The sequence below is a fragment of the uncultured Cellulomonas sp. genome (genome assembly GCF_947494015.1).
Lineage (GTDB): Bacteria > Actinomycetota > Actinomycetes > Actinomycetales > Cellulomonadaceae > Pengzhenrongella.
Window position 1 is genome coordinate 115,344 of record NZ_CANLTL010000004.1, and the last position, 113,607, is coordinate 228,950.

Annotated in this window: 110 protein-coding genes, 1 pseudogene and 1 riboswitch (2 of these 112 running past the window's edge); of the genes and pseudogenes, 48 read left to right on the forward strand and 63 right to left on the reverse strand. The window is 74.4% G+C overall.

All coding sequences use genetic code 11. The annotated features are described in order from the left end of the window. A protein-coding gene (locus tag Q0840_RS05965) for a GDSL-type esterase/lipase family protein (protein ID WP_298457489.1) crosses the window boundary here: on the forward strand, positions 1-1,146 show its 3' portion. 69 nt of this gene lie to the left of the window's left edge; the window shows 1,146 of its 1,215 coding nt (coding positions 70-1,215); its start codon lies beyond the left edge, outside the window; it ends in the stop codon at positions 1,144-1,146. Positions 1,147-1,268: 122 nt separating this feature from the next. Here Q0840_RS05965 and Q0840_RS05970 read toward each other — a convergent pair whose 3' ends face one another. Beyond that, the gene (locus Q0840_RS05970; RefSeq protein ID WP_298457490.1) at positions 1,269-1,646 is read right to left on the reverse strand and encodes an RNA-binding S4 domain-containing protein; all 378 of its coding nucleotides are present in this window, start codon (positions 1,644-1,646) and stop codon (positions 1,269-1,271) included. 75 nt (positions 1,647-1,721) lie between these two features. Here Q0840_RS05970 and Q0840_RS05975 point away from each other — a divergent pair, with 75 nt between their 5' ends. Beyond that, the gene (locus Q0840_RS05975) at positions 1,722-2,963 is read left to right on the forward strand and encodes an amidohydrolase (protein WP_298457492.1); all 1,242 of its coding nucleotides are present in this window, start codon (positions 1,722-1,724) and stop codon (positions 2,961-2,963) included. A 78-nt stretch (positions 2,964-3,041) separates the two neighbouring features. On the opposite strand, the gene Q0840_RS05980 is transcribed toward Q0840_RS05975, so the two are convergent. Continuing rightward, complete coding sequence (locus Q0840_RS05980; RefSeq protein ID WP_298457495.1) at positions 3,042-3,419, reverse strand: hypothetical protein; 378 nt, start codon at positions 3,417-3,419, stop codon at positions 3,042-3,044. A gap of 198 nt (positions 3,420-3,617) precedes the next feature. Here Q0840_RS05980 and Q0840_RS05985 point away from each other — a divergent pair, with 198 nt between their 5' ends. The 5 genes and pseudogenes from Q0840_RS05985 (at position 3,618) to Q0840_RS06005 (ending at position 7,464) form a co-directional block, all read left to right on the forward strand. Further along, on the forward strand, positions 3,618-4,070 hold the full coding sequence (locus tag Q0840_RS05985) for a DUF4383 domain-containing protein (RefSeq protein ID WP_298457498.1): 453 nt from the start codon (positions 3,618-3,620) through the stop codon (positions 4,068-4,070). 203 nt (positions 4,071-4,273) lie between these two features. Continuing rightward, positions 4,274-4,735 (forward strand): SRPBCC family protein, encoded by a 462-nt coding sequence (locus tag Q0840_RS05990; RefSeq protein WP_298457502.1) that lies wholly within the window; start codon positions 4,274-4,276, stop codon positions 4,733-4,735. Then, a complete protein-coding gene (locus tag Q0840_RS05995; RefSeq protein WP_298457505.1) occupies positions 4,732-5,463 on the forward strand; it encodes an alpha/beta fold hydrolase in 732 nt (243 codons plus the stop codon). Before Q0840_RS05990 ends, Q0840_RS05995 begins: the two co-directional genes overlap by 4 nt. Next, entirely contained in the window at positions 5,442-6,245 is an 804-nt protein-coding gene (locus Q0840_RS06000) for a triacylglycerol lipase (RefSeq protein WP_298457508.1), read from the forward strand. Before Q0840_RS05995 ends, Q0840_RS06000 begins: the two co-directional genes overlap by 22 nt. Positions 6,246-6,583: 338 nt before the next feature. Beyond that, positions 6,584-7,464: pseudogene (locus tag Q0840_RS06005) on the forward strand (manganese catalase family protein). A gap of 149 nt (positions 7,465-7,613) precedes the next feature. Here Q0840_RS06005 and Q0840_RS06010 read toward each other — a convergent pair. Together Q0840_RS06010 and Q0840_RS06015 are read right to left on the reverse strand one after the other, a co-directional pair. Continuing rightward, positions 7,614-8,336 (reverse strand): DUF2231 domain-containing protein, encoded by a 723-nt coding sequence (locus Q0840_RS06010; protein WP_298457511.1) that lies wholly within the window; start codon positions 8,334-8,336, stop codon positions 7,614-7,616. 79 nt (positions 8,337-8,415) lie between these two features. Continuing rightward, positions 8,416-8,943 (reverse strand): DUF6328 family protein, encoded by a 528-nt coding sequence (locus tag Q0840_RS06015; protein ID WP_298457514.1) that lies wholly within the window; start codon positions 8,941-8,943, stop codon positions 8,416-8,418. A 213-nt stretch (positions 8,944-9,156) separates the two neighbouring features. On the opposite strand from Q0840_RS06015, the gene Q0840_RS06020 reads away from it, so the two are divergent. Together Q0840_RS06020 and Q0840_RS06025 are read left to right on the forward strand one after the other, a co-directional pair. Next, entirely contained in the window at positions 9,157-10,368 is a 1,212-nt protein-coding gene (locus Q0840_RS06020) for a zinc-dependent alcohol dehydrogenase (RefSeq protein WP_298457516.1), read from the forward strand. Next, positions 10,358-10,762: an STAS domain-containing protein gene (locus Q0840_RS06025; RefSeq protein ID WP_298457518.1), complete on the forward strand. Its 405-nt coding sequence runs from the start codon at positions 10,358-10,360 to the stop codon at positions 10,760-10,762. Before Q0840_RS06020 ends, Q0840_RS06025 begins: the two co-directional genes overlap by 11 nt. Before the next feature lie 36 nt (positions 10,763-10,798). Here Q0840_RS06025 and ligD (Q0840_RS06030) read toward each other — a convergent pair whose 3' ends face one another. Next, a complete protein-coding gene (ligD, locus tag Q0840_RS06030; RefSeq protein WP_298457522.1) occupies positions 10,799-11,662 on the reverse strand; it encodes a non-homologous end-joining DNA ligase in 864 nt (287 codons plus the stop codon). Positions 11,663-11,697: 35 nt separating this feature from the next. Beyond that, positions 11,698-12,624: a non-homologous end-joining DNA ligase gene (ligD, locus tag Q0840_RS06035; RefSeq protein ID WP_367183082.1), complete on the reverse strand. Its 927-nt coding sequence runs from the start codon at positions 12,622-12,624 to the stop codon at positions 11,698-11,700. Positions 12,625-12,708: 84 nt separating this feature from the next. Between ligD (Q0840_RS06035) and Q0840_RS06040 the strand changes: the two genes are divergently transcribed. From Q0840_RS06040 to Q0840_RS06065, 6 genes are all read left to right on the forward strand, one after another. After that, positions 12,709-13,995 (forward strand): Ku protein, encoded by a 1,287-nt coding sequence (locus Q0840_RS06040; RefSeq protein ID WP_298457526.1) that lies wholly within the window; start codon positions 12,709-12,711, stop codon positions 13,993-13,995. Next, the gene (locus tag Q0840_RS06045; protein WP_298457528.1) at positions 13,992-15,032 is read left to right on the forward strand and encodes a PHP domain-containing protein; all 1,041 of its coding nucleotides are present in this window, start codon (positions 13,992-13,994) and stop codon (positions 15,030-15,032) included. The genes Q0840_RS06040 and Q0840_RS06045 overlap by 4 nt, the downstream gene beginning before the upstream one ends. 46 nt (positions 15,033-15,078) lie before the next feature. Then, a complete protein-coding gene (locus Q0840_RS06050) occupies positions 15,079-15,279 on the forward strand; it encodes a hypothetical protein (protein ID WP_298457530.1) in 201 nt (66 codons plus the stop codon). Between the two features lie 70 nt (positions 15,280-15,349). Beyond that, positions 15,350-16,387 carry an NAD-dependent epimerase/dehydratase family protein gene (locus tag Q0840_RS06055; RefSeq protein WP_298457532.1) on the forward strand — a complete coding sequence of 346 codons (1,038 nt, stop codon included), beginning with the start codon at positions 15,350-15,352 and terminating at the stop codon, positions 16,385-16,387. A gap of 213 nt (positions 16,388-16,600) precedes the next feature. Beyond that, complete coding sequence (locus tag Q0840_RS06060; RefSeq protein WP_298457534.1) at positions 16,601-17,734, forward strand: ATP-binding cassette domain-containing protein; 1,134 nt, start codon at positions 16,601-16,603, stop codon at positions 17,732-17,734. Next, positions 17,731-18,486, forward strand: coding sequence for an ABC transporter permease (locus Q0840_RS06065; protein ID WP_298457537.1), 756 nt, complete (start codon positions 17,731-17,733; stop codon positions 18,484-18,486). Before Q0840_RS06060 ends, Q0840_RS06065 begins: the two co-directional genes overlap by 4 nt. Positions 18,487-18,567: 81 nt before the next feature. On the opposite strand, the gene Q0840_RS06070 is transcribed toward Q0840_RS06065, so the two are convergent. From Q0840_RS06070 to Q0840_RS06085, 4 genes are all read right to left on the reverse strand, one after another. Next, the gene (locus Q0840_RS06070) at positions 18,568-19,683 is read right to left on the reverse strand and encodes an App1 family protein (RefSeq protein ID WP_298457539.1); all 1,116 of its coding nucleotides are present in this window, start codon (positions 19,681-19,683) and stop codon (positions 18,568-18,570) included. Next, entirely contained in the window at positions 19,680-20,021 is a 342-nt protein-coding gene (locus Q0840_RS06075; protein WP_298457541.1) for a cupin, read from the reverse strand. Before Q0840_RS06075 ends, Q0840_RS06070 begins: the two co-directional genes overlap by 4 nt. 33 nt (positions 20,022-20,054) lie before the next feature. Beyond that, positions 20,055-20,513 carry a hypothetical protein gene (locus tag Q0840_RS06080; protein WP_298457544.1) on the reverse strand — a complete coding sequence of 153 codons (459 nt, stop codon included), beginning with the start codon at positions 20,511-20,513 and terminating at the stop codon, positions 20,055-20,057. A 124-nt stretch (positions 20,514-20,637) separates the two neighbouring features. After that, positions 20,638-21,270, reverse strand: a complete 633-nt coding sequence (locus tag Q0840_RS06085; RefSeq protein WP_298457546.1) for a D-alanyl-D-alanine carboxypeptidase family protein — start codon at positions 21,268-21,270, stop codon at positions 20,638-20,640. Between the two features lie 102 nt (positions 21,271-21,372). Between Q0840_RS06085 and Q0840_RS06090 the strand changes: the two genes are divergently transcribed. Next, complete coding sequence (locus tag Q0840_RS06090; protein ID WP_298457548.1) at positions 21,373-22,428, forward strand: low specificity L-threonine aldolase; 1,056 nt, start codon at positions 21,373-21,375, stop codon at positions 22,426-22,428. 92 nt (positions 22,429-22,520) lie between these two features. Beyond that, positions 22,521-22,937 carry a hypothetical protein gene (locus Q0840_RS06095; protein WP_298457551.1) on the forward strand — a complete coding sequence of 139 codons (417 nt, stop codon included), beginning with the start codon at positions 22,521-22,523 and terminating at the stop codon, positions 22,935-22,937. Between the two features lie 7 nt (positions 22,938-22,944). Here the strand turns inward: Q0840_RS06095 and dinB are convergent, their stop codons facing one another. The 6 genes from dinB to Q0840_RS06125 all read right to left on the reverse strand — a co-directional run bounded on the left by dinB (position 22,945) and on the right by Q0840_RS06125 (position 33,119). Next, a complete protein-coding gene (gene dinB, locus Q0840_RS06100; RefSeq protein WP_298457553.1) occupies positions 22,945-24,201 on the reverse strand; it encodes a DNA polymerase IV in 1,257 nt (418 codons plus the stop codon). A gap of 119 nt (positions 24,202-24,320) precedes the next feature. Beyond that, positions 24,321-24,791, reverse strand: a complete 471-nt coding sequence (locus Q0840_RS06105; RefSeq protein ID WP_298457556.1) for a GatB/YqeY domain-containing protein — start codon at positions 24,789-24,791, stop codon at positions 24,321-24,323. Between the two features lie 126 nt (positions 24,792-24,917). Then, entirely contained in the window at positions 24,918-28,799 is a 3,882-nt protein-coding gene (locus tag Q0840_RS06110) for a S8 family serine peptidase (RefSeq protein WP_298457559.1), read from the reverse strand. A gap of 193 nt (positions 28,800-28,992) precedes the next feature. Then, complete coding sequence (locus Q0840_RS06115) at positions 28,993-30,411, reverse strand: SDR family oxidoreductase (protein ID WP_298457933.1); 1,419 nt, start codon at positions 30,409-30,411, stop codon at positions 28,993-28,995. Positions 30,412-30,539: 128 nt separating this feature from the next. Beyond that, positions 30,540-32,462 (reverse strand): DEAD/DEAH box helicase, encoded by a 1,923-nt coding sequence (locus Q0840_RS06120; protein WP_298457561.1) that lies wholly within the window; start codon positions 32,460-32,462, stop codon positions 30,540-30,542. A 243-nt stretch (positions 32,463-32,705) separates the two neighbouring features. After that, positions 32,706-33,119 carry a CoA-binding protein gene (locus tag Q0840_RS06125; RefSeq protein ID WP_298457563.1) on the reverse strand — a complete coding sequence of 138 codons (414 nt, stop codon included), beginning with the start codon at positions 33,117-33,119 and terminating at the stop codon, positions 32,706-32,708. A gap of 62 nt (positions 33,120-33,181) precedes the next feature. Between Q0840_RS06125 and Q0840_RS06130 the strand changes: the two genes are divergently transcribed. Then, on the forward strand, positions 33,182-34,237 hold the full coding sequence (locus tag Q0840_RS06130) for a zinc-dependent alcohol dehydrogenase family protein (RefSeq protein WP_298457564.1): 1,056 nt from the start codon (positions 33,182-33,184) through the stop codon (positions 34,235-34,237). Positions 34,238-34,241: 4 nt separating this feature from the next. After that, positions 34,242-35,681 carry an RNB domain-containing ribonuclease gene (locus Q0840_RS06135; RefSeq protein ID WP_298457567.1) on the forward strand — a complete coding sequence of 480 codons (1,440 nt, stop codon included), beginning with the start codon at positions 34,242-34,244 and terminating at the stop codon, positions 35,679-35,681. Positions 35,682-35,790: 109 nt separating this feature from the next. Here Q0840_RS06135 and Q0840_RS06140 read toward each other — a convergent pair whose 3' ends face one another. After that, complete coding sequence (locus Q0840_RS06140) at positions 35,791-35,964, reverse strand: CsbD family protein (protein WP_298457570.1); 174 nt, start codon at positions 35,962-35,964, stop codon at positions 35,791-35,793. A gap of 115 nt (positions 35,965-36,079) precedes the next feature. On the opposite strand from Q0840_RS06140, the gene Q0840_RS06145 reads away from it, so the two are divergent. From Q0840_RS06145 to Q0840_RS06190, 10 genes are all read left to right on the forward strand, one after another. Continuing rightward, positions 36,080-36,664: a CDP-alcohol phosphatidyltransferase family protein gene (locus Q0840_RS06145; RefSeq protein WP_298457573.1), complete on the forward strand. Its 585-nt coding sequence runs from the start codon at positions 36,080-36,082 to the stop codon at positions 36,662-36,664. 53 nt (positions 36,665-36,717) lie between these two features. After that, positions 36,718-37,665, forward strand: coding sequence for a DUF881 domain-containing protein (locus tag Q0840_RS06150; protein ID WP_298457576.1), 948 nt, complete (start codon positions 36,718-36,720; stop codon positions 37,663-37,665). Then, positions 37,662-37,994: a small basic family protein gene (locus Q0840_RS06155; protein WP_298457578.1), complete on the forward strand. Its 333-nt coding sequence runs from the start codon at positions 37,662-37,664 to the stop codon at positions 37,992-37,994. The genes Q0840_RS06150 and Q0840_RS06155 overlap by 4 nt, the downstream gene beginning before the upstream one ends. 7 nt (positions 37,995-38,001) lie before the next feature. Further along, complete coding sequence (locus Q0840_RS06160) at positions 38,002-38,778, forward strand: DUF881 domain-containing protein (protein WP_298457581.1); 777 nt, start codon at positions 38,002-38,004, stop codon at positions 38,776-38,778. Between the two features lie 91 nt (positions 38,779-38,869). Next, positions 38,870-39,418, forward strand: a complete 549-nt coding sequence (locus Q0840_RS06165; protein WP_298457585.1) for an FHA domain-containing protein — start codon at positions 38,870-38,872, stop codon at positions 39,416-39,418. Between the two features lie 163 nt (positions 39,419-39,581). Further along, complete coding sequence (locus Q0840_RS06170; protein ID WP_298457935.1) at positions 39,582-40,271, forward strand: MerR family transcriptional regulator; 690 nt, start codon at positions 39,582-39,584, stop codon at positions 40,269-40,271. A 29-nt stretch (positions 40,272-40,300) separates the two neighbouring features. Next, positions 40,301-40,852 (forward strand): bifunctional nuclease family protein, encoded by a 552-nt coding sequence (locus tag Q0840_RS06175; RefSeq protein WP_298457936.1) that lies wholly within the window; start codon positions 40,301-40,303, stop codon positions 40,850-40,852. Positions 40,853-41,069: 217 nt separating this feature from the next. After that, on the forward strand, positions 41,070-41,657 hold the full coding sequence (locus tag Q0840_RS06180) for a MerR family transcriptional regulator (protein ID WP_298457588.1): 588 nt from the start codon (positions 41,070-41,072) through the stop codon (positions 41,655-41,657). 222 nt (positions 41,658-41,879) lie between these two features. Continuing rightward, positions 41,880-45,278 (forward strand): pyruvate carboxylase, encoded by a 3,399-nt coding sequence (locus Q0840_RS06185; RefSeq protein WP_298457590.1) that lies wholly within the window; start codon positions 41,880-41,882, stop codon positions 45,276-45,278. A gap of 47 nt (positions 45,279-45,325) precedes the next feature. Next, positions 45,326-45,982: an MBL fold metallo-hydrolase gene (locus tag Q0840_RS06190; RefSeq protein WP_298457594.1), complete on the forward strand. Its 657-nt coding sequence runs from the start codon at positions 45,326-45,328 to the stop codon at positions 45,980-45,982. A gap of 39 nt (positions 45,983-46,021) precedes the next feature. Here the strand turns inward: Q0840_RS06190 and Q0840_RS06195 are convergent, their stop codons facing one another. After that, complete coding sequence (locus tag Q0840_RS06195) at positions 46,022-46,639, reverse strand: PilZ domain-containing protein (RefSeq protein WP_298457596.1); 618 nt, start codon at positions 46,637-46,639, stop codon at positions 46,022-46,024. Positions 46,640-46,877: 238 nt separating this feature from the next. Between Q0840_RS06195 and Q0840_RS06200 the strand changes: the two genes are divergently transcribed. Further along, the gene (locus Q0840_RS06200; RefSeq protein ID WP_298457598.1) at positions 46,878-47,024 is read left to right on the forward strand and encodes a hypothetical protein; all 147 of its coding nucleotides are present in this window, start codon (positions 46,878-46,880) and stop codon (positions 47,022-47,024) included. On the opposite strand, the gene Q0840_RS06205 is transcribed toward Q0840_RS06200, so the two are convergent. Next, positions 47,009-47,293 (reverse strand): hypothetical protein, encoded by a 285-nt coding sequence (locus Q0840_RS06205; protein WP_298457601.1) that lies wholly within the window; start codon positions 47,291-47,293, stop codon positions 47,009-47,011. The two genes, Q0840_RS06200 and Q0840_RS06205, sit on opposite strands and share 16 nt — an antisense overlap. Positions 47,294-47,385: 92 nt before the next feature. Then, a complete protein-coding gene (locus tag Q0840_RS06210) occupies positions 47,386-48,657 on the reverse strand; it encodes an AI-2E family transporter (protein ID WP_298457604.1) in 1,272 nt (423 codons plus the stop codon). Between the two features lie 100 nt (positions 48,658-48,757). On the opposite strand from Q0840_RS06210, the gene Q0840_RS06215 reads away from it, so the two are divergent. After that, positions 48,758-48,937, forward strand: coding sequence for a PspC domain-containing protein (locus tag Q0840_RS06215; protein ID WP_298457606.1), 180 nt, complete (start codon positions 48,758-48,760; stop codon positions 48,935-48,937). Between the two features lie 80 nt (positions 48,938-49,017). Further along, positions 49,018-49,971 carry a mechanosensitive ion channel family protein gene (locus tag Q0840_RS06220; RefSeq protein ID WP_298457608.1) on the forward strand — a complete coding sequence of 318 codons (954 nt, stop codon included), beginning with the start codon at positions 49,018-49,020 and terminating at the stop codon, positions 49,969-49,971. A 163-nt stretch (positions 49,972-50,134) separates the two neighbouring features. On the opposite strand, the gene Q0840_RS06225 is transcribed toward Q0840_RS06220, so the two are convergent. Next, complete coding sequence (locus Q0840_RS06225) at positions 50,135-51,319, reverse strand: hypothetical protein (RefSeq protein ID WP_298457609.1); 1,185 nt, start codon at positions 51,317-51,319, stop codon at positions 50,135-50,137. Between the two features lie 141 nt (positions 51,320-51,460). Continuing rightward, positions 51,461-52,351, reverse strand: coding sequence for a helix-turn-helix transcriptional regulator (locus tag Q0840_RS06230; RefSeq protein WP_298457611.1), 891 nt, complete (start codon positions 52,349-52,351; stop codon positions 51,461-51,463). A 102-nt stretch (positions 52,352-52,453) separates the two neighbouring features. On the opposite strand from Q0840_RS06230, the gene Q0840_RS06235 reads away from it, so the two are divergent. Together Q0840_RS06235 and Q0840_RS06240 are read left to right on the forward strand one after the other, a co-directional pair. Further along, entirely contained in the window at positions 52,454-53,497 is a 1,044-nt protein-coding gene (locus Q0840_RS06235; RefSeq protein WP_298457613.1) for an NAD(P)-dependent alcohol dehydrogenase, read from the forward strand. A gap of 101 nt (positions 53,498-53,598) precedes the next feature. Beyond that, positions 53,599-53,988 (forward strand): pyridoxamine 5'-phosphate oxidase family protein, encoded by a 390-nt coding sequence (locus Q0840_RS06240; protein WP_298457615.1) that lies wholly within the window; start codon positions 53,599-53,601, stop codon positions 53,986-53,988. Positions 53,989-54,740: 752 nt separating this feature from the next. On the opposite strand, the gene Q0840_RS06250 is transcribed toward Q0840_RS06240, so the two are convergent. Beyond that, complete coding sequence (locus Q0840_RS06250; protein ID WP_298457621.1) at positions 54,741-55,976, reverse strand: IS110 family transposase; 1,236 nt, start codon at positions 55,974-55,976, stop codon at positions 54,741-54,743. Between the two features lie 290 nt (positions 55,977-56,266). Here Q0840_RS06250 and Q0840_RS06255 point away from each other — a divergent pair, with 290 nt between their 5' ends. The 3 genes from Q0840_RS06255 to Q0840_RS06265 all read left to right on the forward strand — a co-directional run bounded on the left by Q0840_RS06255 (position 56,267) and on the right by Q0840_RS06265 (position 58,206). Then, positions 56,267-56,656: a hypothetical protein gene (locus Q0840_RS06255; RefSeq protein ID WP_298457624.1), complete on the forward strand. Its 390-nt coding sequence runs from the start codon at positions 56,267-56,269 to the stop codon at positions 56,654-56,656. Positions 56,657-57,012: 356 nt separating this feature from the next. Continuing rightward, a complete protein-coding gene (locus Q0840_RS06260; RefSeq protein WP_298457627.1) occupies positions 57,013-57,597 on the forward strand; it encodes a hypothetical protein in 585 nt (194 codons plus the stop codon). 240 nt (positions 57,598-57,837) lie between these two features. Next, positions 57,838-58,206 carry a hypothetical protein gene (locus tag Q0840_RS06265; protein WP_298457629.1) on the forward strand — a complete coding sequence of 123 codons (369 nt, stop codon included), beginning with the start codon at positions 57,838-57,840 and terminating at the stop codon, positions 58,204-58,206. A gap of 209 nt (positions 58,207-58,415) precedes the next feature. Here Q0840_RS06265 and Q0840_RS06270 read toward each other — a convergent pair whose 3' ends face one another. Beyond that, positions 58,416-59,156, reverse strand: a complete 741-nt coding sequence (locus Q0840_RS06270) for a hypothetical protein (RefSeq protein ID WP_298457631.1) — start codon at positions 59,154-59,156, stop codon at positions 58,416-58,418. Between the two features lie 655 nt (positions 59,157-59,811). Here Q0840_RS06270 and Q0840_RS06275 point away from each other — a divergent pair. Next, positions 59,812-60,738, forward strand: a complete 927-nt coding sequence (locus tag Q0840_RS06275) for a tyrosine-type recombinase/integrase (RefSeq protein ID WP_298457633.1) — start codon at positions 59,812-59,814, stop codon at positions 60,736-60,738. Between the two features lie 69 nt (positions 60,739-60,807). On the opposite strand, the gene Q0840_RS06280 is transcribed toward Q0840_RS06275, so the two are convergent. Further along, positions 60,808-61,731, reverse strand: a complete 924-nt coding sequence (locus tag Q0840_RS06280) for a LysR family transcriptional regulator (RefSeq protein WP_298457636.1) — start codon at positions 61,729-61,731, stop codon at positions 60,808-60,810. Positions 61,732-61,797: 66 nt separating this feature from the next. On the opposite strand from Q0840_RS06280, the gene Q0840_RS06285 reads away from it, so the two are divergent. From Q0840_RS06285 to Q0840_RS06300, 4 genes are all read left to right on the forward strand, one after another. Next, positions 61,798-62,766, forward strand: coding sequence for an EamA family transporter (locus Q0840_RS06285; RefSeq protein WP_298457639.1), 969 nt, complete (start codon positions 61,798-61,800; stop codon positions 62,764-62,766). 435 nt (positions 62,767-63,201) lie between these two features. Continuing rightward, on the forward strand, positions 63,202-63,714 hold the full coding sequence (locus Q0840_RS06290) for a hypothetical protein (RefSeq protein ID WP_298457643.1): 513 nt from the start codon (positions 63,202-63,204) through the stop codon (positions 63,712-63,714). A gap of 226 nt (positions 63,715-63,940) precedes the next feature. After that, positions 63,941-64,522: a SigE family RNA polymerase sigma factor gene (locus Q0840_RS06295; RefSeq protein WP_298457644.1), complete on the forward strand. Its 582-nt coding sequence runs from the start codon at positions 63,941-63,943 to the stop codon at positions 64,520-64,522. Further along, entirely contained in the window at positions 64,519-65,346 is an 828-nt protein-coding gene (locus Q0840_RS06300) for a hypothetical protein (RefSeq protein ID WP_298457647.1), read from the forward strand. The genes Q0840_RS06295 and Q0840_RS06300 overlap by 4 nt, the downstream gene beginning before the upstream one ends. A gap of 119 nt (positions 65,347-65,465) precedes the next feature. On the opposite strand, the gene Q0840_RS06305 is transcribed toward Q0840_RS06300, so the two are convergent. Together Q0840_RS06305 and Q0840_RS06310 are read right to left on the reverse strand one after the other, a co-directional pair. Then, on the reverse strand, positions 65,466-66,170 hold the full coding sequence (locus Q0840_RS06305; protein WP_298457649.1) for an alpha/beta fold hydrolase: 705 nt from the start codon (positions 66,168-66,170) through the stop codon (positions 65,466-65,468). A 91-nt stretch (positions 66,171-66,261) separates the two neighbouring features. After that, on the reverse strand, positions 66,262-66,672 hold the full coding sequence (locus Q0840_RS06310) for a phosphotransferase (protein WP_367183077.1): 411 nt from the start codon (positions 66,670-66,672) through the stop codon (positions 66,262-66,264). A gap of 621 nt (positions 66,673-67,293) precedes the next feature. Here Q0840_RS06310 and Q0840_RS06315 point away from each other — a divergent pair. The 3 genes from Q0840_RS06315 (at position 67,294) to Q0840_RS06325 (ending at position 71,305) form a co-directional block, all read left to right on the forward strand. Next, positions 67,294-67,800, forward strand: a complete 507-nt coding sequence (locus Q0840_RS06315) for a heme-degrading domain-containing protein (RefSeq protein WP_298457656.1) — start codon at positions 67,294-67,296, stop codon at positions 67,798-67,800. 80 nt (positions 67,801-67,880) lie between these two features. Beyond that, on the forward strand, positions 67,881-68,972 hold the full coding sequence (locus tag Q0840_RS06320) for a glutamate--cysteine ligase (protein ID WP_298457659.1): 1,092 nt from the start codon (positions 67,881-67,883) through the stop codon (positions 68,970-68,972). A 155-nt stretch (positions 68,973-69,127) separates the two neighbouring features. Further along, positions 69,128-71,305 carry an ABC transporter ATP-binding protein gene (locus Q0840_RS06325; RefSeq protein WP_298457662.1) on the forward strand — a complete coding sequence of 726 codons (2,178 nt, stop codon included), beginning with the start codon at positions 69,128-69,130 and terminating at the stop codon, positions 71,303-71,305. A gap of 12 nt (positions 71,306-71,317) precedes the next feature. Here Q0840_RS06325 and Q0840_RS06330 read toward each other — a convergent pair whose 3' ends face one another. Then, positions 71,318-72,283 (reverse strand): aldo/keto reductase, encoded by a 966-nt coding sequence (locus Q0840_RS06330; protein WP_298457665.1) that lies wholly within the window; start codon positions 72,281-72,283, stop codon positions 71,318-71,320. A gap of 131 nt (positions 72,284-72,414) precedes the next feature. On the opposite strand from Q0840_RS06330, the gene Q0840_RS06335 reads away from it, so the two are divergent. Further along, a complete protein-coding gene (locus Q0840_RS06335; RefSeq protein ID WP_298457668.1) occupies positions 72,415-72,759 on the forward strand; it encodes an RNA polymerase-binding protein RbpA in 345 nt (114 codons plus the stop codon). An 853-nt stretch (positions 72,760-73,612) separates the two neighbouring features. Here Q0840_RS06335 and Q0840_RS06340 read toward each other — a convergent pair. The 8 genes from Q0840_RS06340 to Q0840_RS06375 all read right to left on the reverse strand — a co-directional run bounded on the left by Q0840_RS06340 (position 73,613) and on the right by Q0840_RS06375 (position 82,807). Beyond that, positions 73,613-75,259, reverse strand: a complete 1,647-nt coding sequence (locus tag Q0840_RS06340) for an amidohydrolase (protein WP_298457670.1) — start codon at positions 75,257-75,259, stop codon at positions 73,613-73,615. A gap of 81 nt (positions 75,260-75,340) precedes the next feature. Then, positions 75,341-78,202 carry an RNA helicase gene (locus Q0840_RS06345; protein ID WP_298457672.1) on the reverse strand — a complete coding sequence of 954 codons (2,862 nt, stop codon included), beginning with the start codon at positions 78,200-78,202 and terminating at the stop codon, positions 75,341-75,343. Positions 78,203-78,272: 70 nt separating this feature from the next. Further along, complete coding sequence (locus tag Q0840_RS06350) at positions 78,273-79,175, reverse strand: diacylglycerol kinase family protein (protein WP_298457675.1); 903 nt, start codon at positions 79,173-79,175, stop codon at positions 78,273-78,275. After that, entirely contained in the window at positions 79,172-79,978 is an 807-nt protein-coding gene (tatC, locus tag Q0840_RS06355) for a twin-arginine translocase subunit TatC (RefSeq protein WP_367183078.1), read from the reverse strand. Before tatC ends, Q0840_RS06350 begins: the two co-directional genes overlap by 4 nt. A 6-nt stretch (positions 79,979-79,984) precedes the next feature. Then, on the reverse strand, positions 79,985-80,275 hold the full coding sequence (tatA, locus tag Q0840_RS06360) for a Sec-independent protein translocase subunit TatA (RefSeq protein WP_367183079.1): 291 nt from the start codon (positions 80,273-80,275) through the stop codon (positions 79,985-79,987). Positions 80,276-80,343: 68 nt separating this feature from the next. Continuing rightward, a complete protein-coding gene (locus Q0840_RS06365; RefSeq protein WP_298457677.1) occupies positions 80,344-80,673 on the reverse strand; it encodes a hypothetical protein in 330 nt (109 codons plus the stop codon). Between the two features lie 9 nt (positions 80,674-80,682). Further along, positions 80,683-81,690: a YafY family protein gene (locus Q0840_RS06370; RefSeq protein ID WP_298457679.1), complete on the reverse strand. Its 1,008-nt coding sequence runs from the start codon at positions 81,688-81,690 to the stop codon at positions 80,683-80,685. Then, a complete protein-coding gene (locus Q0840_RS06375) occupies positions 81,683-82,807 on the reverse strand; it encodes a YafY family protein (protein WP_298457680.1) in 1,125 nt (374 codons plus the stop codon). The genes Q0840_RS06370 and Q0840_RS06375 overlap by 8 nt, the downstream gene beginning before the upstream one ends. Positions 82,808-82,853: 46 nt before the next feature. Here Q0840_RS06375 and Q0840_RS06380 point away from each other — a divergent pair, with 46 nt between their 5' ends. Continuing rightward, on the forward strand, positions 82,854-84,026 hold the full coding sequence (locus Q0840_RS06380) for a DUF3866 family protein (protein WP_298457682.1): 1,173 nt from the start codon (positions 82,854-82,856) through the stop codon (positions 84,024-84,026). Positions 84,027-84,034: 8 nt separating this feature from the next. Here the strand turns inward: Q0840_RS06380 and Q0840_RS06385 are convergent, their stop codons facing one another. The 23 genes from Q0840_RS06385 to pyrR all read right to left on the reverse strand — a co-directional run bounded on the left by Q0840_RS06385 (position 84,035) and on the right by pyrR (position 109,213). Next, positions 84,035-84,514 (reverse strand): PH domain-containing protein, encoded by a 480-nt coding sequence (locus tag Q0840_RS06385; protein ID WP_298457684.1) that lies wholly within the window; start codon positions 84,512-84,514, stop codon positions 84,035-84,037. Positions 84,515-84,541: 27 nt separating this feature from the next. Continuing rightward, a complete protein-coding gene (hisG, locus tag Q0840_RS06390; RefSeq protein ID WP_298457942.1) occupies positions 84,542-85,390 on the reverse strand; it encodes an ATP phosphoribosyltransferase in 849 nt (282 codons plus the stop codon). 161 nt (positions 85,391-85,551) lie between these two features. Next, positions 85,552-85,815, reverse strand: coding sequence for a phosphoribosyl-ATP diphosphatase (locus Q0840_RS06395; RefSeq protein ID WP_298457687.1), 264 nt, complete (start codon positions 85,813-85,815; stop codon positions 85,552-85,554). Positions 85,816-85,928: 113 nt separating this feature from the next. Further along, entirely contained in the window at positions 85,929-86,396 is a 468-nt protein-coding gene (ribH, locus tag Q0840_RS06400) for a 6,7-dimethyl-8-ribityllumazine synthase (RefSeq protein ID WP_298457690.1), read from the reverse strand. Next, positions 86,393-87,874, reverse strand: a complete 1,482-nt coding sequence (ribA, locus tag Q0840_RS06405) for a GTP cyclohydrolase II (protein WP_298457693.1) — start codon at positions 87,872-87,874, stop codon at positions 86,393-86,395. The genes ribH and ribA overlap by 4 nt, the downstream gene beginning before the upstream one ends. Beyond that, on the reverse strand, positions 87,871-88,557 hold the full coding sequence (locus Q0840_RS06410) for a riboflavin synthase (protein ID WP_298457695.1): 687 nt from the start codon (positions 88,555-88,557) through the stop codon (positions 87,871-87,873). Before Q0840_RS06410 ends, ribA begins: the two co-directional genes overlap by 4 nt. Further along, positions 88,557-89,858 (reverse strand): bifunctional diaminohydroxyphosphoribosylaminopyrimidine deaminase/5-amino-6-(5-phosphoribosylamino)uracil reductase RibD, encoded by a 1,302-nt coding sequence (gene ribD / locus Q0840_RS06415; RefSeq protein ID WP_298457698.1) that lies wholly within the window; start codon positions 89,856-89,858, stop codon positions 88,557-88,559. The genes Q0840_RS06410 and ribD overlap by 1 nt, the downstream gene beginning before the upstream one ends. 105 nt (positions 89,859-89,963) lie before the next feature. Further along, a riboswitch (FMN riboswitch) is annotated at positions 89,964-90,108 on the reverse strand. A gap of 174 nt (positions 90,109-90,282) precedes the next feature. Further along, the gene (gene rpe, locus Q0840_RS06420; protein ID WP_298457701.1) at positions 90,283-90,948 is read right to left on the reverse strand and encodes a ribulose-phosphate 3-epimerase; all 666 of its coding nucleotides are present in this window, start codon (positions 90,946-90,948) and stop codon (positions 90,283-90,285) included. 41 nt (positions 90,949-90,989) lie between these two features. Beyond that, a complete protein-coding gene (locus Q0840_RS06425; protein ID WP_298457703.1) occupies positions 90,990-92,657 on the reverse strand; it encodes an RsmB/NOP family class I SAM-dependent RNA methyltransferase in 1,668 nt (555 codons plus the stop codon). Further along, the gene (locus tag Q0840_RS06430; RefSeq protein WP_298457706.1) at positions 92,654-93,592 is read right to left on the reverse strand and encodes a methionyl-tRNA formyltransferase; all 939 of its coding nucleotides are present in this window, start codon (positions 93,590-93,592) and stop codon (positions 92,654-92,656) included. The genes Q0840_RS06425 and Q0840_RS06430 overlap by 4 nt, the downstream gene beginning before the upstream one ends. A gap of 62 nt (positions 93,593-93,654) precedes the next feature. After that, positions 93,655-95,850, reverse strand: coding sequence for a primosomal protein N' (locus Q0840_RS06435; protein WP_298457709.1), 2,196 nt, complete (start codon positions 95,848-95,850; stop codon positions 93,655-93,657). A 163-nt stretch (positions 95,851-96,013) separates the two neighbouring features. Continuing rightward, a complete protein-coding gene (gene metK, locus Q0840_RS06440) occupies positions 96,014-97,216 on the reverse strand; it encodes a methionine adenosyltransferase (RefSeq protein WP_298457712.1) in 1,203 nt (400 codons plus the stop codon). 118 nt (positions 97,217-97,334) lie between these two features. Continuing rightward, positions 97,335-98,606, reverse strand: coding sequence for a phosphopantothenate--cysteine ligase family flavoprotein (locus Q0840_RS06445; protein WP_298457715.1), 1,272 nt, complete (start codon positions 98,604-98,606; stop codon positions 97,335-97,337). Between the two features lie 7 nt (positions 98,607-98,613). Next, a complete protein-coding gene (rpoZ, locus tag Q0840_RS06450; RefSeq protein WP_298457718.1) occupies positions 98,614-98,886 on the reverse strand; it encodes a DNA-directed RNA polymerase subunit omega in 273 nt (90 codons plus the stop codon). A gap of 71 nt (positions 98,887-98,957) precedes the next feature. Further along, a complete protein-coding gene (gene gmk / locus Q0840_RS06455) occupies positions 98,958-99,527 on the reverse strand; it encodes a guanylate kinase (RefSeq protein ID WP_298457720.1) in 570 nt (189 codons plus the stop codon). 79 nt (positions 99,528-99,606) lie between these two features. Then, the gene (gene mihF, locus Q0840_RS06460; RefSeq protein WP_298457722.1) at positions 99,607-99,918 is read right to left on the reverse strand and encodes an integration host factor, actinobacterial type; all 312 of its coding nucleotides are present in this window, start codon (positions 99,916-99,918) and stop codon (positions 99,607-99,609) included. Between the two features lie 172 nt (positions 99,919-100,090). Next, entirely contained in the window at positions 100,091-101,020 is a 930-nt protein-coding gene (gene pyrF, locus Q0840_RS06465) for an orotidine-5'-phosphate decarboxylase (protein WP_298457944.1), read from the reverse strand. 2 nt (positions 101,021-101,022) lie between these two features. Next, a complete protein-coding gene (gene carB / locus Q0840_RS06470; RefSeq protein ID WP_298457725.1) occupies positions 101,023-104,349 on the reverse strand; it encodes a carbamoyl-phosphate synthase large subunit in 3,327 nt (1,108 codons plus the stop codon). Between the two features lie 5 nt (positions 104,350-104,354). Beyond that, positions 104,355-105,578: a glutamine-hydrolyzing carbamoyl-phosphate synthase small subunit gene (gene carA / locus Q0840_RS06475; protein ID WP_298457728.1), complete on the reverse strand. Its 1,224-nt coding sequence runs from the start codon at positions 105,576-105,578 to the stop codon at positions 104,355-104,357. Further along, positions 105,575-106,156: a hypothetical protein gene (locus Q0840_RS06480; RefSeq protein ID WP_298457731.1), complete on the reverse strand. Its 582-nt coding sequence runs from the start codon at positions 106,154-106,156 to the stop codon at positions 105,575-105,577. The genes carA and Q0840_RS06480 overlap by 4 nt, the downstream gene beginning before the upstream one ends. 11 nt (positions 106,157-106,167) lie before the next feature. Next, positions 106,168-107,583, reverse strand: coding sequence for a dihydroorotase (locus Q0840_RS06485; RefSeq protein ID WP_298457734.1), 1,416 nt, complete (start codon positions 107,581-107,583; stop codon positions 106,168-106,170). Further along, on the reverse strand, positions 107,583-108,602 hold the full coding sequence (locus tag Q0840_RS06490) for an aspartate carbamoyltransferase catalytic subunit (protein ID WP_298457737.1): 1,020 nt from the start codon (positions 108,600-108,602) through the stop codon (positions 107,583-107,585). The genes Q0840_RS06485 and Q0840_RS06490 overlap by 1 nt, the downstream gene beginning before the upstream one ends. Beyond that, positions 108,599-109,213 carry a bifunctional pyr operon transcriptional regulator/uracil phosphoribosyltransferase PyrR gene (pyrR, locus tag Q0840_RS06495; RefSeq protein WP_298457740.1) on the reverse strand — a complete coding sequence of 205 codons (615 nt, stop codon included), beginning with the start codon at positions 109,211-109,213 and terminating at the stop codon, positions 108,599-108,601. Before pyrR ends, Q0840_RS06490 begins: the two co-directional genes overlap by 4 nt. Positions 109,214-109,497: 284 nt before the next feature. On the opposite strand from pyrR, the gene Q0840_RS06500 reads away from it, so the two are divergent. Next, positions 109,498-111,720, forward strand: coding sequence for a bifunctional diguanylate cyclase/phosphodiesterase (locus Q0840_RS06500; RefSeq protein WP_298457742.1), 2,223 nt, complete (start codon positions 109,498-109,500; stop codon positions 111,718-111,720). A 37-nt stretch (positions 111,721-111,757) separates the two neighbouring features. On the opposite strand, the gene nusB is transcribed toward Q0840_RS06500, so the two are convergent. The 4 genes from nusB to Q0840_RS06520 all read right to left on the reverse strand — a co-directional run. After that, the gene (gene nusB / locus Q0840_RS06505) at positions 111,758-112,174 is read right to left on the reverse strand and encodes a transcription antitermination factor NusB (protein ID WP_298457744.1); all 417 of its coding nucleotides are present in this window, start codon (positions 112,172-112,174) and stop codon (positions 111,758-111,760) included. Beyond that, a complete protein-coding gene (efp, locus tag Q0840_RS06510; protein WP_298457745.1) occupies positions 112,175-112,738 on the reverse strand; it encodes an elongation factor P in 564 nt (187 codons plus the stop codon). Between the two features lie 179 nt (positions 112,739-112,917). Then, complete coding sequence (locus Q0840_RS06515; protein ID WP_298457748.1) at positions 112,918-113,400, reverse strand: hypothetical protein; 483 nt, start codon at positions 113,398-113,400, stop codon at positions 112,918-112,920. Further along, on the reverse strand, positions 113,397-113,607 hold the end of the coding sequence (locus Q0840_RS06520; RefSeq protein WP_298457751.1) for a hypothetical protein. 446 nt of this gene lie beyond the right edge of the window; only the last 211 of its 657 coding nucleotides appear in the window; the start codon falls outside the window, past its right edge — the gene reads right to left on this strand; it ends in the stop codon at positions 113,397-113,399. Before Q0840_RS06520 ends, Q0840_RS06515 begins: the two co-directional genes overlap by 4 nt.

Genomic DNA, 113,607 nt, shown 5'->3' on the forward strand with positions numbered 1-113,607 from the left:
CAGACCGACGCCGGCGTCGTCCTGCACCGGCTGCCGGCCCCGTCCCGGGCGCAGCTGCCCGACGCGTTCGTGCGCATGTGCGAGGAGCAGCCGTCCGGGGTGCGGCTGACCCTGCGGACGCCGGCACGTCATCTCGAGCTGGACGTCCGGGCGACCCGGACCCGGATCGTGGGACATCCCGTCCCGCCCGCGGGGGCGTACGAGCTGGTCGTCGACGGGGGCGAGGTCCTGCGCGGCACGGCCGAGGAGCACGGGGTGCTCGACCTCGACCCGGGCGCCGGCACGACGTCGGGCGGGACCGGGCCGGTCACGGCGGTCGTGTTCCCCGAGCTGCCGCCCGGCGACAAGGACCTGGAGATCTGGCTGCCGTACGGCGAGCTGACGCGTGTGGTCGCCGTGCGGACGGACGGCCCGGTGTCCCGCGCGACGGGCTCCGGCGGCCGGCCGCGGTGGGTCCACCACGGCAGCTCGATCAGCCAGGGCGCATCCGCCGACGCCCCGACCGGCATCTGGCCCGTGGTGGCGGCGCGTCGCGCCGGCGTGGACCTGCTGAACCTCGGCTTCTCGGGCAACGCGGTGCTCGACCCGTTCACCGCGCGCGCCATCCGCGACCAGCCCGCCAATCTGATCACGCTCAAGCTGGGCATCAACGTGGTGAACCACGACTGCTTCCGCCGCCGCACCTTCGCGCCGGCGGTCGACGGGTTCCTCGACACGATCCGCGAGGGGCACCCGACGACGCCGATCGTGGTCATCTCGCCGATCCTGTGCCCGATGGTCGAGGACCGGCCGGGACCGACCTCCATCGACCCGGCGTCGCCGCCGGACGCACCCGTGTTCCGCACGAGCGGGCGACCGGAGGAGGTCGCCGAGGGCAAGCTCAGCCTCGGCGCCATCCGCACGATCCTGGCCGACGTCGTCGCGCGCCGGGGCGTGGACGACGCGTACCTGACGTACCTCGACGGGCGCGAGCTGTTCGGCACGGCGCAGTGGGACGCGATGCCGATGCCGGACCTGCTGCACCCCGACGCCGCCGGGCACCGCCACATGGGCGAGCGCTTCGCCGACCTGCTACCGACGCTCGTGCCGGCGTTGCAGCGCGCCGGCGCGGTCCGGGGGAGCGGGGCGGTGGCTGCCGGCGCCTGATACGGCGGCTCGCCGCTCCTGCTGGAGGCCGACCGACCGGGCGGAGCGGGGTCTGCCCCGGCCGGTCGCCGGGTCCGGGCCGTGCCTGGTCGGTGCCCGGTCAGTGCCCGGTCGGTGCCCGGTCAGTGCCCGCGCAGCTGCTGGATCTGCCGACGCTCCCGCTTGGTCGGCCGCCCGGCTCCGCGGTCGCGCACCGCGCCGCCCGGCACCTCGACGGGGGGTGGCGGCGGTGGCGTCCGGTCGACGAGACACTCCGTCGCGACACCCGCGCCCACGCGCTTCTCGATGATCCGCGCGACCTCGACGACACGCTCGACACCCTCGCTGCGGACGCGCACCTCGTCGCCCACCCGCACCGGCGTGGCCGGCTTGGCGCGGTCACCGTTGACCCGGATGTGGCCGGCCCGGCATGCCGCCGCGGCGAGCGCCCGGGTCCGCGTCAGCCGCACGGCCCAGACCCAGCGGTCGACCCGCGTCGAGGCGGGGAGCTCCGTCGTCACCCGACGACCCTACGGCGGCGTCGCCCGGCCGCCGTCGGTCGTGCCCCCGTGGCGACCCCGCCGTACGGTGGCGACATGACCTATCGCCCTGCCTCTGCCCCGTCCGTCGTCGCCGTCACCGGCGGCTACGTCGTCCCGGTCACCTCCGCGCCGATCGACGGCGGGACCGTCTTGATCGAGGACGGGCGCATCACCGCCGTCGGCGCCGACGTGGCCGTGCCCGACGGCGCGACCGTGGTCGACGCCACCGGCCGCTGGGTGCTTCCCGGCTTCGTGGAGGCGCACGGGCACGTCGGCATCCACGAGGAGGGCGAGGGTGTCGCCGGCAACGACACGAACGAGATGACCCAGCCCAACACCGCGGCGGTGCGCGCGATCGACGCCATCAACATCGACGACGAGGGCTTCCGCGACGCGCTGGAGGGCGGCGTGACGTCGATCGTGGTGAAGCCCGGGTCGGGCAACCCGATCGGGGGGCAGAGCGTCGCGATCAAGTCGTGGGGCGGGCGCACCATCGACGAGCAGGTGATCAGCGACGCGGTGAGCGTCAAGTCGGCGCTGGGGGAGAACCCCAAGCGCGTGTACGCCGAGAAGAAGCAGCTCCCGTCCACCCGGCTCGGCACCGCGTTCATCATCCGCGAGGCCTTCACCAAGGCGCAGCACTACCGCGAGGCCCGTGCCGCCGGCCTGCGCAAGGGGGAGCCGTTCGCACCCGACCTCACGATGGAGGTCCTTGCCCGGGTGCTCGACGGCGAGCTGGTGTGGGACCAGCACACCCACCGCCACGACGACATCGCGACCGCGGTGCGGCTCGCCGACGAGTTCGGGTACCGGCTGGTCATCAACCACGGCACCGAGGCTCACAAGATCGCCGACGTCCTCGCCGAGCGCGACATCCCGGTCATCTTCGGCCCGATGTTCACCAGCCGTTCCAAGGTCGAGCTGCGCGACCGGGCCATCGGCCACCTGGCCACCATCGCGGCCGCCGGCGTCCGGGTCGCCATCACGACCGATCACCCCGTCGTGCCGATCAACTTCCTCGTGCACCAGGCGACGCTCGCCGTGAAGGAGGGGCTCCCGCGCGACACCGCGCTCGAGGCCCTCACGGTCAACCCCGCGACGTTCCTCGGGCTCGACGACCGCGTGGGCTCGCTCCAGCCCGGACGCGACGGCGACGTCGTCGTGTGGTCCGGCGACCCGCTGGACGTCCACTCCCGCGCCGAGCTCGTCCTGATCGACGGCGTCCCGGTCTACTCCTGGGACGACGAGGCGTCGTCCGGACGCGTCGTCGAGCGCGGGGAGCGCTTCACCGCCTGACCTGGCGGCCAGCGGAGCCGGCCCGTGGGCGTGGAGGAGCCCTGGTCGGCGCGGGACGCACCCGCGCCGACCGACGCGCTACTGCCCGTCGAGGTCGACGTCGTCCGGGTCGAAGCCCACCACCTGGCACGCCTCGAGCAGCTCGTCGAGATCGACGGAGTACACCCGGTCGTCCTCCGCGCCGACGAACTCCAGATCCCCGGCGTCGACCGGCGGGCTGACCACCTCGCGGATGTCGGCGGACTGCGACGACGCGGCAGCCGCCGCGATGCTGCCGATCGACTCGTCGAGCTCGTCACCGGCATCGAGCAGCTGCGCGGCCACGGCGTCGCGGCACGCGGTGTAGCCGATCGGGTCGTCCTGCCGGAAGTCGAACGACGACCCGCCGCAGCCGGCCAGAAGGCCGGCGGCGAGCACGCCGGTGATCATCGCGAGGGGGCGTCGGGTGCGGGTCATGGCCCCTAGTCAACGCTGAGCCGACCGCCGGCGCGACTCGTCACGCGAGCCGGCGGCAGCACGTCACCCAGCCTGACCTGCGTCTCGAGATGCGCCACCGGCGCGCCTGCGGAACCTTGTCCCTGACATCGAGCGGCGGTGACCGACCTCCCGGGCAGGGACCGGTGCACACCGCCGCCCAGACACTCGGAGGACACCATGGCTCACCCCACCAACGCGGGCGTCGGCGCCGGCACGACCGACCACGGTCGCGGCACCCACCAGTGGCTCGCGCTCATCATCGGAGCCGTCTACCTGCTCGTCGGCATCGCCGGCTTCTTCGTCACCGGCTTCGACGGCTTCACCGAGCACGACCACGACGAGACGCTGCTCGGCTTCGCGGTCAACCCGCTGCACAACATCGTCCACATCCTCATCGGCGTCCTCGGCCTGGCGATGTGGACGAGGGACGCCAGCGCGCGCACGTTCGGCTGGATCCTGTTCGTCGTGTACGGCGCGACGTTCGTCTACGGCCTGATCGTCCAGGGCAACGAGGACGCCAACATCCTCAACATCAACGGCGCCGACAACGTGCTGCACATCGTGAGCGCGATCGCCGGTCTGGTGATCGCCCTGTGGCCGCGCAAGGACCGGACCCGCACCGCGCGCTGATCCTCGCCCGCGGCTGCCGTGCGCGGCGCTCGCGTGCAGACCCGCGCCGCTGACGCTGGTCCGGGGTACCCGCCGCACCCCACCTCCGCCCGGGACTCGGGGTCACGAGTCCCGGGCGGACGTGCGTCCGCACCGCTCGTCGCCGGGCGGCGGTGTCCGTCGCCCCGGTTGCCGGTCGGCGGCCACCGCGTAGTTTTCTCGCCATGGCGGTCGTCGAGAAGCACATGCGGTGTCCCGCGGAGTCGGTGGTGGAGATCCTCCGCGACGGCTGGTCCTACGCGGCCTGGGTCGTGGGGGCCTCGCGCATCCGTTCCGTCGACGCCCGGTGGCCCGCGCCCGGGTCGACCATCCACCACTCGGCCGGGGCGTGGCCGCTCGTCATCAACGACAAGACTGTCGCGCGTCGGTGGGACGGCGAGAGCCGCCTGGAGCTCCAGGCCCGCGGGTGGCCGCTCGGCGAGGCACGGATCCGGATCGAGGTCGTGCCCGACCCCCACGGCGGCTGCACCGTGACGATGACGGAGGACGCCGTGCGTGGCCCCGGCACCCTGGTGCCGCGGCCCCTGCGCACGCTGCTGCTCGTGCCGCGCAACCGCGAGACGCTGGACCGCCTCGCGCTGCTCGCCGAGGGCCGCGGACTCGCGACCGGCTCGTCGGCCGCGTGACGCCGGGGACGACCTCGGCCGGCGGGTACCGGCTGGCGATCACCCAGGCCGGCACCCCCGGCGCACCGGCGTTCGTCCTGGTGCACGGCATCGGCATGTCGTCGCGGTACTTCCGGCCGCTGGTCGAGGCGCTGCAGGACGACAGCCATGTGGTCGCGCTGGACCTGCCGGGCTTCGGCGCGAGCGAGCGCCCGCGCCGGGCGCTCGGCATCGGGGAGCACGCCGACGTCGTCGCCGCGCTGATCGAGCGGCTGGACCTGTCCGGCGCCGTCCTGGTCGGGCACTCCATGGGCTGCCAGGTGGTGACCGAGGTCCTCGCGCGTCGTCCCGGCCTGGCCGCCGGTGCGGTGCTGATCGGCCCGGTGGTGGACGACGACGCCCGCAGCACGGCCCGACAGGCGCTGCGGCTGCTGCGCGACGGGCGGCACGAGCCGCTGCGCGTCAACGCCACCATCACCGGCGACTACGTGCGCGCCGGACCTCGGCGCTACGCCGCCACCGTCCCGCACATGATGGGCTACCGCATCCACGAGCGGATCCAGCACGTCACCGAGCCCGTCGTCGTGGTGCGCGGCGAGCACGACCCCATCGCACCCACGGGGTGGGTGCAGCGGCTCGCGGCCGCGGCGCCCCGGTCCGCCGTCGCCGAGGTCCCGGACGCCGGCCACGTCGCGATGTACACCCGTCCCGAGCTGGTGAGCCGCCTGTGCCACGGCGTGACCTGCTGACCCGCGCCGCCACGGCGCGCACCGCACTGGCCGCCGCTGCGTCCACCCGGGCCGGCGGCCCGCGTCGCCGGTCGACGCGGCTCGCCGGCGTCGCGCGCCGGGCGGTGTGGTGGCTGCTGGACTACGCCTACGTCGCCGTCTGGCAGACCGTCGGCTTCCTGCGCCCCGGCGGGGCGGACCGCTTCGTGGACGCGCCGGACGGGCGCGGGCCCACCGTGGTGCTGATCCCCGGCGTCTACGAGCCGTGGCAGTTCATGCGGCCTCTGGCTGCGCTGCTGCACCGGAACGGCCACCCCGTCCACGTGGTGCCGACGCTCGGCTACAACCGGGGCGCCGTCCCGGAGATGGCGCGGCTCGTGGCGCAGCGGATCGAGGAGCGCGACCTGCGCGACGTCGTCCTGGTCTGCCACAGCAAGGGCGGCCTCATCGGCAAGTACGCGATGCTCCACCACGACCCCGACGGCCGGATCCTGGCGATGGCGGCGATCAACACGCCGTTCGGCGGCTCGCCGTACGCGCGGTGGATCCCGGTGGAGGCCATCCGGGCCTTCGTCCCCACCGACGCCGTGCTCGCCGCCCTCACCGCGGACCGGGTCACCAACGCGCGGATCACGTCGATCTCCGGCCCGTTCGACCCGCACATCCCCGGCGGGAGCGACCTCGAGGGGGCGACCAACGTGCACCTGCGGACGCCGGGGCACTTCCGCATCCTCAGCGACCGTCAGCTGGCGCCGACGGTCCTGGCGGTCCTCGAGCAGGCCCGCACGGCGGCGGCCGGCTGACCCGCCTTCGGGGCGGGCCGGCCGGCCTGGCGGCTCGGCGGCCGGCCGGCTGTGCCGGCGTGGCGGCTCTCCGGCTGACGGCCGGCCGGTTCCCCGGCTGTGCGGCCTCCCGGCCGACCGAGTCCCTCGCGGCACCCAGATCCTCGGGGAGCGACCGATGAGTGCGCGGTCGTGTGCACCCCGCCTGCGCGAACCCGGGAGGTCCGCGCGACCGGCGCACGACCTCCCCACCGGTTGCCGCCCCCTGACCACTCAGGTAGGCCTAACCGGTAGCGGTGAGGCAGACGCCTCGCCGCAGGACCGTGGGGCCCGTGGCCCCGGACGGGAGTGGGTCGTCGATGTTCTTCCACCGCCAGGAGCTCCAGCACCGCGCCAAGCCCGACAAGCCCGACGCCGTCTACGCCCGCAAGCTCCAGGAGGTCCTGGGCGGTCAGTACGGCGAGATCACCGTCGCCATGCAGTACGGCTTCCAGTCGTGGAACGCCCACCTGCCCGGCAAGTACCGCGACCTGCTCTTCGGGATCGGTGCGGAGGAGATGGGCCACGTCGAGATGCTCGCGACGATGATCGCGCAGCTGCTCGAGAAGGCCCCTCTCGGCATCACCGAGGACGCCGTCCAGAACGACCCGACCGTGGCCGCCGTCATCGGCGGGACCGACCTCCAGCACGCCATCGTCGCCGGCGCCGGGGCGCGCCCGGTCGACTCGATGGGCAACCCGTGGAGCGGCAGCTACGTGACCGCGAGCGGCAACATGCTGGCCGACTTCACGGCCAACGCCAACGCCGAGATGCAGGGCCGCCTCCAGGTCGCCCGCCTCTACCACATGACCGACGACGCCGGGGTGCGTGACCTGCTCTCGTTCCTGCTCGCGCGCGACACCATGCACCAGAACCAGTGGATCGCGGCCGCCGCGGAGCTGCGCGAGGAGGGGTACGAGGAGCTGCCCGTCCCGAGCAACTTCCCCCTCGGCAAGGAGGACCGCAGCGTGTCGTACCAGTACATCAACTTCTCCGACGGCCAGGCCGCGTCCGAGGGCAGCTGGGCCTCGGGACCCGCGCCGGACGGCAAGGGCGAGTTCAGCTACCTGGCCGAGCCCCCGGCCGGCTCACCATGCCGCCGCCCACCCGGCCGGACGCCCGCCTCTACGGCACCACCGACGTCCCCAACACGGTCGAGAAGGTGGCCGGCACGCTGCAGGACAAGCTCCACCGCGAGTAGCCCGCACACGCCTGACAGGCTGGACGGGCCGGGCAGGCACCGCGAACGGCCTCGGGGCCGGTACGTCCTCGACGTACCGGCCCCGAGCCGTCTCCAGCGCCCCGAGCGCCGGTCGCGCCGGGCGCGGTCGGCCGGGCGTCGCCCCGCGGTCAGATGGCGGTGGTCGGGTCCGTACCCTCGTCGCGGTGACGCCCGCCGGTGGCCGCGTCCGGGGCAGGCCCGGCCCCGCCCACCCGGAAGTCGCCCGGCTCGGCCGCACCGTCGCCGCCGAGCGGGACCTGCGCGACGAAGGCCTCGTCCCGGGTGCCGACCTTGCGCGCCACGGACAGGTGCGCACCGAGGAAGCCGCTGACGCCGATGACGCTCAGGCCCGCCAGGCTGGTCAGCACGCCGACCCCGTGCCGTCCCCGGCGCCGCGCCCGGTAGGACATCACGTACAGACCCAGGCCCACGGTGTTGGACGCGGCATGCACCAGTCCCACCCGGCGTGCCGGCTGGTCGCTGGTCGCGGCCCACTCGGCCAGCCCCGTGACCGCCGTCGGGACTGCCGCCAGGATGCCGGTGCCGATCAGGCGCGTCGCCGCCGGACGGCTGCGCTTGCCGCCGATGAAGTCCAGCAGGAACGCGCTCGACCAGGTCCCGATCGGCACGTCCGTCAGCAGGGGGTGCAGCGCGTGGCCCATCGCCTTGCCGTGCAGCAGGTCTCGGACGGTGGGGTCCTTGACCAGCGCGGCGGCGGCGGGCGCGAGGCGGTCCACCCACGGGTCGAGCGCCTCGGCGTGCTCGACGCGCAGCACGGCGTCGACCATCACGGGGTTCGGCTCGCCGGCGCGCGAGGTGGGGGTGGGGTCGGGGGTGCCGTGCACGGCCATGCGGTCCTCCTGGGGATGGGCGTCGACGGGCGGCGTCGGATCGCGTCCAGCATGGTCCGTCGGGGCCGCCCGCGCACGGTCACGCGTCGGGCTGGTGCCCGTCCGTCCGGGCCCGGTGCGTCAGCCGCAGCGGGAGCAGGATCCACGCGACCGCGAGCAGCGCCAGGATCGTCGCGCCGACCACGCGCCCGGCCGTGCGGTCGACGACGACGTCGAACACGAGCATCGCCGCACCCGCCAGGGTCAGGGCGAGGAAGACCAGACCGCCGCGCGCGAGCGCGTCGGCGGCGTCGACCAGCTCGGCCTTGAGGTGCTTGCGGAACATGATCCGGTGCAGGCTCACCGGCGCGACGATCAACCCCGTGCTGGTGATCGCGAGCACGACCAGGACCAGGTACAGCCCCTTCTGGTAGGGGTCGAGATCGGCGAAGCGGCCCTGGAACGGGATGGTGAGCAGGAACCCGGTGAGGATCTGCACGCCGGTCTGCGTGACGCGCAGCTCCTGGAGCAGCTCGTCCCAGTTGCGGTCCAGGCGCTCGGTCGGTGTCTCGTTGCGGTCGCCGGGGGGCCGGTCGACGTCACCGGTCGGGCGTGCTCGTCGAATCATCGCCGTATCGTCGCGCGCCCGTCGCCGCACGGCGAGGTGCCCGGCGCGTCAGGGGCGCTTGCGGCGTGGCGGCGTGCAGATGCGCGCGGGCCCTCCGGGTGCGAGCGTGGGGCCAGACCTGACACGGGTCGATGAGACACCCCGGCAGACGCACCACCGGGCAGACGCGACATGGGGTCGCGACCTGCGGACCGCACCACGAAGGGGAACGCGATGAAGGCACTGACCTGGCAGGGCACGGAGAAGGTCGCCGTCGAGGACGTGGCCGACCCGCGGATCCAGGAGCCGACCGACGCCGTCATCCGGGTCACCTCCACCGCCATCTGCGGGTCCGACCTGCACCTGTACTCCACGCTCGGCATGTTCCTGGACAAGGGCGACGTGCTCGGCCACGAGTCGATGGGCGTGGTCGAGGAGGTCGGGCCGGGCGTCACCCAGCTCAAGGCCGGTGACCGCGTCGTCATCCCGTTCGGCATCGCCTGCGGCACCTGCTTCATGTGCACACGGGGCCTGTACGGCCAGTGCGAGACCACCCAGGTCCGCGAGCAGGACAAGGGCGCCGCGCTGTTCGGCTACACCAAGCTCTACGGGCAGGTTCCCGGTGGGCAGGCCCAGTACCTGCGCGTCCCGCAGGCGCAGTTCGGCCCGGTCGTGGTGCCGGACGACGGCCAGCCCGACGAGCGCTACCTCTACCTGTCCGACGTGCTGCCCACCGCCTGGCAGGCCGTCGAGTTCGCCGACATCCCGGCCGGCGGCTCCGTCGCGGTGATCGGCCTGGGACCGATCGGGCAGATGGCGGCCCGCATCGCCGCGCACCGCGGCGCCGCCAAGGTCATCGGCGTCGACCTCGTCCCCGAGCGCCTGGAGATGGCCCGCCGGCACGGGATCGACGTCATCGACCTGCGTGAGGTCGACGACGTGTCCGCCGCCGTGCGGGACCTCACCGACGGCCGCGGCGCGGACGCCACGATCGAGGCCGTGGGCATGGAGGCGCACGGGTCGCCGGTCGCGAGCGTGGCCCAGAAGGCGGCCGGCCTGCTCCCGGACGCGCTGGCGCGCAAGGCGATCGAGAAGGCCGCCGTCGACCGGCTGGCCGCGCTGGAGGCCGCGATCGCCGCCGTGCGACGCGGGGGCACGGTGTCCATCGTCGGGGTCTACGGCGGCGCGACCGACCCGATGCCGATGATGCAGATGTTCGACAAGGGCCTGACGCTGCGGATGGGTCAGGCGCACGTCAAGCGCTGGACGGACACGATCCTGCCGCTGCTGACCGACCCGTCCGACCCGCTGTCCGTGCTGGACCTGCGCACCCACCGGCTGCCGCTGGAGCAGGCACCGGGCGCCTACGAGATGTTCCAGAAGAAGACCGACGGGTGCATCAAGGTGGTGCTCGACCCGTTCGCCGCGAGCAGTGATGGCAGCTGACACCCGCCCGGGCCGGTCGGCCGCGTCCTGGTACGACGCCGCGGCCGACCGCGCCCCGGACCCGCACGGCGGCGTCGAGATCCGGACCGCCGACGGCGTCACGGTCGTCCGGTTCTGGGGGTCGGTCGACCTCGCCGTCCGGGCGACCGGCACCGACGGGCTCGGCGACCTGCGCGGGGACAGCGGGCCGATGACCGTCGACTGCCGCGACGTGGTCTTCATGGACTCCACGGGCCTGTCGGTCCTGGTCCGACTCGTGCGCGACGCGGTCGCGGACGGACGCGCGGTGACGTTCCTCGGGGCGGGGCAGCAGGTCCTGGAGCTGCTGCGCACGACGGGCGTCGACCTGTGGATGTCCAAGCTCGGCGTCGACGGCGTGCCCACCGGGAGCTGACCTCCCGCCGACCGGCCGCCGCGGGGCCGACCGACCTCAGGGACCGGCGAGCAGGTCCCCCTGCTCGCCGAGGCGCTCGACGACCTCCTCGGGGCCGAGCTGGCGCAGGTCCGGGTCGTCCAGCTCGTCCCACGTCCGGGGAGCGGCCACAGCCGGTCGCTCCCGGCCGCGCAGGGAGTACGGCGTGATCGTGGTCTTCGCCGGGTGGTTCTGGGACCAGTCCAGCAGGACCTTGCCGCCGCGCGCGTCCTTGCGCATGACGGCGACGACGTCGTCCGGGTGCTCCGCCGCGAGGCTCCGCGCCAGGCCGCGGGCGTACTCGCGGACCTCCATCGCGGTGCGCCGGCCGTCCAACGGGGCGTACAGCTGCAGGCCCGTGCTGCCGGACGTCACCGGGACCGAGCGCAGGCCGTCCTCGAGCAGCCGGGCGGCGACCAGGCGCGCGACACGGGCGCAGTCGACGATCCCGGCCGGGGGCCCGGGGTCGAGGTCGATGACCAGCCGGTCCGGGTTCCGGACCGCACCGCGCGGACCGACGGTCCACTGCGGCGTGTGCAGCTCGAGTGCGCCCTGGCTCGCCGCCCACACCAGCGCCGCGAGGTCGTCGAGGAACGGCAGGTCGAGCACCGTGGTCGAGTCACCCGTGCCCGGCGACGCGGGGAGGGTCTGCCGGCGCAGCCACGGCGGCGCCCCACGGGGGGCGTTCTTCTCGAAGAACCGCTCACCGGACACGCCCCCGGGGAAGCGGATCCGCGTCACCGGCCGGTCACGCAGCTGATCGAGGATCACCGGCGCGACCTGCATGTAGTAGTGCAGGACCTCGGCCTTGGTCGTGCCGGTCGCCGGGTAGACCACCCGGTCGAGGTGGCCGATGCGCAGCGTCCGGCCCCCGACCTCCATCGGCCGCGCCTCGTCGCCGTCACGTCCACCCGCCGTCACAGGCTCTCCCAGGGGTCGGCCGCGGTGTCGTCGCGCACGCCGCGGACCACCGGCTGACGCATCCGGCCGCTGCGCATGCGCGTGAGGTAGGTGATGTCGACCAGCACGGTGGGTGTGCACCAGTGCGCGCCGCGCGCGTCGACGGCTGGGACCGGCTCGTCGAACGGGCTCGTCGGCCGCTCGAGCGGCGCCAGCAGCGCAGCCACCCGCCCCGCGAGCGGGCCGCCGAGGCCGCTGCCGGCGCGCCCGAGGAACCGCAGCCGGCCGTCGGCGTCCGGCGCACCGAGCAGCAGCGACCCGATGCGGTCCCGAGCCGTCGTCTCGACCCGCCACCCGCCGACCAGGGCGGTGCGCGTGGTCCGGTGCGCCGCCTTCACCCAGTCCGGGGACCGGCGGCCCGGCTGGTACACCGACGACCGACGCTTGGCCAGCACCCCCTCGAGCCCGTGCTGCCGCGTGACCTCCCACAGCGCGTCGCCGTCGGGGTACACGGGCGACAGCTGCACGTGCTCGGGCAGGTCGAGCCGCTCGAGCGTGGCCCGGCGCTCGTCGAACGGTCGCCGGGTCAGGTCCACGCCGTAGAGCCGCAGCACGTCGAACACCAGCAGGGTGACCGGGGCCCGCGCGGCCAGTGCGCTCGCCCGGGCGGCGTCGCGCACGTGCATGCGCTCGGCGAGCGCCTCGAACGACGGGATGCCGCCGGACATCGCCACCACCTCGCCGTCCAGGACCGCGCCGCCCAGCGCCCCGAGCCCGGCGAGCTCCGGGTAGGCGACGGTGGCGTCTCGGCCGTTGCGGCTGAGCAGCCGCAGCCGCCCCGAGGTGGTGTCGGCGAGCAGCCGGACCCCGTCCCACTTGACCTCGTAGGCCCACTCCGCACCCCGAGGCAGGTCGGCCGGGGTGGCCGCTCGGGTAGCGAGCATGGGTTCCACGGGTCCATCCTGCCCAGTGAGACACCGGGCCGTCGCGACGAACGCCTCGGACCACCCGTGCGAGGAGGAGATGACGTGCGCGCGATCTGGAAGGGCGCGGTGGCCTTCGGCCTGGTCAACGTGCCGGTCAAGCTCTACGCCGCCACCGGGGAGCACGAGGTCCCGTTGCACCAGGTGCACCGCGAGGACGGCGGCCGGATCCGTTACAAGAAGGTGTGCAGCGTCGACGGCGAGCCGGTCGAGATGAGCGACATCGCCAAGGGGTACCAGACCGACGACGGCCGGCTCGTCGTCCTCGACGACGACGACATGGCACAGCTGCCGCTGACCACGGAGCGCGAGATCTCGGTGCTGGAGTTCGTCCCGGCCGAGCAGGTGGACCCGATCATGCTGTCCAAGACGTACTACCTCGAGCCCGACAAGACCGCCGCCAAGCCGTACGCGCTGCTGCGCGAGGCGCTGGCCACGACGGACCGGATGGCCGTCGTCAAGGTCGCGCTGCGGCAGCGGGAGTCGATGGCCGTGCTCCGGGTCCGCGACAACGTCATCTGCCTGCAGACCCTGCTCTGGCCGGACGAGGTCCGGGCGGCCGACTTCCCGATCCTCGACGCGGACGTCACCGTCCGGCCGCAGGAGCTCACCATGGCGTCGTCCCTGGTGGAGTCGCTCGCGGCCGACTTCGACCCGTCGGAGTTCCACGACTCCTACCGCGAGGCGCTCGAGTCGGTGATCGAGGCCAAGGTCTCCACCGGCTCGACGCAGTCCGTGCCCAGCCCCGCCGGCGCCGACGAGGCCGAGGGCGGCGGCGAGGTGATCGACCTGCTGTCCGCGCTCCAGCGCAGCGTCGAGAAGGCCCGCGGTGCCCGCGGCGGCCGGGGGGAGGACGCCGAGTCGGCGGACTCGGCCGGGTCGGGCCCCGCGGCGACCGCCGACGACGACGCGGCGGCGTCGACCACGGCGTCGTCGACGACGGCGGGCAAGGCCTCCACCTCGCGCGCCCGGTCGGGGACCAAGGCCACCGGCGCCCAGCCCGACGGCGCCGCCGCCGCGGCGAAGCCCGCGCGGGCTTCCAAGGGCCGGGCGAAGGCCGACGACGCCGACACGGCGGCGGCCGGCAGCACCACGACCGCCTCCACCAAGGCACGGACCACCACCACCACCACCACCACCAAGGCCGGACCCGCGAAGACCGGCACCTCCAAGGCCGGACCCACCAAGGCCGGCACCGCGAAGACCGGCACCACCGCCAAGACCAGCTCCGCGAAGACCGGCACCGCGACGAGCGCGCAGAAGGCCGCCGCCGAGAAGGCCGACTCCGAGAAGGCGGAGCCGAAGACGTCGTCGCGCCGTCGCGCGTCGTGAGCGACGCGTCGGCGCAGGACGACGCCGTCGCGACCCTGCGCCGGATCGCCTTCCTGCTGGAGCGGGCGCAGGCGACGTCCTACCGCAGCGGGGCCTTCCGCACGGCAGCGGCAGCCGTCGAGGCGACCGAACCCACCGAGCTCGCACGGCTCGTCGAGGACGACCGCGTCGCCGACCTGCCCGGCGTGGGTCGGCGCACCGCCGAGGTGGTGGTGCAGCGCTGGCGCGGGCAGGAGGTCGACTACCTCACCCGGCTCGAGGAGCAGTCCGCGGGCGGGTCCGGCGGCGACAGCCCCGGCGCCGCCCTGCGCTCCGCGCTGCGCGGCGACCTCCACTCGCACACCGACGCGAGCGACGGGGGCAGCCCGCTGCAGGAGATGGTGCTCGCGGCGCTGGAGATCGGCCACGAGTACCTGGTCGTCACCGACCACTCGCCCCGGCTCACCGTGGCCAACGGGCTCAGCCCGGCCCGGCTGCGCCGGCAGATCGATCAGATCCGCGCGCTGAACGAGGCGGTGGCGCCCTTCCGCGTGCTGACCGGCATCGAGGTGGACATCCTCGACGACGGGTCGCTGGACCAGGAGCCGGAGCTGCTCGCCCAGCTCGACGTCGTGGTCGGCTCGGTGCACTCCAAGCTGCGGATGGACTCGGCGGCGATGACGTCGCGCATGCTCACCGCCGTCGCGAACCCCCATCTGGACGTGCTCGGGCACTGCACCGGTCGTCGGCTGCTCGGCGGCCGTCCCCGGCCGCCGAGCGAGTTCGACCACGAGCGGGTCTTCGCCGCGAGCGCGGTGAACGGCGTGGCGGTCGAGATCAACAGCCGCCCGGACCGACGTGACCCGCCGCACGTGCTGCTCCAGGCCGCGATCGACGCCGGCTGCGTGTTCGCGGTCGACTCCGACGCCCACGCCCCCGGGCAGCTGGACTGGCAGATCACCGGCTGCGAGCGTGCCGCGGAGCACGACCTGCCGGCCGAGCGTGTGGTCAACACCTGGCCGGTCGACCGGCTGCTGGCGTGGGCCGCCGGCAGCTGACCGGGCTCGGGATGCGGTCGCCCCAGGTCAGTGGCACTTTTGGGGAATGACCGAGAACACCCAGAACCCGTCCGAGGTGCCCTACGACGCCCAGCAGGACTCCGACGCCGACCCCGACATGCTCAACCCTCGCGCCGAGGGCGCGCAGGACGGCGACGTCGAGGGCGACCCGGACGCGGACCCCGGCATGCTGAACCCGCGCGCGGGGGGCGCTGGGGACGCCCAGTCGGGTGCCGGCACCGAGTGAGGACCGCAGCCACGCGCCGCTGCGCCGGCCCGAGCCGTGACCGCCGCCCGGCGCGGACCGGGGTGGCCCGGTGAGGGTCGCGGTCGTCGGCGCGAGCGGGAACGCAGGGACGGCGCTGCTGCGCCGGCTCTCCGGCGACACGATCATCACCTCCGTGGTCGGCGTGGCCCGCCGGGTGCCGTCCGGTGAGGTCCCGCCGCCCTACGACGTCGCGCAGTGGGTCCGGTGCGACATCGGCCGGCCGGGGGAGGACGCCCCCGTCCTCGACCGCCTGGTCGAGGCCTTCGCCGGGGTGGACGCCGTCATCCACCTCGCCTGGCTGATCCAGCCCAACCACGACCGGGCCGCGCTGCGGCGCACCAACGTCGACGGCACCCGCCGGGTCATCGAGGCGGTCCGGCGCGCCGGGGTACCGCACCTGGTGGTGGCGTCCTCGGTCGGTGCCTACTCCCCGGCCACCGACGACCTGCCCCGGGACGAGGCGTGGCCGACCGAGGGCATCCGCAGCTCGGAGTACAGCGTCGACAAGGCCGCCGTCGAGCGGCTGCTCGACGAGGCCGAGGTCCTCCAGCCCGATCTCGTGGTGAGCCGGGTCCGCCCGTCGCTGATCTTCCAGAAGCACGCCGGGGCCGAGATCCAGCGCTACTTCCTGGGCCGGCTGTTCCCGGCCCGGATGCTCGGCGAGGAGCTCCCGACCCTGCCGTGGCCGGCGGGCCTGCGCCTGCAGGCGGTGCACGCCGACGACGTCGCCTCGGCGTACCGGGAGATCGTCGCCCGACGCAGGGGTGGGGCGTTCAACCTCGCCGGTGACGGCATCGTGCACGGCCAGGACGTCGCCGACATGCTCGCCGGGGGCCGCCTGCAGGAGGTCGCTCCGTCGGCGGTCCGGGCGGCGGTCGCCGCGGCGTGGCACGCCCGGCTGGTGCCGGTCAGCCCCGGCTGGCTGGACCTCGCGATGCAGGTGCCGGTGCTCAGCACGGCCCGTGCGCGGCATGCGCTGGGCTGGGCGCCGACCATCCCGGGGGCACGCGCGCTGCGCGAGATCGTCGACGGCATCGCCGTCGGCGGCGGCGGCGGCAGCCCCCCGTTGCGCCCGCGGGCACGCTGACCGACTCCGTCACGCCGTCGGCGCCACCGGCGCCGCCCGCCGACGCCGCCCCGCCGTCGGCGGCGGCGGCCGAGCACCGACGAGTTCTGCGTCCTGCGCCGGTCGTATGTGTGCCGGTTCCCGACGGACCGGGTCACCGCAGCGCGGTGGCCCGGTCCGCGCATGGGAGCCGGTGCCACGGCGATCGATCGGTGCACGACGGAGGGCGACAGGGTGATCCACGCACGAGGACTGGTGCAGACGTTCGACACCCGCCAGGGGCGGGTCAGAACCCAGGTCAGGGCGGTCGACGGCGTCGACCTCGACGTGGCCGAGGGCGAGGTGGTCGGGTTCCTCGGGCCGAACGGGGCCGGCAAGACCACCACGCTGCGGATGCTGACGACGCTGCTGCGGCCCACGGCCGGCAGCGCCACGGTGGCGGGCCACGACGTCGTCGCCGAGCCCGTCCAGGTCCGCCGCGCCATCGGCTACGTGTCGCAGGCCGGGGGCGCGTTCAGCGGCGCGCGCGCCGGTGACGAGGTCGTCGACCACGGCATGCTGTACGGGCTGCCGCGCGACGTGGTCGAGCAGCGCGGCAAGGCCCTGTTCGAGCGGATGGACCTGCCGGGGCTCTGGGCGCGGATGCCGCGCAGCATGTCCGGCGGGCAGAAGCGGCGGCTCGACATCGTGATGGGGCTCATCCACGAGCCGCAGCTGGTGTTCCTCGACGAGCCCACCACGGGTCTGGACCCGCAGGCCCGGGCGAACCTGTGGGAGCACATCCGGGACCTACGCGACCGGCTCGGCGTGACCGTGTTCCTCACGACGCACTACCTCGACGAGGCCGACGCGCTGTCGGACCGGATCGTCATCATCGACCACGGCCGGATCGTGGCGTCCGACACCGCCGACGCGCTCAAGGCGCAGGTCGCCGGTGACCTGGTGGACCTCGAGCTCGTCGACCGCGACCGGCTGGCCGACGCCGCCCAGCGCCTGGCGACCCTGGTCGACGGCCGGTCGGAGGTGGAGGTCGTCGACCACCACGTGCGCGCCCGGGTGCCGCGCGCCGGCCGGTCGGTGCCCGGGCTCATCCGCGACCTGGACCGGGTCGGCATCGGGCTGGAGTCCATCGAGGTGCGCCGTCCCACGCTGGACGACGTGTTCCTCAGCCTGACGGGCCGGTCGCTGCGCGACGCCGACGCCGCTGGTCCGCAGGAGGGCGGGCCGACCACCGCCCTCGACGAGGCCGCCGTCCCGGTCACCCCGGGCACCGCGACAGGGACGCCGACCGCGGGCCCCCCGCCCGGACCCACCGCGACCGGGTCCACCACGCCCGGACCCACCACGACCCAGGGAGCACTGCGATGACGTTCATGCGCGAGTCGTTCATCGTCTTCCGCCGCCAGCTGCGGATGAACCTGCGCAACCCGGCGTGGGTGATCATCGGGATGCTGCAGCCGGTGCTGTACCTGCTGCTGTTCGGGCCCCTGCTCGAGCCGCTCATCGACCAGTTCGGCGCGCAGAACGCCTACACGTTCTTCGTCCCCGGGATGCTCGTCCAGCTCGGGGTCTTCGGTGCCTTCTTCGCCGGGTTCAGCCTGATCGGGGAGTGGCGGGAGGGCGTCATCGAGGCGGAGCGGGTCACGCCGGCGAGTCGCACCGCGCTGCTGGTCGGGCGGCTGTACCGCGACCTGCTCCAGCTGCTCGTCCAGGCGGTCATCCTCGTCGCGCTGGGGTTCGCGCTGGGCATGGTGGCGTCCGCCGAGGGCATCCTGCTCGGGGTCCTGCTGACCCTGCTGCTCGGCGGGGCGTGCGCCGCGGCCTCGAACGCGCTCGCGCTGAGCACCAAGTCCGAGGACGTCATGGCCCCGGTCATCAACATGGTGATGATGCCGGTGCTGCTGCTGTCCGGGATCCTGCTGCCGATGACGATCGGACCGGCGTGGCTGGAGCGAGCCAGCGACTTCATGCCGATCCGGCACGTGGTCGACGGCGTGCGGGCGTCGTTCGTCGGCGACCTCGGCGGGTCTGCCGTGCTGTGGGGCGGGGTGTGGGCGCTCGTGCTGTTCGCGCTGGCCATCTGGTGGGGAACCGCGACGTTCCGCAAGGAGAACGCCTGAGCGTCCCGCCGCCCGGGCCTGCACAGCGGCCCGGTCAGCGGCCCGGTCAGCAGTCGGCTCAGCGGACCGCGCAGGGTCGGCTCAGCGGTCGGCGAGCACCGGGGTGAGCCGCGCACCCAGCGTGGCGCCGTCCCCGCCGCGCACGACCGGGACCCCGGTCTGCTCGGTGCGGCGCTGCGCCTCGCGGGCGTCCGGCAGCGGCTGCGGCACGCCCGCCGCGAGCGTGTGCTCCGTGGGGGTGAGCTCGCGGATCGCGACGGCGCGGACCCGGTCGGGATGGTGGCGGGCGACCCGGTCGTAGATCTCCGGGTCGTGCTGGCCGTCGTCCCCGACGAGCAGCCAGCGCACGTGGGGCAGCTCCCGCATGAGCCGCTCGAGCGAGCCGAGCTTGTGCTGGCGGCCGCTGCGGAACCAGCCCGTGTTGGTCGGGCCCCAGTCCGTGAGCAGCAGAGGCCCGGCGGGGTAGCCGTGCCGGGTCAGGAACCGCCCGAGCGTCGGGGCGACGTTCCAGGCACCGGTCGACAGGTACAGCACCGGCGCGTCCGGGTGGTCGGCGAGCACGTCGCGGTACAGGTCCGCCATGCCGGTGACGGGGCGCCGCGCGGTCTCGTCCAGGACGAACGTGTTCCAGGCGGCGATGAGCGGCCGCGGCATGGTCGTCACCATGACGGTGTCGTCGATGTCGCTGACCAGACCGGTGCGGACGTCGGGGGACACGATGAGCACCCGGGCGCTGACGCTGCCGCTGGGCACGACGAGCTCGATGGTGTGCCAGCCGGGCTCGAGGTCGGCGTCGACGATCGTGTCGACGTAGCCCCCGCGGTCGGAGGTGACCCGGTGCACGTGGGAGCCGGCGCGCACCTCGACCACGGCGCCGGGCACCTGCGCGGTGGCCAGGCTCCGCCACCCCCGGACGGTGCGTGTGGGCTCGTCCTGCGGAGCCTCCCCGCTCGGGACGCCGTCCAGCGCGCGGGCGGGTGACAGCACGGTGCGGGCCAGGACGCGGACCCACCCCGGGCCGCCGTAGCCGACGTAGGGCTCGACCCGGGTGCGCCAGCCGCGCGACCACAGCCAGCGCGCGATGGTCCGGTTGAACCGGTCCTCGAGGCGGGCGGCCCGGTGCGGCCGGCTGGAGGTGGGCGGGTCGGGGTCCGACGGGCGTGCCGGCGGCCCGGGCGGAGGCGTCCCGTCGGTCACCCCGGGGTCCCGTCCGGGATGCCGGTGACCGTGGTGAGCAGGAAGGCGGCATCCTCCAGGGCGTCCACGCCGTGCCGCTCGTGGGTGAGCTGGACGAGCTCGCCCTCGCGCACGACGACGTCCCCGCCGTCGTGCGCGGTGACCTTCACGCTGCCGCGCAGCACCTGGAGCGTGGCGGCCGGTGGGGCGTTGTGCTCGCTGAGCGACTGCCCGTCGGCCAGCGCGATCACGGTCTGGCGCAGCTGGTGGTCGTGCACGATGAGCTCGGCGCTGCGGCCCTTCCCCGCGGCGAGGGCGGCGGCCAGGTGGGTCTCGGCAAGGGTGGCGAGGTCGGGCACGGGTCCTCCGTCGGCGTCGGGTGTGCTGCCAGGCTAGTCAGCCGGGCGCGCCTCGGCAGGGCGGGCGTCAGCCGGCTCGGTCGGGACGGTCGGGACGGTCCCCAGCAGGGCGAGCAGGTCACCGGCCGCGCCGGCCAGCCGCCGCCGGGCGCCGTCGTCGACGGCGGTCAGTGCCCACCGCGCGGCGGGCGTGTCGCCGGCGAGCAGGGCGTCCAGCGCCCGCGCGCCGGGGGAGCGGCCGCCGGTCCGGGTCAGCGGCATGCCCGGGTGCGCGACGGCGAGCAGCGCCTCGTACTTCACCTCGGCGCGGTGCAGGCGCAGGTGCTCGTCGAGCGACCAGCCGGGGCCGTTGGTCAGCGTGATGCCGCAGGCGCAGTCGAGCTGGTTGACGTCACCGGGCAGGGTGCGCACGACGCCCACCGTGTGGTGCTCGGCGCGCACCTGGCCACCGACCCGGCGGATCCCCGCGCTGACCGGTTCGACGCTGTCCACCGTCTGCCCCCCTCACCCTCGCCGGCCCGTGTGCGGCGACCATCCTGCCGCACCCGGGCGCGGCAGCGGGCCGCCGTCCCGCGCCGCCCGTCTCGGGCCGCCGGGATCGCGCCGCCGCCGGCGACTACGACCCGGGTGGGTAGTACGTCCAGTGCCACGACTCGCGCGGGACGTCCTCGCGGAACCCGTACCGGGACGCGTTGTCGCGCATCCAGGCCAGCGCGTTGCCGTCCAGCCGCAGGTCGAGGCTGCGACCCCAACCGTGGTCGGACGTACCCGGGACCGCGGCCAGACCGCCGTTCTTGTACAGGCCCTTGCGCTCGGCGAGGTCCACCTGCGACTCGTAGGTCCGGTAGGAGTCGGTGATGCCGATGGTCACGCCGTCGCGCTTGGCCGCCGCGCTGAGCGCCTCGTACTGCCGCGCCGCGGGGGACCACAGCCGGTGGCCGGTGCCGGCGATCTCGCTGAGCGCCTCGCGCGGGATCGTGCCGTTGCCGTAGGCGGCCAGGTCGGTCGGCACCCCCGTGGCCGTCAAGGTCCCCGAGCCCGACGTCGCCCCGGCGGACGTGCGACCGACCTCCGTGGCGAGCGCCGTCGCGAAGGTGCTCGCGGTGGACGAGGTGCCACCCGGCCCCGTCGTGGACGTGAGCGACCTCGCGGACGACGCCGCGGTGGCAGCGACGGGCGCCGGTCCGAACGCGGCGATGGTGCCGCGGATCTCGGCGATGCGGTTGGTGATCGCGGCGATGCCGTCCACTGCTGTCCTGTTCGTCCGGGTACCGGTACCCCAGCCCCATCGGCCGGACGGTGCGCCCGTTGAGCGGATCGGGCACGGCCCCCCGTACGGGACAATGAGCACGTGACGACGCTCCACGACCCCGAGGTCCGCGGTTTCGCCTCGGACAACTACGCCGGTGTCCACCCCGAGGTCCTCGCCGCCGTCGCCGCAGCGAACGGCGGCCACCAGACCTCCTACGGCGCGGACGCCTACACGCAGCGCCTGCAGGAGGTCGTGGCACGCGACCTGGGAGCCGACGCCCAGGTGTACCCCGTCTTCAACGGCACCGGCGCGAACGTGCTGTCGTTGCAGTCCATGCTGCCGCGCTGGGGTGCGGTCGTCTGTGCCGAGTCGGCCCACATCAACACCGACGAGAACGCCGCACCGGAGCGCGTCGGAGCGCTGAAGCTGCTCACCGTGCCCGCCCCGGACGGCAAGCTCACGCCGGAGCTGGTCGACCGTCAGGCCTGGGGGTTCGGCAACGAGCACCGCGCCCAGCCCGGGGTCGTCTCGCTCACCCAGTCCACCGAGCTCGGCACGGTGTACACCGTCGAGCAGATCCGCGCGGTCGCCGACCACGCCCACAGCCTCGGCCTGACCGTGCACATGGACGGTTCGCGGCTGTCCAACGCGGCGGCCGCGCTGGACGTGCCGCTGCGGACCCTGACCACCGACGCCGGCATCGACGTGCTGTCCCTCGGCGGGACGAAGAACGGCCTGCTCGGTGCGGAGGCCGTCGTCGTGCTGAACCCGGCCGCCTCCTCCGGCCTGAGCTACCTGCGCAAGATGGACATGCAGCTGTCGTCCAAGATGCGGTTCATCTCCGCCCAGCTGCTCGCCCTGTACGACGGTGACCTGTGGCTGCGGTCGGCCCGTCACGCCAACGCGATGGCGCGGCGGCTGCACGACGCGGTGCGCGAGATCCCGGGCATCACGCTGACCAACGTGCCGGAGGCGAACGCGGTGTTCGCGGTCCTGCCGCCCGGTGTCGCCGACCGGCTGCGCCGGCGGTTCCGGTTCTACGACTGGAACCCCGCGACCGGCGAGGTGCGGTGGATGTGCGCCTTCGACACCACGCAGAGCGATGTCGACGACTTCGCCGCCGCCATCCGGGCGGAGGCCACGCAGGTCGCCTGACCGGCGGAGCAGGACGACCGCGCCGGCGGCCGGCGGCGAGCCGGCGGGTCGCGCGGGGGCCGCAGGCGCGTGCGTGCGCGACAATCGTCGCCATGACGTGGGACGTGTATGCCCTGCGGGCGCCGCGGGGCGCCCGATCGGTCGAGGAGATCCCGGACGGCTACACCGGCCCGGCGATCGGCGACCCGGACGACGTGGTCGAGACCGTCCGCGGTGTGGCGCCGCACCTGGACACCAGCGACCCCCGCTGGCTGCGGCTCGTCGGCCCCGACCACGACATCGAGATCGCGCTGGGCAAGGGCGTGCGGGTCCACGACGTCACCTTCTACATCCGCGGCGGCGACGGTGCCGTCGCCGTCGTGCTGGACGTCAGCCGGGCGCTGCTGGTGACGCCGTTCGACACCGAGACCGGTGAGGTGCTCACCACCTCCTCGCAGCCACCTGCCGATGCGCCGCCACCCGAGGACGACGAGGACCGTCCCTGGTGGCGCCGGCTGCTGGGTCGCTGACGACGCCTCACAGGTCGTGCTCCGCGAGCTCGCGGAACTCGTCCGGGACGCCCGACCGGGCGCGCAGCACCGCCGCCCCGTAGCCGACGGCGTCGCCGCCGAACCGGCTCCGGATCCGGTCCATCGACCCGTCGACGGCGCGGCGCGCCGCACCGGTCGCCGACCCCGGACGCCAGGGTTCGTCGGGGCGGAGGTCGAGCTCGAGCTGGATCGCGCGCTGGTCGGCCAGGTTGGACACGGACACCGCGAGCAGCGTGATCTCCGAGCCCCGGGGAGCGTCGTCCACCGCCGACCACACCAGCCGCTCCGCCACCTCGGTCAGCGTGAGCGTGGTGGCCACCGGCTGGGCCAGCGTGCGCGAGCGGGTGACCGACTGCATGCCCACGAAGCGCACCCGGACGGTGATGGTGCGCCCGGCCAGCCCCTTGTCCCGCAGCCGGCGCGAGACGCGGTCGGCCAGGTGCGCCAGGACGGCCCGGACCGACGCCACGTCGGGACGGCGACGACCGAGGGCCGACTGCGCGCCGACAGACCGCGCGCGCTGGACGGTGTGCACCCGGCGCGGGTCCTCGTCGTGCGCCATCGCGCTCAGCTTGCGCCCGACGGCGTGACCCAGGATCCGCTCGACGGCCGACGACGGCGTCGCGGCCAGCTCACCGATCGTCCGGATCCCGCGGTCCGCCAGGCGCTGGGCGTTGACCGGGCCGACCCCCCAGACGAGGCCCACCGGCAGCGGGTCGAGGAAGTCGCGCTCCGATCCCGGCTCGACGACGACCAGCCCGTCCGGCTTGGCGACCTGGGACGCGATCTTGGCCAGGTGCTTGGTCCGCGCCGCCCCGACCGAGATGGGCAGACCCACCTGGGCCCGGACCCGCTCACGGATCATCGCCCCGATCGCGGCGGGCGGCCCGAACAGGTGCGTCGCCCCCGACACGTCCAGGAACGCCTCGTCGATCGAGATCCGTTGGACCACCGGCGTCACGTCGGCGAGGACGGCCATGACGTCGTCACCGAGCCGGCGGTACTCCCCGAAGTGGCCCCCCACGAAGACGAGCTCGGGGCACAGCCGGGCCGCACGCCAGCCGGGCATGCCGCCCTGCACCCCGTACGCCTTCGCCTCGTACGACGCCGCCAGCACGACGCCACCCGTGGGGCCACCCCCGACGGCGACCGGCCGGCCCCGCAGGGCGGGATCCAGCAGCTGCTCGACCGACGCGTAGAAGGCGTCCAGGTCGGCGTGCAGAATCGTGGCGCCGCTGTCCATGGACCCACGCTACTCGAACACGTGTTCGAGTGGGAGGGCCGACACGCGGCGGCGCCGGACGTCGGTGCACGGCGGCACGGCCCCGGCCCTGGCCCAGCGCCTGCGGACCGCCCCCCGTGTCAGCGGGCGGCGGCCCCGCCCAGCGCCTGGCGCACCCGCTGCGACAGGACCTTGCCGTCGACCCGACCCAGCTCGGAGGCGGCCGCCGTCGCGACCTTCATGACGGTCCCCATGTCCTTCATCGTGCTGGCCCCGGTGGACTCGATCGCGCCGGCGACGACGGCGTCGAGGTCCCGGTCGCTGACCACCGCGGGCAGGTACGTCTCGAGCAGGTCCGCCTCGGACGTCTCGGTCTGCGCTCGCTCGCCGGCGCCCGCGCCGGCGTAGATCTGGGCCGTGTCGCGGCGCTTCTTGACCTCCGCAGCCAGCACGGATCGGACCTCGTCGTCGGAGAGCTCGCGGGCCTCGGTGCCCGCCTTCTCGGCCGCGCGGACGGCGGCGATCGCCTGGCGCAGGGTGTTGGTCCGGAAGGCGTCACGCGCCTTCATGGAGGCGGTCAGGTCCGTGGTCAGTCGCTCCAGGGTCGTCATGGGGCAAGCCTGCCCCACCGCGGCCCTCGCCCGGTCGCCGACGGGCCCGGACCCGCGGCGCGCAGCTGACGGCGCGCACCCCGGGCGCCTCGGGTGCGAACCCGCGGAGTCCGCCCGTGGGGACCGTCAGCCCGCGCCCCGGATGTACCCGACGAGGTCGACCGCCACATCGGTGTCCGCACCGACGGAGGCCAGGTTGACGACCGCGCCCGGACCGAGGTCGACCACCACCATGTTCGGGATGGCCCGCCCGGCGATGTAGTTGACCGTCGAGATGGACGGTGCCGCCGCGCCGGCCGGCCCGGGGTAGACCCGCAGGTGCCCCGCGCCCGCGGGGGCGATCGCGGTCACGGTGAGGATCACCGCGGTGGCGTCGGGCGGGACGGAACCCCCGCGCGGGTCGAACGACGAGACCCGGCCCGCAGCGAGCCGACCGGTCAGGGCGCCCGCGCCGCTGCCCGGGCGGGTGTCGACCAGTCGTGCCGGTGCCACCCCCGTGAGGTCGGCGCCCGCACCCACATACCCGACGACGTCCAGGATCACCTGGACGGGGGCACCGCTGTCGGAGTACAGGTCGACCCGCCCGTCGGACGAGAGCGCCACCACCGTGCTGTTGGCCTTCTCCGCGCCGGGGACGTAGTTGATCACCGACGTGGCGGGCACCGGGCCGCCGTGGGCGAACATCCGCAGGTTGCCCGGACCGCCCGCCCCGGTCACCGTGACGTTCACGATCGCCGCGGTGGCCGTGGCCGGCACCCCGGCCCGACCGGAGAGCTGCACGGTCCGGACCGTCCGTGGGACCACCGGCGTGGTCTGCCGGGTGTCGAGCACCCGGCTGGGGGCACCCAGGACGACGCCCGAGCCCGCCGCGGTGTACCCGGTGACGTCGAGGACCAGGCGCACCGAGGACGCCCCGCGGCTGAGGTAGCACAGCCGGCCGCTGGCGGGCAGGGCGATGAACGTGGCGTTGGCGACGTCCCGGCCCGGCTCGTAGTTGACGGTCGAGGTGTCGGGTGCGGGTGTCGTGCCGTCGCCGCGCGTGTCGGGGTAGACGACGGCGTGGCCGGGGCCGCTCGGCGCGGCCGCGGTGACGTTCACGGCCAGCCCGGTCGCGGTCGCCGGGATGCCGTCGCGCCCGGTGACCTGCACGCACCGGGGTGCGGACGGGGCGACGCCGGCGGCGTCGTGCACCCGGACGGGGGCGAGCGTCACCAGGTCCGGCGCGGGTGCGGTGACCGCGGGGCTGGGACGCGACGCCGGACCGGTGCCGACGGCGTTGGTCGCCCGGACGGTGAAGGTGTACGCGATGCCGCCGTCCAGGCCGGGGACGGTGACGCTGGTCGCGCCGGACGTGGACGCGGTGGCGCCGCCCGGTGAGGCGACGACGGTGTAGCCGGTGACCGGACTGCCGTTGCCCGCGGCCGCGGTCCACTGCACCACGGTCCCGCCGTCGGCCGGCTGCCCCGACACCGCCGTGGGCGCTCCGGGCAGTCCGGCGGGGGTCACGGGACCGCCCGGCTGCGACGGGCTGCCGGTCCCGTACGCGTTCGTGGCCTCGACCGTGACGGTGTAGGGCGCCCCGTTGAGGAGACCGGGCAGGACGGCGGTCGTGGTCGACGTCGTCACCACCGCCGGCGCCGGGACGCCGGGGGAGGACGCCCGGACCCGGTACGCCGTGATGGGGCTGAAGTTGTCCGCCGGGGCGGCCCACGACACGACGGCGGAGCCGTCACCGCGGACGGCGGTCACCGACCCCGGCGCGCCCGGTGGGCCGGCCACCAGCACCGGCGCGGACGGCGTGGACTCCGGCCCGGCACCGGCCGCGGTGGTGGCCCGGACGGTGAACGTGTACGGGACGCCGGTCTGGAGGCCGTCGACCGTCGCGGAGGTCGCGTCCCCCGCGGTGACCACGGTGCGGCCTCCCGGCGACACGGTGACGCGCAGGCCGGTGACCGGGCTGCCGCCGTCGTCGGCCGGCGCCATCCACGACACCGTGGCGCCGAGCTCGCCCCGGGTGGCGACCACGGCCGTCGGCGCGCCGGGCAGCCGCGCCGGGGCGGCCTCCACCGTGACGTCCACCGCAGCGGCAGGCCCGGGCTGGCCCCACAGGTCCACCGCACGCACCGCGTAGGTCCGCGTCGTGCCGGCGGCCGGTGCGGGCACGACGGCGCCGCCGCTCCTCGCGGTCCGCACGACGCCACCTCCGACCAGCACCTCGTAGTCGGCGGTCTGGGCGAGCTGGTCCCAGGTGAGGAACACCTCGTCGCCGCGCAGAGTCCCGGTCAGGCCCGTGACGGCGCCCGGCGGCTGGGGCAGGCCCTCGCCGATCCGCAGCGGGTCGGACGGCGCGGACGTCCGGCCCAGGCCGTCCGTGCCCTGCAGCTGCCAGAAGGCCTCCCCGGGGGGCCAGGTCCCGATCCCGATGTCCACCGGCGACGGCTCGGCGGTGATCGACAGGCCGACCATCCCGAGGGCCACGCCGTTGCGCAGCAGCACGTACCGTTCCGCGGGCTGCCCCGCCACGCTCGCGACCAGGCGCAGCACCGACGAGTCGGTGCGCGTCGTGATGCTGCCGCTGTGCAGTGTGACGAGCCCCGGCGCGGGCTTGCCGACGTGCGCGAGCCGCGCCTGCGTCCGCGCGCCGTTGTCCGGCTGCACGTCCACGGCGACCTGCGTGCCGGCGGTGAGCCCGGTGACCGTCGCGCCGGTGCCCGAGACCTCGGCGCGGACCGTCCCGTCCACCCGCACGCGGTAGCTCGTCGCGCCGGGTTGCGCGTCCCAGCCGACGTCCACCCGGTCGGTGCCGCCGACGACCGTGACGCCGGGGCTGCGGTCCGCGGCGGCCAGCGCCGCGGGGATGTCCAGCCGCCCGGCGCCGTAGCCGCGGTCCCAGGTGCCGCTGCTGTCGGACGCGGCCTGGAGGGCGGCCTGGACGGCCTCGGGTGAGATGCCGGGGTGACTCGCCCGGACCAGCGCCACCGCACCGGCCACCGCGGGACCCGAGAAGCTCGTGCCGCTGCCCGTGCCGTACCCGCCGCCGGGCACCGGCAGCAGGACGCGGTCGCCGACGGTCGAGACGTCGACCTGCCAGCCGTGCACGGACCAGTCCGCGGACGTGCTCTCGCGGGTGAGCGCGCCGACGGCGATCACGCCGCTGTTGGCGGCCGGCCACATGACCGGGTTGCCGAGCAGGCCGTCGTTCCCGGCCGACGCCACGACCGAGACCCCGCGCCCGAGGGCGTACAGGATGGCGGCCGCGGTGACGCTGGAGTAGCCGCGGCCGGCCAGTGACATGTTGATCACGTCCGCGCCCTGATCGGCCGCGTACAGCACACCGCCGGCCACCGCCGCGGACGGGCAGCCGTCGGCGTCGTTGCACACCCGCACGGGCAACACGGTGGCCGCCGGGGCGATCCCGGCCCCGCCCGTGCCGTTGTCCGCCCGTGCGGCCACGATGCCGGCCACGCCGGTGCCGTGCGTCGGCTCGCCCGCACCGCCGATGAGGTCGCGCCCGGGCAGGAGCGCTCCCTGCAGGTCCGGGTGCGTGGCGTCGACCCCGCTGTCCAGGACCGCCACGATCTGGCCCTCGCCGCGGGTCACCTCCCACGCCTGCCGGGCGTGGGCGACGCCGACCGGGTCCTGTGCCGACCAGTACGGGTCCGGCGCACCGGCCCCGGCCGTCACCTGCTCCGACGGCCGGTCGGTCGGCTGGTCGGTCGGCTGGTCGGTCGGCTGGTCCGTCAGCTGGTACGTCACCTGCGCGTCCACGGCGACGACCTCGGGGTCTTCCGCGAGCTCCGCCTGCGTGGTCCCCGCCCGGCGCGAGGGCACGGTGACCGAGTCCACGACGTACTCGCCGTCGACCATCCGGAGCACGTCGAGGGTGGTCTGCGCCTCGGTCGCCGACGCGGGCGCCGCCGCGGCGATCGTGGTCGCGGCGACGAGCGCGGCCGCGACGGCGCGGGCCCCGCGGCGACGGCGGCGGGGCAGGCGGCGGAGGAGACTCATGCGAGCGCTATCGGCACGCCGCCCGGTCCACTGGAGCCCACCGCGCCGGTGTGACCCGTTCGGCCGTGCGGTGGCTCGCCGGCTCGCGGGTGGCGCTGCGGCTCGCCCGTGGCGGCCCGCGGCGTCGGTCACCGTGGCGCCCGCCGGCGTCGGTCAGCGGCCGGCCCGCCGGCTGCGGCTCACCGCAGGGCGGTCACCAGCCCGACGCCCGGTAGTCCTTGAGGAAGACGCCGTGCACGTCCTCGCCCGCCTCGCCGCGGACGATCGGGTCGTACACCCGCGCCGCGCCGTCGACCAGGTCGAGCGGGGCGTGGAAGCCCTCCTCGGCGAGGCGCACCTTCGTCGTGTGCGGGCGCTCGTCGGTGATCCAGCCCGTGTCGACGGCGGTCATGAGGATGCCGTCGCGCTTGAGCATCTCGCCGGCGCTGGTGCGGGTCAGCATGTTCAGCGCGGCCTTGGACATGTTGGTGTGGGGGTGCCCCGGGCCCTTGTAGCCGCGGGAGAACACGCCCTCCATCGCCGAGACGTTGACGATGTGGGTCCGCCGCGCGGGTGAGGCCTTCATCGCGGCCCGCAGCCGGCTGACCAGGATGAACGGTGCCGTCTGGTTGCACAGCTGCACCTCGAGCAGCTCGAGCGGGTCGACGTCGTCCACGGTCGCGACCCAGCTGTTGTGGTCGACGTCGTCCGGCACGAGGCCGCCGGCGTCGATCGACGTGCCGGCGACCAGCCGCCCGAGCGACGCCGCCTCGGCGGACAGCGCGAGGGTGGCGACGTCCGCCGCGCCGACGGCGTGGACCGTCTCCGCGAGCCGCGACACCGACCCGGCCAGCGCCCGGGGGTGGGCGTCCGAGGTGTGGCCCAGGACGGTGATCTCCGGCATCGGGCCGTCCGGCAACGGGACCGACTCGGCGGCGGCCAGCGGCCCGTAGGCGCCCGGCAGCCGTCGCACGGTCTGCGCGGCGTTGTTGATCAGCACGTCCAGCGGCCCGGCGGCCGCGACGCGGTCGGCGAGCGCGACGACCTGGGCCGGGTCGCGCAGGTCGATCCCGACGATCGACAGCCGGTCGATCCACTCGGCGGCGTCGGGCATCGCGGCGAACCGGCGGGCCGCGTCCCGCGGGAACCGCGTGGTGATGGTGGTGTGCGCGCCGTCGCGCAGCAGCCGCAGCGCGATGTACATGCCGATCTTCGCCCGGCCACCGGTGAGCAGCGCGCGCCGGCCGGTCAGGTCGGTGCGCGCGTCCCGCTTGGCCCGGTTCAGCGCCGCGCACCCGGGGCAGAGCTGGTGGTAGAACGCGTCCACGTCGCGGTACAGCGTCTTGCAGATGTAGCAGGGGCGGGCGCGCACCAGGGTCCCGGCCAGCGCACCGGCCGCCGACGAGACGAGCGGCAGGCCCTGCGTCTCGTCGTCGATCCGGCCGGGGCTGCCGGTCGCCGTGGCGGCCACCACCGCGGCGTCCGCGGCGCTCACCGCCGCCCGGCGCACCGTGCGGCGGTCCTTCTTGACCGCCTTGAACAGCGCCGCCGTCGCCCGTCGCGCGACGGCGTTGTCCGGGTGGTCGGCCGGCAGCGCGCCGAGCTCGTCGACCACCCGCAGGAAGGTCGCCATGTCCTGCGGCGCGACACGGATCGCGCCGGACGCGAGGTCGGCCTCGGTGGGCTCGTCGGAGAGCTCCCCGTCCGGGCTGCCGCCGGCCACCGTCACCAGGTCGATCGACACGGTGCTCCGACCCGCCGTCAGTACGCGGCGGGGCGGTGCGTGCGCGGCTTGCGCTCGGCGCCGCCGTGCTCGCGGTGGCCTGCGCCGTGCCCGGTGCCGTGGCCCGGACGCGACGACCCGTGCCCGCCCCGGGGGCCGGGGCCCTCGTCCAGCCGGATCCGCAGCGGGCGGCCCGCGACCCGTGCCCGCGCGATGCGGTCGACGGCGTCCGGGGTCAGCTCGGCGGCGATCTCGACCAGGCTGAAGCTGGGGAAGATGTCGATCTTGCCCAGGTCCTTGCCGGTCAGGCCTCCCTCGTTGGTCAGCGCGCCGACGATGGCGCCCGGCTGGGCCCCGTCCCGGTGGCCGACGGCGAGGCGGTACATCGTGCCGCCCTCGGTGCGGCGTGCGCCGCCCCGGGGACCGTTGCGGTTCTCGCGCGGGTCGCGGTCCGGCCGGTCGCCGGCCCGCTTGGCGCCGACGCGGGCCCGGTTCAGGGCGTCGTCCAGGTCGTCACCCTCGGACGGGCGGGCGTTCGGACCCTCGTCGCCGACGGCGAGCGCGGCGACGGCCGCGACCAGGCCCTCCAGGTCGAGGTCGGGCTGCTGGGCGAGCGTCACCGCCACGGCCTCGCGGTACAGCTCGAGACGACCCGCCTCGACCCGCGCCGGGACCTTGCCGAGCAGCCGCTGCACGCGGTGCGCGGATACGTCCGCGGGGGAGGGGATCCGGATCTCCTCGAGCGGGGTGCGGGTGGTCCGCTCGATCTGCCGCAGCCGGTGCTGCTCGGCGGGCGTGACGAAGGTCAGCGCCTCACCGGTGCGCCCGGCCCGCCCGGTGCGCCCGATCCGGTGCACGTACGTCTCCGGCTCGCTCGGCGCGTCGAAGTTGACCACCAGGCCGATCCGCTCGACGTCGAGCCCGCGGGCGGCGACGTCGGTGGCGACGAGCACATCCAGCGCACCGCTGCGCAGCCGCTCGACGATCTTCTCGCGCTCACCCTGGGCCACGTCGCCGCTGATGTACGCGGCGGAGATGCCGCGCTCGACCAGCGCGCTGCCGACCTCCTCGGCCGCACCGCGGGTCCGGACGAAGACGATGGCGGCGTCGGCGTCCGACACGGCCAGCACGCGGGCCAGCGCCCCGGCCTTGTGGCGGTACGGGACGGTGGCGTAGGTCTGCCGGACGCCGACCACCGTCGAGGACTGCCGGGAGGTGGCGACCTCGACGGGGTTGCGCAGGTGCTGGCTCGCGACCCGGCGGATGGCCGGCGGCATCGTCGCCGAGAACAGGGCGACCTGCCGCTCGGTGGGGGCCGCGCCGAAGATCTTCTCGACGTCCTCCGCGAAGCCCATCCGCAGCATCTCGTCGGCCTCGTCCAGCACGAGGAAGTTGATGTCGTCGAGCTTCAGCGTGCGGCGCTCGAGGTGGTCGATGACCCGCCCCGGCGTGCCCACGACGACCTGGGCGCCGCGCGCGAGGGCGCGCTGCTGCGGCAGGAACGGCGACCCGCCGTACACGGCGACGACCTCGACGCCGGGCAGGTGCTTGGCGAAGGTCTCGATGGCCTCGGCGACCTGCATGGCGAGCTCGCGGGTCGGGGTCAGGATGAGCGCCTGCACCTGGTGCACGTCGGGGTCGAGCGCGGCGAGCAGCGGCAGGCCGAACGCGGCGGTCTTGCCGGTGCCCGTCTGCGCGACGCCGGTGATGTCGCGGCCGGCGAGCAGCGCGGGGATCGCCTCGGCCTGGATGGCGGACGGCACGGTGAACCCCAGGTCGGCCACCGCGCGCTCCAGGGCGGGCGGCAGGGCCAGGTCGGCGAAGGTGATGCCGGGAGCCTCGGGGACCGGCGTCGCGGCCGGGTCGGTCGCGCCGTCCGCGGCGCGGTGGGTCGGCGCGTCGGTCGTCGGCGCCTCCACCGACTCGGTCGAGGGCATGTCGAGCTCAGGGGCAGCAGTCATGGAGGAGGATCCGTCCGTCGCGTGGAGCCGGTGTACGGGTGCCAGGGGGCGTACCGCAGGTCGCATCCCGAAGACAACGACGGTGACTCGATCACCGGCACAGACACACGAGGGATTCACGACAGGACTCCGAAGAGGTCCTCAGCCTACCGTCGAGCCCCTCGTCGGCGGTGGACCGCTGCGGGTGACGATGGGCACAGCCCCGGCCGGACCCGGCGGGGAATACGCCGCGGGCACCGGCCGTCAGTGGAGCCGGCGCGCCTCGATCACCGGACAGGTGTCCATCACGACATCGAGCCCGGCCGAGATCGCGCGCTCGGCGGCGGCGTGGTCGACCACCCCGAGCTGCAGCCACACGGCCCGCGCCCCGATCGCGATGGCGTCGTCGACGACGGCTCCCGCCCGGGTCGAGTTCACGAATACGTCGACGACGTCGACCGGCCCGGGGACGTCGGCCAGCCGCGCGAAGCCGGCGGCGCCGTGCACGGTCGGCGCGGACGGGTGCACGGGCACGATCGACATGCCCAGGTCGCGCTGGAGGACGGCGGCGACCCCGTGCGCGGCGCGTGCCCGGTTCGTCGACAGCCCCACCACGGCCCACCGGCCCGGCGTGCGGAGCAGGCGGCGGATGACCTCGGGGTCCTGGTGGTCGCGCATGCCCTCACCCAAGCACAGGCGTCGGGGCGCGCACCCGCGCTCACCTTCGTAGGGTGTGGCCCATGCGTGCCACCCTCCTCCACGGTGCCCACGACGTCCGCCTCGAGGACGTCCCGGACCCGGTCCTGCAGCTGCCCACCGACGCGATCGTCCGGGTCACCGCCGCGTGCGTGTGCGGGTCCGACCTGTGGGGGTACCGCGGCGTGCGACCGGTCAAGGAGCCGCGGCGGGTGGGGCACGAGCTGGTGGGCGTCGTCGAGGAGGTCGGCTCGCAGGTCACCTCCCTGCGACCGGGCGACTTCGTCATCGCCCCGTTCGCGCTCGGCGACGGCACCTGCGCGCACTGCCGCAACGGCATCTGGACGTCGTGCGTGCGCGGCGCCGCGTGGGGCGCCCCGGACAAGGACGGCTTGCTGGTCGACGGCGCCCAGGGTGAGTACGTGCGGACCCCGTTCGCCGACGCCAACCTCGTCGCCACCCCGGGCCTGCCGGACGACGCCCTCGTGCCGAGCCTGCTCACGCTCTCCGACGTCATGGGCACCGGCCACCACGCCGCGGTGTCCGCGCGGGTGGGCCCCGGCTCGACCGTCGTCGTCGTCGGTGACGGCGCGGTGGGGCTGTGCGCCGTGCTCGCGTCCCGGCGGCTCGGCGCGGCCCGCGTCATCGCGATGTCCCGGCACGCCGACCGCCAGGCCATCGCCCGGGAGTTCGGGGCGACCGACATCGTCGCCGAGCGCGGCGCCGAGGGGGCCGCCGTCGTACGGGACCTGCTCGACGGCGTCGGCGCGGACGCCGTCCTGGAGTGCGTCGGCACCCGCGAGTCCATGGAGCAGGCGCTCGACGTGACCCGGCCGGGCGGCTACGTCGGCTACGTCGGCGTCCCGGCCGGCGGGCCGGAGCTGCCGATCGGCACCATGTTCTCGGGCAACCTCAACGTTGCCGGCGGCGTGGCCCCGGTGCGGACCTACCTGCCCGAGCTGCTCGCGGAGGTCCTGGACGGCACGATCAACCCCGGCCGTGTGTTCGACCTGGAGGTCCCGCTCGGGCAGGTCGGCGAGGCCTACGCGGCGATGGACGAGCGGCGCGCCGTGAAGTCGCTGCTGCGTCCGCAGGCGTGAGCCGGTGACCCGGACGCGCTGGGTCCTCGCCGCACCGGACGACTCCGTGGCCGCCCGGCTCGTCGCGCTGCGCGCCGAGCTCGGCGTCCCCGAGACCTTCGAGGACCGGGTGCTCGCCGAGGCGGAGCAGGCCGCCGCCGGGCCGGACGACGCGCGCCTGGACGTCGGGGAGCGCGCGGACCTGCGCGAGCTCCCCTTCGTGACCGTCGACCCGCCCGGCTCGAGGGACCTGGACCAGGCGGTCCACCTCGAGCGCCGCGCCGCGGCCGGCTATCGCGTCCGCTACGCCATCGCCGACGTCGCCGCGTTCGTCCGGCCCGGCGGGGCGGTCGACGCCGAGGCGCACGCCCGCGCCGAGACGGTCTACTGCCCGGACCGTCGGGTCCCGCTGCACCCGCCGGTCCTGTCCGAGGGCGCGGCGTCGCTGCTGCCCGGCCAGGACCGGCCCGCGATCGTGTGGACGATCGACCTGGACGCGGACGGCGAGGTCGTGGCGGCCGACGTCGGCCGCGCCACCGTGCGCAGCACCGCCCAGCTCGACTACGCGAAGGTCCAGCGGGCCCTGGACGCCGCCGGGCCGGGCGACGCCGACTCGCTGCCCGTGCTGCTGGCCGAGGTGGGAACCGCACGGGCCGGGCTCGAGCGGGCCCGCGGCGGGGTGTCCCTGTCCCGCCCGGAGCAGAGCGTCGTGCCCACCGGCGGGGGCTACGCGCTGGAGTACCGGGCGTCCCTGCCGGTCGAGGGGCACAACGCCCAGATCTCGCTGCTCACCGGGACGGTCGCCGCCCGGATGATGCTGGACGCCGGCGTCGGGGTGCTGCGGACCATGCCGCCGGCCGACCCGGAGGCGGTCGCGCGGCTGCGACGGCAGGCCGGGGCGCTGGACGTCCCGTGGCCGGACGGTGAGACCTACGGCGAGGTGCTCGCCCGGCTGGACCCGTCGAGCCCGCAGACGGCGGCGTTCCACGTGGCCGCCGTCGGGCTGTTCCGGGGCGCGGCGTGGACGGCGTTCCGCGGCACGCCGCCCGAGGTGGTCGAGCACGCCGCGATCGGCGCCCCGTACGCGCACGTGACCGCACCGCTGCGCCGGCTGGTCGACCGGTACGGGCTCGAGATCTGCCTGGCGGCGTGCGCCGGCCGCGACGTCCCGGCCTGGGTGCTCGATGCCCTCGACACGCTGGGGGCGCAGATGGCCGCCGGGGCCCAGCGCGGGGGCGCGGTCGACCGCGCCTGCACCGACCTGGTCGAGGCAGCGGTCCTGGCCCCGCACGTGGGCGCCGTCATGGCGGGCACCGCCGTCTCGCCGGACACCGTGCAGCTGCGCGACCCCGCCGTCGTCGCCCGGTGCGAGGGCGACCCGCTCCCGACCGGGGAGCACGTGCGGGTCCGGCTCGTCACCGCCGACCTGGACACCCGCACGGTGCGGTTCACGCTCGCGTCCTGACGGCGGGCCCTCGCGGCGAGGGCCCGACGCCCGGCCGCGGCGACCCGTCGGCAGGGCTCCGGGGTGGCGCCTCGGCGTCGGACCGCCGGGCACCACCCCGCCCTCGCGCCTAGTGCTTGAAGGCGTCCTTGACCTTCTCGCCGGCCTGCTTGAGGTCGGACGACGCCTGGTCGCCCTTGCCCTCCGCCTCGAGCTGCTCGTCGCCCGTGCCCTTGCCGGCCGCCTCCTTCGACTTGCCGGTCAGGTCCTCGGTGGCGTTGCGCAGCTTGTCGTCCAGTCCCATGACGGTCTCCTCCGGTAGTGGTCCTGCGACGCTACGTCCGCGCGGGGGCCGGCGCCCGTCGTGGCGGCCCGGGGCCCTAGGATCGGCGGGTCGGGAGTGCAAGGGCGGGGGAGACGTGGGACGCGAGCAGGTGGTCAGCGGCCGCATCCTCACCGTCCCCAACGCCATCAGCGGGGTGCGCCTCGCGCTCGTGCCGGTGTTCGCCGTGCTGATCTTCCGTGGCCAGGACGTGTGGGCGCTGGGCGTGCTCGCGCTGTCCGGCGCCAGCGACTGGCTCGACGGATTCATCGCCCGGCGCTTCGATCAGGTCTCGCGCCTGGGCAAGGTCCTCGACCCGGCCGCCGACCGGCTCTTCATCCTGGTCACGCTGATCGCGCTGGTCTGGCGCGACGCCATCCCGCTGTGGCTGGTCCTCGCGCTGGTCAGCCGCGACGTCCTGCTCGCCTGCCTCATGCCGTTCCTGGCCCGCCAGCGGTACGGCCCCCTCCCGGTGCACTTCGCCGGCAAGGCCGCGACGTTCGCGCTGCTGTACGCCTTCCCGCTGCTGCTCCTGGCCGAGTGGACCGGCCCGGTGGGCACGACGGCGGCCGTGCTGGGCTGGGCGTTCGCGTGGTGGGGCCTGGGCCTGTACTGGCTGGCGGCGGTCCTGTACCTCGTGCAGGCACGTGCCCTGCTCGGTGCCGACCGGGTGACGGTGTGACCGGCCCGACCGATCGGCGCCCCACGGCGGCGCGCGGGCCCGTCGACGCGTCGATGACGCTCCTCAACGAGGTCATGCACCGACCGCTGGACCCCGGCTACGCCGAGGCCACCGAACGACGCCGGCGCGGTGAGGCGCCGGCGCTGCCCGCGTGGCGACGCGCCCTGCTCGCCGCCGTCGCGGTGGCGCTCGGCGTGGCGATGACCACGGCCGCGAGCACCCTGCGCGCCCCCCGGCCCGAGGCGGTGCAGGCACGCACCCTGCTGACCGCGCAGATCGCCGAGAGCAGCGCCGCCGCGGACGCCCTGCAGACGAGGACCGACGCGATGAGCCGGGAGATCGCCGAGCTGCGGACCGAGGCGCTGTCCGCGCAGGACCCGGCGCTCCTCGAGACGCTCGCGCGCGACGAGCTCACCTCCGGCACGGCGGCCGTCACCGGCCCTGGTCTGCGCCTGACGTTGGCGGACGCGCCGGTGGTCGAGGGCGACCCGGACGGCGCGGACCTGGACTTCCGCGTCCAGGACGTCGACGTGCAGGTCGTCGTGAACGGGCTGTGGGCGGCCGGCGCGGAGGCGGTCGCGATCGACGGGCAGCGGCTGACCGTGCTGACCGCCATCCGCACGGCCGGCAGCGCGATCCTGGTCGACCTCGCGCCGCTCAGCTCGCCGTACGTGGTGGAGGCGATCGGCGACCCGACCGCGATGCAGACCGCGTTCGCCCGGACGGCCGCGGGGCAGCACCTGTCCTCGCTGCAGAACACCTACGGGATCACCAGCCGCGTCAGCGCCGAGGACGCGCTGGCGCTGCCCGGCTCCTCCCGCACCCGCCTGCGCTTCGCCGAGCCGGTGGTCCCCGAGCCGGCCGACCCCGAGCTCGGCCCGGCGCCCGACCCGGAGCTCGACCCGCGCGCGGGGACCGCGGCCGGTCGCGGTGGCACGAGCCGGACCGCACTGCCCGATGTGGCATCGTCGGGGACTCGGGACGAGGGGAGCGGTTCGTGATCGCGGTGCTGGGCCTTGTCGTGGGCGTGATCGGCGGGATCGTCCTGCAGCCGACCGTGCCCCTGTCGGTCCAGCCCTACCTGCCGATCGCGGTGGTCGCCGCGCTCGACGCGCTGTTCGGTGGTCTGCGCGCCCTGCTGGACGGCATCTTCGACGACCGTGTCTTCGTCGTCTCGTTCCTGTCCAACGCCGTCGTCGCGGCCCTGATCGTCTTCCTCGGCGACCAGCTCGGCGTCGGCACGCAGCTCTCGACGGCCGTCGTGGTCGTGCTCGGGATCCGCATCTTCTCCAACGCGGCCGCGATCCGCCGCCACCTGTTCAAGGCGTGAGCGAGCCGTGAGCGTGACCGACCCGCCCGGCAGCCCCGACGCACCCGAGCCGCCGGACCGACGGTCCCCGTGGCGGACCATCGGGCAGGCGCTGCGCCCCCGCGGCTCGCGCTCGCAGCTGCTCGCCGGGCTGCTGTGCGCGCTGCTGGGGTTCGCCGTCGTCGTGCAGGTGCGTCAGAACCAGGTCGAGGGGCTGTCCCGGCTGCCGCAGTCCGAGCTCGTGCGCATCCTCGACCAGGCCAACCAGCGCACCGACGACCTCGAGCGGGAGGCCGCCGCCCTGGAGGCGACCCGGCAGGAGCTGCTCAGCGGGTCGGGCCAGCAGGCGGCTGCCCTGGAGGCCGCCACCGCGGCGGCCGAGACGCAGGGGATCCTGTCCGGCCGGCTGCCCGCGCAGGGTCCGGGGATCGAGCTGGTGATCTCCGACCCGCGCGGCGACATCACCCCGATCGCGCTGTTCAACGTGCTCGAGGAGCTGCGCAACGCCGGCGCCGAGGCGATCCAGCTCGACGACGTGCGGATCGTGGCGAGCAGCTACTTCACCGGCGCCCCGGGCGCGGTCGTCGTCGACGGCGTGCCGGTCGAGGCGCCGTACCGGTGGACCGTCATCGGCGACCCCGACACGATGGGGCCGGCGCTGGAGATCCCGGGTGGCGCGCTGGCGCAGATCCGCAACTACGGCGGGTCCGGCACCCCGCAGTCCCGCCTGCAGGTGGAGGTGACGGCCACCCGCGCCGTCCCCGAGCCACGGTTCGCCACCCCGCTGCCCGCGGACGAGGGATGAGGGCTGCACCGCTCGGGGCTGACCCCATAGTGTGTGCTCACATCCGTGCCGGCACGCGCCGCCGGAACCACCACCACGCTCGGGAGGCGAGATGACGGACGGCCCTCAGGTGCCCGATCCCGTGCGCGACGGCAGCACACCGGGGCACGGCGGGTCCCATTCCGTCAGCGGGTCGCGCAGCAGCGCCGAGACCACGGTCAACCTGGGCAACCTCGGCAACCTGGGCACCGTCGACCAGGAGCCCGAGGCCCTGGCGCCCGCCGGTCTGACGCCGGACGACACCGCCGCGGTGCGAGCGCTGCCGCCGACCTCGGCGCTGCTCATCATGCAGCGGGGCCCCAGCGCCGGCGCCCGCTTCCTGCTCGACGCCGAGCGCACGGTCGCCGGCCGGAGCGTGGACGCGGACATCTTCCTCGACGACGTGACCGTCTCGCGCCGGCACGCCGAGTTCGTGCGGCAGGGCGACGACTTCGTGGTGCGCGACGTCGGCTCGCTGAACGGCACGTACGTCAACCGTGACCGGATCGACGCGGCGGTGCTGCGCGGCGGTGACGAGGTGCAGATCGGCAAGTACCGGCTGACGTTCCACCCCAGTCCCCGCCGGGACGCGGGCGGCGCCGGCGCACCCGCGCAGCCGTGAGCCGCGTGCGGAGCCTGCGGGACCGGCGGACGAGCCGGCGCACGAGCCGGTCTGGGGACCGGTGGTGAGCCCGGCCCAGGACCGCGCCCGGTCCGACGTCCCCGGCCGCGACGCGTCGTCGGCGCCACGGCGCCCGCACGTCGTCGAGCCGTGGCCGCGCGGGATCTCCCGGCGGGCCTCCATGCGGATCTCCGACGTGCTGGGCGCGCTGCAGCTCGAGTTCCCCACGGTGACCAACTCCAAGCTCCGGTTCCTCGAGGAGCAGGGCCTGGTCGAGCCCGTGCGCACCCAGGCCGGCTACCGCCAGTACAGCCCCGCGGACGTCGAGCGGCTGCGGTTCGTGCTGCGCCAGCAGCGCGACCGGTACCTGCCGCTGAAGGTGATCGGCGAGCAGCTCGCCGCCCTCGACGCCGGCGAGGAGGACGAGTCGCCCGCGCCCGCGCGCCTGGCGACCGCCGACGGCGTCCGGCAGGCGCCCACCGTCGCCGGACGCTTCACCCCCGCCGCCCTGGCGGCGGAGGCGGGCGTCGAGGAGAGCGTGGTCACCGAGCTGGTCGAGGCGGGCGTGCTCCGACCCGGCACCCACGGCCACTTCGACCTGTGGGCGCGCGACGTCGTCGTGCTGGCCGCCGCACTGCGCGAGCACGGCATCGACGCGCGCCACCTGCGGGGCTTCCGGGCCGCCGCCGACCGTCAGGTCGACCTCGTGGAGCAGGTCGTCGCGCCGTGGCGCGGCCAGCACACCAGCTCCTCGCGGGCGCGCGCCGCGACCCTCGCGGCCGAGCTCGGCGAGCTGTGCGGTCAGCTGCACACGGTGATGGTGCGCGCCGGGGTCGCGGACCTTGCGCCGTGACGCTGCGGGCGTCGTAGCGTGGGGCTGTGATGGGCGACGACGAGGGCATGGTGCCGGTCGAGGTCGTCGGCGTGCGCCAGCACCTGGTCGACGACGAGATCGTGGTGCTGCTGCTCGACCCGGCCGCGGAGCTGTTCGTGCCGATCCTCATCGGCCCCACCGAGGCGACCGCGATCGCCACCGCGCAGGCCGGGGTCATCGCCCCCCGGCCCATGACGCACGACCTGCTGCGTGACGTCCTGGCCGCCCTTGACGTCCGGCTGACGCGGGTCGAGATCACGTCGCTGACCGACGGCGTTTTCCATGCCGCGCTCGTCCTGGGCACCGGCGTGCGGGTCGACTCCCGGGCGTCCGACGCCATCGCCCTCGCGGTACGCACCGGCAGCCCCGTCCTGTGCGCCGCGCAGGTGGTCGCGCTGGCCGGGGTCGAGGTGTCGGCGAAGCCCGCCGAGCAGGAGCTCGAGCGGTTCCGGGAGTTCCTCGACCACGTCAGCCCGGAGGACTTCGACGAGGGCGACGACGACCCGCCCCCCGCCGGCGGGCCCGGACGCGGCCCCGGTCCGGGCGGCGGCCTGCCCTGACCGCGTCCTGAGCAGACCTTCGACCTCAGGTCGACGGTCAGACACGCCGCGAGCGACACGCGGCCCGCGTGTCGAGGGCTGCGTCGTTGACCGGCTCCCCGCGTCGGCCTAGCGTGCAGAATGACATCCGTAGCACTCGACCCCGACGACCCGTGTCGTCACCCGGTCGGGAGCGCCGAACCCGGCGGGTGCGCAGAGGTCTGGACTTGGAGGACGCGTGAGCGGCAGCGGAGAGTCCCTGGAGGCCGCCGGCGGTGTCCCGCAGCGCGCCCAGGGCCTGTTGTTCGGTGACGAGCTCCCCGACCTCGACGAGACGACGGGGTACCGCGGCCCGACCGCCTGCCGCGCCGCCGGGATCACCTACCGCCAGCTCGACTACTGGGCCCGCACCGGCCTGGTCGAGCCGGGGATCCGCCCGGCGACCGGCTCCGGGACCCAGCGGCTGTACAGCTTCCGCGACATCCTCGTGCTCAAGGTCGTCAAGCGCCTGCTCGACACCGGCGTGTCCCTGCAGCAGATCCGCACCGCGGTCGCGCACCTGCGCGAGCGCGGCGTGGAGGACCTGGCGCAGATCACCCTGATGTCGGACGGCGCGTCGGTCTACGAGTGCACGTCCGCCGACGAGGTCATCGACCTCGTCCAGGGCGGGCAGGGCGTGTTCGGCATCGCGGTCGGCCGGGTGTGGCGCGAGGTCGAGGGCACGCTCGCCGAGCTGCCGACCGAACGCGCGGAGGACGAGGCGCAGGTGCCGACCGCCGCCGAGGACGAGCTCGCCCGGCGACGTCAGGCCCGCACGGCCGGCTGAGCCGGCTCCAGCCGGCTCCCGTCGGGTCCGGTCGGGCTCCGCCCGGGACCGGGCAGCGGCCCGGCACGCCATCTGGACCGGTGACGCGGCATGTCACCCCGCCGTGGGAGGATCGCCGCCGTCAGCACAGCCGACGGCACGCCGTGGCTTCCCACCGGCAGGTCCGCCGCCGATCCGTGGGTCCGCCCGGTGCGCCACCCGACCGATCGGATGGAGTCAGACGTGTTCTCGAAGGTCCTCGTCGCGAACCGCGCAGAGATCGCCGTACGGGCGTTCCGTGCCGCCTACGAGCTCGGCGCCCGCACGGTCGCCGTCTTCCCGCACGAGGACCGCAACTCCGAGCACCGGCTCAAGGCGGACGAGGCGTACCCGATCGGGGCGCCGGGTCACCCGGTCCGGGCCTACCTGGACATCGAGGAGATCATCCGCGTCGCCCAGGACGCCGGCGCGGACGCCGTCTACCCCGGGTACGGCTTCCTGTCGGAGAACCCCGCGCTGGCCCGGGCGTGCCAGGACGCCGGGATCACCTTCGTCGGGCCGCCGGCCGACGTGCTCGAGCTCGCGGGCAACAAGGTCCGGGCGCTGAAGGCGGCCCGCGAGGCCGGCATCCCGGTGCTCGAGTCCTCCGAGCCGTCGTCGGACGTCGACGAGCTCGTCGCCGCGGCGGACCGGATCGGGTTCCCCGTCTTCGCCAAGGCGGTGGCCGGCGGCGGCGGGCGGGGCATGCGCCGCGTCGACCGCCGCGAGGACCTGCGCGAAGCGCTGTCGGCGGCCATGCGTGAGGCGGACAGCGCCTTCGGCGACCCGACGATGTTCCTCGAGCAGGCCGTGCTGCGGCCCCGTCACATCGAGGTGCAGATCCTCGCCGACGGGACCGGCGAGGTCGTGCACCTCTTCGAGCGCGACTGCTCGGTCCAGCGACGGCACCAGAAGGTCATCGAGATCGCGCCCGCGCCCAACCTCGACCCGGCGATCCGCGACGCGCTGTGCCGCGACGCCGTGACCTTCGCGCGCAGCATCGGCTACCAGAACGCCGGCACCGTGGAGTTCCTCGTCGACACGGTCGGTGAGCGTGCCGGCCAGCACGTGTTCATCGAGATGAACCCGCGCATCCAGGTCGAGCACACCGTGACCGAGGAGGTCACCGACATCGACCTGGTGTCCTCGCAGATGCGGATCGCCGCGGGGGAGACCCTCGCCGACCTCGGCATCAGCCAGGACACCGTCCACGTCAACGGGTTCGCCCTCCAGTCCCGCATCACCACCGAGGACCCGGGCAACGGCTTCCGCCCGGACACCGGCCGGATCGTCGCCTACCGCTCGCCGGGCGGCGCGGGCGTCCGGCTGGACGGCGCCACCGCGACCGCCGGCGCCGAGATCACCGGTCACTTCGACTCCATGCTCGTCAAGCTCACCTGCCGCGGCCGGGACTTCCCGACGGCGGTCCGGCGCGCCCGGCGGGCGCTGGCCGAGTTCCGCATCCGCGGGGTCCGGACCAACATCCCCTTCCTGCAGGCCGTCCTGGCCGACGACTCGTTCGTCGCCGGCGACCTCGCGACGTCGTTCATCGACGAGCGCCCGGAGCTGCTCGCCGCGCGCCGCAGCGCGGACCGCGGCACCAAGCTGCTGTCCTTCCTCGGCGACGTCACGGTCAACAAGCCGAACGGTCCGGCGCCGTCGCTCGTCGACCCGACGGTCAAGCTGCCCGCGATCGACCTCTCGGCGCCCGCGCCGGACGGCAGCCGGCAGCGCCTGCTGGAGCTCGGGCCGGAGGGCTTCGCGGCCTCGCTGCGCGCGCAGTCGACCGTCGGCGTGACCGACACGACGTTCCGGGACGCCCACCAGTCGCTGCTGGCGACCCGGGTCCGCACCCTGGACCTGGTCGCCGTCGCGCCGTACGTCGCCCGGCTCACCCCGGGTCTGCTGTCGGTCGAGGCGTGGGGTGGCGCCACGTACGACGTCGCGCTGCGCTTCCTCGGTGAGGACCCCTGGGACCGGCTGGCCGCGCTGCGCGAGGCGCTGCCGAACGTCGCGATCCAGATGCTGCTGCGCGGACGCAACACCGTCGGCTACACCCCGTACCCCACCGAGGTGACGGACGCGTTCGTCCGCGAGGCGACCGCGACCGGGATCGACATCTTCCGCATCTTCGACGCGCTGAACGACGTCGAGCAGATGCGTCCGGCCATCCAGGCCGTCCGGGAGGCCGGGACCCCGGTCGCCGAGGTCGCGCTGTGCTACACCGGCAACCTGCTGGACCCCGCCGAGGACCTGTACACCCTCGACTACTACCTGCACCTGGCCGACCGGATCGTCGAGGCCGGCGCGCACGTGCTGGCGATCAAGGACATGGCCGGCCTGCTGCGCCCGGCCGCCGCGACGCGGCTGGTCACGGCGCTGCGCGAGCGGTTCGACCTGCCGGTGCACGTGCACACCCACGACACCGCCGGCGGCCAGCTCGCGACCCTGCTCGCGGCCACGGCCGCCGGGGCCGACGCCGTCGACGCCGCCAGCGCCGCGATGGCGGGCACCACGAGCCAGCCGTCGATGTCGGCGCTGGTCGCGGCCCTGGAGCACACCGACCGCGACACCGGCCTCGGGCTGCGCGCGGTCTCCGACCTCGAGCCGTACTGGGAGGCCGTCCGGCGGCTGTACCGGCCGTTCGAGTCCGGGCTGCCCGGCCCGACGGGCCGGGTCTACGACCACGAGATCCCCGGCGGCCAGCTGTCGAACCTGCGGCAGCAGGCGATCGCGCTGGGCCTGGGGGACCGGTTCGAGGACATCGAGTCGACCTACGCGGCCGCGGACCGCATCCTCGGGCGCCTGGTCAAGGTGACGCCGTCGTCGAAGGTGGTCGGCGACCTGGCGCTGCACCTCGTGGCGCGCGGCGCGGACCCGGCCCAGTTCGCCGAGGACCCGGCGTCCTTCGACATCCCCGACTCGGTGGTGAGCTTCCTGTCCGGTGAGCTGGGCGACCCGCCCGGCGGCTGGCCGGAGCCGTTCCGGACCAAGGCCCTCGCGGGGCGGACCGTGCGTCACGGCGTCACCCCGCTGACGGACGAGGACCGCACCGAGCTCGCGGGGGACTCCGCCACCCGGCGTGACCGGCTGAACCACCTGCTGTTCCCCGGCCCCACCAAGGAGTACGAGTCGGCCCGCGCCGCCTACGGCGACGTGTCGGTGCTGACCACCAGCAGCTACCTGTACGGCATGCAGGCGGGTGACGAGCTCGAGATCGCCCTGGAGCGGGGCGTGCGGCTGCTCGTCGGCCTGGAGGCGGTCGGCGAGCCGGACGAGCGGGGCATGCGCAGCGTCATGTTCACCCTCAACGGGCAGCTTCGTCCGCTGCAGGTGCGTGACCGCACGGTCGACGTCGACGTGGCCACCTCGGAGAAGGCCGATCCGGGCGTGCCGGGGCACATCGCGGCGCCGTTCGCCGGTGCGGTCACGCCCGTGGTCCAGGAGGGGCAGAGCGTCCAGGCCGGCCAGACGGTGGCGACGGTCGAGGCGATGAAGATGGAGGCCGCGATCACCACGCCGGTCGCCGGCAAGGTCACCCGGCTCGCGATCGGGGCGGTGCAGCAGCTCGAGGGCGGCGACCTCGTCCTCGTGGTCGGCTGACCGCTCTCGACGGGTACGCCCGGCGTGCCCGTGGCAGGGTGAGCGGCATGGACCTCACCCTGCTCGGGCACGCCTGCGTCCGCTTCGACAAGGACGGGTCGCGACTCGTCATCGACCCCGGCGCGTTCAGCGCCACCGACGCCCTGGAGGGCGCCGACGCCGTGCTCGTGACCCACGAGCACGTCGATCACGTCGTCCCCGACGAGCTCCGGGCCGCCCTCACCGGCCGTCCCGAGCTGCAGGTGTGGGCGCCCGAGGCCGTGGTCCGCGCGGTGGTGGGCGACGACGACGCCGTGGCCGGGCGCGTGCACACCGTCAGCCCGGGCGACCACGTGGACGCTGCCGGGTTCGGCGTGGACGTCGTGGGGGACAAGCACGCCGTCATCCACCCGGAGGTGCCGCAGGTCGCCAACGTCGGCTACCTGGTGGACGGAACCGTGCTGCACCCGGGCGATGCGTTCACGGTGCCGGACGGCGAGGTGGAGCTGCTGCTGGTCCCGGTCGCGGCTCCGTGGCTCAAGACCGCCGAGGCGATCGACTACGTCCGGGCCGTCGACGCGCGCCGGGCCGTGCCCATCCACGACGCGATCCTGGCCGACGCCGGCCGGGCCCTGGTCGACGGGCTGCTGGGGGAGCGGGGCCCCGGGACCGGCGGCACCGAGTACACCCGCGTGCCGAGCGGCGAGACGATCACCCTCGGCTGACCCACGGCGACGTCGACCGACCCGGGGCGACGCGCCGGGTCAGTCGTCGTCGCCGGCGCGGAACCGCCGGGCGATCTGCTCGCTGAGCACGTACCGGTGCAACGCGTCGGCCTCGCGCTGGGTGGTGCCGACCAGGCGGCAGCCGTAGCGGTATCCCCGCGGCGCCTCCTCGCGGCGCAGCACCTCGGCGACCAGCGACAGGTCGTCGAAGTCGGTGCGCAGCTGGAACCCGACCCGCTGACCCTCGGTGAGCGGGACGTGGCAGTGCAGGCGCACCCCCGTCGCGCTCAGGTCGATGATGGCGGCCTCGATCGGCGGGTCGAGGTCGACGGGCCGGTCGTCGACGACCTGGTACTCCAGCGTGACGCTCAGGTCCGTGCCGACCCGGACGATGGCGCGCTGCTGGTAGGCCGAGAGCAGGGCGAGCTCGTCCAGGACGAGCAGCTCGTCCTGGCGCGTGCGCACGACGACGGCGTAGTCGCGGCGCCCGCGCGACTCCTCGAACGTGCGCAGGACGATGCTTGCGCCGGGCTCGGGGACGCCGTCGACGCCGTCGTGGAGCCGGACCTCCAGGGACAGACCGCTGTCGACGCGGACGGTGCCGTGGGCGACCTCCTCGTCGTCGACGAGCACGGTGCAGGGACTACCTTCGAGCACGCGCTCTTCACTCCTCGGACGCCGGCGGACAACGCAAGGGGGCCAGCCTAGGAGTTTGCAGGCGTCGTCGTGCAACCAGCACGGCCGAGGACACGCGGTCCGGTCGCGCGGTTCACCTGTGCGGCGCAGCCCGCGCCGGTGTCGGTCGACCGACGTACCGTGGCGTCATCCCGGCGCGGGCCTTCGGTCGGCCACCCGCCGGTCCTGCCCGTCACGCACGCACCCGGAGGACCACCCGATGTCCCAGTCCCCGTCGCACGACGACGTCCCGCAGCTCGAGCCCGACGAGACGGTGCCGCCGCGGCCGGAGGAGGAGATGGCCGACGTCGCCCGGTCCGAGCCGGACCACCGGGCGGCCGGACGCGACGATCAGCGCGACCGGTAGGCGCGCAGCAGCGTCACGATGCCGTACCCGGCCGCCGCCAGCCCCAGGCCGGCGACCAGCCAGTTGAGCCACACCGGGTCCGGCCCACGGAGGGCGTCCAGCTGGTAACCGACGACCACGGCGCCGATGACGAGGGCCAGGGTCGGGGACCACCACCAGCGGTCCCGCAGCGCGGTGCCGGGAGCGGCCGGTGCCGGGCCCGGCGCCGCCGGGTGGGGCCCGCGTGCGGGGGAGGGGCGCCGGGGACGATCGGGGTCGTGGTCGGTCATGGACCCCAGGATCTCATCCGGGCGGCGGCGCCCCGGGTGGTGCCGCCGCGTGGCTCGCCACGCGCGACCCCCGGCTGCCGGGCCCCGCGGGGTCAGGACCCGGGCGCGTCGACCGGGGGCTCGGCGGGTGCGGGCGGCGGAGGCGGGTCGACGTGCAGCGGCGGGTGGGGCCCGTCGAGTCGTTCGCGCCCGTACCGCACGATCGCCGTCCCGACCGCCACGACCGGCACGGCGAGGAACGCGCCGACGATGCCGAACAGGGAGCCGCCCGCCGTGACCGCCAGGATCACCAGGGCCGGGTGCAGGTCGAGCGTGTGACCCACCAGGATCGGCTGCAGCACGTTGCCCTCGAGCTGCTGCACCACGAGGACCAGGGCGATCACGATGAGCGCCGCCGTCGGCCCGTTGCTGACCAGGGCGACCAGCGCGGCCAGGATGCCGGTGACCGTGGCGCCGATGATCGGGACGAAGGCGCCGAAGAAGATCAGCACCGACAGCGGCAGCGCCAACGGCACACCGATCACCAGCAGTCCGATGCCGATCGCGACCGCGTCGACCAGACCCACGAGGGCCTGTGCGCGGATGAACCCGCTCAGCGTGGTCCACGACCGGCGTGCGACCTCGGCGGCGTGCGGCGCGGCGTGCGGGCCGGCGAGCGCGGACATCCACGGCAGGAACCGGGGGCCGTCCTTGAGCATGAAGAAGCACAGCACGACGGCCAGCAGCGCCCCGACCAGGATCGAGCCGACCGTGGTGACGCCGGACAGCACGCCACCGGCGATGGTCTGGGCGTTGCCCTGCAGCCAGCCGCCGATCTGGTCGACCGCCTGGTTGACCGCCTGGCCCACCTCGTTCTCGGCCAGGTTGAACGGCGGACCGGTGACCAGGTTCTGCAGGTCCTCGAGGCCGCCCGTGGTCGCGTCGGCCAGCTCCTCGACGTAGGTGGCGATCTGCGGTGACAGCCACACCACCAGCCCGGTGAGCACGGCGATCGCCGCGACGACGACCAGCAGGGAGGCGAGTGCGTCCGGCATGACCCGGCGCAGCAGCCGGGTGGGCGGCCACAGCACCGTGGCCAGCAGCACGGCCAGCGCCAGCGGCAGCACGATCACCCACAGCCGCCCGAGCACCCACCACAGGACCGCGAGCGCGGCCGCCGTGAGCAGGAAGCGCAGGCTCCAGGTCGCGACGATCGACGACGCCGTCCCGAGCCGGGCATCCCGGCGGTCCGAGCGCAGCCCCCGGTGCGCCGGCTGCGGGTCCCGTCGCTGCCCGCCGTGCCGGTCGCCGGTGCCGGTGTCGTCGTCGCGGCCGTGTGCGTCGCCGGTGGCGGCGTCGTCGAGGTGTTCTGCTGCGGTGCTCACACCGCACACCATGGCGTGCCCGGCGGCCCCCGGCCACTCCGTCGTGCAGCCGGGCGCGTGCGACCGCCTCCGGGCGGCGATCTGCGCGTAGCGTGCCGGCATGAACCCACGACTGGTCCGACCCCGTCGCAGCAAGGTCATCGCCGGCGTCTGCGCCGGTCTCGCCCAGCGCTTCGGGCTGCCGAAGCTCCTCGTCCGGGTGGGCTTCGTCATCTTCGGTCTCGTCGGCGTCGGCGAGCTCGTCTACATCGCCCTGTGGATCCTCATCCCCAAGGAGTGACCTCCGCCGGGCGCCGACCTGCACGCGGCCGCGCGACCGAGCACGCGCGCCGTCCGGGGTGATCGGGGAGACTCGCGGACATGCGCATGGACCTCGAGCTGCTCGCGCGCGCCGGGCTCGCGCGGGCGGACGCCCCGGACGTGCCGGACCTGCAGGCAGCGCTGGACCTGCCGCCCGTGGAACCGATCCAGCTGGCGCTCGGTGCCGCCGTCATCGTCGTCGGGCTCCTGGTGGCGAGGCTGCTGCGCGTGCTCACCCACTGGTGGTGGCGTCGCCGGCGGACCGACTCCTACGCGCGCGTGTTCTCGACCCTGGTGGCCTACGGGTTCGGCGTGCTGGCCACCGGTGTGGGGCTGACCATCGCGTTCCCCAGCGTGCAGCCGGTCGACGTGCTCGGTGGCCTCGGCATCGCCTCGGTCGCCATCGGGATCGCCTTCCAGAACGTGCTGTCCAACCTGTTCGCCGGCGTCCTGATCCTGCTGCGCGAGCCCTTCCGGGCCGGGGACCAGATCGCGGTCGCCGACGTGCGGGGGACCGTGGAGGAGGTCAACCTCCGCGAGACGGTGGTCCGCACCTTCGACGGCCGCCGGGTCCTCGTGCCGAACAGCACCGTGCACGGCGAGGTGCTCACGGTGCAGACCGGCTACACCCACATCCGCACGACCGTCGTCGTGGGAGTCGACTACGCCACCGACCTGGCGCGGGCCCGGTCGCTGATCCTCGACGCGGTCCAGGCCGTGCCGGGTGTGACCCCGGACCCAGCGCCGCAGTGCCTGCTGACGGAGCTCGCACCGTCGACCGTGAACTTCGACGTCCGGTTCTGGTCCGGGGCCCGCCAGCTCGAGGCGATCGAGACGCGCGACCGGGTCATCGAGGCGGTCGCCCGGGCACTCGACGCCGCCGGTGTCGAGATGCCACCGGAGATCCGCCTCGTCCAGCCGTCCGCCGAGCTCGCCTCGTTGCTGGCCCGGGCCGCCGACGGCCCCGCGACCGACGACGACCCGGCCGGAGGCCGCTCCGCGCACCGGTCCTGACCCCTGCCCGGCGTCCGGTTCGAGCACATCGACGTGGGCGGTGTGCCGTCACCACACCACCGAGGACGCTCAGCGCGAGTCGGACCAGGCTCGCCGCGTCCTGATCGTGCTCCGCCCAGCGTTCCGCCTCCGTCGTCGGCCACCGGGGTGTGCGCGCACGCTGTCAGAACGTGTCGGCGGGGCCGATCACGCCGTCGCACGTGTCGGCGAAGACCATGATGACCGACATCTCCCGCCGGTCGGCGTACACCGTGCCGGACACGGAGTAGGTCGCCTCGTTCCGCGCGAAGCGATCGATGACGTCCTCGGCGCCGGCGTCCCAGAGCTCACAGGTGATCTCGCTCGTCTCCTCGTCGACGATGGCGTCGTAGCCCTGCTGCGGGATGAGGAGGTCGTTCGAGTCGTACCGCAGCACGCGTCCGTCCGTCAGGCGGATCGTGTTGGCCCTGACGTTGATGGACGCGAGCGTCCCGAGAACCTCCTCGACCGGCGGCCCGGCGGCTCCGGCGGCCAGTGGTTGCCACGCCGGCGCCCAGCAGGGGTCCTCGGCCTCGACCGTCGACAGGTGGACGCCGGAGACGGTCATGATCTGGCAGTCCGCGTTGTCGTCGGGCCGGGACGGTGAGCCGCCGGCGTACAGGAAGAACCGACCGTCCGGTGACCAGACGACGTCCGTGGCCAGGTACTCGTCCAGGACCACTTCCCGCGCGCCGGTGGGCACCTTGGCGTGGGCGATCCTCTCGTCGCGCACGTACGCGATGCGCTTGCCGTCGGGGGAGTAGTCCGGCTGCCCGGCGCCCGGGACGAGGAGCTTGGCGCCGACCGTCGTGCCATCGGGGCGGATCTGCCCCTGCGAGGGTGCGACCCACACCCCCTCGGGACGCTCGTAGGCGATCTTCGAGCCGTTCGGGCTCCACGTCGGATTCGTGCCGGTGGCGATCGTCCGCAGAAGGGTTCCCGTGGCCGCGTCGAGGACCTGCAGACTCGAGCCGCCGACGGCGATCTCATCACCGTCCGGGGACCACGCCAGACCCGTGAACGACCCGCTGGCCAGCTCGCGAGCGGTGCAGTCGGCCGTGACGACGACCCACAGGCCGTCCTCGGTGGTGACCGCGACCTCGCGGCCGTCGGGGGAGTAGGCGATGCTGCCGGCCCCCGCGTCGGTGAACGGGGCCGGCCCTTCGCCCTCGAACCCGGTGAAGCACGGGACCTCGAGCATGACCTGCTGGATGAAGGACACCCGGCCGTTCTCGCCCGGGTACTGCGCCTGAGCCGGTGCCGCACCGGCCACGGCTGCCAGGCCTGTCACCGCCGCGGCGGTGATGATCGCTCGGTTCGTGCGACGCACGTGCGCCCCCTCTGATCGGACGGCACCGCCGCCCCCACGACGAGGTGTGCCACGAGCGTCCTCCGACCGAAGACCCGCGTCCAGCCCGGGAGCGTCCAGCTCGCCTCCAGACCGAGTACGACATTCCAGGCGGCGTTGCGGTCAGGCGCGGTGCTCCTTCGCCTGCACCCGGGCCTGTTGTCCGGTCGGCATCGACCACGCGGCGAGTAGGTGCAGTGCGTCGGCGGAGGGGCTGCCTGGCTCGGCCGCGTTGACGTACATCGTCAGGCCGGGCGTGCCCGCGAGAGCGACGGTCTCGTAGGCCAGGTCGAGGTCTCCGACGATCTCGTGGTGGACCCGCTTGGTCCCCGCGCGGTGCTCGTGCACGTTGCGCGCGGCCCATCGGACGCGGAAGTCCTCGGACCGGGTGGCGAGCTCGCCGATCAGGTTGGATAGGTCGGCGTCGAGGGGGTTCGTCGCTGCGGCCATGTGGAGCATCGCCGCGCTGTCGCTGGCGACCTGGTCCCAGTCGCGGTAGAAGGATCGCGCACCTGGGTCGAGGTGGATGTAGCGGGCGTGGTTGTGGGCGCTGACCGGGCTGGAGAGCAGGCCGGAGTACAGGGCTCGCGCGAGCGCGTTGGTGGCCACGACGTCGGCCCGGTCGTTCTGGACGATCGCGGGCAGGTCGGCCATCTGGTCGAGGATCAGCTGCAGCGTCGAGCGGACGGCCGGCGCAGATGGCTGCCGAGCCCTCGTCCGGTGCGGATTGGTGCGGCTGCCGCGGGCGAGGTGGAAGAGGTGGCGACGTTCCAGGTCGTCGAGCTGGAGCGTGTCGGCGATCGCGTTCAGTACTTCGTCCGACGCGCCGACCGCGTCACCGCGCTCGAGCCGGGTGTACCAGCTCACGCTCACCCCGGCCAGGACCGCCAGCTCCTCGCGGCGCAGGCCGGGGACCCGGCGGGCGCCGCCGCCGGCGGGGAGCCCGGTGTCCTCGGGGCGGATCCGCGCGCGTCGGGTCGCGAGGAACTCCCGCATCTCGGTCCTGTTGTCCACGATTTCGACTCTAGGTGCGACTCGGAGGATGCGGGAGTCACTGCGAGTGACTCCATCAAGCAGCCCTGCCACGTTCCGGTGCGCGGCGTTCTGATGGATGTCATGACCACGACTGCACGCGCCTACGCCGCCACCTCGCCTACCGATCCCTTCACCCCGACCACGATCGAGCGCCGCACGGTCGGACCGCACGACGTGCGTATCGACATCGCCTACTCGGGCATCTGTCATTCCGACATCAGCACCGTGCGCGGTGCCTGGGGACCGGCCACCTACCCGCTCGTGCCCGGACACGAGATCGTCGGCACCGTCGCGGAGGTCGGCTCCGCGGTCACCCGGCACCAGGTCGGCGACCGGGTCGGCGTCGGGTGCATGGTGAACTCCTGCCGGGAGTGCGACAACTGCCGCGCCGGCCTGGAGAACTACTGCCTCAACGGTGCCACCTTCACCTACGGCAGCGTCGACCGTGACGGCACCATCACCCAGGGCGGCTACGCCACCGAGGTCGTCGTCGTGGAGGACTTCGTCGTCAGCGTCCCCGAGAACATCCCCTACGAGGCCGCCGCCCCGCTGCTGTGCGCCGGCGTGACCACCTACTCGCCCCTCGCCCACGCGCACGTCGGCCCCGGCACGAAGGTCGCCGTCGTCGGTCTGGGCGGCCTCGGCCACCTCGCCGTGAAGTTCGCCCACGCCATGGGCGCCGAGGTCACCGTGCTGTCGCAGACCCTCAGCAAGCAGGACGACGGCCTGCGCCTCGGCGCCGACCACTACTACGCCACCAGCGACGCCGAGACGTTCACGACGCTGGCCAACAACGTCGACCTGATCGTCAACACGATCAGCGCACCGGTCGACCTCCACGCGTACCTGTCGCTGCTCGCCCTCGACGGCACGATGGTCAACCTCGGCGCCCCTGCCGAGCTGCTGCCCGTCTCGGTCTTCACCCTCATGGCGAACCGCCGCTCCCTCTCGGCCTCCTCCATCGGCGGCATCACCGAGACCCAGGAGATGCTCAACTTCTGCGCCGAGCACGACATCGCACCCGAGGTCGAGCTCATCACCGCGGCCGACATCGACACCGCGTTCGAGCGCGTGCTGAAGTCCGACGTCCGCTACCGGTTCGTCATCGACGCCGCGACCATCTGACCGTCGCGGCATGGGCGGGCGGCCGCAGCAGTGCGAGCCGCCCGCCCACGTCGTCCGCAGCGCTCCCACACCTGAACGCGAGAACAGAGGTTCCCGACCCCATGCACCACGATCTCGACGAACGGCTCACGCACGCACAGATCGCCTGGTTCTCCTCCGTGCGACCCGACGGCTCACCGCACACCGTGCCGGTCTGGTTCATCCACGACGACGAGAGCATCTGGGTCGCCAGCGCCCCCTCCAGTCGCAAGGTCGCCAACGTCAGCCGCAACGACCGGGTCGCGATCGCGATCGACGGCTCCGCCCCGCGCACCCTGGTCGCGCAGACCAGCGTCGAACTCATCGACGACCCCGAGGAGCACCCCAGCATCGTCGCCGGCTACGCCCGGAAGTACAGCGGGTACGACCTCACCGACCACTCCGTGGCCGGCCCGCTCGTGCTCATGCGCCTGACCATCACGCGATGGCTGCTGGACGGGTCCGCCCAGTAGCGCCGCGCATCGAGCGCACGGGGTCGACACCGGTCGCCCCGGCCACGACGACCCGGCGCACACCGTGAGACCGGAGAACCACTGATGACGGAACGACGCATGATCCTGGGCACGTTCTTGGGGAACGACTTCGGCTCGCACGCGGGCGCCTGGCGGATGCCGCACGTGGATCCCGGCGCCTACACGAGCAATCGAGGCCGATCGCCCTCGTCGCAGCCCAGGTCGACGGTCAGGTCGTCGGGATCTTGGGGAACTGTTCACCGCTTTGTCCCTCAACCCGCCGCTGGTCTCGATTTCGTTCGCTCGAAGCTCGACGACCTGGCCACTGCTCCGGCGCGCGCAGCAGTGGGGGATCACGCGCCCAGCGGTCGCAATGTCATAATGTCCATTATCGGCGGTCTCGACTCGGCCAGGGGAGCGGGCTGTCAGGTGCCGCTCGACGCCCACCGGCTAGCGTGCGATACCGCACCGAAGGCGGCGCGATCGGCGAGGTCACCACTGACATGCGCATGCGACTGGTGGAGGCCGGTCCCGACTGCTCGTAGGTTTGCACCATCGCGACCCGATCGTGGCCACGGACACTCCGCCACCGGACACGAACACCCATGGCCTCGTGCTGCCCCATCGGAACTCGTGAGCATCATCCACGGTCGCCACTTCGCAGCTCAGATGCGTCGCACAGGGCGTACCCCATCGCGACGCCCGGACGACGGACGATGCACGGTCATGGCTCCCTTCTGTTGCGGCGGCTGTCAACCGGTCGTGATGCGGACCTGTCGGGCGGCCGCCGGCGTCGCTAGCGTGGTGGCAGCGGGTCCGGGAAGTGGCTGGTCCGAAGTGCCGGTGTGCGGGGGCAGGCCGGCCGCGCTGGATTGAAGAGTCGCCCCGCTGTGCCCTCCCGGACCCGCCTCGACCACTGTCGTCTCGGTGTCGACGGCGTCCCTGACGAGCTGCCGGTAGATGACATCGGACAGCCGCCGCTTGAGGCACCGCATCGCTTCCAGCGGTCGCTTTCCGGCGGCCCTCTTGCGGTCGTAGTACGCCTTACCCAGGGTGCCCTGGTGGCGCATCTGGACCGTCGCGGCGATGTGCAGCACGTGGTTCAGCCGCCGGTTCCCGGCCCGCGACAGCCGGTGGCGTTGGTGGGCACCGGACGAGGCGTCGATCGGTGCGGTGCCAGTCCAGGACGCGAAGTGGTGCCGGGACGGGAACCTGGCCACGTCCCCGACGTCGGCCAAGATCCGTCCCGCGCCGGCGGGGCCGATGCCGGGCAGGTCCATCAGGTGCGACCCGCGGGCCAGGACGGCGGTCTTGATCTCGGCGGTGAGCTCCTTGACCCGCACGTCCAGACGGTGGGCTTCGGTGAGTTCCTCGGCCAGCATCCGCCGCCGCACCCGGCCTGCGGCGTCGCGCGGGCGGATGCCGGCCAATAGCGCCTGGTACTGGGCGATGGACTTCTTCGTCGGCGCCCCACCTGGTGTGACCTCGGCAAATAGCCGGTGCGCGCGGTTGAGGGACTGGGTGCGGGCGGCGGCGAGCTCGTCGCGGCGGTCGACCAGCAGCCGCAGGACCTCGAGGTCCTCGTCGATGACGACCTCCCGTAGTCGCTTGTCGCGCAGGGCCACCATGACGATGGCGTGCGCGTCGTGGGAGTCGGTCTTGCGGCCCTGCCCGGTGTCGAACACCCGCGACCGGGCCGACAGCTTCGCCGGGACGTCGACGACCCGCTCCCCGCTCGCGACGAGCCGGGCGACCAGGGCGCGTCCGACCCCGCGGGCGCCCTCGACCGCCCACACGCGCCGGGGCCACTGCCGGGCGACCTTGACCATCGCGGCGTGCCCGGCGGCCGTGGTCGGGAACGTGCCGGTGGCCCGCAGGATCTCTCGGGTGTCGCGGGCCTCGATGGTCACCGACGCCTTGTGCGGGTCAACGCCGATGACGACCACGTCGCCGGAGCCGAGCCCTTCCTCGTGCTGTGCTTCGTGCATGCCGTCCTCCACCTTGAGAACCGGCGCCGGCCAGGGCTGACCGACGCGCAGGCGGGGACGGGCAACGCTGTTTCGAGCAGAGCAGACCCTTCGTGAGCCACACCCCCGCCGCGGTGCCCGGCCCGGACGCACTCCATGAAAGAGCCACACCGAACGCACCGGTGGGCAGCCGCGATCAGAGCGACCCGGCCCGGGCACCTACCCGAGACTGACCGGCCAGCCAGCACCCGAGCAACAAACAGCCGCCGTTCGGGCGCGCTCCCGGCCAGCTGGCCAGACACGATGGGCTCATGGGCGCCACTGTCAGCATCGCTACACCACTCGGCCCGTTGAGAGCCGGCATCGACGTAGCCGGAGCCACCCGGCAGGACCCGTCACGTCAGTCCACCATGGCGACCGGCGCGCAGGTCCTGGTCTGGGCGGACGTCGGAGGGCTCGTCGTCGACGCACTAACCAGCCGCGTCGCTCCGTTCGCCGGCGCAACCCTTGATCTGCCAGAAACACAGATGTGGGGTATCGAGTGGCGCCTTTATGCCGCGAGGAAGACGACCGATATCACCGTCTTCGCGCTCCTCCCGGACGACGTCGCCTCAGGATCTATCGGCGGTGACGAGGGGCTCGTCACTAGCGAATTCGCCACAGCGGACTGGTCGTTGGCGATCGGCGGTCCCGACGAATAAACCCTCGTGGGTTTGGCGCGGGAGGCGGGGGTGCCGGCCTCTTGGCAAGGCCTGGACGTGCCATCGGAAGACGCCTCAGGCGGCAGGGGTCTCGTATGGCGCCTACCCGCACTGAGCGGTGAAGATACCGCCCGCCTGCATGTCGCCGTTGCATGGTGTCGCACAGGGCACCCTCGTAGCACCGACGCGCCATGGCTGGCCGTCGACACGACTCCGTCCGCTATTCGGGCAGCCGCTGGTGTCGCGACGCCTACCGAGCGCCGCCGAATGGCTCGAGGTACGTGACTCAGCGGGGCGTCCGGACATGCCACACTCCGCGCGCGATGCCAGATCAAACGGCTGAGAGGATCGCCTCCATGAGCGATGGCGCGAGTGACTCAAGTACGTCGCTACTGGCGGATGCTGTCAGCATCTGGCGGCTTGTGCCTGAGACAGTCGGTGACGTGATCGACGCAGCGACTCAGTGCCTCGTCGACGGAGTTGACTCTCCGACGCTGCGCGAGCTCGCGGGAGCCTCTCCGAAGGAGTCGTGGTCGGTGTTGGAGGGCCTGGTCGAGGCAACCATGGAGGAGCTGGGGATAGCTGAGCTCCTGGTCGCGGACCGGCAGGACGCAGCCCTTAGGGCCATGGCGCGGCGGTTTCGGGCGCAACGAGTGACAGCGCGGGAGTTCGCGAACTGGGTCGAGAATCACATCGGCATCGAGGGGACACCGGATGCTGGTGTCTTCATCGAGTTGAGCGACATGTACGACGAGGCCGACTACACCGGAGTGACGTTCGAGGAGTTCGAGCGCGAGGTCACCGAAGAGGCCGATGCGCTGCTGAGCGGTTCGCCGTCACTTCGTCGGGACACGTTGAGGGTGGCGCCGAACACGCCGAGCACCCGCGAGCAACCGCGCTCGTTGAGCGCCCTCAGGCGGCGGCTTCCACGGTTGTTCTGAGCGCCGGCAGCGTCCGCACACGCCGCTACGCGGTCGCGGGCTCTCGGCGCAGGGGGGCCGTCCACCGGACGGCTCCGCGCTCGTGCCGATGAGTGCGAGGTCGGCGGAGCATGCTCCGACGCCCGTGACGCAGGTCGACTCGGCTACGCGCGGATCGCTCAGGTGGTTGTGTGGTCGGTCGAGGCGGCGCTAGGGACTCGACTCGCGCGTCGGACGGTAAGGAAGGGCTGGTGCTCGCACGTGACCTATGTGGCGGCGCTGGTCGCCAGCATCGCGCTATTCGCGTTGATAGCGCGCGAGGAGAAGCACGTCGGCACCGCACGTGTTGTCAGTTTCACGTCTACCGTCGCCGCGTTGGGTGTCGCTGCGCATGTGAAGGGCGTGATTAGGGGCTATCCGGCGCCAGAATCGACGGCGCTGATGATGGCCGTTGCCTACGCCGGAACCATCATCGTAACGCTGGGTCGCCCCGGCTTGCTCATCTTCGAAGCCGACAGGTCGCTTGACAGGTCGCAACTCAGCGCGCGGGGAAGGCAAATTGTTCGCCGGTCGCCATGGTTGATCATTACGGCGCTACTGCTATGCGCCCTTCCGTTCTTCGAGTTCTAGTTCGGATATGTGCTGCAGCTAGCGTCGTGCGGGCGCAAGCGGCCACGAGCCAGGCGCTCGCTCATGCCGCTGTCACGGTGCACCGCCCGGCGGCCGCGCATCCCGTCGCGCTCGTGCCGCTGAGTGCTCGGCGGCTGGTGCCCGGGTTGGCGTGTCGCACGGCACGGTGGCTCTACGGGCCGCAGCTCACCGGTCAGGATGTTCTGAGATCAGTCGTGCACGAAAGAGCGCCACGCCCGGTCCGCGATCGCTTCGGCGTTGCGCACTCGACCAACATTTCGACAATGGAGGTAATCCAACTCCGGGCAGCTTTGCAGCACGGCGAAGTCCAGATCGTCTGGCTGCGCCGGCGGCTGGGTAGCCCATAGGTCCAGCCTGCGCAAGGCCGGAAGTTGGCCGAGTCCGTCGATGCCCGCCGGGAAGACGCTGTCCGTCTCCAACTCCTCCAATATCGCCGGCGGCTCCGTCCACCCCATCCGCAGCCGGGTGCGCCTGCCGTTGATCCGTACCCGTCTCAGGCTCTTGCACCCGTCCAGCACGGCAAGGTCTGACGCCCTGTAGCTGTCCAGCCAAACGTGCTCCAGGCTTGGACACGCGCTCAGACTGCCCTCGATCAAACTGGCCGACGCATGCAACGACTTAAGGGCCGGCAGCGCACCAGTCTGCAGTCGTCGGCGCCCCGCACGGCCGGACAGGCTCAATTGCTCGAGATTGCGCAGCAGCGCCTCCGGGACCACTGGGACGACTTTCGTCCACAGCGCATTGAAGGCCTTGAGCGGAGGGCCGGCCTCGGCCAGCACGTCGACGGATGCCTGCACGTCCATCTGCGGGTCGTGGCCTAGCAAGTCGACGGCAACGACACCCCGGTCGGCCATCTCGGCAAGGTCGTCACGGGTAAGGGTGCGTTCGTAGGTGGCCGTCCGGTAGTCGCCGAACTGGTCGATCCTCACTGCGCGACCCGCCCCGCTGAGGCGAACACGAACGCTCCCAAGGACGTCCACGAGCGGTTAGCGGGCACGCCCGGGAGCATAGGCGTCGGGGGCCTCGCACGTCCGCACATGCCGCGTTGAGAGCGGCTGCCCTCGCCCGGACCGGCCAAGCCGCCGGGGCCAGCGCCCGCGGCTGCCACCGCCCGTGCAGCGCTCGCGTCACAGCCCTCGGTTGTCCTTCGCGGACCTACGAACGACAGATCACCAAGCTCTACGGACGGCCTTGACGAGATCCGTGGCCGCCTTCTGTACCTGTGAATCTTTCGCGACCTGGACGATGCGCTCGGCGTTGCGGACGACTACAACTGCCGCCACCTTTGCGACGTTTCCCATTCTCCGAGCTCCCTCCAGCTTGGACATCGCGCTAAGTGAAGCACGGAGAGCGCGCGACGGAGCGGACATCAGGTGTGGCTGGGCACTAGCACTCGGCGGCAGACCAGCGACGACCACCCGACAAGCGGGCCACACGGGCTCCTGGGACGGCGCGCTCACGTAGAGCCGATGGAGCCTCGGCCGGCGACCAACTCGCTCAAGCCGTGCCGCGAGTAACCCGGCTGCGTGCGCTTCGCGTCCTCCCGCCCGGCTTCGGGCGCTTGTGGCGGGCGCATGCTCGGCTATGACATCGACACCGGAGTACCTGCCACTGCCGCTGTTCGACGACCACTGGCGGGCCGACCCGCTGCGCCTGGCCGTCGCCGGATACCTCGCCCGCTACCGCGGCGAGACCCGCCGCCACGCCGAGTCAGACCTACGCGCGTACCTGACGTGGTGCGCCGAGCGCCGCCTGAATCCGCTCGCCGCTCGCCGACCGCACATCGAGCTGTACGTGCGGTGGATGCAGGAAACCCGCAACTACGCACCGTCGACAGTCTCGCGGCGCATGTCCATCGTCGCCGGCTTGTACCGCACCTGCGTCATCGACGACCTCCTCCAGCACTCACCCGCCGACTACGTCCGCCGCCCTAACGTGCCACCCGAATCGCCCACCCTGGGCCTGAGCCACCTGCAGCTCGAAGCACACCTGGCCGCCGCACGCCTGTCCGCCAACACCAGCGACTTCGCCCTCGTGTGCCTGCTCGGACTGCTCGGCCCGCGCATCTTCGAAGCCTGCGCACTCGACATCGGTGACCTTGGCGAAGAACACGGCCACCGGGTCCTGCGCGTGGTGGGCAAGGGCCACAAGGTCGTCCTGATCCCGCTGCCTCCAGCCGTCGCCCGCTCCGTGGACCGCGCGATCAATAACCGCACCGACGGGCCGCTGCTGCTCAACACCGCCGGCCGCCGGCTCGACCGGCACTCAGCCACCCGGCGACTGCGCCACCTCGCCGACGACGCCGGCGTCCGGCTCCCGTTCATGCACCCGCACATGCTGCGCCACACCTACGTCACCACGATGCTCGACGCCGGCGTCGACCTCCGCGACGTCCAGATCGCCGCCCGCCACGCCGACCCCCGCACCACCATGCGCTACGACCGAGCCCGCACCACCCTCGACCGACACCCCAACTACATCCTCGCCGCCTACATGGCCTCTGGAACGTGACAGTCGAACGCTCGTGCCGATGACCTGATGGGGTCGTGAACCCGTCGGCAGCCGGGGCTGCGGCACAGATCAACTTCGGTTGAGGTCCGCTGTCATCGCGACGAGTTCGTCGACGACCCGACGCACGACGATTCGCTCGGCACGGTCTCTACGCATCAGGATTTCGACTCGCCGAGCGGCGCGAACCCCACGGAGCGGGAGCAGTCGAATCGCGGGATGTTCACCAAAGGTGTGACGAGGGAGCAGCGCGACTCCATGACCGGCGGCCACGAGCGCGACGACGACGTGGAAGTCGTTGATGCGCTGAGACACACGAGGTGTACGGCCCGGCCCGGACGAGAGACCGGCAAGCACGCCAGCCACCGGGAAGCCCTCCCGCACCGCGATCCACTCCTCTCCAACGACGTCCTCAGGCCGCACCTCGTCGCGCCCAGCAAGTGGATGATTGAACGGCACCGCGACGTCGAGGGGCTCGCGGAACAGTGGCACGACGACCAGGCCGCGACCCGGCTCGCTCTGCCTCCAGCCGGCAGAGGCGGTCCCGCCATCCGGGCGATGTGCGATGACGACGTCCACGCGGTCGGCGAGGGGGACGAAGTCGTCCTGGGCGACGTCCTCGTCCAGGACTTCGAGGTCGATGCTGCCGAGGGCATGGACGCGAGTGAGCAGCTCCGGCAGAAGGAGCTCAGCCCCGCTCTGGAATGCCGAGACGCTCACGCGGCCACCGGGGTGCTCGAGGAAGGCCTCGCAAGCGGCACGAGCCTTTTCCAGGGCGACTGCGACGTCGACGGCAGCATCGGCCAGCGCATCTCCCGGGGCAGTCAGCCGTAGCCCACGCCCCACCCGCTCCGTCAGCCGGACCCCGACGTCTCGCTGAAGCGCCGACAGCTGCTGGGAGACCGCCGACGGCGTCACGTGCAGCACTGCAGCGGCAGCCGTCACTCCTCCGTGTGTCCGCACGGCGCGCAACGCCTCGAGTGCGCGGAAGTCCATGCAGCAACACTACAGTGTCGTGTCACGAACGTTCGATTGTGCTCACGTGCAGTCGGCGTCACGCTGATGGCCGTGCCGACAAAAGACCGCGTGCTCGCCCTGGTCGTGGCCTTCGTCTGGGGCCTGAACTTCCTCGCCATTCACCTCTCACTTCAACAGTTCCCACCGTTCTTCCTCGTGGCGCTGCGTTTCGCCGTCATTGCGATCCCCACGATTTTGCTCGTCCGGCGCCCCGCCGTGCCATGGCCGTGGCTGCTTGGATATGGATTCGGGTTCGGTGTGCTCCAGTTCGTCTTCCTTTATCTCGCGATGGACAACGGCATGCCCACCGGCCTGGCCTCGCTGGTACTGCAGTCGTCTGCCCCGTTCACCGTGCTGCTCGCGGGGCTTGTCCTGCGCGAGCGGCTGACGGCACGCCAGGCGGCAGGCGTGTGCCTTGCAATGCTTGGCCTGGCAGCGATCGGCGTCTACCGGGCGGGCTTGGACGGCGGAGCCACGTTGTCACCCGTCCTGTTGACATTGTGCGGAGGGTTGGGGTGGGCCGTTGGCAACGTTGCCAACCGGCAGGCACGCACCGATCGGCCGTTCGCGCTGATGTTGTGGATGACCGTCGTCCCCCCGCTACCGATGCTGGCGCTCTCCTTGGCCCTCGAGGGACCGGCCCGGATCGGTGCGTCCCTCACGACGCTCGACACGGTCCGCGGGGGCCTGGCCCTCGCCGGGCTGGGATTCACCGTCCTCGCGGCGACACTGATCGGGTCGGGCCTCTGGACCGCCCTGATGAGCCGGCACCCCTCGAGCACCGTCGCCCCGTTCTCCATGCTCGTCCCCGTCGTAGGTATGGGCGCATCGGCGGTGCTGCTGCGTGAGCCGACAACGGCCGCAGAGTTGGTAGCAGGCGCCCTCGTGGTGAGCGGCGTGCTGTTGTCCACAAGGCCCCAGCGGGGAACTCAGCTCATGACTGGGGCCGGAGACGAACCGTGCGCGAAAACCGTGCCGGCTGGGACGAATGGGCTCGCCGTGCGCCTGCACTAAGGCAATTGGTGCAGCGAGCATGCGGCGAACGCTCATGCCGCGCCGAGTGCGCGGGCGCCATCCGCACATGCAACGGGTCGCGCGCGGCACCGGTGGTCGGGCTTCTTCACCAGGTCCCGCCGGGCGCTGCCCGGCGACAGGCCGATTTAGGAGCGTCGGGCTCGCGATGCTCGATCTCGTATGAGCACTCGCCGCATCTTTGCTCGGGGTGGTGCTCACGCCAGTCGTGGCCACAAAGAGGGCAGTCGCCGTACGAAACTCGCCTAGCGCGCTGCCGCCGCCAACGGCTCGACGCCTTACCGATTGCTCGCCACACGCGGACACCCTCGCACGTGGATCTCGCCCATCCGCCCATGCCGCGTCGAGGGCGACTGCGCTCGCCCGGACATGCCGCTGAGAAGGTCGTCCCGGGCGACCTCGGTAGTGTCGGCGGGCATGGTGCAGCGGCGCAAGTACGCGATCGACAAGGCGGTCACGGACCGAGCGGAGGCTGAGGCCGTCTGCGCAGCGGTCATGGAGGTGCTGCGCCCGGTCATCCGTTCGGCCCAGATCGACGTGTTCACAGACCACCCCGAGCACATGCAGGAGGACGTGCGTCGCGCCGAGGCGCAACTGGTGGCGGAGGCGGAGCGCCGCAAGAAGCGCGGGTCCGACGGTCGCCTGGGGCTCGTGGTGAGCACCGGTGATCTGGAGTGGAGCGCGGTTGAGAGCTACGCCGGCTGGTCGATCAACGTAGACCTGACCGGAGCAGACGGTGAGGACCTCGCGACCTTCCACGATTGCGGGTACTCCGTCGTTGCCGAGTTGACGGACGACGAGGCTGTCGTACTTCGGGCCCGCCTGGCAGCCATCGCTCCTGTGAACTTGCTCAGTGACATTCACGGTCGTGGCCGTACAGAGAAGCGGACAGCACGGCGCTCCCGTCTGCGAGCCTGGCTGGGGAGCTGACGGGTCTGCTGCACGGATAGGTGGCACTGTCACCTATCCGTGCAGCAGACCCACGGGGACTGGTGCCGATGTTGATCACGAAGCAGGCGATCAAGCGTGCGCTCTCGAACACGCGCTGCTCCACCACGGTGGGCGCTGTTCAATACTCGTTCGTGAGCCGGAGCAACCTTGCCATGGTCGTCGGCGTCTACGGCGTATAGCTCACTTCCCCGATGGAGGACCCTTGATGACGAGTGCAGGTCGTGCCGCAAGAGCAGGGCCAGCGACGGACCGCCGCTCCGGTGACGAGACGCTCGCCGTCGAGTCCTTGGCCAGCGGGCGCCGGGAGGAGTTCACGGCCTTCATGGCAGATTCGCGACCCGCACTCGGCCGGCTCGCACTGTTCCTCAGCGGTGACCGCCACCGAGCCGAGGACCTGCTCCAGCACACCCATGTGCGCACCTACGCGGCATGGCCCAGGATCCGCGCTGGCGATCCGCACGCCTACGCACGTCGCGTGATGTCAAACCATCGAATAGACACCTGGAGGCGAACTCGCCGTGAGGACGTCACCGACCCAGCCGACATGCCTCACACAGCGGCGCCCGGGCCCCACGACACGGTTCAAGAACGCGATCGACTGGTGACTGCGCTGCGCCAACTCCCAGTACGTCGCCGCCGCGCAGTCGTCCTTCGCTACCTGTTCGACCTACCCGAACGACAAGTAGCCGAACTGATGGGCGTCAGCATCGGCACCGTGAAATCCACCGCCGCCCGCGGCCTGGCCCAACTACGCGAGTCGCTCCACACACAAGAGGTCGAGACATGAGCGACCAAGAGCACGACGACCTACGCAGGATCGCGCAGAACACACCCGGTGTCACCGTCGAGCCCGAACGGGTGTGGCGGGCAGTACGTCGACGCCGCGCCAAGGTCGTCGCCGCTGCCACTGGCGGCGGAGCCGTCGCCAGTGCCGCGGTGATAGTCGTGCTCCTCACTGGCGGACCCACCAACGGAAGCGGAAGCCAGGTACTCGTGGCGGGATCGTCGGATGACGCCAGCTCCTGGTCGGCAGTGACGACCACCGAAGCCGAGTATTCGCTCTGTGGTGAGCAGGTACCCAAGATCGACGGCTCCCCAGAGGGCGGCACGCTGCACCTGGACGTGCGAGTGACCACGGTGACTCCCTCCACTCAGTACGAAGCACCGCCAGCCGAAGACCACGTACCACTCTCTGGGCTCACGCTGACGCAAGATGATTACTGGAGCGTGAACGTTGCGATCATCAATGGAACCCGGGACACACTGAAGGCAGGTTTACACGGCCTCGAGGGGCCGGTCGTCTGGATCGCGCAAGACGGCGTAGTGGTGGGCTCCGTGAGCAGCGCCATCGCAGCGATGGGCGGGGTACCACCGCGGCCGGTCACGTGGCAGCCCGCCGAGGAGATCATCACCAACGCCGCTGGGCGGGTCGCCACGTGTGACCCGGCAGCCCTACGGTTGCCGGCCGGTCAGTACGAGGCCTACGCGATTCACCACATTCTGACCGCCCCGGTCGAGGCGCCGGACCCGCAAGGTGACGGTGACACCACGCTCACCGCGGAGCCGTTCCTTACGCTCGCCGGTGGCCCCTACAGCATCGCCCTGGACTAGCAGCTCCGTAGTGCGAATCACGCTGAGGAGCACGGGCGGCAAAGCGTTCACGCTCATGCCACGGCGCGGTCGATCAGGACGCCGGTCCCCGACCTTGGGGCAGACCGGGGCCAGTCCCCTCAGGGGCTGGCGTAGAAGTTCCGGATGACCGCATTCGCCTCGGGATGATCCTGCGGGCGATGGCCGTGCCCCTCGAGCACCTCGTGCCGGGCCCCCGACTCCTTGAGCGCCTCGGCGGTCTGTTCGTACAGCGGCAGCCAGCCACCGGTGATGACCAGGGTCGGCACGCGAGCGAGCACAGCAGCATCAATAGGTACGGCCCAAGGCGCAGGTACGGTGCGTAGCCGGCGCAGCGCACGAACCTGCTCGGTGGTCTCCGCTGGTGGTACCGGTGCGCCCAACGCCGTGAAGAAGCGCCTGGCGTACTCGATGTCATCGACCTCGGGATCGCTCCTGACATCGGCGAGTACGGGTCCCATGACGGTGATGTGCTCCTCGACGGCGGTCAGCCCGCGGGCGAGGCTGAAGCACGCTGGCTCGAACAGCACCATGCTGCGCACTGGCTGAGCGAAGTCCTGCGCAGCGAGCAGTGCAGCCACAGCTCCCTGCGAATGCGCCAGCACGTCCAGTGGCTTATCGGCGCATGTGAGCAACGCGTTGACCTGCGAGGCCACCAGGTCCTTGACGACAGAGGCAGTGGGTTCGGCAGCGTCTTGCCAGTCAAGCCAGATCGCTTCGGAAGAGGAACTACTCGCCAAGTCGAGCTGACAAGGCCACGCCTGCGATCCCCCGCGACCGGCGCCGTGCACATAGACCATCGGCATGGGGCAACCATGCACGCCCGACCGCGAGCTGGGCGACGACGCGCCAGCGGACCGGTCACCCAGCGCCGCCTACGACCGGCCCCACATCCGCTCACTGCGCAGACTCTTCCTCGCTGGCGGTCCTGTCGGGCACCTTGTGGGGTGCCGGCGTCACGGGGTCGCCGGTCGGGTCGACGGAGCGCAGCGCGACGAGGAACGCCGCCAGGTCCTCAGCGAGGCGTACGGGGTGCCGGAGATCGACCGATGACGCCGGCTCGCCGTCGAGCCAGCCGTACACCGACCACGGTGCCGGGAAGTGCACGGACGCCGCCCCACACCGAAGACCACGGGCACCGGCAGCGGCAGCGACGGACCCAGCCGCGGCAGCCAGGTCTGCTCCTTGGCGACCTGAGGGACGTACCCCGCGGCGCTCGGGAGCCGCACGCTCGGCTCGTCGCCGAGCCGGAACATGCGGTGGTCGTTGCCGCCGGGGTCCACCGGTCGCACCGGGAGCTGGGACCACGCCGGGAACTGCTCGCGCAGCAGCGCCCGGACCAGGCTCGAGTCGATCCGGTTCGAGTCGATCCGGTCGGCCTCGACCCGGCCGGCGTCGACCCGGGGCGCGTCGATGCCGTCCGAGCTCACGGTCGGGACGCTACCGAAGAAGCTCGTACCCTCGTGCCGCCGCCGCTCCCCGACCGTCACGGCAGCAGGCGCGGCACCACCGATCCGCACGGTGGCCTCGCCCTCGTGGGCGCCCACCGGAACCCGCGACGATCACGCGCGCCGTGCCGTCGTCGTCGGCGTCCACGGTCGCGGGCGCCGCCGTCGACCCCGACTGGGTCCCGTCGACCATGAGGCCCGTCCGGGGCGTCGGCGTGATCCCGAGGGCCTGGTCGTCGCACCCGTCGACGAGGCGCGGGGCCCCGACCGTCAGCACCTCCCCCGGCGCGACGGTGGCCCTGTCGATGGTCGTCAGCGCACCTGCGCACGCGTTGTCAGCGCTGCTCCCGCCGCCGGGCGTGCCCGTCGAGCAGGCCACGACGAGCGCCAACGGTGCGGCGACCCCGAGCACCCGCCGCGCGGGCGCCCGCGGCGAGGGCGCCGGTTCGACGGCGCCGCCGTCGCGGGCCAGGATCGGCACATGACCACCACGCCCGACCACGCCGACGGCGCCACCGCTGACCCCGACGTCGCCTCGTTGATCGCCCGCGTGGAGGCCGAGGAGCGCGAGCTCGTCTTCACCCGGTTCGACAACGACGACGCCTGGCGCCTGGGCTGCCGGCTCGTGGAGACGGCTCGGCAACGTGCACTGGGGGTGACCGTGGACATCCGTCGCGGCCCGCAGCAGCTGTTCCACGCCGCGTTGCCGGGTACCACTCCGGACAACGACAGCTGGATCGACCGCAAGGTGCGGGTCGTGGAGCGGTTCGGGGCGTCGTCGTACCTGGTCGGGCTGCGCGCCCGGCACCAGGGCATCACCTTCGCCGCCCAGCACGACCTGCCGTTGCAGGAGTACGCGGCCCACGGCGGCTGCTTCCCGGTCCGCGTGCGCGACGTCGGGATGGTCGGCACGGTGACCGTCTCCGGCCTGCCGCAGGCCGACGACCACGCGCTGGTGGTCGAGGTGGTCCGCGAGTTCCTCGGCTGACGCCCCTGGCCCGGCGCCGTGGGGCGGGTCACAGCGCCGCTCGGGGGACACCTGTCGGTGGCACCCCGCAGACTGTGCGGGTGCGCACAGTCGGGGTCGAGGAAGAGTTCATGCTGGTCTCCCCCGACGGTGGCCTGCGCCCGGTGGCGGCGGCCGTCCTGCGGTACGCCCGGCGGACCGAGGACCAGTCGAGCGACGTCCCCGGCGGCCACCTGGAGAAGGAGCTCAAGCAGGAGCAGATCGAGACGTCCACGCACCCGTGCGAGGACCTCGAGGACCTGGCCCGGGAGATCCGTTCGGGACGCGCTGCGGCCGACGCGTCCGCCCAGGCGGCCGGGGCCCGGCTCGCCGCGGTGGCCACCGCACCGAGCGCGCTGAGCACGTCCGTGTTCGCCGACGAGCGCATCGGTCGCATCGCCGAGGCGTTCGGACCGCTGGTGGACGAGCAGCTCACCTGCGGCTGCCACGTGCACGTCGAGGTCGCCGACGACGACGAGGGGGTCGTGGTGATCGACCACCTGCGCTCCTGGACCGCCGTGCTGCTCGCGCTGAGCACGAACTCCCCGTTCTGGGGCGACCAGGACACCGGCTACTCGAGCTACCGCACCCAGATCTGGGGCCACTGGCCGACGGCGGGCCCCACCGCGCCGTTCGGCGACGCGTCGACCTACCGGCGCGTGGTGGCGGACCTGGCGAGCAGCGGCACGATCCTCGACGAGGGGATGGTCTACTTCGACGCGCGTCTGTCGGCGCGCTACCCCACCGTCGAGGTGCGCGTCGCGGACGTGTGCCTCGACCCCGACGACGCCGTCCTGCAGGCCGCGCTGGTGCGCGGGCTGGCCGAGACCGCGGTGGCGTCCGGGGGCGCGGGCCCGCAGCCGCGCACCGAGGTGCTGCGCGTCGCGGCCTGGCGAGCGGCTCGCTCCGGGCTGCGCGGCGACCTGCTCAACCCCCTCACCGGCCGTCCCGCGCCCGCGGCGTCCGTGGTGCGGACCCTGCTGGCGCACGTCTCCCCCGCACTCGAGCGCACCGGAGACCTGGACCGGGTGACCGCACGCCTGGACGTGCTGCTCGACCGGGGGACCGGTGCGGACGCCCAGCGCCGATGGCGCGACGAGGGCCTGACCGACGGCGAGCTGCTCGCCCGGGCGACGGCGAGGACGCTCGCGTGAGCACGCGAGCCGGCACGCCACCGGGTACGCCACCGGGTACGCCACGCAACGGCGCGTCGCCACGCGCGCCGGACGCTTCGTCGTCGGCCGTCCCCGACGCGTCGGATCCGGCGGCGTCGACCGTGCCGGACCCGTCGGGCCCGTCCGCGTCGGCCGTGCCGGCCTCCCCCGCCCTGCTGCGACGGATCGGCGCGCTGCTCACGCCGTACCGGGGCTCGCTCGTACTCGTGGCCGTCGCCATCCTGGTGAGCTCCCTGCTCGGCGTCGTGACGCCGTTCCTCACCCAGCGGGTGTTCGACGACGCGCTGTTTCCCGTCGACGGGTCCGGGGTCGACCTGCGGCTGCTGCTCGTGCTGACCGCCGCGATGATCGTGATCCCGCTGGTCAGCTCCGCGATCGGCATCGGCCAGACGTTCCTCACGACCAAGGTCGGCAACCTGGCGATGGCCGAGCTGCGCGGGCGGCTGTTCGAGCACCTGGAGCGGATGGAGCTCGCCTTCTTCACGGCGACCAAGACCGGCTCCATCCAGTCGCGGCTGGCGAACGACGTGGGTGGGGTCCGGTCCGTCCTGACCACGACGGCGTCCTCGATCCTGTCCAACCTGGTGACGGTCGTGGCCTCGCTGGTCGCGATGGTGCTGCTGAGCTGGCAGCTGACGCTCGTCGCCGTCGCGCTCATGCCGGTGTTCGTCGTGCTGCAGCGACGGGTGGGAGCCCGGCGCCAGCGCCTGGCGCGCGCGACGCAGGAGTCCCTGTCGGACATGACGGCGATCACCGAGGAGGCGCTGAGCGTCTCGGGTGTGCTGCTGGCCAAGATCTTCAACCGGGCCGACGCCGAGGTCGCGCGGTACCGGGTCGAGAACGAGCGACAGGTGGGCCTCCAGGTCCGCCAGGCCATGGCCGGCCAGGGCTTCTTCGGCGTGGTGAGCGCGTTCATGGCGATCACCCCGGCGCTGGTCTACCTCGTCGCCGGGTCCATGCTGGCCGGCGGTGAGCCGGGCGGCGCGGCCGGTGCGGCCGGTTCCGGCGTCGCGATCTCGGCCGGGACGCTGGTGGCGTTCTCCACGCTGCAGGCGCGGCTCATGATGCCCATGGTGTCCCTCATGCGGGTCGCGCTGGACGTGCAGACGTCGCTCGCCCTCTTCCGGCGGATCTTCGAGTACCTCGACCTGACCCCGGCGATCAGCGACCGGCCCGGCGCCGAGACGCTCGACCGGTCCACCGTGCGGGGCTCGGTCGAGCTGGACGGCGTCTGGTTCGCCTACCCGCCGCCGCCTCGGCTGGTCGCCCCACCGCCCGCCCCGCGTGGCGGCCGTGGTGGTGGCGGTCGGGGTGGTGGTGGCGGTGGTGGTGGCACGAGTCTGGGGCTGGCGGCCCTCGGGCTGCCGCCGAGCGGTCCGGGCAGACCGCCGGTGGCCACGTCGGCGCCCGGGCTGGCCGTCCCCGCGGTCGGCCCGGCCGACGCCCTCACGCCGCCGACCGGCGGCACACCCGACGGCGCGGCCGACGCGCGGCCCGGGTCCGGTGACGTCCCGGGGGCGCGGGGTGGTGCGGGCCACGGTGCGCGGCGACGCCCGTGGGCCGTCCGGGACGTGTCGCTGCGGGTCGAGCCGGGTCAGCTCGCCGCCTTCGTCGGCCCGTCCGGCGCGGGCAAGACGACGCTCAGCTACCTGGTGCCACGGCTGTACGAGGTGGACCGCGGCGCCATCCGCATCGACGACCGGGACGTGCGCGACGTCACGCTCGGGTCCCTGGCCGACGTGGTGGGGATGGTCACCCAGGACCCGTACCTGTTCCACGCGACCATCGCGGACAACCTGCGTTACGCGCGGCCGGACGCGAGCGACGAGCAGCTCGCCGAGGCGTGCCGCTCGGCGAACATCCACGAGCGCATCATGTCGTTCCCCGATGGGTACGCGACCACGGTCGGCGAGCGGGGCTACCGGCTGTCCGGCGGGGAGAAGCAGCGGCTGGCGATCGCCCGCGTGCTGCTCAAGGACCCGCGGGTGCTCATCCTGGACGAGGCGACGTCGGCGCTGGACTCGGCCTCGGAGCGGCTCGTCCAGGACGCGCTCGCCACCGCGATGGCCCGGCGGACCACCCTGGCGATCGCGCACCGGCTGTCGACCATCCGGCACGCGGACGTCATCTTCGTGGTCGACGACGGGCGGGTGGTCGAGCGCGGCACGCACGACGAGCTCATCGGGTCGCCCGACGGCCTCTACGCGCGCCTGTACGCCGAGCAGTTCGGCGGCGGGCGGGTGCAGGCCCGCTTCGCCGACGGCGTCATGTTCACCGACGGGGTGGTCCTGGCGCAGCCGTCCACCGAGTAGCAGCCCCGCTGCTCAGACCGGGCCGGGCGACGCCTCGTCGATCGCCGCGAGCTGCTCGAGCGTCGGCTGCCACGAACCGGCGGCCACGTTCGCGCGCACCTGCTCGGCCCGGCTCGCGCCGGCGATCACCGAGGCGACCCCCGGCTGCGCCGCGAGGCCACCCATGGCGACCGTCAGCAGGTCGATCCCCCACTGCCCCGCCAGCGCCTCGAGCGCCTCGATGCGGTCGAAGTCCGCGGCCGCCAGTCGCTCGGGCCGCCGCGCGAGGCGGGTGCCCTCGGCAGCCGGCTCACCACGACGGTACTTGCCGGTGAGCAGACCCGATGCGAGCGGGAAGTAGGGCAGGATCCCGGCGCCGACCCGCTCGGCCGCCGGCACGACCTCCTTCTCGATGCCCCGCTCCAGCAGCGAGTAGTGGTCCTGCACGGACACGAACGGGGTCAGGCCCTGGGTACGGGCCGTCCAGTCGGCGTCCACCACCTGCCACGCGCCGAAGTTCGACGAGCCGACGTACAGCACCTTGCCCTCGGTGACGAGCTCGTGCAGCGCGCCGAGCGTCTCGGCGATGGGCGTCGCGGAGTCGGGCATGTGCATCTGGTACAGGTCGATGTGGTCGGTGCCCAGGCGGCGCAGCGACCCCTCGACGGCCCGGCGGATGTAGCGGCGTGAGCCGCGCGCGCCGTGGTCGTCCCCGTAGGCGCCGCGCATGTCCGCGCCGAACTTGGTCGCCAGCACGACGTCGTCGCGCCGGCCGGCCAGGGCCGCGCCGAGCAGGCTCTCGCTCTCGCCGGGCGAGGAGCCGTAGATGTCGGCAGTATCGAGGAGGGTGATCCCGGCGTCGACGGCGGCCGAGACGACACCCGGCACGTCGTCGGGGTCGATGGTCACCCCGAAGGCGTTGCAGCCCAGGCCCACGGTGGAGACCACCAGGCCCGAGGTGCCCAGACGACGGTACGAGGGGGAGGAAGTCGTGGTCACCACAGCACCCTAGACGCGCGGGGGCGGGCGGCGTTCACCGGACCTTCACGTCCGGGCGGAACACCCCGGCCCCCCACCTCGTTGACCCATCGGTAGAGCACGAGACGACACGGCACCACGGAGGTTTGACGATGGCGAACCGGTCGCTGCGCGGAATGCGCATCGGATCCAACAGCATGGAGACGGAGGAGGGCGTCGAGTTCGCCCCCCGTGTCCTGGCCCACTACGACGCCCCGAACGGCGTCAGTGTGACCGTCCCCTTCTCGATCGAGGCGGAGATCCCGCTGGTCTGGGAGATCCCGGGCGGTGGCGAGGCGCTGCTGCGCGGCGCCGAGCGTCCCGAGGCGAAGGCGGGCAAGCCGCCGCGCACGCACTGGGACATGCTGCTCGAGCGCCGCACCATCAAGGAGCTCGAGGTGCTGCTCGAGGAGCGCCTCGAGCTGCTGCGTGCGGGCAAGCTGCGCCGCAGCGCCTGACCCCACGCGCAGCACCGCAGCACCGCATGACGGGCGCGCAGTCGGTCCAGCCGCCCCGCAGGTCCACCGAGCAGCCGGCGCACCGCGCCGGCTGCTCGGTGCGTCCCGCGCCGTGGCACGACGCGGATGCCCCGGCGTGAGCCCGGGCACGCTCAGCGCCACCCACGGGACGCTCCCGACGGCGTCGTGGGCCCGGGCGAGGTGGCAGGAAGAGGACCAGCCCCCGGCCGGACCCGGCCAGGGCGTTCCACCGCGCGCTGTCGCGGCGCAGCACGGCGAACGGCAGCGCCATGCCGACGGACGCGGCGCCTCACCACCCGCGCGCCCCGGGAACGCCGACTCGGTGACCAGTCCACCGGCCACGCCCGGCACCCCGACCCAGCGGCGCGACGGCTCAGGGCGGTGCGGCACGCCGCAAGGCCGTGTCAGCGCACCGACAGGCCGTGTCAGCGCACCGAGCGGTCCGACCGGCCCGCGTGTCCTTCGGTCCAAGCGGCGCGAGGTCGCGCCGCTTGTTTTCTGGTGAACACGCGGGCCCAGCCGGAACCCCGCCCGGGTGCCGCGCCCTCGGCCCCGCAGAGCGGGGACGACACCGTGTCGAACGGGTGGAACGTCGCACGAACCTACCCGGCGACCGGGGGGTGTCAAGCGACCGTCGCCGCAGGCCAGCGACGTCACCGCTGGTCACGAGCAGGTCACGAACCACCCGGACGGGGCGGCCGTCCGGCGTGTCGGCGGCGTGTCCTGGCGTGTCGTGACGAGCCGGGTGGGCGTGTCGCCCGGAGCAGCGGACGGTGGCCGACGAGCGGATGAGCATCGGGTGAGCACCGGGTGACCGGCAGCCCGCCCGGCCCTACCCCAGGGTGTCGTGCACGACGACGCCGTCGCGGACGGTCCGGACGCAGACCGGCTCGGGCGCGCCGGGGCCGAGGTCCGGCAGCAGCGGCGTGCCGGACCGCGCGTCGGTGCTCCACGCCGACGACACCCGGCCGTCCGCCGCCTGCACCGCCAGGTGCTCGGCGCGCCAGACGGCCAGGTGCGCCGGAGACCCGATCCGCAGCTCCCCCGCGCCGGTGTGGTCCAGGCCGGCGGCCCGCCAGCCGCCGCGGGTGTGCGCCCGGAACGCGGCCCGCGGGGAGATCCGCTGGACCGGCTCGTGGTGGGCCATGGCGGCCCGCACGCCGGCCCAGGGACCGAACGGGGTCACCGGCGCGTCGGATCCGAACGCGATCGGGATGCCGGCGGACGCCAGGTCGGCGAACGGGTTGAGGCGCGCGGCGCGCGCCGCACCGAGCCGGGCGGCGTACATGCCATCCGGGCCGCCCCACGCCGCGTCGAAGGCGGGCTGCATGCTCAGCCGGACCCCGAGCCCGGACAGCGCCGCGATACCGGCTGCGTCGAGCATCTCGGCGTGCTCCAGGCGATGACCGGCCGCCCGGACCGAGCTGGTCCCGCCGGCGTCGGCCGCGGCCCGCAGACCGGCGAGCACCTCGTCCATCGCCCGGTCGCCGATGACGTGGAAGGCGGCGTGCAGCCCGGCCGCCGCGACGGCGCCCAGGTGCGCCGCGATCGCGTCCGCGGCGAGGTACAGCGGACCCCGGTCGGCGGCGGAGTCGTCGGCGTACGGCTCGCGCAGCGCGGCCGTGCGGGACCCCAGGGCGCCGTCGACGCTGAGGTCGCCGCCGATGCCGGTGAGTCCGGGGACGGCGGCGGCCAGCTCGCGAGCGTCGTCCGCCGTCCGGCAGAGCTCGCCGCGGTAGCCCACGACCTGGACCAGCCCACCGGCCGGGTCCGCCGTCATGGCCAGCAGCCGCGCCAGGCCGTCCCGGGTGTCGATGCCCGGGGCGCTGTGCTCGTGCACGGACGCGATCCCGGCAGCCGCGGCCGCGGCCAGGCCACGCCGGTACAGCGCGTCGCGCCGGGCGGGCTCGACGGTGCGGGCCGCGGCCCGGGCGGCGTGGTGGGCGTCGCGCTCGACGCGGCCGTCGTCGGTCCACCCGGGCAGGCCGACCGCGCCGGCGGCCCGGGCGAACGACGTGGAGACGACCGCGGAGTGCACGTCGACCCGGGCCAGGTACACCCGCGCCCCGCGGGCCGCGTCGTCGAGCTCCTGGCGGGTCGGCGGCCGGCCCTCGGGCCAGTCGAGCTCGTCCCAGCTGTGCCCCAGCAGGGGGCTGTCGCCGGCCGACGCCGGCGCGGCGTCGACCGCCGCGCGGATCGCGGCGAGCGCCTCCGCGAGCGAGCGCACCCCGGCCGCGGCGGACAGGTCCAGGCTCTCCATCGCGAGCGCCGTCTCCAGCACGTGCACGTGCGCGTCGACGAACGCCGGCGCGACCAGCGCCCCGTCCAGGTCCACGACCACGTCGGCCCCGGCGGCCAGGCCGGCCGCGGTGTCCTCCGCCCCGAGCCACGCGACGGTCCCGTCGACGACGAGCAGCGCCTCGGCGAACGGGTCGGCGGGTGAGTGGACGACGCCGTTGCGGTACAGGGTGGAGGTCACGACCGCTCACCCTAGGCGAGCAGTCCCACCGCTGCGGCTCACCCGTCCGGCATCCGCCGGTCGTCCGTTCCCGCCCGCGACCTACACCGAGGAGTACGCCACCACCCCGCGCCGCAGCGCCGTCACCCCGCGTCGGGCCGCCTCGGCGACCCGGGGGCTGGGTGCCGCCTGGGAGAGCTGGTCCAGCAGGTCGATGACCTGCTTGCACCAGCGCACGAAGTCGCCGGCGGCCAGGTCGGTGCCCTTGAGCACCGCGTCCAGGCTCCGACCGGAGGCCCACCGGTGCACCGGCTCGACCAGCCCGAGGTCGAGCGGACCGGTCGACTCGATCGCGTGCTCGGACTCCAGGTCGTCCAGCTCGGACCAGATGCGCACGGTCTCGTCGAGCGCACGCGCCAGCCGGCCCTGCGGCCCGCCGGGCACGTGCGGCTCGGCGTCACGGTCGTCACGGCGGGCGGAGTACACGACGGTGGAGACCGCCGCCGCCAGCGCCGGGGCGTCGAGCTCGTCCCACGCCCCGCGGCGCAGGCACTCGGCGACCAGCAGGTCGTTCTCGGCGTACAGGCGCCGCAGCCACCGCCCGTCCGGGGTGACCTCGACGTCGCCCGGGACGCCGTCCACGTCCCCGGGCGTCAGGTAGCCCAGGCGCTGCAGCACGTCGCAGATACGGTCGAACACGCGCGCGATCGAGCTCGTGCGGCCCTGGATGCGCTGGACCAGCGCGTCGTGCTCGCGGCGCAGCCGGTCCCACCGCTCGGCCCAGCGGGCGTGCTCCTCGCGGTCCGGGCAGCCGTGGCACGGGTGCGCGCGCAGCCGGCGCCGCAGCGCGGCCAGCTCGGCGTCGTCACCGGACGCGCCGTCCCGCGCGCGCGCCGGACCGCGGCGCCCGCCGCGCGGGACCGCCGCGTCGGGCAGGGACTCGCGCAGCGTCGCCGCCAGGTCCCGGCGCGCGGGTGCGTTGCGCCCGTTGAACCCCTTGGGCACCTTGATCCGGGTCACCGTGCGCACGCCACCGGGTGAGTCCGCGACCGAGAGCCGCCGCACCTGACGGTCGGTGGTCAGCACCAGCGGCTGGGGTCCGTCGAACCCGGCGTGGGTGGCCGGCTCGAGCACGACGGCGTACCCCGATCGCCGCCCGGCCGCGATCTCCACCACGTCCCCCACCCGCACCGACTCCAGGGACCGCACCGCGTCGGCCCGCCGCTCACGGGTCGCCTCGCGGCTCAGGTGATGCTCGCGGTCGGCGATGGACCGGCGGATGGCGGCGTACTCGGCGAAGTCCCCGAGGTGGCACCGCATCGCCTCGGCGTACCCGTCGAGCGCCTCGGTGTGCGCCTGCGCCTGCCGGGCCAGCCCGACCACGCCCCGGTCGGCCTGGAACTGCGCGAACGAGGTCTCCAGCACCTCCCGGGCACGCTCCCGGCCCACCTGGGCGACCAGGTTGACCGCCATGTTGTACGTCGGGCGGAAGCTGGACCGCAGCGGGTACAGCCGCTTGGACGCGAGGCCGGCCAGCGCCACCGGGTCCAGCCCCGGGTGGTCCACCACGACGGCGTGCCCCTCGACGTCGATCCCGCGGCGGCCGGCGCGACCGGTCAGCTGGGTGTACTCCCCCGGCGTGACGTCGACGTGGTTGGACCCGTCCCACTTGACGAGCTTCTCCAGCACGACCGAGCGGGCCGGCATGTTGATCCCCAGCGCGAGCGTCTCGGTCGCGAACACGACCTTGACCAGCCCGCGGGAGAACAGGTCCTCGACGGTCTCCTTGAACAGCGGCAGCATCCCGGCGTGGTGGGCGGCGACACCGCGCGCGAGCGCCTCGCTCCACTCCCAGTAGCCCAGGACCTGCAGGTCCTCGGGCGGGATGGTCGCGCAACGCTCCTCGACGATCTGGCGGATCTGCTCTTCCTGCTGCGGCGTCGTCAGGCGCACCCCGGCGGCCAGGCACTGCGAGACGGCGCCCTGGCAGCCGGCGCGGGAGAAGATGAAGTAGATCGCCGGCAGCAGCCCGGCGTCGGCGAGGACGTCCACGACGGCGAACCGGGGCGTCGGCCGGAACCCTGCGCTGCCCCCGCTGAACCCGCCCCGTCCCCCGCCGCCGCGGTAGCCCCGGTCGCCGCGCCCCCGGCCTCCCGGTCCGCGTCCGGGGCCCCCGGGCCCGCCGGTGCCGCCCTCCCGGTCGCGGCGCCGCAGAGCGATCATCAGGTCGGGGTTGATCGGCGGGTTGGGCCCCGGCGCGGTCGGGTCGACGTGCCCGGCGTACAGGTCGAGCAGCGCGTCACGGGTCAGCACGTGCTGACCCAGCGGGACCGGCCGGTGCTCGCTGACCACCACGGCGGTGTCGCCGCGGACCATCTCCAGCCAGTCCCCGAACTCCTCGGCGTTGGACACCGTCGCGGACAGCGACACGAGCTGCACGTCGGGCGGCAGGTGGATGATCACCTCCTCCCACACCGGCCCGCGGAACCGGTCGGCGAGGTAGTGCACCTCGTCCATCACCACGAAGCCCAGTCCCTGGAGGGCGTCGGAGCCCGCGTACAGCATGTTGCGCAGCACCTCGGTGGTCATCACGACGACGGGGGCGTCCCCGTTGACGGACGTGTCCCCCGTCAGCAGGCCGACCCGGTCCGGCCCGTACCGGCGCACCAGGTCGCCGTACTTCTGGTTGGACAGCGCCTTGATGGGGGTGGTGTAGAACGCCTTGCGGCCGCCGGCGAGCGCGAGGTGGATGGCGAACTCCCCGACGACGGTCTTGCCCGCCCCGGTGGGGGCGGCGACCAGGACGCCACGGCCGCCCTCGAGCGCCTCGCAGCCGGCCACCTGGAAGTCGTCGAGCTGGAAGCCCAGCAGGTCGCGGAAGCTCGCGAGCTCCGTCTTCGCCGCCGCTGCCCGACGGCGGGAGGCCGCGTACCGCTCGGCCGGGCTCAGGTCGACGTCTGCCATCCCTCCACCCTAGGTCGCGGCCGGGTCACGGTCGCGGCGGGGACGGGCGCCTCGCCGGGGCCGGTCCTGGTCAGGCCAGGACGGCGAGCGCTCCCGCCCGGACCTCGACCTCGAGGGCCAGCGGACCCAGCGGCTCGCCATCGGCGAACGCGGGCGGTGGCGCGGGACCCGACCCGGCGTCGGCCTCGACCAGGATGCGGCGGCCGCGCAGCACCCGCACCGCGGGGTGCCGGACGTGGCGGCCGGCGTAGGCACCGGGCAGCAGCGCCGCGATGCCGCGTCGGGTGACCGGGCCCGCGACCACGACGTCCAGCAGGCCGTCGTCCAGCGCGGCGTCGGGCGCGATGCGGATGCCCCCGCCGAACCGCGGCGCGTTGGCCACCGCGACGAGGGTGCCGGCGGACTGCCAGACCTCGCCGTCGTCGATGGTCACGCGGTACCCGTAGGGGGCGAACCGGGCCAGCTCGGCGGCGACCGCCCGGACGTACCGGGCGCCGCCCTGCGGGTGACGCAGGGTCAGCGCTCGTGCGCTCACGGCCGCGTCGAACCCGCACGACAGGACCCCGACGTACCACCTGGCCGTCGCTGCGCCGGGTGGTCCGGCCCGGACCGCGTCGACGCGTCGGGGGCCGCGGGCCAGGGCGTCCTCGAGGCGGCCGACGGCGCCGTCGACGTCCCCGCGCGGCAGCTCCAGGGACCGGGCCACGTCGTTGCCCGAGCCCGCCGGCACGATCCCCAGCGGGACCCCGGTGCCGGCGGTGAGCGCGAGGGCGGCGTGGACGGTCCCGTCCCCGCCGACGGCGACCACCGCGTCCAGCCCGTGCGTGCGGTCGCCCGGCGTCACGGTGTCCGCGCGGGTCAGGACCCGCACGTCGTGCCCGCGACGGCGCAGGCGGTCGACCGTCGCGGCGCCCGCGCGGGCGCCACGGCCGCCGGCGGCGGTGGGGTTGACCAGGACGCCGAGCCGGGTCATCCCCCCTGCTCGGCGAGGAACGCGGCCTCCTCGGCCGCGAGCCGGCGGGCGCGCCGGCGGTCCAGCACGAGGCCGATGCCGACCGCGACGAAGTACAGCAGCATGATCGGCACGGCCAGGACCAGCATGGACAGCACGTCGCCCGTGGGGGTGGCGACGGCGCCGAAGACGAACGACAGCATGACCGCGACCCGCCAGCCCTGCAGCCAGGTGCGTCCCTCGACCGCGCCGACCATGGTGAGCGCCACCATGACCACCGGCAGCAGGAAGCCCGCGCCGAACGCGAGCACCATCCGCATGACGAAGCTGAGGTACTCCTGGGCGTTGATCAGGTTGAGCGCGTCGGCCGGGGTGAACCCGGTGAGGACGCCGACCGCCTTGGGCAGCAGCCACCACGCCAGGAACGCCCCGGTCAGGAACAGGGGGACCGCCGCCGAGATGAAGCCGACCGTGACCAGCCGTTCACGGTGGGTCAGCCCCGGGGTCACGAACGCCCACAGCTGGTAGACCCACCAGGGGCTCGAGATCAGGACGCCGACGAACAGCGACACCTTGATCTTCATGTCCAGCGGCGCCATCACCCCGCCGAAGTTGAGCTGGGTGCCCTGCTCAGCGCCCTGCAGCTGCACGACGGGTGCCTGCAGGATCTCGAACACCACCGGGTAGAGCACCCAGCCGAGCACGGCGCCGATCACCAGCCCGAGCGCCGCGCGGCCGACCCGCTTGCGCAGCTCGACGAGGTGCTCGCGCAGTGGCATCCGACCGTCGCCGGTGGTCCGGCGACGGGTGCTGCGTGAGCTCACCGGGACTCAGACCTGCTTGCGGTCGGACGCGTCGGTCGGGAGCACGCTGACGGCGGGGTCGCCGTGCGGTGGCGTGGTGCCCGCGTGCTGGCTGTCCGGCAGCGCTGCCGGCGTGGCCGTGGCGCCCCCCGACGTCGCGGGACGGTCGTCGTCGCGCAGGTCCTTGACCTCGGTCTTGAAGATCTTCAGCGAACGCCCGACGCTGCGGGCGAGGTCCGGCAGCCGCTTCGCCCCGAACAGCAGCAGGATGACGAGCACGATGAGAAGGATCTCCATCGGCTTGAGGTTCATCGGCATGATGCTCCTTCGCTGGACGAGCAGATGGCCACCATGCTAGCTGCGCCGCGGCCCGGCGGACTCACGGATCAGCGACTGAGCCGCTGCCAGCGGGTGAACGTCCGGGTGTGCCGCCGCCGGCGCTCGGCGCGCCGTGCGTCCCGCGCCGCGCGGAGCCGCACGAGGTGCTCTCGGTGGCGCTGCGGGTCGGTGAGCACGTCGTGCCCGGACCTCCCCGCTGCGGCGGCCGCGGCGGCCGTGAGCTCGTCCGCGCGGTCGGCCATCTGCCCGACGACGTCGGCCGCCCGCTCGAGCTCGGCCATCAGGGCGCGGCCCTTGCGCCACAGGTCACGGCCCAGCCAGACGGCGCTCGCGAGCGTCGCGACGACGAGGACCGACCAGACCGTGAACCAGAGCACCGGCACAGGCTAGCCGGGTGCGACGGCGCCGCCCTCCCCGGCCGGGCCGTCCTCCCCCGCCAGGTCGCCGTAGGCGGCGATCGCCGCCCGGGCCGCGGCGGCGACGTCGGCCGCCACGCGCGGCGGGTGCACGTCGCGCACGTGCGCACCGACCTGGAGCAGCAGGTGGCGCAGCCAGGCCGGCTCGGCCACGCGCAGGGACACCCGGAAGCCGCCGTCGGGCAGGTCCTCGACGCTCTCGACGGGGACCTGCTCGGCGATCCAGCGCACCGGGCTGGCCAGGTCAAGGGTCACCAGCTCGTCGTCCGGGGACGGGGTGAACGTCTCGGTGTGCCCGGCCACCGGGTGCGCGGTCGCGGGCACGTCGAGGACCTCGGCGGCCAGGATGCGGTCGACGCGGAACAGCCGCTCGTCGGCGGCACGGTGGCACCAGGCGAGCAGGTAGGAGTGGTCCTCCTCGGTGAGCAGCCGGATCGGGTCGACCTCGCGCTCGCTGGTCACGTCCGCCGCGGTGACGTAGCGGATCCGCAGCCGGCGTGCGCCGGCCAGCGCCTCGCCGAGGGCGGCGACGACGTCCGGCGCCCCGTCGACGGCGAGCCGGACGTCGACCGCGGCGGCCGCCTCGCCGGTCGCCGCCGTGAGCTTGTCCAGCGCCGAGCTCAGCACCGCCGCGCGCGCGCGGTCCAGGCCGGGCGCCACGGCGGCGCGCATCGCCCGCAGCGCCGCGATCAGGGCGACGGCCTCGCGGGTGCCCAGCCGCAGCGGCCTGGTCATGCCGCGCGACTCGACCAGCCGCACCACGCCCTGGTCGAGGGACGCCGCGTCGAAGTCGATGAGGTCGTGCGGCCAGTACCCGGGGGTGCCGGTGACCCACAGGGTGTCGATGTCCTGGACCACCTGGCGGGTGCTGACGCCGAAGTGCTCGGCCACCTGCTCGACCGGCACCCCGGCGTGCCGGTCCAGGTACGTCACCATGCCGAGCAGCCGCAGCAGCCGGTCGGTCGCGCGCTCAGCCACGACCGGCTCCCGTCGAGGTCCCGGCCGCGAGCGCCTCGGTACCGCCCGCCGGCGTCGCGACGGCGGGCCGGGGACCGTCCAGCGTGGCGGCGGCCCGCAGCCGGCGCAGGACGGCGTCCCGCAGGTCGGCCGGTGCGAGCACGACGACGGCGTCGGCGTACCCGGCGATCTCGTCGGCGAGCTCCGAGCGGTGCGTGAACGGGACCCGCACCACGTCGCGGTCGGCCGCGACCGCGGCGAGCCGGGGGTCGCTGGCGTCCGGCTCCTCGGTGCCCCACGGGTCCGTGCCCCACGGGTCCGTGCCCGACGGCTCCGTGCCGGCGACCGCGCGGGCACGCAGCGCGCTGGCCCGCTCGGGCCGCAGCGCGAGCACCGCGACCCGGGTGCTCTCGGTGCCGCGGTCGCTCAGCACCGCCGCGGCGTCGACGTCGGCCGGGATGAGGTACGCGCCCGGCTCGCCCACGGTGCGCACGCGACCCTGGACGCGGCTGAGCCGGAAGGACCGCGGCGCGTCGCGGTCGGTGTCCCGCCCGACCACGTACCAGCCGCCGCCACGGGCGAGCAGCCGCCACGGCTCCAGGGTGCGCTCGCGGACCTCGCCGGTGTTCGCGGCCCGGTAGGTGAACGTGACGGCCTGCCGGGCCTGCACGGCGTCGAGCAGCGGCCCGAACGCGTCGCCCGCGGGACGCACCCGCGGCGCGAGCCCCGCGACCAGGTCGGTGCCGGCCGGCTCCGAGCCGACCGCGCGGAGCTTGGTGAGCGCGCGTGCGGCATCGGTGCGCAGCGCCTTGTCCTGCCAGAACTGCACGGCCAGGGACAGCACGCCGAGCTCCCCGGCGGTGAGGTCGACCGGCCGCAGCGCGTAGGCCTCCTGGTCGATCCGGTAGCCGATGTCGTCGCTGTGCCCGCCGCCGGCCACGGTCAGCACCGGGATGCCCAGCTCGCGCAGCGAGTCCTTGTCGCGCTCGAACATCCGCTCGAAGGCGTCGTCGGAGGTGGCGTCGGCGTACCCCGCGACGCTGGACCGGATCTGCTCCTTGGTCATCCGGCCGGCGGTGTTGACCAGGGCGATGACGAGGTTGAGCAGCCGCTCGGCGGGGTGGATCTGTTCGGGCATCGGCCCCACGCTAGCCGTCCTGCCGACCGCCGGTAGCGTGGACCGGGTGATCACGTGGCGGGCAGGGGTCGTGGTGTCGCTGGGCGCCCGGTGGGCGGGCGCGACCGAGCTGCGGGTCCGGCTGGAGGACGACGACCAGCGGCCCGAGGTCCGGGCGCTGGCCTACCCGGCTCTCGTCGGCGAGCCGGCGGTCGGCGACCGGCTGCTGCTCAACGTGTCGGCGCTGGCGCGTGGCCTGGGCACCGGCGGGTACGCGCTCGTCGTCGGGCCCGCCGGGGCGCTGCCCGCGGACCCGCCCGCGGGGCCGGGACACCTGGTCAAGGCGCGGTACACACCGCTGCAGGCCCTCGTCCTGGGTGTCGACGAGCAGGAGTCGGAGCACCACGAGAGGCTGCGCGACGCCGACGACCTCGACGGGCTGCCGGTCGTCGTCGCCGACCTGCACTCGGCCGTCCCCGCGATCGTGGCCGGGGCACGGCACGCCGCCGCGCTCGCGGGCCGTCCCGCGCCCCGGGTCGCCTACGTCATGACCGACGGCGGCGCCCTGCCGGCCTGGTTCTCCCGCACGGTCGCCAGCCTGCGTGACGCCGGCTGGATCGAGGCCTGCGTGACCGCGGGCCAGGCGTTCGGCGGTGACCTGGAGGCGGTCACCGTGCACACCGCGCTGCTCGCGGCCCGGCTCGTGGTCGGAGCCGACCTCGTCGTCCTCGCGCAGGGACCGGGCAACCTCGGGACCGGCACCCGGTGGGGGTTCTCCGGTGTCGCTGCCGGCGAGGCGGTCAACGCGGCCGGCACGCTGGGCGGCCGCCCGGTCGCCTCCCTGCGCGTCTCGGGGGCGGACCCGCGTCCTCGGCACCTGGGGGTCTCGCACCACTCCATGACGGCGTTCGGGCGGGTGGCGCTGGTGCCCGCGGACGTGGTGGTCCCGGTGTTCCAGCCCGGCCCGACCGCCGGCGTGCCCGACGAGGACGGCCGCCCGCCGCTGGAGGACGGCTCACTGACGGCGATCGGCACCCGCGTGCACGGGCAGGCGCTCGCGCTGGTGACGCCGACCGGCCGGCACCGCCTGATCGAGGTCGCCGCCGGCGCCGACCTGCTCGCCGCGCTCGCCGCGTCCCCGGTGCGGCTGTCGACGATGGGCCGCGGCCTGGCCGAGGACCCGGCCGCGTTCCTGGCGGCCGCGGTCGCCGGGGTGCACGCGGTCGACCTGCTGGCCTGACCCGCGGGTCAGTCGTCCTGCGCCGTCCGGGTGTGGATGGCCACCAGGGCGGCCAGCCGGCCCGCCTCGGCCTCGGCGAAGGCGCCGTCGGCCTGCTGGACCGCCATCACGGCGAGGACGTCGCCGTCGGACAGGTCGAGCTGCACCCACGGGCGCCCGCCGCCGAACCGGACCGAGACGACCTGCGCCCACTCCAGCCGGCGCGTGATCACCAGGTTGCGCACGACGACGCCGCGCTCGTCGACGTCGGCGCGCACGCTCGCCTGACGCCAGCAGAACCAGGCGATCGCCAGCCCGAGCGCCAGCAGCCCGATCGAGCTGGCCAGGCCGAACCAGTCCGGCAGGGTGAGCACGAGCGCGACGGTGCCCACCACGACCAGCGCGGCCAGCGTCGCGCTGACCACACGCGCCATCCGCGGCCGGAACGGCGCGTACAGCCGCGCCCGGTCGGGGCGGGGGCGCTCCGGGGTGCCGTCGGGGGTGGTCATCGACATCTCGCTCGGGGCGGCGGTGGGTCAGATCCGGCAGGCGTGGATCGAGGTGACCAGGATCGCGCGCGCGCCGACGTCGTACAGGTCGTCCATCACACGGTTGGTCTCGTCGCGGCGCACCATCGCACGGACCGCGGACCAGTCCCGGTTGTGCAGCGGGGACACGGTCGGGGACTCCAGCCCGGGCGTGATCGCGACCGCCTGGTCGACCAGGTGCGTGGGGACGTCGTAGTCCATCAGCACGTACTGGCGCGCGGTCAGCACGCCCTGCAGCCGGCGGGTCAGCACGTCGAGCCCCGCGGGCTCCTCGGCGCCGCCGCGACGGACGAGCACCGCCTCCGAGCGCAGGATCGGGTCCCCGAAGATCTCCAAGCCGGCCGCTCGCAGGGTCGTGCCGGTCTCGACGACGTCGGCGATCACGTCGGCGACGCCGAGCCGGATGGCGGTCTCCACGGCGCCGTCCAGCCGCACCACCCCGGCCGGCTCCACCCCGCGCGAGCGCAGGTGGTCCGCGACCAGCACCGGGTACGACGTCGCGACCCGGCGGCCGGCGACCTGGTGCACGTCGGTCAGCTGCCCGGCGGGCGCCGCGAACCGGAACGTCGACCGGGCGAAGCCGAGCTGGAGGTGCTCGGTCGCGGTGGACGCCGAGTCGAGCAGCAGGTCCCGCCCCGTGACGCCGACGTCGACCGTGCCCTCCCCCACGTACACCGCGATGTCCCGCGGGCGCAGGAAGAAGAACTCGACGCCGTTGTCCGGGTCGGGCAGCACGAGCTCGCGCGCGTCGCGGCGCTGGCGGTAGCCCGCCTCCCGGAGCATCTCGGCGGCGGGCTCGGACAGGGAGCCCTTGTTCGGGACAGCGATCCTCAGCACGGGGTCCTCGTGGTCGTGGGTGGTCATGCGTGGTCGTGGTTGGTCATGCGTGGCCGGGCGTGGTCTCGCGGGTCGTGCGTCGCGACGTGGCCGGTCCGGTGGCCGGCCACGTGCCCGTGCGGCCGGGCACCGGGTCGGTCGTCGTCCGGACGCCGGACGCCTCACAGGTGACGGTAGACGTCCTGGAGCGTCAGGCCGCGGGCGAGCATGAGCACCTGCAGGTGGTAGAGCAGCTGGGAGATCTCCTCCGCGGTCCGGTCGGTGCCCTCGTGCTCGGCGGCCATCCAGACCTCGGCGGCCTCCTCGACGATCTTCTTGCCGATGGCGTGCACCCCGGCGTCCAGCTCGGCCACCGTCCCCGAGCCGGCGGGACGGGTGGCGGCCTTGTCGGCGAGCTCGGCGAACAGCGAGTCGAACGTCTTCACGTTCCCGAGCCTAGACGTCGCGTCCGCACTCCCCCGCACCGGGCCCGGCACCACGCGCCGCACCACACCCGGCAGGAGGGACGCGGTACGCCCGTCGGCGTCCACGGAGCTGGTCACAGGGCACGCAGCGCGACGACGGTCGCCACCGCCGCCTCGGCAGCCTCGGCGCCCTTGTCCTCCGAGGACCCGGGCAGTCCGGCGCGGTCCAGCGCCTGCTGCTCGTCGTCGCAGGTGAGCAGGCCGAAGCCGACCGGGATCCCGGTGGTCACCGCGACCCCCGACAGGCCCTGGGTCGCGGCGGAGCAGACGTACTCGAAGTGCGGGGTGCCGCCGCGGATGACCACGCCGAGCGCGACGACGGCGTCGACCCCGGCAGCGGCGGCCCGCGCGGCGGCGACCGGCAGCTCGAAGGAGCCGGGGACCCGGACCTCGCGCACGTCGGTGACGTTCGCCGCGGCCAGCGCCCGCCGGGCACCGGCCAGCAGGCCGTCCATGACGACGGTGTGCCAGCTCGCGGCCACGACGACGACCCGCAGGCCGGTCCCGTCGACGGTGATGGTCGGTGCTCCGGCGCCGCTCATGCGGGTGCTCCTCCGGGGGTGGTGGCGGTGGTGACTGTGCTCGCGGTGGTCGGGGTGGCGGCGGCGCCGGGCGGCGGGGTGGTGGCTGGGGCGCCGCCGGGCGCGTCGTCGTCGTCGGGCGCGTCGTCGTCGGGCACGGCGAGCAGGTGGCCCATCTCGACGGCCTTGGTGCGCAGGTAGGCCGCGTTCTGCGGGGTGCGCCCCACCTCGAGCGGCACCATCTCGGTGACGTCGAGGCCGTGCGCCCGCAAGCCGGCCACCTTGGCGGGGTTGTTGGTCAGCAGCCGCAGGCGGTGGATGCCGAGGTCGGCCAGGATCGCGGCGGCCGCCCCGTACTCGCGGCGGTCGGCCGGCCAGCCCAGGTCGATGTTCGCCTGGATCGTGTCCCGGCCGGCGTCCTGCAGCGCGTAGGCGCCGATCTTAGCGAGCAGGCCGATGCCGCGCCCCTCGTGCCCGCGCAGGTACACCACGACGCCGCCCTCGTCCGCGGCCCGCTCGAGCGCCGCGTCCAGCTGGGGACCGCAGTCGCAGCGCAGGGAACCGAAGGCGTCGCCGGTCAGGCACTCGGAGTGCACCCGGACCACGGGGTCGTCGCCGGGGGCGTGCACCGACACCAGCGCCACGTGGTCGGCGCCCGTGCGCAGGTCGCGGTACCCGTGCACCCGGAAGGAGCCGTGCTTGGTGGGCAGCGCGGCGACCCCGCTGCGGTGCACGCGCGGGCTCGCCGGCTCTCGGCGGCGGGCGGCCTCGTCGGCGGACACCGATCCGGGGACCGCGCCTGCGCCGGCGTCCGGGCCGGCGTCCGCGGCGTCGTCGGCCACGTCGGCGTCGTGCTCGCGGCGCCAGGCGATCAGGTCGGCGATGGTCAGCAGGACCAGGCCGGTGTCCACGGCGAGGGCGGCCGCCTGCGGCAGCCGGGTCATCGAGCCGTCGTCGTTCACCAGCTCGGCGATCGCCCCCACCGGCTCCAGGCCGGCCAGGCGGCACAGGTCCACGGCGGCCTCGGTGTGTCCGGCGCGGTGCAGCACCCCGCCGGGCACGGCCCGCAGCGGCAGCACGTGCCCCGGCCGGATCAGGTCGCCGGCGCCGGACGCCGGGTCGGCGAGGACCCGCAGGGTCTGCGCCCGGTCCGCGGCCGAGATGCCGGTCGTCACCCCGTGCGCCGCGTCGACGGTCACGGTGTAGGCGGTCCGGCGAGGGTCCTGGCTGGCGGGCACCATGAGCGGCAGGTCGAGGGCGTCGGCCCGCGGCCCGGTCATGGGGGCGCAGAGGTAGCCCGAGGAGTGCCGGATCGTCCAGCCCAGCCACTCGGTGGTCGCGGACTGGGCGGCGAGCACGATGTCGGCCTCGTTCTCCCGGTCCGGGGAGTCGGCCACCAGCACGGGACGGCCCGCGCGGAGCTCGGCGAGCGCCTCCTCGACCGTACCCAGCCGGGGGCCGTCGTCGTGGGCCGGAACGGTCGGGCTCGCGGCGCTCACGGTGCGGTCCCGTCGGCGGCGACCCGGTCGGCGGTGAGCAGCCGCTCGACGTACTTGGCGATGACGTCGACCTCCAGATTGACCGGGGACCCCGCAGCCAGCCCGCCGAGCGTGGTGGCCGCGAGCGTGGTGGGGATGAGGCTCACCCCGAAGCTGTCCGGGCCGACGTGGGTGACGGTCAGCGAGACGCCGCTGATCGCGATCGAGCCCTTCGGGGCCACGTACCGGGCCAGGTCGGCGGGCAGACCGACGACGACGTCGTCCCACCGGGGTCCGGGGGTGCGGCGCAGGATGGTGCCGACGCCGTCGACGTGCCCCTGGACCACGTGGCCACCCAGACGTGCGTCGGCGCGCACGGCGCGCTCCAGGTTGACCGGGTCGCCCGCGGTCAGCGTGCCCAGTGCGGTGCGGCGCAGCGACTCGGGCATGACGTCGGCGGTGAAGGTCCCGTCGCCGGGCAGCTCCGCGACGGTCAGGCACACCCCGGACACGCTGATGGAGTCCCCGAGGGCGGCGTCCGACGTGACCAGCGGGCCGCGCACGGTGAGCCGGACGTCGCCCTGCCCGCCGGCCGCGGCGGTGCCACCCGTGCCGCCTGTGCCCTCGGTGCCGGCTGTCCCGGTCGGGGCCCCCGGGGCCACGGACACGACCGTGCCGACCTCCTCGACGATCCCGGTGAACATCAGTGCTCCTCCTGCGGTGCGGTGGGTGGTGCCGAGGGTGCGGCCGGCGCAGCGCCGACGGCCGGGGCCTCGGGACGCGGTGGTGCAGCGGCCACCACCAGGACGTCCGGCCCCAGCGGGACGGGTTCGCGCGGGACGAGCCGGAGCGCGTCGGTGATCGAGGCCAGGCCGAGGTCGCCGACGGCGGACGGCCCGCTGCCGAGCAGCACCGGCGCGATGTAGGCGTACACCTCGTCGACGAGCCCGGCGCGCAGGAACGCCGCGGCGAGGGTCGGCCCGCCCTCGACGAGCACGTGCCGCACCTCGCGGCCGTGCAGGTCGGCGAGCACCTCGGCCGGGTCGTGGGTCGCCAGGTGCAGCAGGTCGCCACCGGGCCCCCGCAGCCGGGCGCCGTCGGGCACGGGGCGGTGGCCGACGACGACGCGCAGCGGCTGGTGCGCGGCGAGCTCGCCGTCGGCCGTGCGCGCGGTCAGCGACGGGTCGTCGGTCGCGACGGTGCCGGTGCCCACCACGACCGCGTCGCAGTCGGCGCGCAGCGAGTGGGCGTGCTGGCGGGCGACCTCGGAGGTGATCCACCGGCTCGACCCGTCGGCCGCGGCGACCCGGCCGTCGAGCGTGGTGGCGATCTTGAGCGTGACGAAGGGTCGGCTGCGCTCGACCGCGGGCAGCCAGGTCCGCAGCAGCTGACGCCCCTCGGCCTCGCGGACACCGGTGACGACGTCGACCCCGGCCGCGCGCAGGTGGTCCGCTCCCCCGGCGGCGACGGGGTTGGAGTCGGCGACCGCGATGACCACGCGGGCGACACCGGCGTCGAGCAGCGCCTGCGCGCACGGGCCGGTGCGGCCGGTGTGGTTGCACGGCTCCAGGGTCACGACGGCCGTGCAGCCGCGGACGTCGACGCCGGCGTCGCGGGCCGCGAGCAGGGCCGCCACCTCAGCGTGCGGGGTCCCCACCCCGGCGTGCCAGCCCTCGGCCAGCACCGCGGCCCGGGCCGATGCGCAGACGACGGCGTCGGGCTGGACGGCGTCACGGTGGACGACGTCGGGCTCGGTGCGGCCGCCCCGGGTGGGGTGGGAGTCGGTGGCGGCGGCGGGAGCCAGCAAGACGCAGCCGACCCGGGGGTTGGGGCCGTGCACCGGTCCGCGCGCCGCGAGCGTCAGGGCCCGGTCCATCGCGTCGACCTCGGCCGGTGTGGTCCGCGTCGCCGTGGTCCCCACGGCCGCGCTCGTCGCCGCCGTGGTGGCTGCGGCGGCGGCCCGTGTCGCCGGGCGTCCGGGCACCAGGACGTCGTCGCTGGTCACGATCGGTCACCTCCGGTCCGCCTGGGCCTCCGGGGTGACAGGGCGGTGCCGCCGGCACGCGCCGGGCACCACCGCGACGGGCGCCGGAGCAGGCCGGACCCACCGCCACGTACTTCCTCCCATCCGGACTTTGACCGTCGGTCCTGGAGTTCCACCAGGTCAACCGTCGTCACCCCCCGGATGGAGGGCGACGCGCGGGTCGCGGACTTTGACCGCCGGCTCGGATTCTCACCGACCCCGGAGCACGTGTGTGTTCACCCTCGATCCTGCCACAGCGGACCCGCACCGGGCGGGGCGCGTCCCACCCGTCGGGCGTGACGCCGACCACGGTGGTGTCCCGCCCTGCCGGGGTCGGTGCAGGACCCCGAGCCGGGCTCGGCGCCGGGCTCGGTGCCGGGCTCGGCGGGTGGGCCCGGTGCCGGGCTCAGTGCCGGTGAGCGCCGTCCGCCAGCCCGCGGAGCACGTCGATCTCCGCGGCGACGTCGTCGGCGCCGTAGACGGCCGACCCGGCGACGAACACGTTGGCCCCGGCGTCGGCGATGCGCTCGATGGTGGTGCGTGACACCCCACCGTCGACCTGGATCCAGACGTCGAGCCCGGACTCGTCGACCGCGGCCCGGGCGCGGCGGATCTTCGCCAGCGTCCCCTCGATGAAGGACTGCCCGCCGAAGCCGGGCTCGACCGTCATGACCAGCAGCATGTCGATCTCGGCCAGCAGGTCCAGGAACGGCTCGACCGGCGTCGCCGGACGGATCGCCAGGCCCGCGCGGGCGCCCAGTCGCCGCAGCTCGCGGGCCAGCCGGACGGGCGCCTGCGCCGCCTCGGCGTGGAAGGTCACGGATGCGGCGCCGGCCTCGGCGAAGCCGGGTGCCCAGCGGTCCGGGTCCTCGATCATGAGGTGGGTGTCGACCGGGACGGGGCAGACCTGCACCAGCCGCTCGACCACCGGCAGGCCGAGGGTCAGGTTCGGCACGAAGTGGTTGTCCATGACGTCCACGTGCGCGTAGTCGGCGCCGGCGATGGCGGCGAGGTCGCGCTCGAGGTTGGCGAAGTCGGCGGACAGGATGCTGGGGTTGAGGAGGGCGCCCATGCCGCCGACCCTAACGGCCCCCGCGCGGGCGGGGCGGCCGCTCAGGCGCGGCGGCGCAGCAGGGTCAGGAACATGGCGTCGGTGCCGTGCACGTGCGGCCACAGCTGCACGTCCCGCCGGTCGGTCAGCGGGACGTCCGGCCCGGCGACGTCGCGCACCGCGTCCCGGGCGTCGAGGACCTCGACGTCGTCGCGCCTGCGCAGCACGTCCTTGACCACGAGCTGGGTCTCGGCCAGGTGCGGCGAGCAGGTCACGTAGGCGACGACGCCCCCGGGGCGGACGGCCGCCAGCGCGGAGGTGAGCAGGGCCCGCTGCAGCTGCCCGAGCTGCGCCAGGTCGGCCGGGGTGCGGCGCCAGCGCGACTCGGGGCGGCGTCGCAGCGCCCCCAGGCCCGTGCAGGGCGCGTCGACCAGCACCCGGTCGTAGCCGGCCGGCTCGTCCTCGCCGACGGTCCGGCCGTCGCCGACCCGGACGGCCTCGACCGCGTCGGTCGGGACCGCCGCCAGCGCACGCTCCACCAGCCGGGCGCGGTGCGGCTGCACCTCGTTCGCCACCAGGCGTGCGCCGCGTCCGTGCGCGAGCGCCGCGAGGAGCGCGGACTTGCCGCCGGGCCCCGCGCACAGGTCCAGCCACCGGCGGTCGGGCCCCTCGAGCGCGGCCCCGGCCAGCGCGAGGGCCACCACCTGGCTGCCCTCGTCCTGCACGCCCGCGCGCCCGTCACGCACGGCAGGCAGCGCGCCGGGATCCCCGCCGGACAGGACGACGGCGTACGGCGACCAGCGTCCGGCGGCGGACCGGTCCCGGGTCTGCTCGCGCACCTCGGCGACGTCGGCCAGCCCCGGCCGGGCCACCAGGGTGACCCCGGGTGCGTCGTTGTCCGCGGTGAGCAGCGCCTCGATCTCGTCCACCTCGCGGCCGTGCCCCACCAGCGCCTCGCGCAGCGCCCGCGTGACCCACACCGGGTGGCTGTGCGTCACGGCCAGGCGGGCGACGCCGTCGGTGCCGGCCGGGTCGGCGGCGTCCGCGACCCGCTCGAGCCAGGTGTCGAGGTCCTGCGCACTGACGGCGCGCAGCACCGCGTTGACGAACTGCGCGCTGCCGGCGCCGGTGCGGGCGCGGGCGAGCCCGACGGTCTCCGACACCGCGGCGTGCGGCGGGACACGCATACCCAGCAGCTGGTGCGCGCCCAGACGCAGCAGGTCCAGGACGGGCGGGTCGATGCGGTCCAGGGTCCGGCCACCCGCGCACTGCTCGATGATCGCGTCGTAGCGTCCGCGCAGCCGCAGCGTGCCGTAAGCGAGCTCGGTCGCGAAGCCGGCGTCTCGACCGCTGATGCCGCGCTCGCGCAGCATCGGTGGCAGCACGAGGTTGGCGTACGCGTCGGAGCCGTCGACCTCCCGCAGCACGTCGAACGCGGCGCCGCGGGCCGGGTCGGCGTCGCGTCGCCGCGCGGACGGTGCCGACGCCGTGCGGGAGACCCGGCCGGCGCTGCGGGCCGCCCCGCGCTCGCGGCCGGCGGCATCGCGCCGACCCGGCGCGCCGGCACGGTCGCGCCCGTCCCCCGCACCGGCGGGATCGCGCCCATCCCGTGCACCGGCGGGGTCGCGCCCGGCCCGTGCACCGGAGCGCCCACGGCGGGCCGGTCCGGCGCCGTCCCCGGACCCGGGCCGGCGTGCACCGCGGGGGGCGTCGTCGTCGCGGGGGGTCACGCGGCAGCCCCCAGGACGGTCCCCTCGTCCAGGCGCGCACCGCGGGCCCAGTCGGTCGCCGGCATGGCGCGCCGCCCGGCGGGTGACACGTCGCCGAGCCGGACCGCGTGGGTCGCGGTGCCGACCAGCACCGCGTCCCGGGTGACGCGCAGCGCGCCGGGCGCGAGGTCGGTCACCGACGGCTCCGGGGCGACGGGGCCGAGCTTGAGCCGCGCCCCGTCCGGCGCCGTCGTCCACGCGCCGGGTGCGGGCGTGCACCCGCGGACCCGGCGGTCCACCGCGGGCGCGGGGTGCTCCCAGCGGACCCGCGCGTCCGCGACCTCCAGCCGCGGGGCGTGGCTCACGCCGTCGGCCGGCTGCGGGACGGGCTGCGCGACACCGTCCTCGATCGCGTCCAGGGTGGCCACCAGCAGCCCGGACCCGGCCCCGGCGAGCCGGTCCAGCAGCTGACCGGCGGTGTCGCGCGGGCCGATCGTCTCGGTGAGCATGCCGAACACCGGCCCGGTGTCCAGGCCGGCCTCGATCCGGAACGTGCTGGCCCCGGTGACCTCGTCGCCGGCGATGATCGCGTGCTGGACCGGCGCGGCGCCGCGCCATGCCGGGAGCACGGAGAAGTGCAGGTTGACCCAGCCGTGGACCGGGACGTCGAGGACGGTCGGCGGCAGCAGCGCGCCGTACGCCACGACGGGTGCGCAGTCGACGGCGAGCTCGGCGAGCCGCGCCTGGAAGTCGTCCTCGCGGGGGCTGCGCGGGGTCAGCACCTCGAGCCCGGCCGCGACGGCGCGCTCCTTGACCGGGCTGGCTGCGAGCGTGCGACCGCGACCGGCGCGCGCATCGGGGCGGGTCAGCACGGCGACCACCTCGTGACGGGAGGCCAGCAGCGCCTCGAGGGCGGGCACAGCCACGGCCGGGGTGCCGGCGAACAGCAGACGCATGGGCTCGATCCTAGGTGCGCCCGGGAGGACGGCTCGGCGGGGGCCGGCGCGGCCGCGCGTCGCTACAGCATCTCCTTGGGGTCGATCTGCACCCGGACAGTCCCGCCCTCGCGGCGCGCGCTGCGCACGGCGGCGGACGCCGCCAGGCCCGCGGCGAGGTCGGGCCCCGCGGACACCGGGACCCGGACCAGCGCGCGCACCGGGTGCTCGAGCGCCGCGGCGCCGTCCCGCCCGCCGGACGGGTCGACCGGGACGGGGCCCAGGACGGCGCCCCCCTCTGGGACCCGGACGCGGGCGAGGAAGGTCTCGACGGCGTCGCGCGTGCCGGTCACGGCCGCCACCCGCACCGCGGGCGGCAGGTCGAGCTCGACCCGCTCGGCGAGCTCACGCTCGGCGAAGCCCACCGGGTCCCACCGGACCAGGGCCTGCGTCGGGGCCGGCGCCGCATCCCCCACCAGCAGGACGCGCCCGCCGGCGGACGCCGGCCGCACGAGCGCCGCGGCGGTCATCCACCGGTGCAGCGCCTCCTCCCCCACTCGCAGGGCGGCGCGCGCGGTGGAGACCGCGGCGTCCAGCAGGAGCGCGGCCGGGTAGCCCCCGTCCGCGACGGGCTCCGCGCCCGGGGTCGCGACGACCAGCGCCGGCCGGGCGTCCACCGTGGCGAGCACCCCGGTCGCGGCGGTCGCACCCGAGACGCGGACCGGGACGCCGGGGAACGCCCGCCCGAGCTCCTCGGCGGTCCGGTCGGACCCGACACGCACCGAGCGCAGCGCCGCGGAGCCGCACTCGGCGCACCGCCAGCCGCCGGCGAGCGTCCCGCACCACCGGCACTGCGGGACCTGCCCGGCCGCACCGAGTGCGAGCGGGCCGGCGCACCGGCGGCAGCGGGCGACCGCGCGGCAGCGCGCGCACGCCACCACGGGCAGGTACCCCGCGCGTGGCACCTGGACCAGCACCGGACCCGTCGCCAGCGCATCCCGGGCGGCCCGCCAGGCCGGGGCGGGCAGGCGCGCCGCGGCCGCCGGTCCCTCGCGGGCCAGCTCCACGGAGGTGAGCGCCTGGACGCGGGGGGTCCGCTCGCGCACCACGGCACGATCGGCGACCAGCGGTCGCGCCCACCCGGACGCGACCAGCCCCTGCGCCTGCGTGGTGCGGGTGAGGCCGCCGATCAGCGCGGCGCTGCCGGACTGCTCGGCGCGCAGGGTCAGCACCTCGCGCACGTGCGGGTACGGGGACCGCGGCTCGGCGTGCAGGTCGTCCGCGTCGTCCCAGCACACCACCAGGCCCAGGTCGGCCACGGGCGCCCACGCCGCGGCCCGGGTGCCGACGACGACGGGCGCCGCGCCCGTGAGCGCTGCCAGGAACGCGCGGTACCGGGGCGCCGGACCGTGGTCGGCCTCGAGCCGGACGAAGCCGCCGGTGCGGCCCGCGGACCAGGCCGGCACGCCGGCGCCGGGCAGCGCGGTCACGACCCGCTCGACGTCGCGCGCGTCGGGCAGCACCACCACGGCGCCGCGGCCGCCGCGGACGGTCGCGGCCACGGCCTGCGCGACCGCGTCCGGCCAGCCCTGGCCGGGTGCGCCGGGCAGTGCCGTCCACACCGCGCGCGGGGAGCGGCTGGCGGCGAGGTGCTCGAGGAAGGCGGGCCCGCCGCGGTACGCGTCCCACGCCCTGGCTGCCGGCGCGGCGTCGGCCGGGGCGGCGGGATCGTCCGGGGCTGCGGAGTCGGCCACGACTACGCCGCCGGCGGGCTCCGACGCGGGCGCCGCGCCCGGACCGCCCGCACCGACCTCCGCCTCGACCCGGGCATGCCGCGGCGGGACGGCCAGGCGCAGCACGTCGCCCAGCGTGCCCGCGTAGCGGTCGGCGACGGCGCGCGCCAGGCGCAGCACCTCCGGGGACAGCACGGCCACCGGCGACACGACGCGGCGCAGCGGCGCCAGCTCGCCGTCGTGCTCGGCCTCCTCGACCCGGTCCAGCACGAAGCCGTCGACGTCGCGTGGCCCGAAGCGGACCTTGACCCGGCAGCCGGGCCGGACGTCGTCGTCGACCGACGCCGGGACGAGGTACTCGAAGGTCCGGTCCAGGTGGACCGCCGGGACGTCGACCAGCACGCGCGCGACCGGCAGCCGCGGCGCGGGCTCGACCGGTCCGGCGGCGCGCGGTCGCCGGGGCCGCGGGGCGGGCAGGCCCGCGAGGGCGCCCTGCTCGCCGTGCGGCACCGCGCCCTCCGCCTCCCTCACGACCGTCCCCGTCATGCCCTCATCCCAGCACCGGCCACCCACACGACCGTCCGGCGTCCTCGGCGGGCCGCACGGGTCGGCGCCTGCCGACGCCACGCCCGGCACCAGCCCGCGCCGACCCCGGGCCCGGCAGCCGAACCATCCGCCAGCGCCGACGCCGACCGGCGCCCTCGGAACCTCAGCCCAGGACGGAGCGCAGGGCGTCGACGCGATCGGTGCGCTCCCAGGTGAACTCGGGCAGCTCGCGGCCGAAGTGACCGTAGGCGGCGGTCTTGCGGTAGATCGGCCGCAGCAGGTCGAGGTCCCGGATGAGGGCGGCCGGGCGCAGGTCGAACACCTCGTGGATGGCCGCGGTCAGGGCGGCCGGGTCGACCGTGTGCGTGCCGAACGTCTCCACGTACAGGCCGACCGGCTGCGCCTTGCCGATCGCATAGGCCACCTGCACCTCGCAGCGCCGCGCGTAGCCGGCCGCGACGACGTTCTTGGCGACCCAGCGCATCGCGTACGCCGCCGACCGGTCCACCTTGGACGGGTCCTTGCCGGAGAACGCCCCGCCGCCGTGCCGCGACATCCCGCCGTAGGTGTCGACGATGATCTTGCGGCCGGTGAGCCCGGCGTCACCCTGCGGACCACCGATGACGAACTGGCCGGTCGGGTTGACCAGCAGCCGGTGGTCGCTCACGTCCAGCTCGAGCGCCGCCAGCACGGGCGCGACCACGTGCTCGGCGATCGCCGGCTCGAGCTGACGGGAGAGCTCGACGCCGGGGTCGTGCTGGGTCGAGAGCACCACGGTGTCCACCCGGGCCGGACGGTCCCCGTCGTACCCGATGGTGACCTGCGTCTTGCCGTCCGGGCGCAGCCCCTCGACGATCCCCGCCTTGCGCACGTGGGCGAGCCGCTCCGACAGGCGGTGCGCGACCCACACCGGCAGCGGCATCAGCGACGGCGTCTCGTCGCTCGCATACCCGAACATCAGGCCCTGGTCCCCGGCGCCCTGCGCGTCCAGCGGGTCGAGGTCGGCGTCGTCCTGACGCATCTCCCAGGCCTTGTCGACGCCGGCGGCGATGTCCGGCGACTGCGCACCGATGGACACCGAGATGCCGCACGAGTCGCCGTCGAAGCCGATCGACGACGAGGTGTAGCCGATCCCGCGCACGACCTCGCGCACGAGCTGGGGGATCTCGACGTACGCGCTCGTGGTCACCTCACCGGCGACGTGCACCAGGCCGGTGGTGACCATGGTCTCCACGGCGACCCGCGCGGCCGGGTCCTGCTCGAGCATCGCGTCGAGGATCGCGTCGGAGATCTGGTCGCAGATCTTGTCGGGGTGCCCCTCCGTCACCGACTCGGAGGTGAACAGGCGCAGGTCGGGAACGGTCATGCCGCTCAGGATAGGCGCCCGCGACCACCCGGCCCGGCGACGCCCAGCGGACGGACCGACGCCCGGCGCCCGGGCCGCGGCCGACCGCTGCGCGCAGGCCGGCCGGCGGAGGCGCAGCTCACAGCAGGCGGACGACGGCGTCCCACAGCGCGCCGGCGACGGCGTCCTTGGACCCGGCCGCGGACGCGACCACCTCACCGGACGCGTCCAGCACGGTCACCGCGTTGTCGTCGGTGCCGAACCCCAGCCCGGCGCCGACCGCGTTGACCGCCAGCAGGTCGGCGCCCTTGCGGCGTGCCTTGGCCCGGCCGTGATGCAGGACGTCGCCGTCGGTGTCGCCCGTCTCGGCGGCGAACCCGACGACGACCTGACCGGGGCGCCGGGCGGCGGTCAGCTCGGCGAGCACGTCCGGGTTCGGCTCGAGGACCAGGGGCTCGACGACGCCGTCGGCGCGCTTCTTGAGCTTGTGCCCGGCGGTCCGGGCGGGACGGAAATCGGCGACGGCGGCCGCCATCACCACGACGTCGGCGTCCGGTGCGGCGTGGTGCACCGCGCCGCGCAGCTGCGCGGTGGACTCCACGGCCACGACCTCGACGCCGCTCGGGTCGGGCAGCGTGACGTTGGCCGCGACGAGGGTCACGCGCGCCCCCCGGGCGCGAGCGACCCGGGCCAGCGCGTACCCCTGGCGGCCGCTCGACCGGTTGCCGAGGTACCGGACCGGGTCGATCGGCTCCCGGGTGCCACCGGCCGAGATGACCACGTGCCGGCCCGCCAGGTCCTGCGGGGCGGGGTCGGTGGCGTCGGCCAGGTCGTCGGCGGCCGCGCCGTGGGCCGCGGCGTCCGCGACCGGTGCGCCGGCCGCACCGGGTGTCACCAGCGCCAGGGCCGCCGCCGCGATGTCGGCCGGCTCGGGGAGCCGTCCGGGGCCGGTGTCCGAGCCGGTGAGGCGCCCGGACGCCGGCTCCATGACGTGCACGCCGCGGTCCCGCAGCGTCGCGACGTTGGCGCGGGTGGCGGCGTGGTCCCACATCTCGGTGTGCATCGCCGGGGCCAGCAGCACGGGGCACCGCACCGTCAGCAGGGTGCTGGTGAGCAGGTCGTCCGCCCGGCCGGTGGCGGCGCGGGACAGCAGGTCGGCCGTGGCCGGGGCCACCACGACGAGGTCCGCGCCCTGCCCGAGCGCCACGTGCGGGACGTGCTCGACGTCCTCGAACACCTCGGGCGTCGCGGGGTGCCCGGACAGCGCCTCCCAGGTGGGGCGCCCGACGAACTCCAGCGCGGACCGGGTGGGCACGACGCGCACGTCGTGACCGGCTTCCTTGAGCAGCCGGAGCAGGAGCGCGGCCTTGTAGGCGGCGATCCCGCCGGCGACGCCGAGGAGGATGCGCACGCGGCCGTCAGGCCCCGGGCTGCTCGGTCGACTCGACGGTCAGCAGGCCGTCGTTGATCTCACGCATGGCGATGGACAGCGCCTTCTCCTGCGGCCGGGTCTCGACCAGCGGCCCGACGTACTCGAGCAGGCCCTCGTTGAGCTGGGAGTAGTAGGCGTTGATCTGCCGGGCACGCTTGGCCGAGTAGACCACGAGCGCGTACTTGGAGCTGGCCTTCTCGAGCAGCTTGTCGATGGGCGGGTCGGTGATGCCGACGGGCTCTGCCACGGTTCCGGACACGGGTGCTCCTGCGGGATCGGGGTGGTGATCGAAGATGATCGGGGGCGACCCTCGCGGGCCGACCGCCCAGTCTACCGGGTGGTCAGACCCATCAACCGGACCAGCTCGTCGGTCGCGCGGTGCACCTCGTCGTTGACGATCGTCACGTCGAACTCCGGCTCCGCGGCGAGCTCGACCGTCGCGGTCGCCAGCCGCCGCGCGCGCTCCTCGGGTCCCTCGGTCCCGCGGCCGACCAGGCGCCGCTCGAGCTCCTCCCACGACGGCGGGGCGAGGAAGACGAACAGCGCGTCCGGCATGGTCTCGCGCACCTGCCGGGCACCCTGCAGGTCGATCTCCAGCAGCGCCGGCTCCCCGGCGGCCAGCCGCTCCTCGACCGGCTTGCGGGGCGTGCCGTAGCGGTTGCGCCCGTGCACGACCGCCCACTCCAGCAGGTCGCCGCGGGCCGCCATGGCCTCGAACTCCCCGGCGGACAGGAAGTGGTAGTGCACCCCGTCGATCTCGCCCGGGCGCGGTGACCGCGTCGTCGCGGACACCGACAGCCACACCTCCGGGTACCGCAGGCGCACATCGGCGGAGACGGTGCCCTTGCCGACGGCGGTGGGTCCGGCGAGAACGGTGAGCCGGGCTGGCGTCGTCGTCATGGGTGGTGCGGCGCTCCTGGTAGGACGAGTGCTCGGACGGGTGGCTGGCCGAGTGGGCTGGACGGCGGGGACGGGCGGGTCAGCCGAAGCGGTCGACGAGCGCCTTGGCCTGGTGCGGGCCGAGCCCGCGCACACGGCGGGTCTCGGAGATCCCGACCTCGGCCATGATGGCGCGCGCCTTGACCTTGCCGACGCCGGGCAGCGACTCGAGCAGCGCGACGACCTTGAGCTTGCCGATCGTGTCGTCGGTGCGCCCCTGCTCGATCACCTCGGACAGGGAGCCCTGGGAGTACTTGAGTCGGTTCTTCACCTCGGCCCGGGCCTGGCGCGCCGCGGCGGCCTTCTCCAGCGCGGCGGCGCGTTGTTCGGGTGTGAGCGGCGGTAGGGCCACGCGTGGTCACCTCATCGATAGCGGGAACGTGACCCCGAACCTAGCGACCGACCCTGCCCGGGGCAACGCGGCGGTCCCGGCAGGACCGGGCAGCGGTGCAGGTCAGGCGTCCGGGACGCCCGGCGGACGGCCGCCCGAGCGGGTGCGAGGGCGGCCCGGGACCGCCTGCCGGTCAGGCCAGCGCCGACGCGGCGTCGTCCGCGGCACGGCGTGCGGCCTCCCGCAGCGCCCCCGCCTGCGGACCGGCCGCCAGCACGCCGCGGGACGACGACGCCAGCACGCCGGAGCGGGCGGCGCCGAAGACGCGGGCGAGCTCGGCCGGACCCGCGCCCTGCGCGCCGACGCCCGGGGCGAGCAGCGGTCCGCGGACGGCGGCGAGGTCGATGCCCAGCCGCTCGGCGGCGTCCCCGACGGTCGCGCCGACGACGAGCCCCATCGAGCCGAGAGCCACCGAGCCGGAGCCGACGGCGGCGAGCCCCGCGAGCTCGGCGGCGTTGAGGGCCGCGGCCTCCTCGGCGACCGTCCGGGCGACGCTGCGGCCGTCCGCGGCGACGGCGTGCTGCACGGCGGCGCCCTCGGGGTTGGAGGTGAGCGCGAGCACGAACAGGCCGCGCCCGGTCGCGGACGCGACCTCGACCGCGGGCGCCAGCGAGCCGAACCCGAGGTACGGGGACACGGTCAGCGCGTCCCCGGCCAGCGGCGACCCGTCGCGCAGGTAGGCGTCGGCGTAGCCGGCCATCGTCGACCCGATGTCGCCGCGCTTGGCGTCCACCACGACCAGAGTGCCGGTCGCCCGTCCGGCGGCGACGACCTCCTCGAGCACCGCGACCCCGGCCGAGCCGTGCCGCTCGAACAGTGCGGACTGCGGCTTGACCGCGGCCACCCGGCCGGCCACCGCGTCCAGCACGCGCAGCGCGAAGGACCGCAGGCCGGCGGCGTCGTCGGGCAGGCCCCACGCGGCCAGCAGCCCGGGGTGCGGGTCGATGCCCACGCACAGCGGTCCGTGCTCGGCCATCGCCGCGGCGAGCCGCGCACCGAACGGCTGCCGGGTCCCGGGTCCGGTTCCCTGCCCGGTCCCCGGCGCGCCCGTCGACGCCGGCACGCTCACGCCCCGACCCCGGCCGGCGCGGACAGCCGCGCCGCCCGTGCGGCGTCGTGCGCCTGCAGGCTGGTGACGTCGAACGGGCCGGCCAGCGCCGCCTCGATGCCCTGGACCGCGGCGCCGAGCTGCTGGACGGTGGTGACGATCGCCTTGTCCGCAGCCGTGGTCGCGGTACGGATCTCGTAGCCGTCGGCGCGGGCGCCCTGGCCCGAGGGGGTGTTGACCACCATCTCCACCTCGCCGGCCCGGATGAGGTCGACGATGGTCGGCTCCCCCGCCGGTCCGCGGCCGGTGGAGTGCTTGCGGACGACCGTCGAGGGGATGCCGCTGCGGCGCAGCACGCCCGCGGTGCCCTCGGTCGCCAGGATCTGGAAGCCGAGCTCGACGAGGCGCTTGACCGGGAAGACGATCGCGCGCTTGTCCCGGTCGGCGACCGAGATGAACACGCTGCCCGACGTCGGCAGCCCGCCGAACGCGGCCGCCTGCGACTTGGCGAACGCCGTCGGGAAGTCGACGTCGAAGCCCATCACCTCGCCGGTCGAGCGCATCTCCGGCCCGAGCACGGTGTCGACCACGGTGCCGTCGGTCGTGCGGAACCGCTTGAACGGCAGCACGGCCTCCTTGACGGCGATCGGGGCGTCCAGGTCGACCACCCCGCCGTCGGCCGCGGGCAGGACGCCCGAGGCGCGCAGGTCCGCGATGGTGTGCCCGGCCATCACCAGGGCCGCGGCCTTGGCGAGCGACACGCCGGTCGCCTTGGACACGAACGGCACCGTCCGGGACGCCCGCGGGTTCGCCTCCAGGACGTACAGCACGTCGCTGACCAGCGCGTACTGGACGTTGAGCAGGCCGCGCACGCCGATGCCCCGGCCCAGCGCCTGCGTCGACCGGCGGATCCGGTCCAGCTCGCTGGTCGACAGCGTCACCGGGGGCAGCACGCACGCGGAGTCCCCGGAGTGGATGCCGGCCTCCTCGATGTGCTCCATGACGCCACCGAGGAACATCTCCTCGCCGTCGAACAGCGCGTCGACGTCGATCTCGATCGCGTCGTCGAGGAAGCGGTCGATCAGCAGCGGCGCGGACGCGAACCCGTCCGGCGCCTCCTGGAGGGCCGTGTCGACGTACCGGGCCAGCTGGGCGTCGTCGTAGACGATCTCCATGCCGCGGCCGCCGAGCACGTACGAGGGCCGCACCAGGACGGGGAAGCCGATCGACGCCGCGACCTCCCGCGCCTCGGCCGCCGACGTCGCCGTGCCGAACGCGGGGGCGGGCAGCCCCGCCTGCGCCAGGACCCGGCCGAACGCGCCGCGGTCCTCGGCCAGGTCGATGGCCTCGGGCGAGGTGCCCAGGATCGGGACGCCGGCGTCGGCCAGCCGCTGCGCGAGCCCGAGCGGCGTCTGGCCACCGAGCTGGACTATGACGCCGGCGACCGGCCCGGCGGCGAGCTCGGCGTCGTAGACCTCCATGACGTCCTCGAACGTCAGCGGCTCGAAGTACAGCCGGTCGGAGGTGTCGTAGTCGGTCGAGACCGTCTCGGGGTTGCAGTTCACCATGACGGTCTCGAACTCGCCCTTGAGCGCCAGGGCGGCGTGCACGCAGGAGTAGTCGAACTCGATGCCCTGGCCGATCCGGTTCGGCCCGGACCCGAGGATGAGGATCGCGGGACGGTCCCGCGGCTCGACCTCGGTCTCCTCGTCGTAGGAGGAGTAGTGGTAGGGCGTGGTCGCCGCGAACTCGGCGGCGCAGGTGTCGACCGTCTTGTAGACCGGCCGGACCTTCAGCACGTGGCGGGTCAGGCGGACGTGGTCCTCCTGGATGCCGCGCAGCTGCCCGATCTGGCGGTCGGAGATGCCGTGCCGCTTGGCCTCGAGCAGGACCTCGCGGGTCAGCTCGGGGGCGGCCGCCGTCGCGGCGGCGACCTCGTTGACGAGCTGGAGCTGGTCGAGGAACCACGGGTCGATGCCGGTGCGGCGGTAGACGTCCTCCAGCGGGACGCCGGCGCGCAGGACCTGCTGGACGTCCACGAGGCGGCGCTGGGTGGGCCGGTCGACGGTCGCCAGGACGGCGTCCAGCTCCGCCCCGGCGAGCGGCTCGCCGGCCCAGTGGAGGTCCGCACCGCGGGTGTCGATGGACCGCAGCGCCTTGCCGAGCGCCTCGGTGAAGTTGCGGCCCAGGGCCATGGCCTCCCCGACAGACTTCATCGTGGTCGTGAGCGTGGGGTCCGCGGCGGGGAACTTCTCGAACGCGAACCGCGGCACCTTGACCACGACGTAGTCGAGCGTGGGCTCGAAGGACGCCGGCGTCGACGCGGTGATGTCGTTGGGGATCTCGTCGAGGGTGTAGCCGACGGCCAGGCGCGCGGCGATCTTGGCGATCGGGAACCCGGTCGCCTTGGACGCCAGGGCGGAGGAGCGGCTCACCCGCGGGTTCATCTCGATGACCACGACCCGGCCGGTCGTCGGGTGGACCGCGAACTGGATGTTGCACCCGCCGGTGTCGACGCCGACCTCGCGGATGACCGCGATGCCGATGTCCCGCATGCGCTGGTACTCGCGGTCCGTCAGGGTCAGCGCCGGGGCCACGGTGACCGAGTCGCCGGTGTGCACCCCGACCGGGTCGACGTTCTCGATCGAGCACACGACGACGACGTTGTCGGCCTTGTCGCGCATGAGCTCGAGCTCGTACTCCTTCCAGCCGAGGATCGACTCCTCCAGGAGCACCTCGGTGGTCGGCGAGTAGTGCAGGCCCTGGCCGGCGATCTGGCGCAGCTCGGCCTCGTCGTAGGCGATCCCCGACCCCAGGCCGCCCATCGTGAAGGACGGCCGCACGACGAGTGGGTACCCCAGGCCGTCCGCTGCGGCGAGGACCTCGTCCATCGTGTGGGTGATGACGCTGCGGGCGCTCTCCGCGCCGCAGCGCTCGACGACGCCCTTGAACAGCTGGCGGTCCTCGGCGAGGTGGATGGCGGCGATGTTCGCGCCGATCAGCTCCACGCCGTACTGCTCCAGGACGCCGTTCTCGTGCAGCGCGATGGCCGCGTTCAGCGCGGTCTGCCCGCCGAGGGTCGGCAGCAGGGCGTCGGGGCGCTCCTTGGCGATGATCGAGGCGATCACCTCGGGGGTGATGGGCTCGACGTAGGTGGCGTCGGCGAACTCGGGGTCGGTCATGATCGTGGCCGGGTTGGAGTTGACGAGGATGACCCGCAGCCCCTCGTCCCGCAGCACGCGGCAGGCCTGCGTCCCGGAGTAGTCGAACTCGGCGGCCTGCCCGATGACGATCGGGCCGGAGCCGATCACCAGGACGCTGGCGATGTCAGGGCGACGGGGCATGGTGGTCAGGCGTCCTTCTGCTCGGCGGTGTCGGTCATGAGGGCGAGGAAGCGGTCGAACAGGTACGCGGCGTCGTGCGGGCCGGCGGCGGCCTCGGGGTGGTACTGCACCGAGAACGCCGGCAGGTCCAGCGCGGACAGGCCCTCGACCACGTCGTCGTTGAGGTCGACGTGGGAGACGACGACGCGGCCGTAGCGGCCGCCGTCGTGCGGGGCGACGCTCTCCCCGTCCAGCGGGGCATCGACGGCGAACCCGTGGTTGTGGGCGGTGATCTCGACCTTGCCCGTGGTGCGGTCCATCACCGGCTGGTTCACCCCGCGGTGGCCGTAGGCCAGCTTGTAGGTGCCGTAGCCGAGCGCGCGGCCGAGCAGCTGGTTGCCGTAGCAGATGCCGAAGAAGGGGATCCGGCGGTCCAGCACGTCCCGCAGCAGCTCGATCTCGTGCACCGCGGCCGACGGGTCGCCCGGGCCGTTGGAGAAGAACACCCCGTCCGGACCGGTGGCGAGCACCTCCTCGATGGTCGCGGTGGCGGGCAGGACGTGGACCTCGACCCCGCGCTGGGCCAGCGACCGGGGCGTGTTCGACTTGATGCCGAGGTCGACCGCCGCGACCGTCGCGACCGGGGTGTCCAGCCGCTCGCCGTCCGGGCCGAGCGCCGGCACGACGTAGGCCGCGTCGGTCGACACCTCGCCGGCCAGGTCGGCGCCGGCCATCGCGGGCGCGTCGGCGACCTCCGCGAGCAGGCTCTCCACCGGGCGCGGGGCGCCGTCGGCGTCGACCAGCGCCTCGCCGGAGAACACGCCGGCGCGCATGACGCCCCGCTCGCGCAGGTGCCGGGTCAGCGCCCGGGTGTCGATCGCGCTGATCCCGACCACACCCTGCTCGGCGAGCTCGTCGTCCAGGTCGCGCGTGGCGCGCCAGCTCGACGCCCGGCGGGCGGGGTCACGCACGACGAACCCCGCCACCCAGATGCGGGTCGACTCGTCGTCCTCCTCGTTGACGCCCGTGTTGCCCACGTGCGGCGCCGTCATCACGACGATCTGCCGGTGGTACGACGGGTCGGTGAGGGTCTCCTGGTAGCCGGTCATGCCGGTGTTGAAGACGATCTCGCCGACCGTGCGTCCGGCGGCGCCGTAGGCGCGGCCGGTGAACGTGCGGCCGTCCTCCAGGACCAGGACCGCGGGCCCCTGGGCACGCACAGGCCGGACGGGCGGGGTGTGGTCGCTCACGCTGTCTCCTCGGTGGGGATGGTCGTGGTGGCCGCGGCGGCGAGGTCACGCGCGGCGCGCAGCAGCGCGGCGCGGTCCTCCGCGCGGCGGGGCCGCAGGCCGGTGTCGAGCCGGGCGGCCGGGGCGCGGTCGGCGGTGGCGTCGCTGGGTGCGTCGGCGGTGGCCCCCGAGCTCGGCGGCTGCCAGGTCAGGACGACGAGGCCGTCGCCGCCCACGTACTTGCCGGCCATGCCGGGCGCGGTGCCGGCGGCGAGCAGCGCACCGGCCGGGACCCACAGGTCGGCGGCGCCGTGGCGCCGGACCCGGACGCCGCCGGTGAACACCTGGACCACGGCGCCGGACCGGACGCCGAGGTCGTGGGCGACCACGCGCTCGAGCCAGTCACCGGCCACGGTGCTGGACACGTAGGTCGCCTCGATCGGTGCGGTCAGCGCACGGCCGAGCGCCGGGTCGTCGTCGGCCGGGACGGCCGGCAGCGACGGCACGACGGCGCCGGTGCGCTCGGCGCGGTGCCGCCACCCGGCCCGCATCCCCCACAGCGCGCTCGCACCCAGCAGGGCCAGGATCGTCACGGTCACGGCGGGCGGCATCAGGACCTCACCCCCGGGACGTCGGCGACGCCCCCGCCGGCGTGCTGGCCGGCGTGCTGGCCGGCGCGGTCGACCGCCTGGCCGTCGAGCACGGTCGCGCGCCCGCGCAGGAAGGTCGCCACCACGCGGCCGGGCAGCTCGCGGCCGCGGAACGGGGAGTTCACGCTCGCCGTGCCCTGCCGCTCGGGCACCACGACGGTCCGGGCCGCCGGGTCGACGAGCGTGAGGTTGGCGGGCTCGCCGACGGCGATCGGCCGTCCGTGGTCCTCGACGCGGCCGATCGCCGCGGGCGCGGTGGACATCACCCGGGCGACGTCGGCCCAGGTCATCCGGCCCGTGTCGACCATGGTCTGCTGCACCACCGACAGCGCCGTCTCGAGCCCGGTCATGCCCATCGCGGCGGCGCCCCACTCGCAGTCCTTGTCCTCACGGGTGTGCGGGGCGTGGTCGGTCGCGACGATGTCGATGGTGCCGTCGGCCAGCCCGTCGCGGACGGCGTCCACGTCGGCCTGGGTCCGCAGCGGCGGGTTGACCTTGTAGATCGGGTCGTAGTCCCGGGCCAGCTCGTCGGTCAGCACGAGGTGGTGCGGCGTGACCTCGGCGGTGACGGCGATCCCCCGCGACTTCGCCCAGCGGATCAGCTCGACCGAGCCGGCGGTGGACAGGTGGCACACGTGCAGCCGGGAGCCCACGTGCTCGGCGAGCAGCACGTCGCGGGCGATGATCGCCTCCTCGGCGACCGCCGGCCAGCCCGCCAGACCCAGCTCGGCGGACACCACGCCCTCGTGCATCTGCGCGCCGACCGTCAGGCGCGGCTCCTGGGCGTGCTGCGCGACGACGCCGTCGAACGCCTTGACGTACTCCAGCGCGCGGCGCATGAGGACCGGGTCGTGGACGCACTTGCCGTCGTCGCTGAAGACCCGCACGCGCGCCGCCGACGCCGCCATCGCGCCGAGCTCGGCGAGGGACGCGCCCTCCAGGCCGACGCTCACGGCGCCGACCGGGTGGACGTCGACCCAGCCGGCGTCGCGCCCCAGGCGCCACACCTGCTCCACGACGCCGGCGGTGTCGGCGACCGGGGACGTGTTCGCCATGGCGTGGACGGCGGTGAACCCGCCGAGCGCGGCGGCGCGCGTGCCGGACCCGACCGTCTCGGCGTCCTCCCGGCCGGGCTCGCGCAGGTGGGTGTGCAGGTCCACCAGGCCCGGCAGCGCGACCAGGCCGGCGCCGTCCACGGTCACGACGTCGTCGAGCCCGTGGCCGCCGTCGGCCCCGGTGCCCGTGCCCAGCGCGGCGCGGACGTCGTCGGCCCCGACCGCGGCGACGACGCCGCCGGCCAGCAGCAGGTCGGTGGGCTCGCCGCCCAGCGGTGCGACGCCCGTGAGCAGGTACCTCTGCGCCGTCCCCGAGCTCATCACGCGATCCCCGTCCTGTCGTCCAGCCGTTCGTGCCCGCCCGCGGGGCTGACCTCGCCTGCGAGCAGCAGGTACAGCACCGCCATCCGCACCGCGACGCCGTTCGCGACCTGCTCCACGATCACCGCGCGCGGCGAGTCCGCCGCGTCGGCGGAGATCTCCAGTCCCCGGTTCATCGGTCCGGGGTGCATGACGATCGCGTGGTCGGGCAGCAGGGCGAGGCGTCGGGCGTCGAGCCCGTACCCGCGGGTGTACTCCAGCGGCGTCGGGAAGTACCCGCCGCCGGCGGCACCGGCGCCCATCCTCTCGCGTTGCACGCGCAGCATCATCACGGCGTCCGGTCGCTGGTCGGCCAGCACCGGGTCCAGGTGGTACGACACCCGGCACGGCCACGCCTCGACCCCGACCGGGACGAGGGTCGGCGGCGCGACCAGCGTCACCTCGGCGCCCAGCGTGGTCAGCAGGTCGACGTTGGACCGGGCGACCCGCGAGTGCAGCACGTCCCCCACGACCGCGACCCGCAGTCCGGCCAGGTCGCGGCCGGCGGGGTCGGCGGTCCCGCCGGCGCCGACGAGGTGCCGGCGGATCGTGTAGGCGTCGAGCAGGGCCTGCGTCGGGTGCTGGTGCGTGCCGTCACCGGCGTTGACGACGGCGCCGTCGACCCAGCCCGAGCGTGCCAGCGTGTGCGGGGCGCCGGACGCGCTGTGCCGGATCACGACGGCGTCGGCGCCCATGGCCTGCAGGGTCAGCGCGGTGTCCTTGAGCGACTCGCCCTTGGACACGCTCGAGCCCTTGGCGGAGAAGTTGATGACGTCGGCCGACAGCCGCTTGGCGGCGGTCTCGAACGAGATCCGGGTGCGGGTGGAGTCCTCGAAGAACAGGTTGACGACCGTGCGCCCGCGCAGCGTCGGCAGCTTCTTGATCTCCCGGGACTGGGTCGCGGCCATCCCCGCCGCGGTGTCCAGGACGTGGACGGCGGTCTCCCGGTCCAGGTCACCGGTGGAGAGCAGGTGCCTCATCGGGCGGGTCCCTCCTCGCCGGCCTCGATGTGGACGGCGTCCTCGCCGTCGATCTCCTCGACCAGCACCCGGACCCGCTCGGCTTGGGCGGTGGGCAGGTTCTTGCCGACGTAGTCGGCGCGGATCGGCAGCTCCCGGTGGCCGCGGTCGACCAGGGTCGCGAGCTGGACGGCACGGGGCCGGCCGAGGTCGTTGATCGCGTCGAGGGCGGCGCGGATCGTGCGGCCGGAGAACAGCACGTCGTCGACCAGGACGACGACCTTGCCGTCGATGCCCGACGCCGGCAGCCGGGTGGTGCCGATCGGACGGGTGGGGTGCCGGGACAGGTCGTCGCGGTACATGGTCACGTCGAGCACGCCCACCAGGGCGGCCGGGTCGACGCCGGCCTCCACGGCCGCGACCCGGCGGGCCAGCCGCTCGGCGAGCGGGAGCCCGCGGGTCGGGATGCCGAGGAGCACGAGGTCGTCGGCACCCTTGTTGCGCTCGAGCACCTCGTGCGCGATGCGGGTGAGCGCTCGACCGATCTCGGGAGCGCCCAGGACGACAGCGGTGCCGCGATCGGGCCGGTCCCGCCGGTCGGGACGGTCGGGCGCAGTGGGGCCAGACGTCATCTGGCGACCTCCTTCCCCGCCTCACCGGACGGGCCTTAAAGGAATGTCTGTCAGGCGACCACCCTACCTGTCGGCACCGACCGGCCTGCTCGGCGGTCGTCCGGGGGCGGTCGGGGCGCCGCGGGGCGGTCGGCCGGACGGTCGGCGGGGCGGTCGGCACGAGCTCGGCACGGGCTCGGGCCGGCCCGGTGATCGGGTGAAACTGTCGGCCGACCGGAGGATTCCGCGCCGCGCACACGGGACGTGGACTTCAGTCATGGACCGCATGACCGATACTCGGGGGCATGTCCGAGGCAGCGTCGTCGATCGCGGTGGTCACGCAGAGCGTGATCGCCGGCCTGGTCGCGGGCCTGTGCCTCCTCCAGGTGATCTGGTGGCGCAGCGACCGCGGCCGCAGCGGGTCGGGCTGGCTGCTCACGTGGACGGTCGCGATCGCGGTGCTGCTGTCGGTCAACATCGGCCTGTCGACGCTGGCCGTCACCGACGGCTCCTACAGCTCGGTCGTGTTCGTGCGGGCGCAGGTGCTCGCGGTGTGCGTCGTGCTCGCCGTGCCCACGGTCCGGGCGTTCACCGGTGGGCCACCCGTCCGGCCGTGGGTGATCGCGGCGACCGCGGCGTTCGCGCTGCGGGCCGGGATCTGGCTCACCACCGACCTGGTGCTGGTGGACGGAAGCGGGGCCGCGATGGCCCGGGGGCCGCTGTCCGTGCCCACGTTCTGCCTGCCGCTCGCCGCGGTGGCCGCCTACGTGGTGCTCGCGCTGCGCCGGGTGCGGGACCGTCGCACGCTCGTGGTGATCGCGGGAACGAGCGTCGTCTCGGTCGTCCTGCTCACGCTGCCGTACCTCGCCCCGGTCGGACCCTGGACCCATCCGCTGACCGTCGTGTGGACCGTCCCGCTGGCCGGGGGCCTCACCGCGCTGGGTCTGCGCCGGCTCGCCGTCGTGGAGCGCGACGCCCGCCGCCAGCACGCGATGCGCGACGCGGTGGCCGACCTGGGCACGTCCGCCTGGTACGCGACCGACGCGGACGGGCTGCTCGTCGAGGCGGAGAGCGCCGCGCAGCGCGTGCTGCGTGACCCGTCGATCCACGCCAGCCTCGAGCCGCTGCCGCGCGGGCGGTTCGCGGCGCGGCTCGTGGGCGCCGGGGGGCCGTCGGAGCACGACGACACCCGTCGGTTCCTCGACGAGCTGGCACGCGTGGTCTCGACGGCGGCCGAGCGCATCACCCTGGGTCGTGACCTCGAGCGGGCGGCGTTCACCGACTCGCTCACCGGACTGCCCAACCGCCGAGCCCTGGACCGGCACCTGGCCGACGTGCTCGTGCGCGCCCGGCAGGACCGCTCACGCCAGGCCGTCCTGCACTGCGACATCGACGGGTTCAAGGTCGAGAACGACCTGCACGGGCACACCTGGGGGGACGAGCTGCTGGTCCGCACGGCGGCGCACCTGCGCCGGTGCGTCGCCGCGGACGACGTGGTCGCGCGCTTCGGCGGTGACGAGTTCGTCGTCGTGGTCCAGCAGCCGGGCAGCGACGACGAGCTGGTCGCGCTCGCCAACCGGATCCGCCACGGGCTCACCGACGACGGCGACCGTGCCCTGCCGCTGCTGTCCGTCGGGGTCGCGGGCTGGTGCCCGCTGGCCGGCGGCGAGCCGGACCACCTGCTGCGGCAGGCCGGCACCGCGATGCTCGAGAGCAAGCGCCGCCGGTCCGGCGTCGTGGTGTTCGACGACGCGCTGCGGGCCCGGATGCAGGCCGACGAGGAGCTGCGCCGAGAGCTGGGGATCGCGCTCGTGGAGGACGAGTTCACGGCGTACTTCCAGCCCGTCGTGGAGGCCGCGTCGATGCGGGTCGTGGGGGTCGAGGTGCTCGCCCGCTGGGACCACGGGGGCCGGATCCGGATGCCCGGCGAGTGGCTGTCGTTCGCCGAGGAGACCGGGCTCATCGTGCCGATCGGGCGGCGCGTGCTCGCCGTCGCGCGTACCGGCGCGCAGGGCATGGGGCTGCCGGTCATGGTGAACGTCGCGGCCCGGCAGCTCGCCGAGCCGGGCTTCGTCGACCAGCTTATCGCCGACTGGGGCTCCGCGGACTGGCGCACCCTGACCCTGGAGATCACCGAGAGCGCCCTGCTGCAGGACATCCCCCACGTGCTCGCAGCGCTCCAGGTGCTGCGGGGACTCGGCGCCCGCATCGCGATCGACGACTTCGGGACCGGCTACAGCTCGTTCGCCCGGCTCGCCACCCTGCCGGTCGACGTGCTGAAGATCGACCGCGCCTTCGTCGACGCGGTGACGACCGATCAGGGCCGGGCCGTGGTCGCCGCGATCGTGTCGCTCGCGGACGCCTACGACCTGGACGTGGTCGCCGAGGGCGTCGAGACCGTGCAGCAGCTCGACGCGCTCGTGGAGCTCGGGGTCCCCAAGCTCCAGGGGTACCTGCTCGGTCGTCCGGCGCCGGGCCGGCCACGGCCGGTCGCGGTGCCCCGGCCGGCCCCGGCCGCACAGTCCTGAGTCGTCGGCGTCCTGCGCGGGTGTCACCCGCGGGACCTCAGGCGAGCAGGGTCGGCTTCAGGTCGACGATCCGCCCGAGCAGCCCGTTGACGAACGTGGGCGAGTCGTCCGTGGACAGCGCCCGCGCCATCTCCACCGCCTCGTCCACCGCGACGGCGTCGGGCACGTCGTCGTTGAACAGGACCTCCCACGCGCCGATGCGCAGCACCGCGCGGTCCACGGCGGGCATGCGCTCGAGGGTCCAGCCGTGCGCGTGCGTGGAGAGCAGCTCGTCGATGCGCCCGCGCTCGGCCAGGACGCCCTCGACGATGTCGACGGAGTACTGGGGCAGCGCCGCCTCGGTGCCGGGCTCGGCGATGCGCTCGGCCAGCAGCGTCAGCGGGTCGCGCTGACGCTGCTCGGCCTCGAACAGCACGTCGAGGGCACGCTTGCGGGCCTTGGTCCGGGCTCCCACTTAGTCGTTCACGCGACCCAGGTAGCCCGAGTCCCGGGTGTCCACCTTGACCTTGGTGCCGGTCTCCAGGAACAGCGGGACCTGGATCTGGTGGCCGGTCTCGAGGGTGGCGGGCTTGGTGCCGCCAGTCGAGCGGTCCCCCTGCAGGCCCGGCTCGGTGTAGGTGATCTCGAGCACCACCGACGGCGGCAGCTCGACGTAGAGCGGGACACCCTCGTTGGTGGCGACCATCGCGCTCTGGCTCTCGAGCAGGAAGTTGGCGGCGTCGCCGACCGTGGCCTCGGAGACCATCAGCTGGTCGTAGGTGTCCGTGTCCATGAACACGTAGTCGGCGCCGTCCTTGTACAGGTACTGCATGTCGCGCTTGTCGACGTTCGCCGTCTCGATCTTCAGACCCGCGTTGAAGGTCTTGTCGACGACCTTGCCGGACAGCACGTTCTTGAGCTTGGTGCGCACGAAGGCGCCGCCCTTGCCCGGCTTGACGTGCTGGAACTCGACCACGGTCCACAGCTGGCCGTCGATCTTGAGGACGGTGCCGTTCTTCAGGTCGTTCGTGGTGGCCACAGTGGGTGCTCTCTCGTCGAAGGGGCTGTACGTGCCGGCGCACCGTGCGGTCGTTCTCGGGCAGGGCGCGGCAGACCGCCGTCGATCTTAGCCTGCGGCCCGTCCCGCTGCTCCGACCCGTTCTGCCGCTCAGCCCCGGTCCGCTGCTCCGACCCCTTCCGTCGCTGCCGGCGGATCGGTCAGACCGCCAGCACGGAGGTCCCCAGGAGGACCGCGCCGAGGATTCCGCACCCGGCCGCCCAGACCAGGGACCCCAGCGTCCCGATCACGAACCGCTCGGAGCTGCCCGGGTGCTCGCGGAGCTCGGGGTAGCGCCCCAGCCCCTTGATCGCGATGACGAACGCGACACCGGCCGGGTAACCGGCCAGCAGCACGCCGGTCACCGCGACCCGCTCCAGGACGCCGATCCACGTGCCTCCCCGCAGCGGGCCCGGCTCGTCGGGCTCGGTGGCGCGGGCGGGCTCGGGCGGCAGGACCGGCCCCGGCGGCACCCAGCCGCCCGGCGTGACGGGCTGCGACGGCGGGGGGTCGTCGGCGTCGACGGGCCCGGAGTCGGGTGAGCGCGAGGCGACGCGCAGCAGGCCGGCGACGGCCCCCCAGCCGCCGAGCGCCGACACGGCCAGCGCACCCACGACGACGAGCGCCGTCAGCCCCGCGTTCATCGGTCCCCCTCCGTCCGTGCCGCCGTGCGCGCGGGGGTCCCGGCGGCGACCAGCAGCCGGCCGAGCAGCGGCCGGGCCGCGAGCTCCTCCGCCCACAGGGCCGTGCGCAGTCGTTGGCTCACCGCCTGCTGCGTGATCCCGAGGCGCCCGGCGACATCCTCCTGCCGGGCACCCACATCGAGGTCCCGCAGGGTGTCGATGACCGCC

Coding starts and splice junctions, on each gene's coding strand:
- Q0840_RS06220 (WP_298457608.1), top strand. CDS start 49,018: ATGCGCATGGACCTCGAGCTGCTCGCGCGCGCCGGGCTCGCGCGGGCG.
- Q0840_RS06205 (WP_298457601.1), bottom strand. CDS start 47,293: ATGACCGACCACGACCCCGATCGTCCCCGGCGCCCCTCCCCCGCACGC.
- Q0840_RS06335 (WP_298457668.1), top strand. CDS start 72,415: ATGGCGAACCGGTCGCTGCGCGGAATGCGCATCGGATCCAACAGCATG.
- Q0840_RS06010 (WP_298457511.1), bottom strand. CDS start 8,336: ATGGCCGTGCACGGCACCCCCGACCCCACCCCCACCTCGCGCGCCGGC.
- rpe (WP_298457701.1), bottom strand. CDS start 90,948: ATGGGCGCCCTCCTCAACCCCAGCATCCTGTCCGCCGACTTCGCCAAC.
- Q0840_RS06165 (WP_298457585.1), top strand. CDS start 38,870: ATGACGGACGGCCCTCAGGTGCCCGATCCCGTGCGCGACGGCAGCACA.
- Q0840_RS06345 (WP_298457672.1), bottom strand. CDS start 78,202: ATGGCAGACGTCGACCTGAGCCCGGCCGAGCGGTACGCGGCCTCCCGC.
- Q0840_RS06515 (WP_298457748.1), bottom strand. CDS start 113,400: ATGAACGCGGGGCTGACGGCGCTCGTCGTCGTGGGTGCGCTGGCCGTG.
- tatA (WP_367183079.1), bottom strand. CDS start 80,275: ATGCCGATGAACCTCAAGCCGATGGAGATCCTTCTCATCGTGCTCGTC.
- pyrR (WP_298457740.1), bottom strand. CDS start 109,213: ATGACGTCTGGCCCCACTGCGCCCGACCGTCCCGACCGGCGGGACCGG.
- Q0840_RS06105 (WP_298457556.1), bottom strand. CDS start 24,791: ATGACGACCCTGGAGCGACTGACCACGGACCTGACCGCCTCCATGAAG.
- Q0840_RS06065 (WP_298457537.1), top strand. CDS start 17,731: ATGACGTTCATGCGCGAGTCGTTCATCGTCTTCCGCCGCCAGCTGCGG.
- Q0840_RS06350 (WP_298457675.1), bottom strand. CDS start 79,175: ATGACCCGGCTCGGCGTCCTGGTCAACCCCACCGCCGCCGGCGGCCGT.
- Q0840_RS06255 (WP_298457624.1), top strand. CDS start 56,267: ATGGGCGCCACTGTCAGCATCGCTACACCACTCGGCCCGTTGAGAGCC.
- Q0840_RS05985 (WP_298457498.1), top strand. CDS start 3,618: ATGGCTCACCCCACCAACGCGGGCGTCGGCGCCGGCACGACCGACCAC.
- Q0840_RS06315 (WP_298457656.1), top strand. CDS start 67,294: ATGACCACCACGCCCGACCACGCCGACGGCGCCACCGCTGACCCCGAC.
- Q0840_RS06285 (WP_298457639.1), top strand. CDS start 61,798: ATGGCCGTGCCGACAAAAGACCGCGTGCTCGCCCTGGTCGTGGCCTTC.
- gmk (WP_298457720.1), bottom strand. CDS start 99,527: ATGACGACGACGCCAGCCCGGCTCACCGTTCTCGCCGGACCCACCGCC.
- Q0840_RS06290 (WP_298457643.1), top strand. CDS start 63,202: ATGGTGCAGCGGCGCAAGTACGCGATCGACAAGGCGGTCACGGACCGA.
- Q0840_RS06190 (WP_298457594.1), top strand. CDS start 45,326: ATGGACCTCACCCTGCTCGGGCACGCCTGCGTCCGCTTCGACAAGGAC.
- Q0840_RS06260 (WP_298457627.1), top strand. CDS start 57,013: ATGAGCGATGGCGCGAGTGACTCAAGTACGTCGCTACTGGCGGATGCT.
- Q0840_RS05990 (WP_298457502.1), top strand. CDS start 4,274: ATGGCGGTCGTCGAGAAGCACATGCGGTGTCCCGCGGAGTCGGTGGTG.
- Q0840_RS06150 (WP_298457576.1), top strand. CDS start 36,718: ATGACGCTCCTCAACGAGGTCATGCACCGACCGCTGGACCCCGGCTAC.
- Q0840_RS06215 (WP_298457606.1), top strand. CDS start 48,758: ATGAACCCACGACTGGTCCGACCCCGTCGCAGCAAGGTCATCGCCGGC.
- Q0840_RS06430 (WP_298457706.1), bottom strand. CDS start 93,592: ATGCGTCTGCTGTTCGCCGGCACCCCGGCCGTGGCTGTGCCCGCCCTC.
- Q0840_RS06110 (WP_298457559.1), bottom strand. CDS start 28,799: ATGAGTCTCCTCCGCCGCCTGCCCCGCCGCCGTCGCCGCGGGGCCCGC.
- Q0840_RS06125 (WP_298457563.1), bottom strand. CDS start 33,119: ATGCGCGACCACCAGGACCCCGAGGTCATCCGCCGCCTGCTCCGCACG.
- ligD (WP_367183082.1), bottom strand. CDS start 12,624: ATGCTCGCTACCCGAGCGGCCACCCCGGCCGACCTGCCTCGGGGTGCG.
- Q0840_RS06300 (WP_298457647.1), top strand. CDS start 64,519: ATGAGCGACCAAGAGCACGACGACCTACGCAGGATCGCGCAGAACACA.
- Q0840_RS06500 (WP_298457742.1), top strand. CDS start 109,498: ATGTCCGAGGCAGCGTCGTCGATCGCGGTGGTCACGCAGAGCGTGATC.
- Q0840_RS06295 (WP_298457644.1), top strand. CDS start 63,941: ATGACGAGTGCAGGTCGTGCCGCAAGAGCAGGGCCAGCGACGGACCGC.
- Q0840_RS06240 (WP_298457615.1), top strand. CDS start 53,599: ATGCACCACGATCTCGACGAACGGCTCACGCACGCACAGATCGCCTGG.
- Q0840_RS06250 (WP_298457621.1), bottom strand. CDS start 55,976: ATGCACGAAGCACAGCACGAGGAAGGGCTCGGCTCCGGCGACGTGGTC.
- Q0840_RS05975 (WP_298457492.1), top strand. CDS start 1,722: ATGACCTATCGCCCTGCCTCTGCCCCGTCCGTCGTCGCCGTCACCGGC.
- Q0840_RS06115 (WP_298457933.1), bottom strand. CDS start 30,411: ATGGCGACCTTCCTGCGGGTGGTCGACGAGCTCGGCGCGCTGCCGGCC.
- Q0840_RS06410 (WP_298457695.1), bottom strand. CDS start 88,557: ATGTTCACCGGGATCGTCGAGGAGGTCGGCACGGTCGTGTCCGTGGCC.
- Q0840_RS06375 (WP_298457680.1), bottom strand. CDS start 82,807: ATGCCCGAACAGATCCACCCCGCCGAGCGGCTGCTCAACCTCGTCATC.
- Q0840_RS06095 (WP_298457551.1), top strand. CDS start 22,521: ATGACGTGGGACGTGTATGCCCTGCGGGCGCCGCGGGGCGCCCGATCG.
- Q0840_RS06305 (WP_298457649.1), bottom strand. CDS start 66,170: ATGCCGATGGTCTATGTGCACGGCGCCGGTCGCGGGGGATCGCAGGCG.
- Q0840_RS06050 (WP_298457530.1), top strand. CDS start 15,079: ATGACCGAGAACACCCAGAACCCGTCCGAGGTGCCCTACGACGCCCAG.
- Q0840_RS06130 (WP_298457564.1), top strand. CDS start 33,182: ATGCGTGCCACCCTCCTCCACGGTGCCCACGACGTCCGCCTCGAGGAC.
- ribH (WP_298457690.1), bottom strand. CDS start 86,396: ATGAGCGGCGCCGGAGCACCGACCATCACCGTCGACGGGACCGGCCTG.
- Q0840_RS06275 (WP_298457633.1), top strand. CDS start 59,812: ATGACATCGACACCGGAGTACCTGCCACTGCCGCTGTTCGACGACCAC.
- Q0840_RS06485 (WP_298457734.1), bottom strand. CDS start 107,583: ATGAGCTCGGGGACGGCGCAGAGGTACCTGCTCACGGGCGTCGCACCG.
- dinB (WP_298457553.1), bottom strand. CDS start 24,201: ATGGACAGCGGCGCCACGATTCTGCACGCCGACCTGGACGCCTTCTAC.
- Q0840_RS06025 (WP_298457518.1), top strand. CDS start 10,358: ATGGCAGCTGACACCCGCCCGGGCCGGTCGGCCGCGTCCTGGTACGAC.
- Q0840_RS06200 (WP_298457598.1), top strand. CDS start 46,878: ATGTCCCAGTCCCCGTCGCACGACGACGTCCCGCAGCTCGAGCCCGAC.
- Q0840_RS06490 (WP_298457737.1), bottom strand. CDS start 108,602: ATGAGGCACCTGCTCTCCACCGGTGACCTGGACCGGGAGACCGCCGTC.
- Q0840_RS06120 (WP_298457561.1), bottom strand. CDS start 32,462: ATGACTGCTGCCCCTGAGCTCGACATGCCCTCGACCGAGTCGGTGGAG.
- Q0840_RS06020 (WP_298457516.1), top strand. CDS start 9,157: ATGAAGGCACTGACCTGGCAGGGCACGGAGAAGGTCGCCGTCGAGGAC.
- Q0840_RS06175 (WP_298457936.1), top strand. CDS start 40,301: ATGGGCGACGACGAGGGCATGGTGCCGGTCGAGGTCGTCGGCGTGCGC.
- ligD (WP_298457522.1), bottom strand. CDS start 11,662: ATGGAGGTCGGGGGCCGGACGCTGCGCATCGGCCACCTCGACCGGGTG.
- Q0840_RS06140 (WP_298457570.1), bottom strand. CDS start 35,964: ATGGGACTGGACGACAAGCTGCGCAACGCCACCGAGGACCTGACCGGC.
- Q0840_RS06015 (WP_298457514.1), bottom strand. CDS start 8,943: ATGATTCGACGAGCACGCCCGACCGGTGACGTCGACCGGCCCCCCGGC.
- Q0840_RS06280 (WP_298457636.1), bottom strand. CDS start 61,731: ATGGACTTCCGCGCACTCGAGGCGTTGCGCGCCGTGCGGACACACGGA.
- Q0840_RS06235 (WP_298457613.1), top strand. CDS start 52,454: ATGACCACGACTGCACGCGCCTACGCCGCCACCTCGCCTACCGATCCC.
- Q0840_RS06435 (WP_298457709.1), bottom strand. CDS start 95,850: ATGACGGGGACGGTCGTGAGGGAGGCGGAGGGCGCGGTGCCGCACGGC.
- Q0840_RS06385 (WP_298457684.1), bottom strand. CDS start 84,514: ATGACCACCCCCGACGGCACCCCGGAGCGCCCCCGCCCCGACCGGGCG.
- carB (WP_298457725.1), bottom strand. CDS start 104,349: ATGCCCCGTCGCCCTGACATCGCCAGCGTCCTGGTGATCGGCTCCGGC.
- Q0840_RS05980 (WP_298457495.1), bottom strand. CDS start 3,419: ATGACCCGCACCCGACGCCCCCTCGCGATGATCACCGGCGTGCTCGCC.
- metK (WP_298457712.1), bottom strand. CDS start 97,216: ATGACCGTTCCCGACCTGCGCCTGTTCACCTCCGAGTCGGTGACGGAG.